General features: G+C 63.2%; 102 protein-coding genes, 1 tRNA gene and 1 riboswitch (2 of these 104 cut by a window edge). Of the genes, 56 read left to right on the forward strand and 47 right to left on the reverse strand.

Annotated features, from left to right (window positions below):
- The 7 genes from lnt to GH665_RS02340 form a co-directional block, all read right to left on the reverse strand.
- Nucleotides 1–1398 carry the 5' portion of an apolipoprotein N-acyltransferase gene (gene lnt / locus GH665_RS02310; RefSeq protein ID WP_153134503.1) on the reverse strand. The gene continues 321 nt to the left of window position 1, outside the view, so the window shows 1398 of its 1719 coding nt (coding positions 1–1398); the start codon lies at nt 1396–1398; its stop codon lies off the left edge, out of view.
- A gap of 82 nt (nt 1399–1480) precedes the next feature.
- On the reverse strand, nt 1481–2374 hold the full coding sequence (locus tag GH665_RS02315; protein ID WP_028196370.1) for a CorC family transporter: 894 nt from the start codon (nt 2372–2374) through the stop codon (nt 1481–1483).
- A 220-nt stretch (nt 2375–2594) separates the two neighbouring features.
- Complete coding sequence (locus GH665_RS02320; RefSeq protein ID WP_153134504.1) at nt 2595–3275, reverse strand: gamma-glutamylcyclotransferase; 681 nt, start codon at nt 3273–3275, stop codon at nt 2595–2597.
- 27 nt (nt 3276–3302) lie between these two features.
- Nucleotides 3303–3764, reverse strand: coding sequence for an rRNA maturation RNase YbeY (gene ybeY / locus GH665_RS02325; protein ID WP_028196369.1), 462 nt, complete (start codon nt 3762–3764; stop codon nt 3303–3305).
- A gap of 79 nt (nt 3765–3843) precedes the next feature.
- Nucleotides 3844–4923 (reverse strand): PhoH family protein, encoded by a 1080-nt coding sequence (locus tag GH665_RS02330; RefSeq protein ID WP_153134505.1) that lies wholly within the window; start codon nt 4921–4923, stop codon nt 3844–3846.
- 47 nt (nt 4924–4970) lie between these two features.
- Nucleotides 4971–6344, reverse strand: coding sequence for a tRNA (N6-isopentenyl adenosine(37)-C2)-methylthiotransferase MiaB (gene miaB, locus GH665_RS02335; protein WP_153134506.1), 1374 nt, complete (start codon nt 6342–6344; stop codon nt 4971–4973).
- A 200-nt stretch (nt 6345–6544) separates the two neighbouring features.
- Nucleotides 6545–7528, reverse strand: a complete 984-nt coding sequence (locus tag GH665_RS02340) for a LysR family transcriptional regulator (RefSeq protein ID WP_153134507.1) — start codon at nt 7526–7528, stop codon at nt 6545–6547.
- Between the two features lie 116 nt (nt 7529–7644).
- Between GH665_RS02340 and GH665_RS02345 the strand changes: the two genes are divergently transcribed.
- The 4 genes from GH665_RS02345 to ribB all read left to right on the forward strand — a co-directional run bounded on the left by GH665_RS02345 (nt 7645) and on the right by ribB (nt 11379).
- Complete coding sequence (locus tag GH665_RS02345; protein WP_153134508.1) at nt 7645–8046, forward strand: VOC family protein; 402 nt, start codon at nt 7645–7647, stop codon at nt 8044–8046.
- A 32-nt stretch (nt 8047–8078) separates the two neighbouring features.
- Nucleotides 8079–9245: an MFS transporter gene (locus GH665_RS02350; RefSeq protein ID WP_153134509.1), complete on the forward strand. Its 1167-nt coding sequence runs from the start codon at nt 8079–8081 to the stop codon at nt 9243–9245.
- A gap of 229 nt (nt 9246–9474) precedes the next feature.
- Nucleotides 9475–10164, forward strand: a complete 690-nt coding sequence (locus GH665_RS02355; protein ID WP_028196363.1) for a helix-turn-helix domain-containing protein — start codon at nt 9475–9477, stop codon at nt 10162–10164.
- Nucleotides 10165–10284: 120 nt separating this feature from the next.
- A riboswitch (FMN riboswitch) is annotated at nt 10285–10513 on the forward strand.
- A gap of 146 nt (nt 10514–10659) precedes the next feature.
- Nucleotides 10660–11379 (forward strand): 3,4-dihydroxy-2-butanone-4-phosphate synthase, encoded by a 720-nt coding sequence (ribB, locus tag GH665_RS02360; protein ID WP_153134510.1) that lies wholly within the window; start codon nt 10660–10662, stop codon nt 11377–11379.
- A gap of 110 nt (nt 11380–11489) precedes the next feature.
- On the opposite strand, the gene GH665_RS02365 is transcribed toward ribB, so the two are convergent.
- The 4 genes from GH665_RS02365 to glpD all read right to left on the reverse strand — a co-directional run bounded on the left by GH665_RS02365 (nt 11490) and on the right by glpD (nt 16473).
- Nucleotides 11490–12176 carry an HAD family hydrolase gene (locus GH665_RS02365; RefSeq protein ID WP_153134511.1) on the reverse strand — a complete coding sequence of 229 codons (687 nt, stop codon included), beginning with the start codon at nt 12174–12176 and terminating at the stop codon, nt 11490–11492.
- Between the two features lie 195 nt (nt 12177–12371).
- On the reverse strand, nt 12372–13085 hold the full coding sequence (locus tag GH665_RS02370; RefSeq protein ID WP_153134512.1) for an MIP/aquaporin family protein: 714 nt from the start codon (nt 13083–13085) through the stop codon (nt 12372–12374).
- Between the two features lie 84 nt (nt 13086–13169).
- Entirely contained in the window at nt 13170–14669 is a 1500-nt protein-coding gene (gene glpK, locus GH665_RS02375; protein ID WP_153134513.1) for a glycerol kinase GlpK, read from the reverse strand.
- Between the two features lie 274 nt (nt 14670–14943).
- Nucleotides 14944–16473: a glycerol-3-phosphate dehydrogenase gene (glpD, locus tag GH665_RS02380; RefSeq protein ID WP_153134514.1), complete on the reverse strand. Its 1530-nt coding sequence runs from the start codon at nt 16471–16473 to the stop codon at nt 14944–14946.
- Between the two features lie 201 nt (nt 16474–16674).
- Between glpD and GH665_RS02385 the strand changes: the two genes are divergently transcribed.
- Nucleotides 16675–17049 carry a hypothetical protein gene (locus GH665_RS02385; RefSeq protein ID WP_153134515.1) on the forward strand — a complete coding sequence of 125 codons (375 nt, stop codon included), beginning with the start codon at nt 16675–16677 and terminating at the stop codon, nt 17047–17049.
- Here GH665_RS02385 and GH665_RS02390 read toward each other — a convergent pair.
- The 3 genes from GH665_RS02390 to GH665_RS02400 form a co-directional block, all read right to left on the reverse strand.
- On the reverse strand, nt 17046–17672 hold the full coding sequence (locus tag GH665_RS02390) for a TetR/AcrR family transcriptional regulator (RefSeq protein WP_153134516.1): 627 nt from the start codon (nt 17670–17672) through the stop codon (nt 17046–17048). The two genes, GH665_RS02385 and GH665_RS02390, sit on opposite strands and share 4 nt — an antisense overlap.
- A gap of 96 nt (nt 17673–17768) precedes the next feature.
- Complete coding sequence (locus GH665_RS02395) at nt 17769–17966, reverse strand: hypothetical protein (RefSeq protein ID WP_028196355.1); 198 nt, start codon at nt 17964–17966, stop codon at nt 17769–17771.
- A 308-nt stretch (nt 17967–18274) separates the two neighbouring features.
- Nucleotides 18275–19054 carry a DeoR/GlpR family DNA-binding transcription regulator gene (locus tag GH665_RS02400; protein WP_028196354.1) on the reverse strand — a complete coding sequence of 260 codons (780 nt, stop codon included), beginning with the start codon at nt 19052–19054 and terminating at the stop codon, nt 18275–18277.
- Between the two features lie 342 nt (nt 19055–19396).
- Here GH665_RS02400 and ggt point away from each other — a divergent pair, with 342 nt between their 5' ends.
- The 4 genes from ggt (at nt 19397) to GH665_RS02420 (ending at nt 24499) form a co-directional block, all read left to right on the forward strand.
- Complete coding sequence (gene ggt, locus GH665_RS02405) at nt 19397–21034, forward strand: gamma-glutamyltransferase (RefSeq protein ID WP_153134517.1); 1638 nt, start codon at nt 19397–19399, stop codon at nt 21032–21034.
- Nucleotides 21035–21243: 209 nt separating this feature from the next.
- Nucleotides 21244–22629, forward strand: coding sequence for an MFS transporter (locus tag GH665_RS02410; RefSeq protein ID WP_153134518.1), 1386 nt, complete (start codon nt 21244–21246; stop codon nt 22627–22629).
- Nucleotides 22630–22978: 349 nt separating this feature from the next.
- Complete coding sequence (locus GH665_RS02415) at nt 22979–23806, forward strand: ferritin-like domain-containing protein (RefSeq protein ID WP_153134519.1); 828 nt, start codon at nt 22979–22981, stop codon at nt 23804–23806.
- Between the two features lie 168 nt (nt 23807–23974).
- The gene (locus tag GH665_RS02420; RefSeq protein WP_153138178.1) at nt 23975–24499 is read left to right on the forward strand and encodes a hypothetical protein; all 525 of its coding nucleotides are present in this window, start codon (nt 23975–23977) and stop codon (nt 24497–24499) included.
- 37 nt (nt 24500–24536) lie between these two features.
- On the opposite strand, the gene GH665_RS02425 is transcribed toward GH665_RS02420, so the two are convergent.
- The 4 genes from GH665_RS02425 to GH665_RS02440 all read right to left on the reverse strand — a co-directional run bounded on the left by GH665_RS02425 (nt 24537) and on the right by GH665_RS02440 (nt 29150).
- A complete protein-coding gene (locus tag GH665_RS02425) occupies nt 24537–26135 on the reverse strand; it encodes a DEAD/DEAH box helicase (protein WP_153134520.1) in 1599 nt (532 codons plus the stop codon).
- A gap of 224 nt (nt 26136–26359) precedes the next feature.
- A complete protein-coding gene (gene trhA, locus GH665_RS02430) occupies nt 26360–26980 on the reverse strand; it encodes a PAQR family membrane homeostasis protein TrhA (RefSeq protein ID WP_153138180.1) in 621 nt (206 codons plus the stop codon).
- Nucleotides 26981–27098: 118 nt separating this feature from the next.
- Nucleotides 27099–28397, reverse strand: a complete 1299-nt coding sequence (locus tag GH665_RS02435; protein WP_153134521.1) for a c-type cytochrome — start codon at nt 28395–28397, stop codon at nt 27099–27101.
- Nucleotides 28398–28418: 21 nt separating this feature from the next.
- The gene (locus tag GH665_RS02440; protein ID WP_153134522.1) at nt 28419–29150 is read right to left on the reverse strand and encodes a c-type cytochrome; all 732 of its coding nucleotides are present in this window, start codon (nt 29148–29150) and stop codon (nt 28419–28421) included.
- A 375-nt stretch (nt 29151–29525) separates the two neighbouring features.
- Between GH665_RS02440 and copC the strand changes: the two genes are divergently transcribed.
- Nucleotides 29526–29912, forward strand: a complete 387-nt coding sequence (gene copC, locus GH665_RS02445; RefSeq protein WP_153134523.1) for a copper homeostasis periplasmic binding protein CopC — start codon at nt 29526–29528, stop codon at nt 29910–29912.
- Entirely contained in the window at nt 29909–30838 is a 930-nt protein-coding gene (locus GH665_RS02450; protein ID WP_153134524.1) for a CopD family protein, read from the forward strand. Before copC ends, GH665_RS02450 begins: the two co-directional genes overlap by 4 nt.
- A gap of 96 nt (nt 30839–30934) precedes the next feature.
- Here the strand turns inward: GH665_RS02450 and GH665_RS02455 are convergent, their stop codons facing one another.
- The 4 genes from GH665_RS02455 to dgoD all read right to left on the reverse strand — a co-directional run bounded on the left by GH665_RS02455 (nt 30935) and on the right by dgoD (nt 34300).
- Nucleotides 30935–31174 (reverse strand): YodC family protein, encoded by a 240-nt coding sequence (locus tag GH665_RS02455; protein ID WP_153138182.1) that lies wholly within the window; start codon nt 31172–31174, stop codon nt 30935–30937.
- 26 nt (nt 31175–31200) lie between these two features.
- Nucleotides 31201–31503 (reverse strand): hypothetical protein, encoded by a 303-nt coding sequence (locus GH665_RS02460; RefSeq protein ID WP_153134525.1) that lies wholly within the window; start codon nt 31501–31503, stop codon nt 31201–31203.
- A gap of 272 nt (nt 31504–31775) precedes the next feature.
- Nucleotides 31776–33143, reverse strand: a complete 1368-nt coding sequence (locus tag GH665_RS02465) for an MFS transporter (protein WP_408268503.1) — start codon at nt 33141–33143, stop codon at nt 31776–31778.
- 8 nt (nt 33144–33151) lie between these two features.
- Nucleotides 33152–34300, reverse strand: coding sequence for a galactonate dehydratase (gene dgoD / locus GH665_RS02470; RefSeq protein WP_028196341.1), 1149 nt, complete (start codon nt 34298–34300; stop codon nt 33152–33154).
- Between the two features lie 306 nt (nt 34301–34606).
- Here dgoD and GH665_RS02475 point away from each other — a divergent pair, with 306 nt between their 5' ends.
- Nucleotides 34607–35284 (forward strand): FadR/GntR family transcriptional regulator, encoded by a 678-nt coding sequence (locus tag GH665_RS02475; RefSeq protein ID WP_153134526.1) that lies wholly within the window; start codon nt 34607–34609, stop codon nt 35282–35284.
- A gap of 46 nt (nt 35285–35330) precedes the next feature.
- Here GH665_RS02475 and GH665_RS02480 read toward each other — a convergent pair whose 3' ends face one another.
- Nucleotides 35331–36869: a DHA2 family efflux MFS transporter permease subunit gene (locus tag GH665_RS02480; protein ID WP_153134527.1), complete on the reverse strand. Its 1539-nt coding sequence runs from the start codon at nt 36867–36869 to the stop codon at nt 35331–35333.
- Between the two features lie 179 nt (nt 36870–37048).
- Here GH665_RS02480 and GH665_RS02485 point away from each other — a divergent pair, with 179 nt between their 5' ends.
- From GH665_RS02485 to GH665_RS02505, 5 genes are all read left to right on the forward strand, one after another.
- Entirely contained in the window at nt 37049–37492 is a 444-nt protein-coding gene (locus tag GH665_RS02485; RefSeq protein WP_028196338.1) for a MarR family winged helix-turn-helix transcriptional regulator, read from the forward strand.
- Nucleotides 37493–37620: 128 nt separating this feature from the next.
- On the forward strand, nt 37621–38484 hold the full coding sequence (locus GH665_RS02490; RefSeq protein ID WP_028196337.1) for a LysR substrate-binding domain-containing protein: 864 nt from the start codon (nt 37621–37623) through the stop codon (nt 38482–38484).
- A 144-nt stretch (nt 38485–38628) separates the two neighbouring features.
- On the forward strand, nt 38629–40737 hold the full coding sequence (locus tag GH665_RS02495) for a LamG-like jellyroll fold domain-containing protein (RefSeq protein ID WP_153134528.1): 2109 nt from the start codon (nt 38629–38631) through the stop codon (nt 40735–40737).
- 13 nt (nt 40738–40750) lie between these two features.
- Complete coding sequence (locus GH665_RS02500; RefSeq protein ID WP_246216126.1) at nt 40751–41095, forward strand: hypothetical protein; 345 nt, start codon at nt 40751–40753, stop codon at nt 41093–41095.
- A gap of 99 nt (nt 41096–41194) precedes the next feature.
- The gene (locus tag GH665_RS02505; protein ID WP_153134529.1) at nt 41195–43333 is read left to right on the forward strand and encodes a phosphocholine-specific phospholipase C; all 2139 of its coding nucleotides are present in this window, start codon (nt 41195–41197) and stop codon (nt 43331–43333) included.
- Between the two features lie 94 nt (nt 43334–43427).
- Here the strand turns inward: GH665_RS02505 and GH665_RS02510 are convergent, their stop codons facing one another.
- The 5 genes from GH665_RS02510 to GH665_RS02530 all read right to left on the reverse strand — a co-directional run bounded on the left by GH665_RS02510 (nt 43428) and on the right by GH665_RS02530 (nt 48248).
- Nucleotides 43428–43775, reverse strand: coding sequence for a hypothetical protein (locus tag GH665_RS02510; protein ID WP_153134530.1), 348 nt, complete (start codon nt 43773–43775; stop codon nt 43428–43430).
- Between the two features lie 96 nt (nt 43776–43871).
- Nucleotides 43872–43948 (reverse strand) — tRNA-Met (locus GH665_RS02515).
- Between the two features lie 86 nt (nt 43949–44034).
- The gene (locus tag GH665_RS02520; protein WP_153134531.1) at nt 44035–45693 is read right to left on the reverse strand and encodes an MFS transporter; all 1659 of its coding nucleotides are present in this window, start codon (nt 45691–45693) and stop codon (nt 44035–44037) included.
- Between the two features lie 230 nt (nt 45694–45923).
- On the reverse strand, nt 45924–47462 hold the full coding sequence (locus GH665_RS02525; RefSeq protein ID WP_153134532.1) for a sensor histidine kinase: 1539 nt from the start codon (nt 47460–47462) through the stop codon (nt 45924–45926).
- A 9-nt stretch (nt 47463–47471) separates the two neighbouring features.
- Complete coding sequence (locus GH665_RS02530; protein WP_028196266.1) at nt 47472–48248, reverse strand: response regulator transcription factor; 777 nt, start codon at nt 48246–48248, stop codon at nt 47472–47474.
- 232 nt (nt 48249–48480) lie between these two features.
- Here GH665_RS02530 and recA point away from each other — a divergent pair, with 232 nt between their 5' ends.
- From recA to GH665_RS02570, 8 genes are all read left to right on the forward strand, one after another.
- Nucleotides 48481–49557, forward strand: coding sequence for a recombinase RecA (gene recA, locus GH665_RS02535; protein ID WP_054034441.1), 1077 nt, complete (start codon nt 48481–48483; stop codon nt 49555–49557).
- Between the two features lie 7 nt (nt 49558–49564).
- Nucleotides 49565–50290 (forward strand): recombination regulator RecX, encoded by a 726-nt coding sequence (recX, locus tag GH665_RS02540; protein ID WP_153138188.1) that lies wholly within the window; start codon nt 49565–49567, stop codon nt 50288–50290.
- Nucleotides 50291–50415: 125 nt separating this feature from the next.
- Nucleotides 50416–51159, forward strand: a complete 744-nt coding sequence (locus GH665_RS02545; protein WP_153134533.1) for a DUF2889 domain-containing protein — start codon at nt 50416–50418, stop codon at nt 51157–51159.
- Complete coding sequence (gene sucC, locus GH665_RS02550) at nt 51156–52325, forward strand: ADP-forming succinate--CoA ligase subunit beta (RefSeq protein ID WP_153134534.1); 1170 nt, start codon at nt 51156–51158, stop codon at nt 52323–52325. The genes GH665_RS02545 and sucC overlap by 4 nt, the downstream gene beginning before the upstream one ends.
- A 127-nt stretch (nt 52326–52452) precedes the next feature.
- On the forward strand, nt 52453–53334 hold the full coding sequence (gene sucD, locus GH665_RS02555) for a succinate--CoA ligase subunit alpha (protein WP_153134535.1): 882 nt from the start codon (nt 52453–52455) through the stop codon (nt 53332–53334).
- Nucleotides 53335–53479: 145 nt separating this feature from the next.
- Complete coding sequence (locus tag GH665_RS02560) at nt 53480–54184, forward strand: TerC family protein (protein WP_153134536.1); 705 nt, start codon at nt 53480–53482, stop codon at nt 54182–54184.
- Nucleotides 54185–54318: 134 nt separating this feature from the next.
- Nucleotides 54319–54942, forward strand: a complete 624-nt coding sequence (locus tag GH665_RS02565; RefSeq protein ID WP_153134537.1) for a pilin — start codon at nt 54319–54321, stop codon at nt 54940–54942.
- 135 nt (nt 54943–55077) lie between these two features.
- Nucleotides 55078–56862, forward strand: coding sequence for a PglL family O-oligosaccharyltransferase (locus tag GH665_RS02570; RefSeq protein ID WP_153134538.1), 1785 nt, complete (start codon nt 55078–55080; stop codon nt 56860–56862).
- 75 nt (nt 56863–56937) lie between these two features.
- Here GH665_RS02570 and moaC read toward each other — a convergent pair whose 3' ends face one another.
- Nucleotides 56938–57414, reverse strand: coding sequence for a cyclic pyranopterin monophosphate synthase MoaC (gene moaC, locus GH665_RS02575; protein WP_046567816.1), 477 nt, complete (start codon nt 57412–57414; stop codon nt 56938–56940).
- A 134-nt stretch (nt 57415–57548) separates the two neighbouring features.
- On the opposite strand from moaC, the gene GH665_RS02580 reads away from it, so the two are divergent.
- A complete protein-coding gene (locus GH665_RS02580; RefSeq protein WP_153134539.1) occupies nt 57549–59273 on the forward strand; it encodes a M48 family metalloprotease in 1725 nt (574 codons plus the stop codon).
- Here GH665_RS02580 and GH665_RS02585 read toward each other — a convergent pair.
- From GH665_RS02585 to GH665_RS02610, 6 genes are all read right to left on the reverse strand, one after another.
- Nucleotides 59270–59842, reverse strand: a complete 573-nt coding sequence (locus tag GH665_RS02585) for a DUF2946 family protein (RefSeq protein ID WP_153134540.1) — start codon at nt 59840–59842, stop codon at nt 59270–59272. The two genes, GH665_RS02580 and GH665_RS02585, sit on opposite strands and share 4 nt — an antisense overlap.
- The gene (locus GH665_RS02590) at nt 59835–60959 is read right to left on the reverse strand and encodes a YheT family hydrolase (protein WP_153134541.1); all 1125 of its coding nucleotides are present in this window, start codon (nt 60957–60959) and stop codon (nt 59835–59837) included. Before GH665_RS02590 ends, GH665_RS02585 begins: the two co-directional genes overlap by 8 nt.
- 61 nt (nt 60960–61020) lie before the next feature.
- Nucleotides 61021–61467 carry a nuclear transport factor 2 family protein gene (locus tag GH665_RS02595; protein WP_153134542.1) on the reverse strand — a complete coding sequence of 149 codons (447 nt, stop codon included), beginning with the start codon at nt 61465–61467 and terminating at the stop codon, nt 61021–61023.
- A gap of 178 nt (nt 61468–61645) precedes the next feature.
- The gene (waaF, locus tag GH665_RS02600) at nt 61646–62671 is read right to left on the reverse strand and encodes a lipopolysaccharide heptosyltransferase II (RefSeq protein ID WP_153134543.1); all 1026 of its coding nucleotides are present in this window, start codon (nt 62669–62671) and stop codon (nt 61646–61648) included.
- Between the two features lie 170 nt (nt 62672–62841).
- On the reverse strand, nt 62842–63036 hold the full coding sequence (locus GH665_RS02605) for a zinc-finger domain-containing protein (protein WP_042321180.1): 195 nt from the start codon (nt 63034–63036) through the stop codon (nt 62842–62844).
- Between the two features lie 79 nt (nt 63037–63115).
- Nucleotides 63116–64039 (reverse strand): branched-chain amino acid transaminase, encoded by a 924-nt coding sequence (locus GH665_RS02610; RefSeq protein ID WP_042321182.1) that lies wholly within the window; start codon nt 64037–64039, stop codon nt 63116–63118.
- 194 nt (nt 64040–64233) lie between these two features.
- On the opposite strand from GH665_RS02610, the gene GH665_RS02615 reads away from it, so the two are divergent.
- From GH665_RS02615 to GH665_RS02655, 9 genes are all read left to right on the forward strand, one after another.
- Nucleotides 64234–64980 (forward strand): AzlC family ABC transporter permease, encoded by a 747-nt coding sequence (locus GH665_RS02615; protein WP_153138190.1) that lies wholly within the window; start codon nt 64234–64236, stop codon nt 64978–64980.
- The gene (locus tag GH665_RS02620) at nt 64977–65300 is read left to right on the forward strand and encodes an AzlD domain-containing protein (protein WP_153134544.1); all 324 of its coding nucleotides are present in this window, start codon (nt 64977–64979) and stop codon (nt 65298–65300) included. Before GH665_RS02615 ends, GH665_RS02620 begins: the two co-directional genes overlap by 4 nt.
- A 272-nt stretch (nt 65301–65572) precedes the next feature.
- Entirely contained in the window at nt 65573–66766 is a 1194-nt protein-coding gene (locus tag GH665_RS02625; RefSeq protein WP_153134545.1) for a phosphoglycerate kinase, read from the forward strand.
- Between the two features lie 415 nt (nt 66767–67181).
- Nucleotides 67182–68618, forward strand: a complete 1437-nt coding sequence (gene pyk / locus GH665_RS02630) for a pyruvate kinase (RefSeq protein ID WP_153138192.1) — start codon at nt 67182–67184, stop codon at nt 68616–68618.
- 328 nt (nt 68619–68946) lie between these two features.
- Entirely contained in the window at nt 68947–70011 is a 1065-nt protein-coding gene (gene fba / locus GH665_RS02635; protein ID WP_153134546.1) for a class II fructose-bisphosphate aldolase, read from the forward strand.
- A gap of 131 nt (nt 70012–70142) precedes the next feature.
- The gene (locus tag GH665_RS02640; RefSeq protein ID WP_028196245.1) at nt 70143–71033 is read left to right on the forward strand and encodes a phosphoribosylaminoimidazolesuccinocarboxamide synthase; all 891 of its coding nucleotides are present in this window, start codon (nt 70143–70145) and stop codon (nt 71031–71033) included.
- Nucleotides 71034–71084: 51 nt separating this feature from the next.
- A complete protein-coding gene (gene purE / locus GH665_RS02645) occupies nt 71085–71603 on the forward strand; it encodes a 5-(carboxyamino)imidazole ribonucleotide mutase (RefSeq protein ID WP_153134547.1) in 519 nt (172 codons plus the stop codon).
- Between the two features lie 102 nt (nt 71604–71705).
- On the forward strand, nt 71706–72902 hold the full coding sequence (locus GH665_RS02650; protein WP_153134548.1) for a 5-(carboxyamino)imidazole ribonucleotide synthase: 1197 nt from the start codon (nt 71706–71708) through the stop codon (nt 72900–72902).
- A gap of 10 nt (nt 72903–72912) precedes the next feature.
- Entirely contained in the window at nt 72913–73965 is a 1053-nt protein-coding gene (locus tag GH665_RS02655; RefSeq protein WP_153134549.1) for an L-threonylcarbamoyladenylate synthase, read from the forward strand.
- 715 nt (nt 73966–74680) lie between these two features.
- Here GH665_RS02655 and GH665_RS02660 read toward each other — a convergent pair.
- The 3 genes from GH665_RS02660 to dacB all read right to left on the reverse strand — a co-directional run bounded on the left by GH665_RS02660 (nt 74681) and on the right by dacB (nt 78830).
- Nucleotides 74681–75916, reverse strand: coding sequence for an SGNH/GDSL hydrolase family protein (locus GH665_RS02660; protein ID WP_153134550.1), 1236 nt, complete (start codon nt 75914–75916; stop codon nt 74681–74683).
- A 94-nt stretch (nt 75917–76010) separates the two neighbouring features.
- A complete protein-coding gene (locus GH665_RS02665; RefSeq protein ID WP_153134551.1) occupies nt 76011–76961 on the reverse strand; it encodes a sterol desaturase family protein in 951 nt (316 codons plus the stop codon).
- A gap of 195 nt (nt 76962–77156) precedes the next feature.
- A complete protein-coding gene (gene dacB, locus GH665_RS02670) occupies nt 77157–78830 on the reverse strand; it encodes a D-alanyl-D-alanine carboxypeptidase/D-alanyl-D-alanine endopeptidase (RefSeq protein ID WP_246216127.1) in 1674 nt (557 codons plus the stop codon).
- Nucleotides 78831–79045: 215 nt separating this feature from the next.
- Here dacB and GH665_RS02675 point away from each other — a divergent pair, with 215 nt between their 5' ends.
- From GH665_RS02675 to GH665_RS02700, 6 genes are all read left to right on the forward strand, one after another.
- Entirely contained in the window at nt 79046–79708 is a 663-nt protein-coding gene (locus GH665_RS02675) for a response regulator (protein WP_153134552.1), read from the forward strand.
- A gap of 4 nt (nt 79709–79712) precedes the next feature.
- Entirely contained in the window at nt 79713–81014 is a 1302-nt protein-coding gene (locus tag GH665_RS02680; protein ID WP_153134553.1) for an ATP-binding protein, read from the forward strand.
- A gap of 156 nt (nt 81015–81170) precedes the next feature.
- The gene (locus GH665_RS02685; protein WP_153134554.1) at nt 81171–82688 is read left to right on the forward strand and encodes a DegQ family serine endoprotease; all 1518 of its coding nucleotides are present in this window, start codon (nt 81171–81173) and stop codon (nt 82686–82688) included.
- A gap of 232 nt (nt 82689–82920) precedes the next feature.
- Nucleotides 82921–83415, forward strand: coding sequence for a carboxypeptidase regulatory-like domain-containing protein (locus GH665_RS02690; RefSeq protein ID WP_153134555.1), 495 nt, complete (start codon nt 82921–82923; stop codon nt 83413–83415).
- A gap of 174 nt (nt 83416–83589) precedes the next feature.
- The gene (locus GH665_RS02695) at nt 83590–83982 is read left to right on the forward strand and encodes a DUF427 domain-containing protein (RefSeq protein ID WP_153134556.1); all 393 of its coding nucleotides are present in this window, start codon (nt 83590–83592) and stop codon (nt 83980–83982) included.
- 33 nt (nt 83983–84015) lie between these two features.
- A complete protein-coding gene (locus GH665_RS02700) occupies nt 84016–84777 on the forward strand; it encodes an SRPBCC family protein (RefSeq protein WP_153134557.1) in 762 nt (253 codons plus the stop codon).
- A gap of 84 nt (nt 84778–84861) precedes the next feature.
- On the opposite strand, the gene GH665_RS02705 is transcribed toward GH665_RS02700, so the two are convergent.
- A complete protein-coding gene (locus GH665_RS02705) occupies nt 84862–85854 on the reverse strand; it encodes a helix-turn-helix domain-containing protein (protein WP_153134558.1) in 993 nt (330 codons plus the stop codon).
- 178 nt (nt 85855–86032) lie between these two features.
- On the opposite strand from GH665_RS02705, the gene GH665_RS02710 reads away from it, so the two are divergent.
- The gene (locus tag GH665_RS02710; RefSeq protein ID WP_153134559.1) at nt 86033–86665 is read left to right on the forward strand and encodes a cysteine hydrolase family protein; all 633 of its coding nucleotides are present in this window, start codon (nt 86033–86035) and stop codon (nt 86663–86665) included.
- Nucleotides 86666–86680: 15 nt separating this feature from the next.
- On the opposite strand, the gene GH665_RS02715 is transcribed toward GH665_RS02710, so the two are convergent.
- Complete coding sequence (locus GH665_RS02715) at nt 86681–87358, reverse strand: TetR family transcriptional regulator (protein ID WP_153134560.1); 678 nt, start codon at nt 87356–87358, stop codon at nt 86681–86683.
- A 428-nt stretch (nt 87359–87786) separates the two neighbouring features.
- Between GH665_RS02715 and GH665_RS02720 the strand changes: the two genes are divergently transcribed.
- The 3 genes from GH665_RS02720 to GH665_RS02730 are packed head-to-tail and all read left to right on the forward strand — an operon-like array spanning nt 87787 to nt 93778.
- The gene (locus GH665_RS02720; RefSeq protein WP_153134561.1) at nt 87787–89019 is read left to right on the forward strand and encodes an efflux RND transporter periplasmic adaptor subunit; all 1233 of its coding nucleotides are present in this window, start codon (nt 87787–87789) and stop codon (nt 89017–89019) included.
- Between the two features lie 18 nt (nt 89020–89037).
- Complete coding sequence (locus GH665_RS02725) at nt 89038–92259, forward strand: efflux RND transporter permease subunit (protein ID WP_153134562.1); 3222 nt, start codon at nt 89038–89040, stop codon at nt 92257–92259.
- Between the two features lies 1 nt (nt 92260).
- Nucleotides 92261–93778: an efflux transporter outer membrane subunit gene (locus GH665_RS02730; protein ID WP_153134563.1), complete on the forward strand. Its 1518-nt coding sequence runs from the start codon at nt 92261–92263 to the stop codon at nt 93776–93778.
- 189 nt (nt 93779–93967) lie between these two features.
- On the opposite strand, the gene GH665_RS02735 is transcribed toward GH665_RS02730, so the two are convergent.
- Nucleotides 93968–95380: a nucleobase:cation symporter-2 family protein gene (locus GH665_RS02735; protein ID WP_167530895.1), complete on the reverse strand. Its 1413-nt coding sequence runs from the start codon at nt 95378–95380 to the stop codon at nt 93968–93970.
- A gap of 425 nt (nt 95381–95805) precedes the next feature.
- On the opposite strand from GH665_RS02735, the gene GH665_RS02740 reads away from it, so the two are divergent.
- The 3 genes from GH665_RS02740 (at nt 95806) to fghA (ending at nt 99550) form a co-directional block, all read left to right on the forward strand.
- Nucleotides 95806–97257, forward strand: a complete 1452-nt coding sequence (locus tag GH665_RS02740; protein WP_153134565.1) for a xylulokinase — start codon at nt 95806–95808, stop codon at nt 97255–97257.
- A 277-nt stretch (nt 97258–97534) separates the two neighbouring features.
- The gene (locus tag GH665_RS02745; RefSeq protein ID WP_074282323.1) at nt 97535–98641 is read left to right on the forward strand and encodes an S-(hydroxymethyl)glutathione dehydrogenase/class III alcohol dehydrogenase; all 1107 of its coding nucleotides are present in this window, start codon (nt 97535–97537) and stop codon (nt 98639–98641) included.
- Nucleotides 98642–98656: 15 nt separating this feature from the next.
- Nucleotides 98657–99550 (forward strand): S-formylglutathione hydrolase, encoded by an 894-nt coding sequence (gene fghA / locus GH665_RS02750; RefSeq protein ID WP_153134566.1) that lies wholly within the window; start codon nt 98657–98659, stop codon nt 99548–99550.
- Here fghA and GH665_RS02755 read toward each other — a convergent pair.
- From GH665_RS02755 to GH665_RS02765, 3 genes are read right to left on the reverse strand one after another with little or no spacing between them, the layout of a single operon-like run.
- Complete coding sequence (locus GH665_RS02755) at nt 99498–100280, reverse strand: metal ABC transporter permease (RefSeq protein WP_153134567.1); 783 nt, start codon at nt 100278–100280, stop codon at nt 99498–99500. The genes fghA and GH665_RS02755 overlap by 53 nt on opposite strands.
- Complete coding sequence (locus GH665_RS02760) at nt 100273–101238, reverse strand: ABC transporter ATP-binding protein (RefSeq protein WP_153134568.1); 966 nt, start codon at nt 101236–101238, stop codon at nt 100273–100275. Before GH665_RS02760 ends, GH665_RS02755 begins: the two co-directional genes overlap by 8 nt.
- Nucleotides 101235–102209, reverse strand: a complete 975-nt coding sequence (locus tag GH665_RS02765; protein ID WP_153134569.1) for a metal ABC transporter solute-binding protein — start codon at nt 102207–102209, stop codon at nt 101235–101237. Before GH665_RS02765 ends, GH665_RS02760 begins: the two co-directional genes overlap by 4 nt.
- Nucleotides 102210–102650: 441 nt before the next feature.
- On the opposite strand from GH665_RS02765, the gene GH665_RS02770 reads away from it, so the two are divergent.
- From GH665_RS02770 to GH665_RS02795, 6 genes are all read left to right on the forward strand, one after another.
- The gene (locus tag GH665_RS02770; RefSeq protein WP_153134570.1) at nt 102651–103433 is read left to right on the forward strand and encodes an L-iditol 2-dehydrogenase; all 783 of its coding nucleotides are present in this window, start codon (nt 102651–102653) and stop codon (nt 103431–103433) included.
- A 111-nt stretch (nt 103434–103544) separates the two neighbouring features.
- Nucleotides 103545–104867 (forward strand): ABC transporter substrate-binding protein, encoded by a 1323-nt coding sequence (locus GH665_RS02775; protein ID WP_153134571.1) that lies wholly within the window; start codon nt 103545–103547, stop codon nt 104865–104867.
- Nucleotides 104868–105138: 271 nt separating this feature from the next.
- Nucleotides 105139–106074: a carbohydrate ABC transporter permease gene (locus GH665_RS02780; protein WP_074283773.1), complete on the forward strand. Its 936-nt coding sequence runs from the start codon at nt 105139–105141 to the stop codon at nt 106072–106074.
- Nucleotides 106071–106946, forward strand: coding sequence for a carbohydrate ABC transporter permease (locus tag GH665_RS02785; protein WP_153134572.1), 876 nt, complete (start codon nt 106071–106073; stop codon nt 106944–106946). The genes GH665_RS02780 and GH665_RS02785 overlap by 4 nt, the downstream gene beginning before the upstream one ends.
- A complete protein-coding gene (locus tag GH665_RS02790) occupies nt 106943–107644 on the forward strand; it encodes an HAD family hydrolase (protein ID WP_153134573.1) in 702 nt (233 codons plus the stop codon). Before GH665_RS02785 ends, GH665_RS02790 begins: the two co-directional genes overlap by 4 nt.
- 82 nt (nt 107645–107726) lie before the next feature.
- Nucleotides 107727–108836, forward strand: coding sequence for an ABC transporter ATP-binding protein (locus GH665_RS02795; protein ID WP_028197987.1), 1110 nt, complete (start codon nt 107727–107729; stop codon nt 108834–108836).
- A 44-nt stretch (nt 108837–108880) separates the two neighbouring features.
- On the opposite strand, the gene GH665_RS02800 is transcribed toward GH665_RS02795, so the two are convergent.
- From GH665_RS02800 to dalD, 3 genes are all read right to left on the reverse strand, one after another.
- Entirely contained in the window at nt 108881–109828 is a 948-nt protein-coding gene (locus GH665_RS02800) for a sugar-binding transcriptional regulator (RefSeq protein WP_153134574.1), read from the reverse strand.
- Nucleotides 109829–109906: 78 nt separating this feature from the next.
- Nucleotides 109907–111388 carry a xylulokinase gene (xylB, locus tag GH665_RS02805; protein ID WP_153134575.1) on the reverse strand — a complete coding sequence of 494 codons (1482 nt, stop codon included), beginning with the start codon at nt 111386–111388 and terminating at the stop codon, nt 109907–109909.
- A 122-nt stretch (nt 111389–111510) separates the two neighbouring features.
- Nucleotides 111511–112923: a D-arabinitol 4-dehydrogenase gene (dalD, locus tag GH665_RS02810; RefSeq protein ID WP_153134576.1), complete on the reverse strand. Its 1413-nt coding sequence runs from the start codon at nt 112921–112923 to the stop codon at nt 111511–111513.
- A 387-nt stretch (nt 112924–113310) separates the two neighbouring features.
- Between dalD and GH665_RS02815 the strand changes: the two genes are divergently transcribed.
- Nucleotides 113311–114309: an AraC family transcriptional regulator gene (locus GH665_RS02815; protein ID WP_153134577.1), complete on the forward strand. Its 999-nt coding sequence runs from the start codon at nt 113311–113313 to the stop codon at nt 114307–114309.
- A 108-nt stretch (nt 114310–114417) separates the two neighbouring features.
- Nucleotides 114418–115343: the 5' portion of an ABC transporter substrate-binding protein gene (locus GH665_RS02820; protein WP_153134578.1), read on the forward strand. Its footprint extends 28 nt past the window's final position; 926 of the gene's 954 nt are visible here — the first part of the coding sequence; the start codon lies at nt 114418–114420; its stop codon lies off the right edge, out of view.

Genomic DNA, 115343 nt, shown 5'->3' on the forward strand with positions numbered 1-115343 from the left:
GGTCGAGTTGACCAGCACGCCGGCCGGCGTAGCGCTCTCGCGAATGCTCCGCGCGATTTCCTCGCCGAAAATATCCTCGTAGCAGATGTCGACGGCGACCGGCTGGTTGTGCACGATGAATGGTTTTTGCACCGGTGCGCCGCGTGCGAAATCACCAAGCGGAATGCGCATCAGGTTCACGAACCAGCGGAAGCCCCATGGCACGAATTCGCCGAACGGCACGAGGTGGTGTTTGTCGTAGCGATACACGTCGCGCGTGCCCGGCGTGACGCCGAACAGGCTGTTCGTATAGTCGATTACCTGACCTTCCGGCGTGATAGTGCCGCCGATTGCGCCGAACACGATCGCGGTGCCGGTGGTATCGGAGAAGTTGCGCACCGCCGACGCGAACTGCGGCGGCAATTGCTGCGCGAGCACCGGAATGGCGGTTTCCGGTGTGACGACCAGGTCGGCCGGCTTCGACGTGATCATCTGCTGATACTGGTCGATCGCGGCGCGCATGCCGGATTCTTCGAACTTCATTTCCTGCTTGATGTTGCCCTGGAGCAGGCGCACCGTTAGCGGCGCGTTGGCCGGCAGGGTCCATTGCACGAGTGGCAGGAGGAGGCCGGCCGCGATCAGCGCAAGCGCGATGGCCGCCGGTACCGCGACGCGTGCGACACCAGGCTTTGCCGTATTGCCGGCGCTTCCGCTGTCGTCAGCCTTGGCTTGCCCGCGCGAGGCCAGCAGCGGCAACAGCGCCTGCACGATCAACGCCGCTACCAGCGCCAGCATCCAGCCGACGCCGTACACACCCGCCACGGGCGCAAACCCGGCGAACGGGCCGTCTACCTGCGCGTAACCGCTCGCGAGCCAGGGAAAGCCGGTGAACACCGTGCCGCGCAACCATTCGCCGATCGCCCACGCGCTCGCAAACGCCAGCGCGCCGTGCCAGGTCGGCGAGAACGGCTGTTCGGCACCGGACGCGTTACTGCGTGCGTGGCCGGCGCAGAACGACCAGATGCCCGCAGCCAGAGCCGGGTACACGGCCAGATACAGCGAGAACAGCGCGACCGCCGCGCCTGCGAGCGGTGCGGCCATGCCGCCGTAGTCGTGCATGCTGACATACAGCCACCACACACCGGTGACGTAGTTGCCGAAGCCGAAAGCGCCGCCTGTCAGCGCGGCGCTTTTCCAGCTGGTGGTCCGTGTCAGCCACGCAAAGAAAAACACGAAGATCACGAGTTCGAGCCAGCCGCCGTGCGGCGTCGGGGCGAACGACAGCGTATTGGCCGCACCGGCGGCCAACGCGACGAGGTAGTGCCAGCGGGGCAGTGCGCGGCCGCGGGTTTCCCGGGTGGCGGGGGCGGCAGGAGCACTCACGCCGCGGCGCGAACGGGATGTAATCGGGTCGGCCATTGTTGCGCGGTCGGCGTGAGGAGTTGAGGAAGCAAAGAGAGAAAGCGACTCAGAAGCGGATCAGAAACGACTCAAAAGCGGATCAGGTCTGCACGTGCTGGGCTTCGCGCTCACGCTGGCCGGCGAGCGGGTCGCGGCGCACCAGCAGCATGTGAATCTGGCGGGCATCGCCGCGCAGAATCTCGAAGATCAGATCGTCGAGCCGGACTTTCTCGCCGCGATGCGGCACCCGTCCGAAATGATGCGTGACGAGACCGCCGATCGTATCGACTTCGTCGTCTGAGTAATGCGTGCCGAACGCCTCGTTGAACTGCTCGATTTCGGTGAGCGCGCGCACGCGGAAACGGCCGTCCGGCGAGGCAATGATGTTGCCGCTTTCCTCGTCGAAATCGTATTCGTCTTCGATATCGCCGACGATCTGCTCCAGCACGTCTTCGATCGTGATCAGGCCGGCCACGCCGCCGTATTCGTCGACCACCACCGCGAGGTGATTGCGGTTCACGCGAAAGTCGTGCAGCAGCACGTTCAGGCGCTTCGACTCCGGGATGAAAACAGCGGGGCGCAGCATGCCGCGCACGTCGAATTCTTCTTCAGCGTAATAGCGCAGCAGGTCTTTCGCGAGCAGCACGCCGATGATGTTGTCGCGATTGCCCTCGTAGACCGGATAGCGCGAGTGCGCTTTTTCCAGCACGTAGGGGATGAATTCGGCGGGATTGTCCGCGATGTTGATCGCGTCCATTTGTGCGCGCGGCACCATGATGTCGCGGGCGCTGAGTTCGGACACCTGGAACACGCCCTCGATCATCGACAGCGAGTCGGCGTCGATCAGGTTGCGCTCGTGGGCGTCCTGGAGAATTTCCAGGAGCTCCGCGCGCGAGTCGGGCTCAGGCGAGATGAAGTCGGTCAGACGCTCGAGGAGTGAGCGTTTTTCTTGCGTTTTGTCGGTTTGGCGTCGACTGGGATACGTGTCGTTCATGGTAGTGCGCCCGGCGAGACTGGGCGCGCTGTTGCAGAGCATTAAGGATACACCAGGCACATGGCAGGACCGTGTCCCGCCTGGCTGGGCGATGAGTGAAGCTGTAATGAAAGCCTCCAGCCGCGCGCGGCAAAGGCGTGGGTCAATCCTAACTGATTACGGGAGAAAAAGCGTTTTCGAGCAAAAAAGCGTGGTTACCCGCGCTTACTTCGCGTCCGCTTTACGCCTGCCCGGCCTCGCGGCCTTCTTCACGGCAGCGCTCAAGCAACGCTTCGAGCGCGCGGTCGGGCATGCCGCTTTCGCGCAGTGCGTGGACGGTGCGGCTGACATAGTCGAGTGTGGTGCCGTAACGGCCGCTCGCGCAGCCGAACACGGCTTTGACGACCTCGTCGCGCAGCTTGCCGGTGTAGGTCGGCACATCGCGGCGCATCACGAACGCGAGCGCATCGACGCGCCGGCCGTCGGCGAGCACGCAGGGCAGCCACGCCGGGCGGTACGACCCCATCGGCATTTCGCGGCGCCACAAGGCCTCCAGATGCGGCATCGCGCCCTCGGCGGCGAGGCGGAAGGCGATGCCGGAGCACGAGCCGCCGCGGTCGAGCGCGAGCACGAGGCCCGGCTGTTCGGGCGTGCCGCGATTCACGCGCGACCACAGATACAGTCCGCGGTGATAGCCGTGCACTCTCGAACGAGCGGCTTCGGCGGTGGGCAAACCGGGATTCCAGATCAGCGACCCATAGCCGAACAGCCACAGATCGCTCTTGCGGTCCCAATCGCGCAACGTGCATTCGAGCGACGCGCGCAATTCCTCGTCCGTCAACAGCCGCGATTCGCCTAGCGCGGGCGGATAGTCCGGGCAGGGCGTGTTGCGAAGATCGGCTTCAGGAGAGGACGTGCTCACGGTAGTTTTTAACGGTGATGGCAAAGACTATTGATAAGGATCCGGGAAACCGAGCTTGCCGAGGATTTCAGTCTCGATCGCTTCCATTTCCTCGGCCTCTTCCTCGACCTCGTGGTCGTAACCTTGCGCATGGAGGGTGCCGTGCACCAGCAGATGCGCGTAGTGCGCAAGCAGCGGTTTGCCCTGTTCGGTGGCTTCTTTCTCCACCACGGGGCAGCACAGGATCAGGTCGCCGGTTACCGGATCGTCTTCCGATTCAGCGTAGGCGAACGTCAGCACGTTGGTCGAATAGTCTTTGCCGCGATAGGTGCGGTTAAGCGTGCGGCCTTCTTCGGCGTCGACGAAACGCACGGTCAGCTCGCCGTCCGCGAACAGCGCCGCCTTGATCCAGCCGGCCACGGTGGCGCGCGGCAGCAGCGCCTTGTGTTCCGGCCAGGCCTTGGCGGCGGGGAATTGCAGATTCAACGTCAGTTTCGGTGCGCGGCTCATGCGGTTTTGACGACTTGTTGCTCTTGTTGCTTGGGTTGCTGCGACATATCGAGTGAATTTTGATGCAAATCAGCGCAAATTAGCGTGAATCCGCCGGACCGGCGGTTTTCTGCGAATGCGCATCGTACGCCTCCACAATTCGCGCGACCAGCGGATGCCGCACCACGTCGGCGCTCGTGAAACGCGTGAGCGCAATGCCGCGCACGTCCGACAGCACCTGCTGCGCTTCGATCAGCCCACTCTTCGCGCCGCGCGGCAAGTCGACCTGAGTCGTGTCGCCTGTCACCACGGCCTTCGAGCCGAAGCCGATCCGCGTGAGGAACATCTTCATCTGTTCGGGCGTGGTGTTCTGCGCCTCGTCGAGGATGATGAACGCGTGATTCAGCGTGCGGCCGCGCATATAGGCGAGCGGCGCAATTTCGATCATCTGCCGCTCGAACATCTTGGCGGTTTTATCGAAGCCGAGCAGGTCGTACAGCGCGTCGTACAGCGGACGCAGATACGGATCGACCTTCTGCGCCAGATCGCCCGGCAGGAAGCCGAGACGCTCGCCCGCTTCGACGGCCGGACGCGTCAGCACGATGCGTTTGACCTGATCGCGCTCCAGCGCGTCCACCGCGCAAGCCACCGCGAGATACGTCTTGCCCGTACCGGCCGGGCCGACGCCGAACGTCACGTCGTGCGAAATGATCTGCTTCAAATACTCGCGTTGCGCCGGCGTGCGGCCGCGCAGGTCGGCGCGCCGCGTGTACAGCTTCGGGCCGAGTTCTTCGAGGTCGTCTTCGCCGGTGTCGGCGGGTTGGTCGAACGGATGATCCGGGTTGCCGGGGAAACGCGAGTCGATCGTTTCCGCGCCCTGGCCCTGGCCGTTGCCGTTCGCGCGATGGCGCGCCGGGTGGCGCACTTCGACGAGCGCGAGCTGGATGTCGTCGACCGACAGCGGCTCGCGCGCGTTGTTGTAGAAGTTTTCGAGCGCGGTGAGCGCGAGTTTCGCGCCGCGCCCGCGAATCGTGATGCGGTGGCCACGGCGTTGCAGCGTCACGTCGAGCGCCTGCTCGATCTGCCGCAGATTTTCGTCGAGCGGTCCGCAGAGGTTGGCGAGCCGCGCGTTGTCGTCGCGCGGTGCGGTGAATTCCAGATGCTGCTGAGTGGTCTTCAAGGCGGTGGATCGATCCTGTCGGGTTCGTGACGCCGGGCGGGCGTCGCTCAGTGAGTGGTCGCGGGTGCGTCGTCGTGCACCAGCACGAGTTCGCCGCGTAACGAATGTGGGTACGCATGGACGATTTTCACGTCCACCATCTGGCCGATCAGCCGCGCGTGCGAGGCGACCGGTGCGGGGAAATTCACCACGCGATTGTTTTCCGTGCGGCCTGCGAGTTCGTTCGGGTCCTTGCGTGCCGGGCGTTCGACCAGAATCCGCTCGACTTTGCCAACCATCGAATCGCTGATGCGTTGCACGTTTTCTTCGATCGTAGCCTGCAGATGTTGCAGACGTTTGAGTTTCACTTCACGCGGCGTGTCGTCGTGCAGATTCGCGGCGGGCGTGCCGGGACGCGGGCTGTAGATGAACGAGAAGCTCGTGTCGTATTTCATTTCGTGGATCAGCGCCATCATCTTGTCGAAGTCTTCCTCGGTCTCGCCGGGGAAGCCGACGATCATGTCGGTCGACAAGGACAGGTCCGGGCGGATCGCGCGCAGCTTGCGGATCACCGACTTGTATTCGAGCACCGTATAGCCGCGCTTCATTGCCATCAGAATGCGGTCGGAGCCGTGCTGCACCGGCAGATGCAGATGGCTGACGAGCTTCGGCACCTTGGCGTAGGTGTCGATCAGGCGCTGCGTGAATTCCTTCGGGTGCGACGTGGTATAGCGAATCCGTTCGATGCCCGGGATATCGGCGACGTATTCGATCAACTGGGCGAAGTCGGCGATTTCGGTCGAACCAAGCGTGATGCCCGCACGGTATGCATTCACGTTCTGGCCGAGCAGCGTGACTTCATGCACACCCTGGTCGGCGAGACCGGCGATTTCGGTCAGCACGTCGTCCAGTGGGCGCGACACTTCTTCGCCACGCGTATAAGGCACGACGCAGTAGCTGCAGTACTTGCTGCAACCTTCCATGATCGACACGAACGCGCTCGGACCGTCGACGCGCGCGGGCGGCAGGTGATCGAACTTTTCGATTTCCGGGAACGAGATGTCGACCTGCGCGCGGCCGCTTGCGCGGCGTTTGTCGATCATTTGCGGCAGACGGTGCAGCGTTTGCGGACCGAACACCAGATCGACATAGGGCGCGCGCGACACGATCGACGCGCCTTCCTGGCTCGCCACGCAGCCGCCCACGCCGATGATCAGATTCGGATTCGCTTCCTTCAGCTCGCGCACGCGGCCGAGATCGGAGAAAACTTTTTCCTGCGCTTTTTCGCGCACCGAGCACGTGTTGAACAGAATGACGTCCGCGTCTTCCGGCGTGTCGGTCTTGACGAGTCCTTCAGCCGCGCCGAGTACGTCGACCATCTTGTCGGAGTCGTACTCATTCATCTGGCAGCCAAAGGTTTTTACATAAACTTTCTTGATCATCGATTTTCGCCGGTCGCAGTGGTTAACCTGGGGGCGTCGTTTAAAAGGTGTAGAGGGGGCGAACGTGCGGGTAGCGTGCGGGCGGCCCGCGGGATGGTGTTTGAGTCCGCTCGAGCCGGCCTGGGACCTGCGAGGGTCAATTCCGGTCCACGTTCGTGACCCATTCGACACATTCGACACGTTCGCAACGTAGCTCAACATTATAGCCCTTCATCGGCTGCGCTTTCTGCCGCGGCGGTTGCCCGCGACTGCTCCGGCGGCAAGCCCAGCAGGGCTTCCAGTTCGTCCGATACCTGCGCGAAGCGCTCGCTCAGGAAATCCAGCAACACGCGCACGCGCGGCGCCATGAACCGGTTGCGGTGGTAGAGCGCGTGCAACGGCGCGTCCGGATAGCGCCATTCGGGTAGCAGGATTTTCAGGCAGTCGCCCCGTAAGTCCGCTTCCACGTCCCACATCGACTTGATGACGATCCCGTAGCCGCGCCGGGCCCATTCGCGGGCCACGGCGCCGTCGTTGGTTTCCCGGGAGGTCTCGAACGGCACGGTGTAGTTCTGCACTTCATCGCCGCGCGTGAAGCGCCATTCGTTGACGGGTCCTGAAGCGGTGCCAAGAACGATGCAATCGAAATTCGCCAGATCGTGCGGATCTTTCGGCTCGCCCTTGCGCGCGATGTAGTCAGGCGACGCGCACAGCACCCGCCGGTTCGGCGCCAGCTTGCGGGCGACCAGCGAGCTGTCCTGCGGCACGCCGAAGCGGATCGCCAGATCGATGTCTTCCTGCACCAGATTCGATAGCGAATCCGACAGCGTCAGCGCGAACGTGACTTCCGGGTAGAGCGCGTTGAACTCGTCGAGCCAGTGCATCAGCAGATTGCGGCCGAAGTCCGAGGTTGCCGAGACCCGGACCTTGCCGCGCACCACGCCCTGGCCGGCTTGCAGTGCGGCCTCGGCGTCGTCGAGCGATTGCAGCGCCTGGCGGCAGCAGTTCAGATACAGGCGCCCTTCGTCTGTCAGCCTGAGCTGGCGGGTGGTGCGCTCAAACAGACGGGCTTTCAGGCCGGCTTCGAGCTTGGCCAGCCGCGCGCTGGCGGCGGCCGGAGTCAGGCCCATCTTGCGGCCCGCGGCCGAGAGGCTGCCTTGCTGTGCCGCTTCGACGAACAGGCGGATGTCACCGAGGCTATCCATTACGATCTTTCAACAGAATTTGAAAATGCTTCAAATGCTACGCCAATTATCAAATTGACGTGCCGCGCTCACAATGCAGTCCTCGTAAACCCTTTGTGCTGCGTGCAGCCCACACCATGCAACTCGATCACGCAACGATCGTCACCGCCGATCTCGACGCCGCCCGACGTTTCTTCGTCGACGTCGCCGGGCTGACCCAGGGTGCGCGCCCGCCGTTTTCGATCGATGGCTACTGGTTGTACGCAAACGGCCGTCCGCTGATTCATCTGATCGACGCGACCGTGGCCGTCCAGGCGGGCAGGGTCGCGCCGCGCATCGACCATATCGCTTTCCGGCTGGAGAGCGCTGACGAATGGCAGGCGTTATTGCAGCGCCTGCATGCGGCAGACACGCGTTATCAGCTCGCCGAAGTACCGCAGACGGGGCCGCAGCAAGCCGAGTTGCAACTGTTCGTCGCGCTCGCGCCGGGTGTGGTCATCGAATTTGTGACCGCGCCGCGGCACGCCCGCCGTAGCTAACACGCTTAACTTTAGAACCTGGAGTAGAAAAAATGCCCATTCCATTACTGGCGCTAGCGATCAGCGCTTTTGCGATCGGCACGACCGAGTTCGTAATCATGGGCCTGTTGCCCGAGGTTGCGCGCGATCTGGCCGTGTCGATTCCGTCGGCCGGTTTGCTGGTGAGCGGCTATGCGCTCGGCGTCGCGGTCGGTGCACCGCTGCTCGCGGTGGCGACCAGCAAGATGCCGCGCAAGCTCGCGTTGCAGTTGCTGATGGGCGTGTTCATTGTCGGCAACACGCTGTGCGCGATCGCGTCCAGCTATTCCGTGCTGATGATTGCGCGCGTGGTGACGTCGTTCGCGCATGGCTCGTTCTTCGGCATCGGCGCGGTGGTGGCGGCTTCGCTCGTGCCGGCTGAGAAGCGGGCAAGCGCGATTGCGCTGATGTTCACCGGCTTGACGCTCGCCAATGTGCTCGGCGTGCCATTCGGGACGTTCGTCGGTCAGCAATTTGGCTGGCGTGCGGCGTTCTGGATCGTCAGTGCGTTTGGGGTGCTGTCGCTCGCGGGGGTGTCGCTGCTGGTGCCGAATCGTCACGATTCCGGTCCGGTCGGCTTGATGCATGAAGTGCGCGTGCTGAAGGACCCGCAAGTCTGGACCGCGCTCGCGATGACGGTGCTCGGCTTCGGCGGCGTGTTCGTCGTGTTCACCTATATCGCGCCAATTCTCGAGCAGGTGAGCGGTTTCTCGCCGCGTGGCGTGACGCTGATTCTGGTGCTGTTCGGCATCGGCCTCACGGTCGGCAATACCGTGGGCGGCAAGCTCGCGGACCGCGCGTTGATGCCTTCGCTGATGGGCATTCTGGTGGCGCTCGCGATCGTGATGGCGATCTTCGCGCGTACCAGTCATTCGCAGGTGGCCGCGGCGATCACCATTTTCGTATGGGGCATTGCTGCGTTCGCCACGGTGCCGCCGTTGCAGATGCGCGTGGTCGAGAAGGCCGCTGCGGCGCCGAATCTGGCTTCGACCTTGAACATTGGTGCGTTCAACGTGGGCAATGCGGGCGGCGCGTGGCTTGGTGGTCTGGTGATCAGTCACGGTTATGCGCTCGATACGCTGCCATGGGTCGCGGCGGGTGTCAGCGTGGTGGCGTTGCTGCTCACGTGGTTCGCGGCGCGCATGGATGCGCCGACGGCAGCCGTGGCGCAACGGGCGTGACGGTGGGGCGCGCCGGATGTCTGCCGATGGACTTGAGTGCGCACGAGGGTTCGGGCGTAGCAGAGCCCGCACCCGCCCATATGAAAAATTCGCACAAGCTTTGCGAGAATCGTCCTCCGCAATGCTGATAACAGTGTGAAGATAACTTCGTTGGGCGCGGCGGGGCGCGATGCTATCTTGCTTCCACTAACCGCTTGCCCGCCGTACGGCGGCGCTTCTGGAGGCAATCATGCATTCCCCGCTTGCGCTGGTTCGGGACCCCACGGCTGACACTCATGCGTCGCCGCGTGCCGCCGAACCTTTCGATGCTCTTGAACATCTGGTCGGCGTGAATCTCGCCCGTTTGCGCGCCGAGCGCCAACTTTCACTTGACGCTCTGGCTCGCGCTTCGGGCGTCTCACGGGCAATGCTCGCGCAGATCGAGTCGGCGCGCAGCGTGCCCTCGATCAAGGTACTGTGCAAGGTGGCCTCGGCGTTGAAGGTATCGGTGGCGGCTTTCCTGCGTCGCCATGCGACCAACGGCTTCGAGCATTTGCCGGCGGAGCGTTCGTCGCGTCTGGTCAGTTCGAATGGGCGGTACTCGGCCCGGCCGCTTTATCCCGACGCCGAACCGACCGCCGCCGAGTTTCACGAGTTGCGTATCGCGCCCTTGCATACCGAGGCCGGCACGCGCCGCGCGCCGGGCACCACGGTGAATCTGGTGGTGAGCGAGGGCACGCTGGAAGTCAGCGTGCACGACCAGCGCCAATTACTCGCCACGGGCGACGCGATTGTGTTCGATGCCGACCAGCCGCACAGCCTGCGCAATCCTGGCGACACCGAGGCGCGCGCGTTTCGCGTGACGCTGAAGGCGGAAACGCCGCCGCGCTGGGATGTACCGGCGCCGCACGATTTGACGCGGCAGGCCGAGCCGGTTTGAAGCACAGGGTTTTCAGGCGGACCGGCTGTAAAGCAGAGATGTCCGTCTAATCAGTAGGGGTTGCGCTGCAGGTCTCGCGCGACTGTTGTATCCTTTGCGAGCCGGTTGATCCGGCAATCAGTGCGTCTTCAGGGCGGGGTGAAATTCCCCACCGGCGGTATACCGGCAGCGCGAAAGCGTGAGCCGGTGAGCCCGCGAGCGCCCGCGTCGTCAATGTATTTGGCGCTGTGCAACTACGTTGCATAGGACCAGAGTTAGCGCTAAAGCGCTAACTCTGATCGACATGGGGTCAGCAGATCTGGTGAGAAGCCAGAGCCGACGGTTAGAGTCCGGATGGAAGAAGATGTGCAGATAGTCATGTTCGTTTCCGTGTCGCCGCTAGAGGTTGGAGCGGTGCGTGAGCGTCGCTTTGCGCGGCGTTCAACGGCGCGTCTTTGTCTGTTTGCAATGCCCTGAAACGTTTTTCGCCCAACTTTTGCGATGAGCGTTTCAACTATGTCCTTTACTACGTTTCCTGCTCCGTCGGTGATTGCGGACAACGCAATTCTCGACATCCCCCTGCTCGCCACCGAGCCCGTTCCGCCGCGTATCGCCGCTGCCTTGCAAGCCATGCGCGATGGCCGTGCCGTCGTTTTGCAAGACGATCACGACCGCGAGAACGAAGCCGATCTGATTGTCTCGGCTGAGCGACTTTCCGTCGAAACCATGGCTTTGCTGATCCGCGAATGCAGCGGCATTGTCTGCCTGTGCCTGCCCGACGAAAAAATCCGTGCGCTCGAACTGCCGCCCATGGCCGTCAATAACGAAAGCCGCCACGGCACCGCGTTCACGGTCTCGATCGAAGCACGCGACGGCGTGACCACCGGCGTGTCCGCACTCGATCGCGTGACGACGATCCGCGCGGCCATCAGCGACACGGCAAAGCCTGCCGATATCGTGCGCCCAGGCCATGTGTTCCCGCTACGCGCGCAGCCGGGCGGCGTACTGGCACGCCGCGGCCACACCGAAGGCACGGTCGATCTGGCAATTCTCGCGGGCCTGAAGCCGGCCGGCGTGCTGTGCGAACTGATGAACGCGGACGGCACGATGACGCGCGGCGCGGACGTGGAGCGCTTCGCGGCGCAACACAATCTGCCGATGCTGACGATCGCGGAACTGGTGGAATTCCGTCAGGCGCTGGCGGCAGCGCGTGAATGCGTAGCCGACGAGGTTTGATTCTGAAAAAATAACCCCACGTTCGGAAAACCGTGGGGTTAGTCAGCAGTTTGATGCTCGAAGCCGGCGATTGCAGCCGGCTTTTTTTATCGCTACGCCCGTTAAGGCCGTTAAGACTGCACGTCGCCAAACTCGCCGCGCGCGCCGGCTTCAACCAGCGCGGGCAGCTCATCCATATGCTTCATGATGCGCGTCATGCCCATCTTGCGCAGCGCGTCGGCATAACCGTCGGGGATATGGCTCGCGCCCACGAAGGCAATCGTTTTCATGCCCGCCGCGCGTGCCGCATTCAACCCGGCTACGCTATCTTCCACGACCACGCATCGCGAAGGCTCCACGCCTAGCGTTTTTGCGGCGAACAGATAGACGTCGGGAAACGGCTTCGGCCGCGCGACCTGTTCGGCGCTGAAAATCCGGTCACCGAAAATCTGCTGTAAGCCCGCGCGCCGCACCGATGCATTGACGCGCGCGAGGCGGCTATTCGAGACGACCGCGGCCGGCAGTGTTACGCGCTGCAATGCGTCGCGCACGCCGTTGATCGGGCTGAGCGATGCGGCGAGCGCGAGTTCGACGTTGTGTTCGATCGTATTGAAGAAGTCGGGTGGCAGTGTGATGTCGAACGACTTCTCGATTCCTTCGAGAAAGCGCGAGGTCTGCTGGCCGAATGCCGTCTTGACGACGGGCTCGAAATCAAGGCCGGGGAAAGTGGCGGACAGCGTTTCGAGCATTACGCGGTCAGCGATGATTTCGCTGTCGACGAGCACGCCGTCGCAGTCACAAATGAGGTGGTCGATCATGCTTTAAGACGGGCAGCGAGAGGCACGCGAGCAGGACAGTTGCAAGCTCATGCGCGGAGATTGAAAGCATCATGATACGTGCTTTGGCGCCGGGTGCGCGGCGCCATCGCCTTCCGTCGGTGCTTAATTGCGTCTTGAGCGTGCTCACGGGGTACATCGGACGCGCTTTTATATGCGCCCGGCGTACCCGCAAGATCAATGCGCGTGCAGGTACAGATACAGCCCCGTTGCCAGCGCGCCGCCCAGCAGCGGACCGCACACCGGAATCCACGAATAACGCCAATCGCTGTCGCGCTTGCCCGGAATCGGCAGCAGCGCGTGCATCAGACGCGGCGACAGATCGCGCGCAGGGCTCATTGCATAGCCGGTCGGGCCGCCGAGCGAAATACCGATGCCGAGCACCAGCAGGCCGACCGGTAGCGCGTCGAGCGCGCCCAGACCCACTTGCGGCGAAGCCAGGTACAGCACGCCGAGGATCAGCACGAAAGTCGCGATCATTTCGGTGAGCAGGTTATGCGGCACGCTGCGAATGGCGGGCGCTGTGCAGAACACGCCGAGTTTCACGTCGGCATCGCCTTCTTTCGCAAAGTGCTGACGATACGCAATCCACACGAGCAGGGCGCCAGCCATACCGCCGAGCATCTGCGCGGCGACGTAGCCCGGCACTTTGGCCCATGCAAATTTGCCCGCCAGCGCGAGACTGATCGTCACGACAGGATTCAGATGCGCACCGCTATACGACGCCGTGACGTATACGGCGATGAACACGGCCATCGCCCAGCCCATCACGATCACGATCAGATCCGCGCCTTTGCCTTTGGTGCGGGCAAGCAGCACGTTGGCGACCGCGCCGTTGCCGAGCAGCACCAGCAGCGCGGTACCGATAAATTCCGCAATGTAAGGAGACATCGTTGGTTATCCGAAATATAGTTGTTAGGGAAGCCGCGGGACAAGCGGCTTCGTTATATCGAGAGGTCGTGGGTGAATTCCGGATCAGGGCGTATCGGCCCAGGCCTTCGCCGCGCGAATCGCGCGCTGCCAGCCGTCGAGACATTCCTTGACGTCGGCGTGCGGCAGGGCAGGCGTGAAGCGGCGGTCGAGCGCCCATTGGCTTTTCAGCTCGTTCACGTCTTTCCAGTAGCCCACCGCGAGACCGGCCAGATACGCCGCGCCCAATGCGGTGGTTTCCGATACCTTCGGCCGTACTGCATCGACACCGAGAATGTCCGCCTGGAATTGCATCAGCAGATTGTTCGCGCAAGCGCCGCCGTCCACCCGCAATTCGCCGATGCGAATACCCGAGTCGGCTTCCATCGCTTTGAGCACGTCGAGCGATTGATAGGCGATCGAATCGAGCGCGGCGCGGGCGATATGCGCCGAGCTCGTGCCACGCGTCACGCCGAACAGCGTGCCGCGTGCCCGGGCGTTCCAGTGCGGCGCGCCGAGACCGGCAAAGGCGGGGACCAGATACACGCCATCGGAATGCGGCACGCTGCGTGCCATCGTTTCGATTTCAGCGGCGTTCTTGATGATGCCCAGGCCGTCGCGCAGCCATTGCACCACCGCGCCGCCGATGAAGATGCTGCCTTCGAGCGCGTAGTTGATCTGATCGCCGATCTGCCAGGCAATCGTGGTGACGAGATTGTTCTTAGATTCGATCGGCTTGTCGCCGGTGTTCATCACGAGGAAACAACCCGTACCGTAGGTGTTCTTCACCATGCCCGATTCCGTGCACATCTGGCCGAACAGGGCCGCATGCTGGTCGCCGGCGATGCCCGCGAGCGGAATTTTGGAGGCGAATACGGTGGTCTTGGTCGGCCCGTACACTTCCGACGACGCACGCACTTCCGGCAGCATGTTGCGCGGAATGTCGAGCGCTTCGAGCAGTTCGTCGTCCCACTTCAGCGTGTGGATGTTGAACAGCATCGTGCGCGACGCGTTGGTCACGTCGGTGACGTGCAGGCCGCCCTTGGTGAAATTCCACACCAGCCAGCTATCCACGGTGCCGAAGGCGAGACGGCCTTGTTTGGCCTTTTCGCGTGCGCCTTCGACGTTGTCGAGAATCCAGCGGATCTTGGTCGCCGAGAAATACGAGTCGATCGGCAGGCCGGTTTTCGCGCGGACTTTTTCTTCGAGACCCTGCTCTTTGAGTTGATCGCAGAAGTCGGCGGTGCGGCGGTCCTGCCAGACAATCGCGTTATAGATCGGGTGGCCGGTTTCGCGATCCCACACGATGGTGGTTTCACGCTGATTGGTAATGCCGATCGCGGCGATCGACGTGCCGTTCATGCCGGCACGCGTGACGGCTTCGGCGGCGACGCCGGCCTGGGTCGACCAGATTTCCTGCGGGTCGTGCTCGACCCAGCCCGGACGCGGATAGATTTGCTGGAATTCTTTCTGAGCGGTCGACACGACATTGCCGAGCCGGTCGAACAGCATCGCGCGTGAGCTGGTGGTGCCTTGGTCAAGCGCGAGGATGTACTGATCCTGCATTGTCTCTTCTCCATGCGTTTTATGAATCGCCGGACTGCTGACCGGCGACGGGAACGGCTTATTGTTTTAAGCGGGCTGCAACAGTTTGAGTATGTGCGTCCCGGCTTTCTCAGTAGCCGAGGGGTGAAAATCGATTCGGTTCATGCGGAGTCACTCGCGTCGCTCAGGCTGCGTTGCGTTGCGTTGCGTTGCGCTGTGTTGCTGTAGCCTGGCCAGGCAGTCTGATCAGGTGACTCAATTCTTCGCTAGTTAGTCAGTCTGGTAAGTGACCCGATCAGGCACTCTGTCGGGAGGGCTCGCGGGCGAGCCACGTGTCGATGTCGCGTGTGATCGAATCGAGCGTGCCGGGCTCGACGTGCAGGCCGAGTTTCGAGCGGCGCCAGAGCACATCCTGCGCGCTGCGTGCCCATTCGACATCGCGCAAATAGGCGAGCTCGGCTTCATAGAGACCGGGCGCGAATGCGCGGCCGAGGTCCGCTACCGAGCGTGCGTTGCCGATGACATGCTTTACACGCGTGCCGTACGCACGCGCGAGGCGGTGTGCCAGATCGGCCGGCAACCATGGATTCTGCTGTTTGAAGCCGGTGAGAAAGCGCTCGAAGTTGGCTTGCGGGATATCGCCGCCGGGCAACGGCACACCGGCCGTCCACGAAGGCGCGCCGTTATGCAGCGCGTGCGCGAGTTTGTCGACGGCTTCCTCCGCCAGCTTGCGGAACGTCGTGATCTTGCCGCCGAACACGGACAGAAGCGGTGCTTCGCCTGCGGGTGCGTCGAGTTCGAGCGAGTAATCGCGCGTGACCGCCGAGGGGTTGTCCGCGCCTTCTTCCTCGAGCAGCGGACGCACGCCCGAGTAGGTCCAGCGCACGTCTTGCGGCGAGATCTTCTGCTTGAAGTAGCGGTTGATCGAATCGCACAGGTACTGTGTTTCTTCGGCGTTGATTGCGACTTGCGACGGGTCGCCGCGATATTCGAGGTCGGTCGTGCCGATCAGCGTGTAATCGTGTTCGTACGGAATCGCAAAGATGATCCGCTTGTCCGGATTCTGGAAGATGTACGCGTGATCGTGCTCGAACAGGCGGCGCGTGACGATATGGCTGCCTTTCACGAGACGCACGCTGTGTGTCGCCTCGCGGCCGAGCGCGCCGTGCAGCAACTCGCCGACCCACGGTCCGGCCGCATTCGCGATCGAGGCCGCGCGCACGTCGAGGATCGTGCCGTCCGCACGCTTGAGTTGCGCGCGCCATTCGCCACCGGCGCGCACCGCGCTCAGCAGTTTGGTGCGCGTGAGAATCTTTGCACCGCGTTCCTGCGCATCCAGCGCGTTCAGCACGACCAGACGCGCGTCGTTCACCCACCCATCCGAATACACGAAACCGCGCTTGATCGAATCGACCAGCGGCGCACCGGCAGGATGATCGCGCATGACGATGCCGCGCGAACCGGGCAGCAGTTCGCGCCTCGCCAGGTGATCGTAAAGGAACAGGCCGGCGCGGATCAGCCAGGCCGGACGCAGATCGGGCATGTGCGGCATCACGAAGCGCAGCGGCCACATGATGTGCGGCGCGGCGCGCAGCAGCGTTTCGCGCTCCTGTAGCGCTTTGCGCACCAGCCCGAACTCGCGGTATTCGAGGTAGCGCAGGCCGCCGTGGATCAGCTTGGTGCTGGCAGACGACGTATGGGCGGCCAGATCGTCCTGTTCGCAGAGCAGTACCGACAGGCCGCGGCCCGCCGCATCGCGTGCGATGCCTGCGCCGTTGATCCCGCCGCCCACGACGAGCAAATCGTATCTCGAGCCTTGCGTCACCTGCTGTATCCCCTGCGTCGTATCCGGAAGTGGTTTAGAAAAACTATCGAACCGATAGTGTTCGTTTGCGAACTTTAATGAACATATTCGAAAAAGTAAAGTTCGGTTTTCTTAGGTATTCCTCTAGTGCCTGGTGAAGGTGGTGGCGTAACGCGCGGCCACGGACGATACTCTCGAAAGGAGCCATTTCGAGGTGAATTCATGCGTGGACTTTGGATGATCGGTGGCGTTGCACTCCTGACGGGGTGCATCAGCTCGCCGAGCTTGAACGGGACGATGGGCGCGCCTTCGTTCGCATCGTTGCAACAGATGTGCGGCGCCCAAACGGTCGACTACGGCAACGACGCGCAAAACGTCTACACGACACTGTTCGATGCGTACGTGGCGAACCGGCGCGGCAAGTTGTCGAAAGAGGATTACTGCGCGTTCCAGACGTCGCTCGCGCAGCGCTATACGGCACAAGGGACGAGTACCGATCCGCAGGTGCGCAATCAGTGGGTGAGTTTCTTCATCGACCAGCGGGCCAAGGCGTTGAGTTGGCGCGCGGCGGCCGATCCGACCTTGCGCGCGGGCTAGCCGCGCTGCGGCTGAGCTCCGCGCCACAACATCCGGCGAATCTGCGCGAACACGTCTTCGCGTGTCGGCGCGCTGCTCGCAGCGGGTCGTTGCGCCTGAGGCAGCGGCAACTGATTGGCGAGCGCCAGCATGGTGAAGCCGTGCAAGCTCGCCCAGTAAGCGTAGCCGATCAGGTAGGGATCGCCCTCCAGAATGCCCGCGGCAACCAGCTTCTCGAGGTGCGCCCCGAGCATCTGCCAGGCGCGTTGCGAGGCGGCGGCGAGTTCCGGGTAGGCCTCGTCCCGCTGGGCTAGATCGAACATCAAACGGTAGGCGTGCGGCTCGTCGAGGGCGAATGCCACGTAGGCGTCGCTGAGCGCGTAGCGGTCGGTCGAGGGAGGTTGTTTCGCCACGGCTTCGAGCCGCGCGGCAAAGCGGTTGAACGCCGCGGCGCGGACCATCGCGAGAATCTCGTCCTTGTCGCGGAAATAGCGGTAGGGCGTCATCGCGCTGCAACCCAGTTCCTTCGCCAGTTCGCGCATCGTCACGCCTTCTGCGCCGCGGGTGGCGAACGCATTTTCAGCGACACGCCGCATGGCTTCGCGAAATTGCTGGATGTCGTCGGAGGTGAGCGTTTTTGGCATGCGCGAGGGCTGAAGATCCGTCGCGACAATTTACAGCGTAAATGAATTGGGCACAACAAAGCGGCCGTTCAGGCGGCCGCTTCAAAAGCCAGCGTATTACGAGAAACGTTTGATGGCACGGAGTGCGCTGTCGCCGCTTTCAGTCACGCGCCACTGTTCGTTGCCCGATGCGAGCCGTTCGAGCTGCACCAACTGGCGTTCCAGCAGGGCATCGAGTTCATCTCGCTCCATGTCGACTTGATTGGGGGCGTCCTTGACGAGCAACAACGTGGCGAATTCATGCGGACTCAGCATCGTTCTCTCCATGTCAAGCTAACGCGGACGGCCTTGCCGGCGACTGGCACGATGCCAGTGAAGTCCGCTAGAGGGTCAGGCGGGAGGTACGGCTCATACACACAGGTTCACACTGCCAGCGCGCCGCGTAGCGCGGAACGGACGCTGGGGAACTGGAGTGTAGTCAACCGCCAGATAAACACCAAAGGGGCCGCAGCAAATTTTCCCTTTGACAATTGGGACCCTCACAGGCGGTTTGGGGTCGCAGCCAGATCCTTGATTTCACTCGAAGTTTTGCGTGCACTGCAACATGGCCGAAGACACCTGGATCACTCGGCGACATACACCTGGCAGTTGGCGGCGGCGAGCGTTTCGTTCATCTCGGCGGGTGGTGCGGCGTCGGTGAAAAGCGCGTCGATCTGGTCGAGATGACCCTGGCGGACGAGTGCCGGGCGGCCGAATTTGGAGTTGTCGGCGGCGAGAAACACGGTGCGCGCGTGCTGGATGATCGCCTCGGCCACGCGCACTTCGCGGGTGTCGAAATCGCGCAGCGTGCCGTCCGTTTCAATGCTCGACGTGCCGATGATCGCGAAGTCCACCTTGAACTGCCGGATAAAGTCGATCGCCAGTTCGCCGACGATGCCCTTGTCCCATGGCCGCACGATCCCGCCCGTCACGAGCACTTCGCAATCCGGATAGCCGCTCATCATGCTGGCGACGTTCAGATTGTTGGTGATCACGCGCAGGCCGCGATGCCGGTTGAGCGCTCGTGCGACTTCCTCGGTGGTGGTGCCGAGATTGATGAAGAGGGACGCCTGGTCGGGAATGTGAGTGGCCACTAGCGCCGCGATGCGCCGCTTCTCTTCATGGAACATCCGTTGACGCGCCGTGTACGAGACGTTCTCGGAGCTGGTCGGCAGACTGGCGCCGCCGTGATAGCGGCGCAGCAGGTTCATGTCGGCGAGCCAGTTGACGTCGCGGCGGATCGTCTGCGGCGTCACGTCGAAGTGGGCCGCGAGGTCGTCCACGGTCACGAAGCCGTCGCGTTGCACCCACTCCAGCAGTTCCTGTTGCCGGGCGTTGAGAGTCAGGCGGGGGTCTCGGGTCATGTGTCTCGGGTCGTGGGTTTTTATCGGCATTCCCCGCCAACAGCACGAAAAGTCGAGCCGGAAAACGGGTCATGCGTGAACGAGGGTGAGCGTATTGTAAGACCATCGCACGTCTTGTCTGCCAACTCGTGCGTCATGGTTCGCATCCTGGGCGACCCGGCAACGAGCTATTCAGATCATTTGCGCATTTATTCATTTGATAAATGAATTTGTTTTTTGTGCCGGATCGCGCTGCAATCCAAGGTTCCGCGCATTACCCCGCGTGTTACCCGAGTCTTACCCGTTTCCCATGGCTTCCGGCGTTCAACAATACGCCGGGCCACGCTTTCGAGAGTGTTCGACATGACTGGCTTCAACTGGCAAAACCCCTATCCGACGCCGCGTCTGCCTGTATTCGCGCGCAACATCGTTTCGACTTCGCATCCGCTCGCCGCACAAGCCGGGCTACGGATGCTGTGGAAAGGCGGGAATGCCGTCGACGCGGCGATCGCGGCGGCCGCGGCTATCACGGTGGTCGAACCGGTGTCTTGCGGCCTTGGCGGCGACGCCTTCGCGCTGGTGTGGGACGGCAAGAAACTGCATGGCCTGAATGCGTCGGGCGTCTCGCCGGCGGCGTGGAATGTCGATTACTTCAAGCGCAAGTACGGCGAAGAAAATGGTCTCGCGAAGCAACCCAAGCGCGGCTGGGACGCAGTGACGGTGCCCGGCGTGATTGCCGGCTGGGAAGCGCTGCATCAGAAATTCGGTTCGCTGCCGTTCGCCGATCTGATGGAGCCGGCGATCGAAATCGCCGAACGCGGTCATGCGGTGGCGAGCATCGTCGCTTATAAATGGGCGGCGGCGGTGCCGGAACTGAAGGACCTGCCGGGTTTCGCGCAAACCTTCATGCCGCGCGGCCGCGCGCCGGAAGTGAGCGAACTGGTGCGCTTTCCCGGTCACGCGAAGACGCTGCGCAAGCTGGCTGAACAAGGCCCGCGTGCGTACTACGAAGGTGAGATCGCCGAACAGATCGCGGCGTTTGCGCGTGAAGGCGGGGCCGCGTTGACCCTCGACGATCTGCGCAACTACAAGGCGGATTGGGTCGAGCCGATCGGCAAGGATTATCGCGGCTACACCGTGCATGAGATTCCGCCGAACGGCCAGGGCATCGCGGCGCTGATCGCGCTGGGCATCCTCGAAAAGTTCGACGTGAAGGAACTCGCCGTCGACAACATCGAGTCGCAGCATTTGCAGATCGAAGCGATGAAGCTGGCGTTCGCCGACGTCTACCGCTACGTTGCCGATCCGCGTTCGATGGACGTCACCCCGGAGCAGATGCTCGACGACGCGTACCTCACGTCGCGCGCGAAGCTGATCGACCCCAGGCGCGCCACGCAGTTCGACTTCGGCATGCCGAAGGCCGGCGGCACGATCTATATGTCGGTGGCGGACGAGCGCGGCATGATGGTCAGCTTCATCCAGTCGAACTACATGGGCTTCGGCTCGGGCATCGTGGTGCCGGACAGCGGCATTGCGATGCAGAACCGCGGCTGCGGCTTCTCGATGGACCCGAAGTCGCCGAACGTGGTGGAAGGCGGCAAGCGGCCGTTCCACACCATCATCCCGTCGTTCCTCACCCAGCAGGTGGACGGCAGGCAGGAGGCGGTGATGAGCTTCGGCGTGATGGGCGGCGACATGCAGCCGCAAGGCCATCTGCAATCGATCGTGCGGATGCTCGACTACGGTCAGCAGCCGCAGGCCGCCTGCGACGCACCGCGCTGGAAGGTCAACCGGGACTTCACGATCGATATCGAATCGACGCTCAATCCGAAGACCGCCGAGGCATTGCAGAAGCTGGGCCACACGATCAAGTCGGTCGACGATCCGTACATGGACTTCGGCTCGGGCCAGTACATCTGGAAGCTCGACCGTAACGATCCGGAGCGCGGCTACGTGGCGGCGAGCGATAGCCGTCGCGACGGGCTGGCAGCCGGCTTCTGAACGACTTAAGCGAAGCGCGGCGCCGCATGGGCGGCGGCCGCGTCTTGTTGCCGCCGTCGACGATGCATGACGCATTGTCGTGAGGCAGACCGATCAGGCAATTAAAGCAGGGCGTCACGCGCAACCACAATAGACTGCGCACGACAGCCGGGCATCGAGCGCCTCGAGCGCTTGCAGCGCGTCAAATATCAGGCAGGGCAGGAGACATCATGAACACCCCCGCGTCGCAACCCGCGACAGCTTCCCCCCATTCCACGTCCGCGCCGCTTTCGAAAGCGATGGTGCGGCGTATCGTGTTTTCGTCGTCGATCGGCAATGCGCTCGAGTGGTTCGATTTTCTGGTCTATGGCTACTTCGCGACGATCATCGCGAAACAGTTCTTTCCGATGCATGACGAGTGGCTCTCGACGCTGCTCGCCATTGCAACCTTCGGCATCTCGTTCCTGATGCGGCCGTTGGGCGCCGTCGTGCTGGGCATGTACGGCGACCGCAAGGGCCGTAAGGCGGCGCTCACGCTCGCGATCGCGCTGATGATGGTCGGTACCTTCACGATGGCGGTGATGCCGCCGTATGCGTCGATCGGTCTCGCGGCACCCGTGTTGATTCTGCTTGCACGGCTCGTGCAAGGTTTCGCGGTGGGTGGCGAGTTCGGCAGTGCGACGGCCTTCATGGTCGAGCATAGCGCGTCGCGTCGCGGCTACTACGCGAGTTGGCAGTTCGCAAGCCAGGGTCTCGCGGCAATCACCGCAGCGGCCTTTGGATCGCTGCTGACCGCGTGGATGCCGCCCGAGCAACTCAATAGCTGGGGCTGGCGCCTGCCGTTCGTGTTCGGTCTGCTGGTCGGGCCAGTGGGCTATTACATCCGTTCGCATCTCGACGAGACGCCGGAGTTTCTCGCGTTGCGTAAAGAGCGTGAAGCGGGTGAGGCGGCGCGCCAGGCCGCCGGCAAGCGTCAGGAGCCGCCGCGGGAAAAGGACACTTCGTTCAGCAATCAATGGGTGAACCTGTTGCTGGCGGTGGGCATCGTTGCGCAGTCCACGGTCGGCGTGTACGTGCTGCAACTCTACATGCCGATGTACGCGGTCAAGCAATTGCATATGCCGGCTGCGGCTTCGTTCGGCGTGGTGGTGCTCAACGGCGGCTTGCAATTCCTGCTCTCGCCGGTGATGGGCGCATTGTCCGACCGCATCGGCCGGATTCGTATCATGCTGACGACATCGATTCTGATGGGCGCGTCGATCTACCCGATGTTTGCGTTGCTGCAATCGCATCCGACGATCGGCTGGCTGCTCCTGCTGCAAGGTACCGCCGGAATCTTCAAGGCGGCTTATTCCGGGCCGATGCCCGCGCTGATGTCGGAGATCTTCCCGACCCAGGTGCGCTCCACCGGTCTTTCAATCGGTTACAGCATTGGCGTGACGATTTTCGGCGGCTTTGCGCCGACGATTGTGGAGACCTTCATTCACTTGACCGGCGACAAGCTTGCGCCGAGTTACTACGTGCTGATTGCCGCAGTGCTGTCGGGCCTGTCGCTGGTCGTGGTTGCGTGGCGTATGCGGCGCGTCCGGCAGCTCGAACGCGTCCAGCTCGCATGACGCCATGACGCTTCGGCCGGCGGCCGTTGTGCTGCGCAGCGAGCCTTGCCGTGCGTGAGGTGCACCCGGTTCAACTCAAAGCCAGCTCTTCGAGCTGGCTTTTTTTCGCCTTGCGGGCGCCGCTTGTAATCAACCGAAGGATTCGACTACCGTGAATTTGGAACTGCGGCGGCACGGCATGGTCTGTGCTGGGTTATCTGCAGAGTTGCTAAACACCGGCTAAGATGCAAGATACAAGGGGTTAACTCTAATTCAAGGCGCTGTATCTGGCACGGCGGACCGTCCTTGCAATAGCGGGCGGTTCCGGGCGCGCTCCACGAGTCGATACAGCTTTCGGAGCAAAGACACAATGCACACTGAGCTGAACCATGTGATGCCCTGGCGGATCGAGGATATTGACCTCACCCGCATAGATCGCCAGAAGGCAGTGGCTAACGAAGACCTGCTGCTTCTGTTGTGCGCCGCTTCGTTTATTGAAAGTGGTACCGATCTTTACACCAGCAACCTGAGCACCTTCTTCGACGGCGATCCGGAAGTTTCGGCGTGGCTCAACCAGGAATGGGAGCCGGAAGAAATGCAGCACGGCCGGGCTCTCAAGACGTATATCGCCTACGTCTGGCCGGAGTTCGACTGGGACACCGCGTTCCGCAATTTCATGGAAGAGTATTCGCTGACCTGCTCGGTCGAAGACTTCGAGAAGACCCGCGCGCTCGAAATGGTTGCACGCTGTGTGGTGGAAACGGGCACCGCCACGCTCTATCGCGCGATCGGCGAATGTTCGGACGAGCCGGTGCTCAAGCAGATCACCGACAACATCCGCACCGACGAAGTCCGTCACTACAAGCACTTTTTCAAGTTCTTCAAGAAGTACAACAAGATCGAAGGAAACGGGCGTCTTGCGGTTCTCGGCGCGTTGATGCGCCGTGTGATGGAAATCAAGAACGAAGACTCGGAGATCGCGTTGCGTCATGTCTTTGCGATTCGATATCCGGAGCGCGTGCACGACTCGGCCTATAACCGCGAACGCGCGGCGCGCATCAATGCGCTGGTGCGGCGCAATCTGTCGGCGGACATGTGCGTGAAAATGCTGCTCAAGCCGCTCGATATTCCGGCCAAGATTCAGCCGGGTGTGCATTACCCGCTCGCCAAGATCACGCAGCACGTGTTTTTCCGTTGATGTTCTTCGGCTGAGTTTGCGGCGCATGGATGAAGAGGAATGGCCCGCTCGCGCGGGTCATTCGTTTTTCGAGGCATGATTGATCGTGGCAACACCAGCGGCGCCAGCAACGCCCGCAGCGCCGGCAATCCGCGCACCCCGCAACCTGTTTCGGACCGGATCGATACGATGAGCGATTTTCCTTCACCCGAACGCCCGCTCGAACAGCACGTGTTCGACGAATGGCCTGACGCGGTCCGCGCGCTGTTCGACGGTTCGTCACTGGCGAGCAAGACGGGGTTCACCGCCGCCCTGCTCACCGTCGATGCGAACGGCCATATGCGCACGTCGCTGCTTGGCGTCGGCGAGTTGTATGCGCCTGATTCGCGCTCGCTCTGCCTCGCGTTGTGGCCACAGGCCCGGGCGGCGCGCGTGATTGCGCAAAGCGGACGGGCCGCGCTGACGTTCGTCTGCGATGAAGCGTTCTATCAGGTGCAGTTGCGCTTGACGCCGCTAGCGGGCGTGGCAGACGACGACAGCGGCCTCGTGTACCTCCGCGGTTCGATCGACACGGGGGAGGCGCAAAGTGTGCGTTATGCGCGCCTGACAAGCGGCATTACGTTTGAATTGCAAGGGGAAGGGGAGGCGGTGCTCGATCGATGGGAACGGCAGATCGAGCACCTGAAGCAAGCTGCCGCTGCGGCTAGCCGTTAGTCTGGGACGGGGCTAGCGAGCAGGCATTGCCTAAAACTTAACGGCCGCGTTGGCCGCTGCGCGTCGGCTGGCCGCCGCGCGGTGCGTCGTTGCGCGGCTTGGCGCCGCCGAGCAGCGCACCCGGATTGCCGCCTTGTGGCTTTGCACCCTGCGGCTTGCGCGGTGCGTGCTGGGCGGCACCGCCTTCGTGCGCCGCTGCACGCGGCTGACCGTCGTGACGCTGACCGTCGCGGCGCGGCTGGCCGCCGTTGCCGGCCGGCTTCGCAGCTTGCGGCTTCGGCTGCTGCTGACCATTGGACGGACGCTGGCCCGAGCGTTGTGCCGGCTTGGCAGCCGACGCGCCATCGCGCCGGGCGCCATCGCGCTGGGCGCCATCGCGCTGGGCGCCATCGCGCTTCGGCGCACCCTGGCTCTGACGCGGCGAACGACCACCACCACCGCCGCCGCCACCACCCTGGCCACGGCGCAGAATCGGCTCTGGCTTCGCGGTCGGATCCGGCTCGAAACCGGCGATCACTTCCTGCGGCACCGGACGCTTGATCAGCTTCTCGATGTCCTTCAGCAGTTGCAGTTCGTCGACACACACCAGCGAGATCGCCTCGCCCGTCGCGCCGGCGCGACCCGTGCGGCCGATGCGGTGCACGTAATCTTCCGGCACGTTCGGCAGATCGTAGTTGACCACGTGCGGCAGTTGATCGATGTCGATGCCGCGCGCCGCGATGTCGGTTGCGACCAGCACTTGCAGCGTGCCGTCCTTGAACTCGGCGAGCGCACGAGTACGGGCCGACTGACTCTTGTTGCCGTGAATCGCCAGCGCACTGATGCTGTCTTTGGTCAACTGTTCGGCGAGGCGGTTCGCGCCGTGCTTGGTACGCGTGAACACCAGCACCTGGAACCAGTTGTGTTGCTTGATGAGGTGCGTGAGCAGTTCACGCTTCTTGTCGCGGTCGACCGGGTGAATCTTCTGCGCAACCGTCTCGGCCGTCGTGTTGCGGCGCGCGACTTCGATCAGCGCCGGCGAATCGAGCAGGTTGTCGGCGAGCGTCTTGATCTCGTCGGAGAAGGTAGCCGAAAACAGCAGGTTCTGCCGCTTCGGCGGCAACTTCGCGAGCACGCGCTTGATGTCGTGAATGAAGCCCATGTCGAGCATGCGATCGGCTTCGTCGAGCACGAGAATCTCGAGATGCGACAGATCGATGGTCTTCTGCTGCATGTGGTCGAGCAAACGGCCCGGCGTCGCGACGACGATGTCCACGCCGCTGCGCAGCGCGCCGATCTGCGGATTGATGCCGACGCCGCCGAACATCACGGTCGACTTCAGCTTCAGGTACTTGCCGTAGGCGCGCACGCTTTCTTCGACCTGGGCGGCCAGCTCGCGCGTCGGCGTGAGGATCAGCGCGCGCACGACGCGCTTGCCCGAGGCCGAGGTGACAGCGGGCATCGTGTTCAGACGCTGCAGGATCGGCAGCGTGAAGCCGGCGGTCTTGCCGGTGCCGGTCTGCGCGCCGGCCAGCAGGTCGCCGCCGTTGAGCACGGCGGGGATTGCTTGCGTCTGGATCGGAGTCGGGGTGGTGTAGCCGAGTTCGTGGACAGCGCGGACCAGCGGTTCGGACAAGCCGAGGGAATCAAAAGACATAAATGCTCTTTGCAATGCAGTTTCGCGAACGGCGCCAGACGGCACCACGTGGACCCAAGCGGGTACAGGCGCGGCATGAACACGCCCGCATGGCGTGTTCGAGGCCAAAGCCCAGTTCCGGTCGCAGAGAAATCGGCGGCACGCGCGATACGCGTGCCGAATGCTTCAACGCGCTATGCAGACACGTTGACTGGCCTTAAGTTGCATTTCGCCGCCGTGGGATGTCATGCGACGTAGCGCGCGACACTGACGAATTGACACAGACTGCCCGCCAGTACGAACAGGTGCCAGATACCATGTCCGTGCCGGATGCGCTCGTCGTTGATGAAGAAGTAGATACCGGCGCTGTAGATGATCCCGCCGGCCACGAGCCAGGCGGTACCCGCTGCCGGTAAAGCTTCAACCAGCGGGCGGACGGCAACGAGCGCGAGCCATCCCATCAATACATACAACACCATCGAAACGCTGCGGGTGCGTCGTCCGAGCGTCAGTTCCTGCACGATGCCGAGAGCGGCAAGCCCCCAGCTTACGCCGAATAGCGACCAGCCCCACGGTCCACGCAACGTAACAAGTGTGAATGGGGTGTAACTGCCGGCGATCAGCAGGTAGATCGCCGAATGGTCGCATTTCTGCAGAACCGCTTTGACCCGCGGATTGCGCACGCTGTGGTAAAGCGTCGAGATAGCATACAGCACGAACAGCATTGCACCGTAGACACTGAAACTCACCACCTTGTACGCGTCGCCGGCGAGCGCGCCCATTGTCACGAGCGTAGCCAGTCCCACCACCGACAGCACGGCGCCGACGAGATGGGTAATGCTGTTGAAACGCTCCCCGACATGCACGGCTCTTTCCTCCTGCGCGGTTTCATAAGGGTTTATCCCCACATGATACCGGTCCTGAAAAAACGAAGGGCGCGGCCGCGTGATTCGCAGGCCGCGCCCCAGGTGCATCACACGCTGCTTAGTCGAGCGGCGCCGAACGCAGATCGGACACTTGCTGCGGCGACACAGCCGTACCGTGGTTGCCCCACGACATACGAATGTAGGTCACGACGGCGGCCACTTCCGTGTTCGACAGTGCCTGGGCAAACGGCGGCATGCCGTACGGATGCGGGTTGGCTGCCGTGCTCGGCGGGTAACCGCCGTTCAGCACCATACGGATCGGATTGACCGCCGACGGCATCTGGATCGACTGGTTGTTCGCCAGCGGCGGGAAGGCCGGCGGCATGCCGAGGCCGTTTTCCGCGTGACACTTCGCACAGTTGTCAGCGTAGATCTTCTGACCTTGCTTCAACAGTTCGCCACCGAACTTTTCCGACGTTTCGAGTTGCAGGGGTTCCGGCGCCTCGCTCTTCTGCGGAATGGTTTTCAGGTACGTAGCCATCGCATTGATGTCTTCGTCCGACATGTACTGCAGGCTGTTGTGAACCACTTCAGCCATCGGACCGAACACCGCGCCGCGATTCGACACGCCGGTCTTCAGCAGATCGGCGATGTCTTTAGTGTCCCAGTCGCCGAGACCGGCTTCCTTGTTCGACGTCAACGACGGGGCATACCAGTTCTGCAGCGGGATCAGGCCGCCGGCGAATGCCGCCGAGCTGACCGGGCCGCCCATTGCGTTGATCGACGTGTGGCACATGCCGCAGTGGCCGAGGCCTTCGATCAGGTACGCGCCGCGGTTCCATTCGACCGACTTGGTCGGATCAGCCTTGTACTCGCCTTCGCGGAAGAACAGCGTGCGCCAGCCGATCAGCATGTTGCGCTGGTTGAACGGGAATTTCAGTTCGTGCGGACGGCTCGGCACATTGACCGGCGTAACCGAGCGCAGGTACGCGTAGATCGCGTCCGAGTCGGCGCGCGTGACCTTCGTGTAGCTCGTGAACGGGAAGCCCGGATACAGCAGGCTGCCGTCTTTCGAACGGCCCGTGTGCATCGCGCGGTAGAAGTCGTCCTGCGTCCACTTGCCGATACCGTACTGGTCGTCAGGCGTGATGTTCGGCGTGAACATCGTGCCGAACGGCGTGAGCATGGGCAGGCCGCCGGCGAACTGCTTGCCGCCGCGCACCGTGTGGCAGGCAATACAGTCGCCGGCGCGGGCGAGGTACTCGCCCTTCTTGATCAGCGCGGCCTGGTCGGCGGGCGTTGCCGCCATAGCCGAGCCGTTATGCAGATTGTCGCCGCCCGACCAGAGGACGGGAACGAGTGCGGCAGCCGCAACGACGACGACTGCCGAGAGGGCGAACAAAGACTTGCGTTTCATTTGAGTGTCTCTCCCGGTGCCTTATTGCGGTTCGCTGCCGCAGGCAAGCGGAGTCTTCATCGAGCGGGCCGGAGCCGGCACGGGGTTTTGTGGGGCCGTTTGCGTGGAAAGCCATGCTGCGACGGCGTTCACGTCGTCATCGGTGAGACGGGTGGCGATGGTGTGCATGCAATCAGGAGCGATGGCATGACGCGAACCCGAACGCCATGCACCCAACTGCGCGCTGATGTAGTCCGAGTGCAGACCGACCAGGCCCGGGATAGCGGGTTCCATACCGGTCAGCGCCTTGCCGTGGCAAGCCGCACAGGCCGGAATCTGTTTGGATGTGTCGCCGTGCAGCACGATCTGCTGGCCGCGCGCAACGATGGCCGCCGACACGGTCGGCTTGGCCGGCGCCGGGTACGGCGGCCGTTGCTGCGAGAAGTACGTGGCGATCTGATGAAGGTAGTCGTCCGAGAGATACGTGACGAGGTAGTTCATGGGCGGATACTTGCGGCGCCCTTCGCGGAAGTTCTGCAACTGGTTGTACAGATACTCGGCCGGCTTGCCCGCCAGACGCGGGAAGTAGTCGTTGTCGGTACCTTGGCCGTGCGAGCCGTGACAGGCCGTGCAACCCTGCACGCGCGCTTCCATCGTATCGGGGGCCTTCGGTTGAGTCTGCGCTTTCGCAGCGCTATAGACACCCGCGGAGCCGATCAGCAGAAGGGCAAGCAGCGGGCGGAAAATGCGTCTTGAAGACACGCGTAACTCCATCAAAATCGGGGACCTGACCGAACTTCGAGCGGCTCGGTGTGAAGGGCAGCCGGCGCTGCGGCGACGCAGCATTCTATCATCGAAGGGTGATGGTGACTATTTGCCACATTAGAGAAGGTTCCTGGTGTGACAGCCATGCGACAGTTTGACGCGCGCCGGCGCCGCTGGGCGGTAAGTGGGCCGGCCGTCTCGATTTTGTCCGGACGACGGCGGGCGCGCGCCCGGTTCATCTCGGTTGGCGTGACAAAGCAGGTTGAACCGACGCGCGCGCCGGCCATCGAAGCGTACACTTCCGGGCTCGCCGGCGTCTGTCCGGCGTCCGTGCCCCTAAGCCCAACGTCCACCGTTTTACTTTCCACAAGCTATCGGCCTTACATGAAGCTATTGAAGCTATTCAATTTTTCCCGCCTGGCGCTGCGTGCGTTGATGGTCGGCGCCGCCGCGCTGGTCGTGACGTCGACGGCTTTCGCTCACGCGCATCTGATCTCGAGTGAGCCGGCGGCGAACGCCGAAGTGGCCGCCCCCACTGAAGTGACGATCCATTTCACCGAGCCGCTCGAGCCGGCTTTCAGCCGGATCGAACTGAGCGACGCGAGCGGCAAGCCCGCCGCGCCCGCTGCGTCGCAAGTCGACCAAAGTGATGCAAAGGTGATGCACCTGGCGCTGCCGCAACTGACGGCCGGCCGCTACGCGGTGCAATGGACCGCGGTTGCCACTGACGGCCACCGGACGCAAGGCAACTTCGCGTTCATCGTCAAATGAGCATGGACGGACTGTGGATCGGGCAGGTCGCGATGGCCGCGCTCATGAATGTCGCGTTTGCGTTTGCCGTCGGTTCGGCGTTGCTCGGCGCGTGGCTCGCTAAAGACGCGCAGGCCAAGATCAACCCTGCGCGACCCGCCTGGTTGCGCGCGCAACGGTCGATGCTGACGGCCACCGTCGTGCTGGTGCTCGCGGATCTCGGCTGGCTGCTGTATCAGGCGGCCTCGATGAGCGGCGTCGCGTTGCCGTCGGCCATCGGGGTGGTGCCGACCGTCCTGACGCAAACCCATGTCGGCTATGGCTGGAGCGTGGCGTTCGCCGGCGCGCTGCTATTGCTGGGCACCGCCATGGCGGGTCATACGGGCATGTTGCGTAATGCGCTGCTGTGGTTCGCGGTGATCGTAATCGCGGCGGGCAAGGCGTCGCTCGGGCACGCGGCCGATGCCGGCCCGCTGTCGGCGGCGATCGCCATGCAGACGCTGCATGTGCTGGTCACGAGCGTGTGGGGCGGCCTGGCCATGGCGGCTGGGCTCTCGGTATTGCCCGCGCTCGGCACCTCGACCGCCCGCGGGATGCTGATCCGCACGGCGACGCAGGTGTCGAACGTATCGATCGTGGCGGTCGGACTGGTGCTGCTTACCGGCATCTTCAATGCCGTGCGCGGTTCGGGCGGCTCGTTTCAGGCGATCGAGATGAGCACGTGGGGGCACGTGCTCACGCTGAAGCTGACGCTGGTCGCGCTTGCGCTGGTGCTGGGCGGACTCAACCGCTTCCTGGCGCTGCCGCGCTTGCGCCGCACAGCCTCGACGATGGACGCGCATACCTTCGTCAACGTGCTGTATCTGGAGGCGTTGGCGATGATCGGCGTGTTCGTCGCAGCGGCCGCGTTGGCGCACAGCGTGCCGGCCTTTGCCGCGTTGGGCTGAGATCAAAAAAAGCGCCGCACAGCAAGAGCGTGCGGCGCAATACACACGGTCGCCCGGCGGTGGCCGGCTGATCCGTTACTACCCGGTGCTGCCCTTTCAGGCGGCGAGTGCGTTGTGCGCCCGCTCCAGCGTTTCTTCCGGAAACATCTCCTGTTGCAGTTCGCCGTCGTCGCCGAACCACTGGCAGATCAGCCAGTTACCCGGCGCGAACAGTACCGGCCCGCTCCAGGTCGCGGTCATCCGGCGTCCACCGGACTTGAGCGTCAGGACGTCGCCGACGCGGTAGATGGGTTTTGCGGGCTTGGTGGGCCTTGCAGGCCGCTTTCCCAGCCGCATCGCGAGCATCCGTTCGATCAGCACGATTATTCGAGGCCGAGCCGATGTCCGACTATCGGTGCGCAGAAGAGCGCGATCGCGCAACCCGCTGCCTTGCCTTCCAGTTCCGCGCCGGCGGCACGCGAGCCGTACATCTGCGTCAGCAGATCGAAGAGTTGCGGCAGGCAGTACAGCACCGCGGCTGCGATAAAGCATTTTTCGACCACGGAGATGCGCCAGCCGCGTTCGTAGGCGAGCATCGCGCCGACGAGACGAAGCACGCCGAACATCACCAGCGCGCCGACGGCGGCCTGTTCTCGGATCAGATAGTCTGGAAGGAATTCGCCCATGATGTTCCCCGCTGCATGTGTTGTTTGAACACATTTGAGCAAGGAGCGGGCCATGTGTATGTCGGCTGCCGGACATACGGCGCCAGAACCTTTATGGATAAGGCTTTGCACAAGTTGGGCGGGGGCGTTTGAACGGTCGGAAAACGCGGTTTCCGACCGTTCCGGTCCTTGATGTTACGTAACTGCGACGGCGCGCGCGTCACGCCACGTAACGCCACGTGACGCGCGCGCCAGACGTCGGGAAAGCGTTCTGAAAGGCGCGTGGCTGATCTTCAGCGAATCCGTTCGATGCGCCCGACCAGAAACAGATACGACAACGCGCCGAGCAGGCCGACGGCGCTCATGAACACCAGCGCGGGTTTGAAGTCGTCGTTCCTGACGATGAGACCGATCACGATCGGCACGCAGATCGACGACAGATTGCCCATCAGGTTGAACATGCCGCCGGTGAGGCCGAGCAACTCCTTCTTCGCCATCGACGACACCAGAACCCACGTGATCGACGAAAAGCCGCTGCCGAAGAAAGCGATCGCCATGAAGAGGATCACCATCGACGGCGTCTCGACATAGTTTGCACCGACGATCGCCGTGGACAGCAGCAAGCCCGTCACGATCGGCACCTTGCGGGCGACGGTGGCCGACACGCCACGCTTGATCATCCAGTCCGACAGCAGTCCCGAACTCAGAATGCCGACGAACGCGGCGAGAAACGGCACGGCCGCCATGAAACCGGCCTTCAGGAAATCCATGTGCCGGTATTTGACGAGATAGGTAGGAAACCACGTCAGGAAAAACCACAGCGTCGAGGTCACCGCGATCTGGCCGATATACACGCCCCATAGCTTGCGGTTGCCGAGTACCGCGCGCCAGTCGGCGGCCGTATAACGCGCGCGGGCGCCGCGCGTGTCGCCCAGTTCGACGAGCCCTCCACCCGCGCGGATCGCTTCGAGTTCAGCTTCATTCACGTCCGACGCTTCCGACGGCTCGCGATACAACGCATACCAGACCAGGCCCCACGCGACGCCAAGCGCGCCGGTCAGAAAAAATACGCCCTGCCAGCCGAAATGCTGCTGGGTAAGAACGAGCGCCGGTGTGAGAAACGCGAGCCCGACATATTGACCGGACGTGTAGGTGGCAATTGCGCGAGCCCGTTCGCTGTCGGGAAACCAGGTGGTGACGACACGATTCAGCGTCGGATAGGCCGGTGCCTCCAGTGCGCCGAGCAGCACGCGCAACGACAGCAGGATCGCGAACGTGCCGGCGAAGCCTTGCAGAATCGTCGCCAGCGACCACAGCCCGATGACGAGCGCCAGCAGCAGCCGCGGCCGCGTGCGGTCGACCAGCATGCCGCCGGGAATCTGCAGCAACGCGTATGACCAGCCGAATGCGGAGAAAACCAGCCCCATATGGGCCGGATCGAGTTGCAGATCTTTAGCGATCGCGGTCGCGGCGATCGACAGATTACTGCGATCGAGATACGTGATGACGACGGTGACGAACAGCATCGCAAGCAGACGGTGGCGCTTGCCGGTGGCATGCGTTCGAAGGTGGGTTGTCTCCACGGCGGGTGTCCTCTTATTGGTTTTGCTGGCGGCGCGGCGGGTGAGCCAAAGAAAACGCCGCCCGCAGGCGGCGTTCAACTACACCATCACCATTCCGCGACGCTGCCGTCCTCGTGGCGCCACACCGGGTTGCGCCAGCGATGGCCGACCTTCGCCATCTCGCGCACCTTCTCTTCGTTCACTTCGATGCCGAGGCCCGGGCCCTGCGGAATCGACACGAAGCCGTCTTCGTATTTGAAGACTTCGGGGTTCCTGATGTAGTCGAGCAGGTCGTTGCCCTGGTTGTAGTGAATGCCCAGGCTCTGTTCCTGGATGAATGCGTTGTAGCTCACGGCGTCGATCTGCAGGCAGGTGGCCAAAGCGATCGGACCGAGCGGGCAGTGCAGCGCGAGCGCGACGTCGTACGCCTCGGCCATCGACGCGATCTTGCGGCACTCGGTAATCCCACCCGCGTGCGACGCGTCCGGCTGAATGATGTCGACGTAGCCGCCCGACAGGATGTGCTTGAAGTCCCAGCGCGAATACAGACGTTCGCCCAACGCGATCGGCGTGTTGGTCTGATTGACGATGTCGCGCAAGGCTTCCGCGTTTTCCGACAGCACCGGCTCTTCGATGAAGAGCAGTTTGTACGGGTCGAGTTCCTTGGCCAGCACCTTCGCCATCGGCTTATGCACGCGGCCGTGGAAGTCCACGCCGATGCCGATGTTCGGCCCGACTGCTTCGCGCACCGCGGCGACGTTGTTGATTACGCCTTGTACCTTGTCGAAGGTGTCGATGATCTGCAACTCTTCCGAGCCGTTCATCTTCACCGCCTTGAAGCCGCGTTCGACCACGGCGCGCGCGTTGTTCGCGACGTCGCTCGGACGGTCGCCGCCGATCCACGAATACACCTTGATCTTGTCGCGCACCTGGCCGCCCAGCAGCGCGTGAATCGGCACGCCATGATGCTTGCCCTTGATATCCCACAACGCCTGGTCGACACCGGCGATCGCGCTCATGGTGATCGGGCCGCCGCGGTAGAAGCCCGCGCGATACATCACCTGCCAATGGTCTTCGATCAGCAGCGGATCTTTGCCGATCAGATAGTCGGACAGTTCCTCGACCGCGGCCGCCACCGTGTGCGCGCGGCCCTCGACCACCGGCTCGCCCCAGCCGACGATGCCTTCGTCGGTCTCGATCTTCAGGAAGCACCAGCGCGGCGGAACGATGAAGGTTTCGAGCTTGGTGATTTTCATGGTGTGCGTCTCCTTGCGGGCTGGGCGTCCGCGTGTGCGGAATATTTCGAGGATTCACATGCTACAACAAAAGCGTGCTTAAGTACTATTAATAGTACTATTGGCCAAATAGTGGCGGGATGCCGGTCGCGATGCTGGCCGGGGCGGCTGGATGGTTGGCGGGCGGCGCCGAGGTCGTGGCCGGGCATGAGCCGCGCCGCAACGGCGTCGAGCCATAGGTAGGCGGGCCGGGATGCCGGATAATCGCGGACCATTGCGGGCTCAGGTCCGATATCAAAAGCGCCGAGAGGCTGAGGGGAGAAAGCTATTCAGCACGATCTGCATGGGCGCGTCGCCCATCTGCTGGCGACCGCGATCCTGCGCGGCGACTACGCGCCCGACTCGATCCTGCCGCGCGAGGCGGAGTTGATGGACACCTTCGGCGTGAGCCGGACGGTGTTGCGCGAGGCGCTGCGCACGCTTACGTCGAAAGGATTGATCGAATCGCGTCCGCGAGTCGGCACGCGCGTGCGGCCGAAACACGCGTGGAATCTGCTGGATGCCGATGTGCTCGACTGGTACTCGCGCGTCGCCGAGCCGATGGCCTTCGCGCTCAAGTTGCAGGAAATGCGCGAGATGATCGAGCCGTACGCGGCGGGTCTGGCCGCGGCCTCGCATATGGACAACACCTTTAATGCGCTGGCGGCGGCCCATGCGTCGATGGTCGCGGCGCGTAATGTCGACGAATGGGTGCGCGCCGATCTGCAGTTTCATCTGAGCGTGCTGACGGCATGCAGCAACGAATTGCTGATTCCGCTCGGCACGCTGATCGAGCGCACGCTGGAAGCGCAGCTTCGCCTGAATGCGAAACGCGCGGACGTGTTCAACGCGTCGTTGGCCGAACACACGGCGGTGTTCGAAGCAATCCGCGACCGTGATGCGACGGCGGCGCGCGAGGCGATGGCGGGATTGCTGGGCGTCACGCGTGGAAGAATCGAAGGGTAAGCGTGACGCGAATGCGCCGCTGCGTCCGTTGACCCGATCCTCGCGTTCAATCCATCGCCGCGTGCGCCACCGACGTATCCGGTGCGTGGCGCGGCGGCCGGATCAACAGCAGGAGTGGGATGACCAGCAAGGTGGCCATGAACATCAGTTTGAAATCGTTCAGATAAGCGATCATCGACGCCTGCTGCGTGATCGACGCGTTCAACACCGCCAGGTCGTAGTTCGATCCACTATTGAGCATCGGCTGGATCGCCGGATTGAACGGCGTGATATTCGCGGCGAGGTCCGCATGCGAGACCTGCGTGTTGCGCGTCATCAGCGTCTGCACGATCGAAATGCCGATACTGCTGCCGATATTGCGCATCAGGCTGTATGTCGCGGTGCCATCCGCGCGCAGTTCAGATGTCAGCGTGGAGAAGGTCAGCGCGCTCAGCGGCACGAACACGAGGCCGAGGCCAAAGCCCTGAATCACACCAGGCCAGACGATGTCCGAGGCCGACAGCACGATCGTGTAATGCATCATCTGCCACAGCGCGAAGGCGGAGATCAGGAAGCCGGCGAGCAGCAACAACCGCGCGTCGATCCGCTTCAGTAGCCGCCCGGCGAACAACATCGCGACCATGGTTCCGGCGCCGCTCGGCGCGGTCACAAGACCCGTGGTTGCGACAGGGTAATTCATCAGGTTCTGCAGCATCGGCGGCAGCAACGCGCGCGTCGCATACATCACGGCGCCGATCACGAAGATGAAGAACGTGCCGGTCGCGAAGTTCGGGTCCTTCAATAACTCGTATTTGAAGAACGATTTTTTGCCGACCGTGGCCGTATGCACGAGGAAGAACGCGAAGCTGATCGCCGCGACCAGCGCCTCGATAACGATCTCATTCGAGCCGAACCAGTCGAGTTGTTCGCCGCGGTCGAGCAGCGCTTGCAGAGCACCGATCGCGAGACCCAGGGTGGCAAAGCCGAACGCGTCGAACTTCGCGTCGTGCTTCGGTTCGCGCGCGGGCAGGAAGGTGGCCACGCCGAATAGCGCGAACGCGCCGATCGGCACGTTGATGAAAAACACCCAGCGCCAGTTGTAGCTGTCGGTGAGCCAGCCGCCGAGCGTCGGCCCGAGAATCGGTCCGACCATCACGCCCATGCCCCACACCGCCATCGCCTGGCCCTGCTTTTCGCGTGGATTGATGTCAAGCAGGATCGACTGCGACAGCGGCACCAGCGAGGCCCCGAAAATCCCCTGTAGCAACCGCGACGCCACGATCTGCGTCAGCGATTCCGACAATCCGCACAGCGCCGAGGCTATTGTGAAGCCGCCGATCGCGAAGAGCAGCAGCCGCTTGACGCTCAGCCGGTCGGACAGCCAGCCCGTCAGCGGCGTGGCGATCGCGGCCGCGACGATATACGACGTCAGCACCCACGTGATCTCGTCCTGCGACGCGGACAGCGTGCCCTGCATGTGCGGCAGCGCGACGTTGGCGATCGTGCTGTCGAGCGTCTGGATCAGCGTCGCGAGCATGATCGAGACCGTGATCATCGGCCGGTTGAGCGGGGCGGCGGCGCTCGTCGGCGTGGAATCGGAGGGCATGGGGGAGGGGATCTTCGATATAGTAAGCATGCTTAGTATATCGGCCGTCAGCACAGGTGCACACCAGGAATTATGCGGAGCCTGAATTGCGCCCGCTTTGTTTCCGCGTTATTTCCGTTGCGTACCCGTTCGCCACGCATTCCGACGATGACAAACCAAAGCCTTCGTATAATCCGCACATGACCATCCAACTCGAAGAACGCTTCGGCTTTCTGATTTCCGACGTCGGACGCCTGACAGGCAAGCGTTTCGATGATCTCGCGAAGTCGTCGGTCGATCTGACGCGCGCGCAGTGCCGCGTGCTGGCCAACCTCGCCCACTACGGCGACGTCAACCAGGCGCGGCTCGCGGACCTGCTCGAAGTCGCGCCGATTTCGGCGGGACGGCTGCTGGACCGTATGGAAGAGGGCGGCTGGATCGAGCGCACGGCCAATCCGAATGACCGTCGCGAGCGTCAGGTGAGCATGACGCCGAAGGCCGAGCGCACGCTCGGCAAAGCGCGCAAGGTGGGCGATAAAGTCGCACTCGAAGCGCTGAACGGTTTTACCGACGAAGAAGCGAAGCAGCTCATCGCGCTACTGCAACGGGTGCGCGGCAATCTCAGCAGCCTCGTGGACCGCTAACGCCGCGCGCACGGTATTGCGTCCGCGCGTTCGCGGCGGCGCTTGCAACTCATTACAAAATCAAAAGCCGTTCGTAACGAAATTGTCACGTAGTGGTAATAAGTTGGAAGTTTTGCCTTTGGCCTTCCATGCTTGCTCCGCTTCTGGTTGCCTTTTACGAAACCGTCCGGCAGGGCAGTGTCACCGCCGCCGCCAAGCGGCTCGAAGTCAGTCAGCCGACCATCACGGCGCGCATCCAGCAACTGGAAAAACAGTACGGTGTCGAGCTGTTCCACCGGCGCGGCAGCCGTTTCGATCTGACCGACGCCGGCGCCGCATTGATGCCGCTGATCGACCGCATGCAGCAAACCGAAAGCGATATCGACTTCACGCTGCGCAATGAACGCGAACTGGCCGCCGGCAATCTGCGGGTCGGCGCGACCGGGCCTTACTACATTCTGCCGGCCATCGCGGCGTTTCATCGGCAGTATCCGGCGGTCAAGATTTGTGTCGAGATTGGCAATTCGCAGCAGATCCTCGATGCGCTTCTCGATTTCCGTGTCGATCTTGCGGTGTCGTCGCAACGGGTCGACGACCCGCGTTTCGCACGCCGTACGATTGCCGACGATCCGCTCGTCGTCGTCGCGCATTGCAGGCATCCGCTGGCCGCACAGAAAGTGGTCAAGCTTGCCGACGTTGCCGCCCATACGCTGCTGCTGCGCGAGCCTGGCTCGCGGACTCGCGAGGCCACCGAGGGCGCGCTCAAGCGTATCGGCGTGGTGCCGGCGAGGCTGATCGAAATCGGCAGCCGTGAGGCGATCTACGAAGCGATCCGCCACAACATGGGCTGCACGCTGATGCCGCTCGGCGAAGCGCCGGCGCATCCCGATTTGCGTCAACTGCCGCTGGACGCCGACGCGCCGGTCCTCCAGGAGTATCTGTATTACCTCGAGGCGCGGGCGGGTTCACGTCTCATCACCGCCTTCATGGCCAACGTCGGCGTGGCCGCTTAACGGCCCCTTAACGGTCCCTAAAAAATGCTGATGCCGGTATCGGCCAGCTTGCGCAGAACGACATAGCCGCGTCGCCCGCGGTCCCTATCGTTGCATCGACTCGCCGGATGGTCCGGCGCATATCGGCATCGAGAGGGGACAAACATGAGACGGCACACCGTCGTGCAATTCGCCTGCGGTCTGGCGCTGCTCGGCGCGCTCGGCGCAACGGCTGCGCTGAGTGGCTGCGGCGGCACATCGCAAACCGGCGGCAACAGTTCCGGCAACGGCGCGGGCAACACGCAAGCCAGCGCGGGTACGCCGGCCAGCACACCGGCGACGTCCGCTGGGCCGGCGGTCAAAAAGATGCTGCTGGTCGAACTCGACGGCGTGACGTACAGCGCGTTGAGCGCGGGGATCGCCGGCGGCAAGCTGCCCAATCTGGCGAAGCTGACCGTGGCGCCCGCGTACAGCGGCGGTGTCAACGGCACGCTGTCGCAGCAACCCAATCTCGATGCACCTGGCTGGGCGACCGTGCTGACCGGCACGTGGGCCGACCGTCACCAGATCAACTCCGACGCGCCTAATCAGGCCTCGCACAGCAGCACGGTATTTCAGATGCTCAAGACCGCGGGCGCCGGCACGGTGGGCGCGACCGTCGATTCGAGCGGTCTCGCGGCCTTGCTGACGCCGGATCAGAATGCCGGCAATCTCGACACGCTCGTGAACTGCGCGTCGGTCGACGCCTGCGTCACGCAGAACGGCGTGAACCTGATCGACAACGGCTACTCGCTGGTGTTCGCGCAATACCACTCGGCGCAGGACGCCGCGTTGAACGACGGGTTGTCGTCGGCGAACTATGCGAGCACCCTGGGGCAACTGGATGCCGCGCTCGGCACGCTGGTCGCTGAAACCGCCAAACGCAGCAACGAGAACTGGTTGATCGTCGTGACCAGCAGTCACGGTCTGAACGCGGCCGGCGGCACCGACGGCTTACCGCTGCCGGCTGAGTCGACCAGCTTCATCGCGCTGAACCAGGCGCCGAATGCGCGCCTCGGCAACACCACCGCGCCGGCCACGATGGCCGCGCTCTACACGCGCGCCAGCATCGCCGACATCACGCCGACGCTGCTCGCCTACAAGGGCATGCTGCCCGATTCGATGACCTATGCGCTCGACGGCGGCCAGTTCATCGGCGCCACGCCCGTATCGCAACTATTAGGCACCACCGGTAGCGATAACGCCAGCCTTGTCCTCACGTGGACCGCGCCCGCGACCGGCGCGATCAGCGTGCTGCGCAACGGCACCTTGATCGCGAGCCTGCCCGCCGGCACCGCGACCTATACCGACAGCCAACTCGGCCTGACGACAACCGGCGTCTACCCGTTCAACTACACGGTAGTGGCCGGCAGCGCGCCGCTCGCGACGATTACCCAGGTTGTGTACGTGCAACCCCCGCCGCCTCCGCCCCCGCCGCCGCCGCTCGCGACCACGCTGACCAACGGTCTGTCCAGCTACTACCCGTTCGGTGCGCTGCCACCGGTTGATCGTCTGAACGCCAGCACGATGGGGCCGTGGGCTGCGGATGCCGACGGTGGCGTGCTGGTCGCCGACCCGTTCGGCGGCAAGGGCTTGCAGATCGATACGCATACGGTCGACAGCAATGGCTTCGATGGCTACAAGCTCACGCAGACCAACGACGTTACGACCCACGCGCAATTCACCATCGGCTTCTGGTTCTACACCTCGTGCGCGAATCTCACGGGTAACGGCACGCCGGTGTTCTCGAACAAGAACTACTACTCGGGCGGCAATGCCGGCATCGCGATCGGCCTGTTCCCGGGCTCGAGCACGAGCTGCAACATCCGCTTCAACCTCGGCGACGGCAGCACGCGTAACGACATCAACAGCCTGAACGTCAGCGCCAACAAGTGGACCTATCTCGCGCTGGCTATCGACACCGCTGCGAAGAAGATCAACGCCTACATCTTCGATCCGGTGCTCGGCGAGCAGAAGGTGCTGGGCCAGGCGCTGAGCGTCAATATCGCCAAGCTGCCGGGCCTCGGTGTGTTCGGCCTGAACGAAGACGGTACCGGCCACTACTACATGAATGCCTGTAACTACACGCCGCCGTACACCGTCGGCAAGTGCGCGGCGACGCCGCCGGATGTACAGGCGTTCGGCGACCTCGCGCTGTGGACCCGTGTCGTCACCGAAACCGAGTTGCAGTCGATCTTCGGTTCGGGACAGCCATTGTCCACGCTCACCCACTGACCGGAGTCCAGCGATGAACCCAATGGTTTCCTTTTCGAAAGCGCCCGGGATGAAGGCGACAGGCGAGGCGCGGCAAGCGCAAACCCGCAGCGGGCCGCGTCGTGCGCGTGACCTGCTGACGATCGCCGCCCTCTGCGCGCTGTGCGTATCGATGGCCGGCTGCGGCGACGGATCGAGCAGCAGCACCAGCAATGGTGCGGGCGGCTCCGGCACCGCCGCGAACAACGCGGCGGCCGGTGCGGGCGGTGCAAGCGCGCCGGTGCCGATCGTCGCGGCACCGGCCTCCGGTGCGTGCGCCGCATCGGGCGCGAGCGCCGCGCAGCCGTTGCAGAACACGCAACTCGTCTGCGCGCCCTGACGTGCTGTTTGCCGCGTGCGCTTTGCCGCCTGCCTGTCGAGCCACTGGCTGCGACGGCCTGGCAAGCGCACAGATTCTGACGATCCCAACACGCCAAACATGACCTCATTGGACCGCCGTACCTTCCTGCGCAGCGCCGCGGGCGCTGCCGCGCTCAGCCTGTTTCCGCCCGCGATCCGCCGCGCGCTTGCGATTCCCGCGAACAACACGACCGGCACCATCAACGACGTCCAGCACGTCGTCATCTTCATGCAGGAGAACCGCTCGTTCGATCATTACTTCGGCACGCTGCCGGGCGTGCGCGGTTTTAGCGACCGCTTCACGATTCCGCAGCCGAGCGGCACGACCGTGTTCCAGCAGAACGACGGCACGCGCACTGTGCTGCCGTTTTACCTCGACAGCACCAAGGGCAACGCGCTGCTAGCTGGCGGCCCGCATTCGTGGACTGACGCGCATCAGGCGTGGGACAACGGCCGCATGACACAGTGGCCGAAAGCGAAAGGCGACGTGTCGATGGGCTATCTGAAGCAGGCCGATCTGCCGTTCCATGTCGCGCTGGCGAACGCGTTCACGATCTGCGACGCCTATCACTGCTCGCTGCATGGCGGCACCAATTCGAACCGGATCTTTTTGTGGACCGGCACCAACGGCGCGAGCGCCGGTTCCAATCCGGTCGTCAACAACGACGGCTGGGACGGCCTCGGCGCCTCGGCGACCGGCCTCACGTGGACGACTTATCCGGAACGTCTGCAGGCAGCGGGTGTGAGCTGGAAGGTCTACCAGAACATGCCGGACAACTACACGGACAACTCGCTCGCCGGCTTTGCGACTTACCGCAAGGTGAACGAGACGCTGCCGGGTTCGCCGTTGTTGCCGTACACGCAGTCACTGGAGGCCGTGGCGCCGTTGTACAAGGGCATTGGCAATACGATGCCCGACGGCGGCTTCCTGCAGTCGCTGAAAGACGATATCGCGGCCGGCCAGATGCCGCAGGTGAGCTGGATCGTTTCGCCGCAGGCCTACTGTGAGCACCCGGGCACGTCGACGCCGGGGCAGGGCGCTTACTACCTGCAACTGCTGCTCGACACGCTGACGGCCAACCCGGATGTGTGGAGCAAGACCGTGCTGTTCGTCAATTACGACGAGAACGATTGCTTCTTCGATCACATGCCGCCGCCCGATGCGCCGAGCAAAAATGCCGACGGCACGTTCGCCGGCAAATCGACGGTCAACGCGCAGTACGAGTACTTCACGAAGGCCAACCCGCCTGGCGATTCGTCGCCGATCGTGCCGGACGGACAATGTTTTGGACCGGGCCCGCGTGTGCCGATGTTCGTCGTGTCGCCGTGGAGCACGGGCGGCTGGGTGAATTCGCAGGTGTTCGACCATACGTCGGTGCTGCGTTTTCTGGAGCAGCGGTTCGGCGTGACCGAGACCAACATCAGCCCGTGGCGGCGCGCGGTGTGCGGCGATCTTACCTCGGCATTCAACTTTCGCAATCCGAACGATGCGCCGGTGGCGGCGCTGCCCGCGCCGACCAAAGCTCAGGCCGATGCGCAGAACACACAGCAGAGCGCGTTGGGCGCAGTGCCGGTGCCTCCGGCGGCGAGCCAGCAGATGCCGCAACAGGTGCTGATGTCGCGGCCGTCGCGTGCACTGCCGTACCTGCTGCACGTGAGCGCCAATGCCGATGTGCAGGACGGTCTGATCTGGCTGATTTTCAGCAACACCGGCACGGCCGGCGCGGTGTTCCATGTGTACGACCAGTTGCACCTCGACCGGCCGCCGCGCCGCTATACCGTCGAAGCAGGCAAGGAGCTATCGGACTCATGGGCCGCGCTCGCCGACGATAAGGGCAATTACAGCTTGTGGGTGCTCGGGCCGAATGGTTTTCATCGGTCGTTTCAGGGCAGCGTGGCGACGGTTGCGACCGGGCCGAATCCGGAGGTGCGGGTCTGCTATGACATCGTCAACAACGCGGTCTATCTGACGATCATGAATACGGGCAATGCAACGGCCAACGTGACCGTGACCTCGAACGCGTATCGCAGCGATGGTCCGTGGACCTACGCGGTGCCCGCGGGAATGCAGGTCGAGCCGTACTGGTCGGTGAGCGCCTCGGGCGGCTGGTATGACTTTACGCTGGCCGCTGCGGGCGGTTTCACGCGGCGTTTTGCGGGGCGAGTCGAAACCGGCAAGGACAGCGTCAGCGATCCGGCGATGGGCGTGGCGAGTTAAGGCAGCAGCAATGTCGCGCTGATTAAGCGAGGAGTGGCATTTGATGGAGTCAGCTTCGGCTGACTCCTTTTTTTATGGCTATCTGGCCGGGTGTTTATTTGGCCTCGGAGCCTGCGCTCGCGCCGGACGGTGGGACCAGCTCGAAGCAGGCCGGCGGCGTGGCCGGTGTTTTCGACTTCGCGTCCGGTTGCTGAGGATCGACGCATTTGAAGGCGCTCTGATCGCGCTGGACGAAAATCGTATCGGCCGAGCCGCCATTGACATGTGCGCCGTTCACGACCGCGACGATTTTGTAGCCGTCCTGCAGCAAGCTCGACAGTGTGATTGGGCTGGCGCGCCACTGACTGCTGGGTGGCGTTTGGGCGTTGGCGGTGAGCGGCGCTACGGCTGCGAGAAGCGCGGCGGTGGCAGCTACGGTACGGGCGGCGGTGCGGAATGTCATCAAGAAACCTCCTTGAAGTTGCAATTTGGAAGACCGAACGGAAGACCAAAACAAAAAAGCCGCTGACCTTGTGGATCAGCGGCTTTTTCTTGCAACTGGTGGCGAATCAGGGACTCGAACCCCGGACCTGCGGATTATGATTCCGTCGCTCTAACCAACTGAGCTAATTCGCCGAAAGAAGCGAGATTATGAGGATAGGGCTGGGGGCTGTCAACCCCCGCTACGCAACTTTTTTAAATTGCCCCGTCCTGGAGGCGTTTCAGTCCTTCGCGTAGATATCCGAGTCCTTGGTTTCCTTGACGAACAGCATGCCGATCACGAGCGTGATGAGCGCGACTACAATCGGATACCACAGCCCCGAGTAGATGTCGCCCTTGGCCGCCACGATCGCGAAGGCGGTCGCCGGCAGGAAGCCGCCGAACCAGCCATTGCCGATGTGATACGGCAGCGACATCGAGGTATAGCGGATGCGCGTCGGGAACATCTCCACCAGCATTGCCGCAATCGGCCCGTAGACCATCGTCACGTAGATCATCATGATCGTCAGGATCACCACGCTCATCGGCCAGTTGATCTGCGACGGATCGGCCTTCGGCGGATAGCCGGCGGTCTTCAGCGTGGTCGCGAGCGTCTTGTCGAACGCCTTGCCCTGATCCTTGGCGTCGGCGGCCTTGCCGTCATACGTGTTGATCACCGTATCGCCGACCTTGATCTCCGCCAGCGTGCCCGCCGGCGCCGCGACGTTCTCGTAGTTCAAGCCGGCTTTCGAAAGCGCGCTCTTGGCGATGTCGCAGGAACTCGTGAACTTCGCCGTGCCGACCGGATTGAACTGGAACGAACACTCGTCCGGGTTCGCGATCACGACGATCGGCGACTTCGCCGTAGCCGCTTCGAGTGCCGGGTTGGTGTAGTGAGTCAGCGCCTTGAACAGCGGGAAGTACGTGCAGGCTGCAATCAGCAGGCCGGCCATGATGATCGGCTTGCGGCCGATACGGTCCGACAGCGAGCCGAAGAACAGGAAGAACGGCGTGCCGATCAGCAGCGCGATCGCGATCAGGATGTTGGCCGTCGCGCCGTCCACCTTCAGTGTCTGCGTCAGGAAGAACAGCGTGTAGAACTGACCCGTATACCAGACCACGGCCTGGCCGGCGGTCAGGCCGATCAGCGCGAGGATCACGATCTTCAGATTCTTCCACTGGCCAAATGCTTCGGTCAGCGGCGCCTTCGAAGTCTTGCCCTCAGCCTTGATGCGCGCGAACACCGGCGATTCGTTCAGCTGCAGGCGAATCCACACCGACACGCCGAGCAGAACGATCGACGCGAGGAACGGAATACGCCAGCCCCACACGCCGAACGCGTCTTCACCCATGGCCGTGCGCACGCCGAGAATCACCAGCAGCGAGAGGAACAGGCCGAGCGTGGCGGTGGTCTGGATCCACGCGGTGTAGAAGCCGCGGCGTCCCGCCGGTGCGTGTTCCGCGACATACGTTGCTGCACCGCCGTATTCGCCGCCGAGCGCGAGACCCTGCAGCATGCGCATCGCGATGAAGATCACCGGCGACGCAATGCCGAGCGACGCGTAACCGGGCAGGAAGCCGACCAGGAAGGTCGACAGACCCATGATCACGATCGTGACGAGGAAGGTGTATTTACGCCCGACCAGATCGCCCAGGCGCCCGAACACGATTGCACCGAACGGCCGCACGGCGAAGCCCGCGGCGAAGCTGAGGAGCGTAAAGATGAAGGCAGCAGTCGGATTGACGCCGGAGAAGAAACTCTTGCTGATGTACAGCGCAAGTGAGCCGGCCAGATAGAAGTCGTACCACTCGAAAACCGTACCCAGCGACGATGCGAAGATCACCCGCTTCTCTTCGTGCGTCATCGGCGCCTGGGAGAGTTGCCCGCCAACGGTAGCCATATGTCGTCTCCAATATTGATATGTACACGTGGTCCGCCGGCAAAGGCGTTCCCGTGAAACGGATTATTGGAGTGGAAACTTACGGCCTACTGACGTGGAAGGGTCAAATGTCAGTGTCGGCTGTGTGCTATAAAATTCCGCCAAAACACGGCAATTGCGATCTAAGTTCTTGCAAGATTCGATAACACCATCTCAATATGGTGGCGGTTCTGATGGGTGTTTTGGCGTCCTTAGGGTAAGTCCTGTGCCCGTTCGAGCACGTGCAAGCTGACACGGACGAGCGTTCCGGCAAGCCGCGGGGAGGTTTGGTAGACGTTATCGTCGATCGTCATCTCGCCGCCGTGCATGATCGTGATCTCGCGCACGATCGCGAGCCCGAGGCCGCTGCCGTCGCCTTCGCGGCCGAGAATCCGGTAAAAACGCTCAACTACCCGCGAGCGCTCGGCCACCGGAATGCCGAGCCCGGTGTCTTCCACTTCCAGGTGTACGCGCCGCGCCGCCACGTCGTGCCGCACCCGCACGGTGATCCGGCCGCCAGCCGGCGTATAGCGGATCGCGTTGTCGATCAGATTCGACAGCATTTCGCGCAGCATGACCGGATTGCCGTCCACTTCGACCGGCTCTTCGGGCGCTTCGTAGCCGAGGTCCATCTGCTTGGCGAGCGCGGCTTGAACCCAGTCGCGCACCGCGCTGCGCGCGACTTCCGTCACCTCGACGGGTGTGAAAATCTGGCCCGACATGCGGTTTTCCGCGCGCGCCAGCGCCAGCAGTTGGGTGACGAGACGCGCCGCCTGCTCCGAACTGGTGGCGATCTGTTCGAGCGAGCGGTGGACTTCCGCGGAGGCGTCCTGGCGCAGCGCCAGTTCAGCCTGGGTGCGCAGGCCGGCCAGCGGTGTTTTCATCTGATGCGCGGCGTCGGCGATAAAGCGCTTTTGCAACTCCATGTTTTGTTCGAGACGCGTCAGCAGATCGTTGAACGACGTCACCAGCGGCTCGATTTCCGGCGGCGCGCGGCGCGCTTCGAGTGGTGACAGATCGTCTGGGCGGCGCGCGCGAATATGCGCCTGCAGCGCATGCAGCGGCGCGAGTCCGCGCGACAGGCCGAACCACACCAGCAGGATCGCCAGCGGCAGGATCACGAACTGCGGCAGGATCACGCCTTTGATGATGTCGTTGGCAAGCTGGCTGCGCTTGTCGAGTGTTTCGGCGACCTGTACCAGCACCGGCTGCGCGCCGGGCGTCTGCGGAAACTCGACGGTCGTATAGGCGACACGGATGTCGTTGCCGCGCAGCACGTCGTCACGGAATTCGACGAGGCCCGGCGGCGGCCGGTCTTCCTCGTGCGGCAGCGGCATGTCGCGCTCGCCGCCCACCAGTTCGCCGCGCGTGCCGAGCACCTGATAGAACACGCTGTCGACATTGTCGGCGCGCAGAAAGTCGCGGGTGGAATCGGGCAGCGACAGCTCCGCCACGCCATTGATCGGATGAATCTGGCGGGCGAGCACGTAGGCGTCGGTTTCGAGCGCGCGGTCGAACGGGCCGTTGGCGATCGACTTGGCGACCAGGTAAGTGACCGCGAGGCTCATGGGCCAAAGCAGCAGGAGCGGCGCCAGCATCCAGTCGAGAATTTCGCCGAACAGCGAGCGTGGGCGTGCTTCAGCGGCGGCTTCGGTCTCGTCGGGCGGGGCGAACGGATTGGCGTAGCGCTCGTCGCGCGCTTCGTCGAGGTCCGCCGCGTGCGCCGTGGCGCGGTCTGCGCGTGCGGACATGGGGGCTCTCTATTTGTAGTGATGGCTCGCCGGCATCGCGGCCGACGGCGGCGACGCCGGTGGTTCGGGCTCGGCGGAGCCGGGCGGCGCGAGCGCGCCGGCGCTGACGTTAGAAGGCTGGGCGGCTTTCTCGAGGCAATATCCGAGGCCGCGCACGGTGATGATGCGTACGCCGCTCGGCTCGATCTTCTTGCGCAACCGGTGCACGTAGACTTCGATTGCGTTATTGCTGACTTCCTCGCCCCATTCGCACAGATGGTCGACCAGTTGTTCCTTCGATACCAGCCGCCCGATCCTTTGTAGCAGCACTTCGAGCAGACCGAGTTCGCGCGCCGACAGGTCGATCACCAGTTCGTTGACGTAGGCGATCCGGCCCACCTGATCGAACGACAGAGAACCGTGCCGCACCACGGTCGGGCCGCCTCCCGCGCCGCGCCGGGTCAGCGCGCGCACGCGTGCTTCGAGCTCGTTCAGGGCGAAGGGCTTGGCCATGTAGTCGTCGGCGCCGAGATCGAGGCCCTTGACGCGTTCGTCGACGCTGTCCGCGGCCGTGAGGATCAGCACCGGCAGGTTCGAATTGCGGGCGCGCAGGCGGCGCAGCACCTCGAGCCCCGACATGCGCGGCAGGCCCAGATCGAGGATTAGCAGGTCGAAAGTTTGCATGGACAGGGCGGTGTCGGCCTCGACGCCGCTCTTCACATGATCGACGGCATAGGCCGATTGGCGGAGTGATCGAACCAGACCGTCCGCGAGTATGCTGTCGTCTTCGGCAATCAGAATTCGCATGGTGCGCCAACCTGGCCTTGCCGGCACCGTGGGGTGTTTCCCCGGCGCACAGCGGTCTCCGAAAATTATTGTGGGTAGTTGGGCAGCGCGGCGGTAAAAATGCGCGTTCGCATGAGAATCGCGCTTGCCAAAACTACTGTTTTTTTATACAGTGTCTGGGTTTCGTGTGCTGTCCGCTAAAAAGGGCGGCACATCTGCCTCAGACGCCGTTCATCATAGCAAAGGACGATTCATGGAAGAAAGCAAGAAAGGCTCGGCTGGACTGACTGCTGAAAAGAGCAAGGCACTGGCTGCCGCACTCGCGCAGATCGAAAAACAGTTCGGCAAAGGGTCGGTCATGCGGCTCGGCGCAGGTGAGGCGGTCGAAGATATCCAGGTGGTCTCAACCGGATCGCTCGGCCTCGACATCGCGTTGGGCGTCGGCGGTTTGCCGCGTGGCCGTGTGGTCGAAATTTATGGTCCGGAATCGTCCGGTAAAACCACGCTGACGTTGCAAGTCGTCGCCGAAATGCAGAAGCTCGGCGGCACGGCAGCGTTTATCGACGCGGAACACGCGCTGGACATCCAGTACGCGGGCAAGCTCGGCGTGAACGTCAACGACCTGCTGGTTTCGCAGCCGGATACCGGCGAACAGGCGCTTGAAATCGCCGACGCACTGGTGCGCTCGGGCTCGATCGACATGATCGTGATCGACTCGGTCGCGGCACTCGTGCCGAAGGCTGAAATCGAAGGCGAAATGGGCGACTCGCTGCCGGGTCTGCAAGCGCGTCTGATGTCGCAAGCGCTGCGCAAGCTCACCGGTACGATCAAGCGCACGAACTGCCTCGTAATCTTCATCAACCAGATCCGTATGAAGATTGGTGTGATGTTCGGCAATCCGGAAACCACTACGGGTGGTAACGCGCTGAAGTTTTACGCGTCGGTGCGTCTGGACATTCGCCGGATCGGTTCGATCAAGAAGAACGACGAAGTGATCGGTAACGAAACGCGAGTGAAGGTGGTGAAGAACAAGGTTGCGCCGCCGTTCCGTGAAGCGATTTTCGACATTCTGTACGGCGAAGGCATTTCCCGTCAGGGCGAAGTCATCGACCTCGGCGTGCAGGCAAAAATCGTCGACAAGGCCGGTGCCTGGTACAGCTACAACGGCGAACGTATCGGTCAGGGCAAGGACAATGCACGTGAATTCCTGCGTGAAAATCCGGACATTGCCCGTGAGATCGAGAACCGTATCCGTGAATCGCTGGGCGTGAATGCCATGGCGGAAGTGGCGACCGGTGCGGCAGCTGAAGTCGCGGGCGAAGAAGAGTAACCAGCACGTGATACGCAAGGGCCGGCCGCTGTCCAATGTTGCTAACGCTGGACGCAACGCGGACGGCCCGCGTGTCGGTGACGGTGATCCGCGCGATCCGTTTGATTCGCTTGATCCTTTCGAGTCGTTCGACGCGCACGATCGCGCAGAGGGCCGTCAGTCGCGGCCCGATTCCTCCGCTCAAGCTGCAGCGGACCCGTCCGAAACCACCTACACCCGCTCGCGCCGCACACCCGGCGAGGCGAAGCCAGGTCAGGACGATGCAAAAAAATCCCAACGCCCAGCCCGTTCGCTAAAAGGACGTGCGCTCGGCTATCTGTCCCGGCGTGAATACAGCCGCACCGAACTCGCGCGCAAGCTCAAGCCGTTCGTCGAAGAAACCGATTCACTCGATACCTTGCTCGATTCGCTGGAAGCCGAAAACTGGCTATCCGATTCGCGCTTTGCGGAAAGCCTGATCCATCGGCGCTCGTCGCGCCTGGGCGCGAGCCGGATTGTCGGTGAATTGAAGCAGCATGCTGTGGACCAAACGCTGGTCGAAGAAGCGAGTGCGCAGCTGCGCGAAACCGAGCTTGCACGCGCTCAGGCCGTCTGGCGGAAGAAATTCGACCGGCTTCCGGAAACCGCCGCCGAGCGGGCGAAGCAAGCGCGCTTTCTGGCGTCGCGCGGGTTCTCGGGTGCAACCATCGGCAAAATTCTTAAAGGGCTCGACGAGGAGTGGAGCGGCGAGTAACCCCACTTTGAGATAGCGTCCGCCGCGCGCCCCGGCCCACCGGGCGGCCCTGCGCGTTCCGCGCTGTCCCAAATACCCAGTATGCTAAAATCCGGGGGTTTTCCAATCCGGCCTTTCCTTTCCGCATGCCGCTCTCCCCGCCAGTGTCCCGTCAGTTGCGCCACCGTCGCGCAATCAGAGCGGAAGCCTATGAGCGAGCCGATGGCCTGTGGGATGTGGAAGCGTGCTTGACCGACGAAAAACCGCGCGATGTGGTGCTTGCGTCGGGCGTCCGGCCCAATGGTCAGCCGATCCATGAACTCTGGCTTCGCATCACCATCGATCGCAAGCTCAATGTCGTCGACGCCGAAGCGTCGTCCGACTGGGTGCCCTATCCAGGGTTGTGCCAAGCCAGCAATCCCGCCTACCGTGCCCTCATCGGGCTCAATCTGTTCAACAACTTCCGTCGCGATGCTGCCCGTTTGCTGGCCGGCACGGCCGGTTGCACGCATCTCACCGAGTTGTGCGCACTCCTGCCGACCGCTGCAATCCAGGCGTTCGCCGGCGACGTGTGGAACACCAATGATGGCGGCAGGCCGGGCGCGGAGACGAGTTCAGGGAACGGCTCGTCGCACAGCACAGACGAGCATTCCAACGATAAACCGCCATTCCAGCTGGGACGCTGCCACGCGCTGCGTTTCGACGGCGAGGCGGTGCAACAGTTTTATCCGCGCTGGTATGGCCGCGCTCCGTATACAGCGGATCGCGCGGCATCGTCAGGCGACGGGGCAGCCCGCCAGACAGGTGAGGGCGGCAACGCGTCCGGCATGAACGACGGTAGCGGAAACGATGTTCAATCCAACTCTCAGACTGAAGGGAATCACGCATGAAGATTCACGAGTACCAGGGTAAGGAAATCCTGCGGAAATTCGGCGTCGCGGTACCGCGCGGCAAGCCGGTCTTCTCGGTGGATGATGCGGTCAAGGCCGCGCAAGAGCTCGGCGGCCCGGTATGGGTCGTGAAGGCTCAGATCCACGCGGGTGGCCGTGGCAAGGGCGGCGGCGTGAAGGTCGCCAAGTCGCTGGATCAGGTTCGCGAGTATTCGGAACAGATCCTCGGCATGCAGCTCGTCACGCACCAGACCGGTCCGGAAGGCCAGAAGGTGAATCGCCTGCTGATCGAAGAAGGCGCTGACATCAAGAAGGAACTGTATGTCGGCCTGGTGATCGATCGCGTTTCGCAGAAGATCGTCGTGATGGCATCGAGCGAAGGCGGCATGGACGTCGAAGAAGTCGCGGAAAAGACGCCTGAGCTGATCCACAAGATCGCCGTCGATCCGGCGACCGGTCTGAAAGACGCCGAAGCCGACGAGCTCGCAACGAAGATCGGCGTGCCCGCCGCTTCGCTGCCGCAAGCACGTGCGATCCTGCAAGGCCTGTACAAGGCATTCTGGGAAACCGACGCATCGCTGGCCGAAATCAACCCGCTGATCCTGACCGGCGACGGCAAGGTCATCGCGTTGGACGCCAAGTTCAACTTCGATTCGAACGCACTGTTCCGTCACCCGGAAATCGTCGCGTATCGCGATCTGGACGAAGAAGATCCGGCTGAAGTCGAAGCATCGAAGTTCGACCTCGCCTACATCTCGCTCGACGGCAACATCGGCTGCCTCGTGAACGGCGCTGGCCTCGCAATGGCAACGATGGACACCATCAAGCTGTTCGGCGGCGAACCGGCGAACTTCCTGGACGTGGGCGGTGGCGCCACGACCGAGAAGGTCACGGAAGCGTTCAAGATCATGCTGAAGAACCCGAACCTGACCGCGATTCTGGTCAACATTTTCGGCGGCATCATGCGCTGCGACGTGATCGCGGAAGGCGTGATCGCGGCGTCGAAGGCTGTGTCGCTGAAGGTGCCGCTCGTGGTCCGCATGAAGGGCACGAACGAAGACCTGGGCAAGAAGATGCTCGCTGAATCCGGCCTGCCGATCATTGCGGCGGACAGCATGGAAGAAGCGGCTCAGAAGGTCGTCGCGGCCGCTGCGGGCAAGGCGTAAGCCAAACCCCAAGCGCGTTTACCAGGATTACGAATGGCGGCGCGTGTGTGATGCATGAGCGGCGCGGGCGAAGAACATCCCGCCGCGCCACGCACCACCGCGACGCCAAACGAACAGAGGTCAATACATGTCGATTCTGATTAACAAAGACACCAAGGTCATCACGCAGGGCATTACCGGCAAGACCGGTCAGTTCCACACGCGTGCTTGCCGTGAATATGCAAACGGCCGCGAAGCGTACGTTGCAGGCGTGAACCCGAAGAAGGCCGGCGAAGATTTCGAAGGCATTCCTATCTACGCTAGCGTTGCTGAAGCCAAGGCTGAAACGGGCGCGACCGTATCGGTGATTTACGTTCCGCCGGCAGGCGCTGCTGCTGCCATCTGGGAAGCCGTCGAAGCCGACCTGGATCTCGCAATCTGTATCACGGAAGGCATTCCTGTCCGTGACATGATCGAGCTCAAGGCTCGCATGCGCGCCAGGAACAGCAAGACGTTGCTGCTCGGACCGAACTGCCCGGGCACGATCACGCCGGACGAACTGAAGATCGGCATCATGCCGGGTCACATTCACCGCAAGGGCCGCATCGGCGTCGTGTCGCGTTCGGGCACGCTGACGTATGAAGCAGTCGGCCAATTGACGGCAATCGGCCTTGGCCAATCGTCGGCAGTCGGTATCGGCGGCGACCCGATCAACGGTCTGAAGCACATCGACGTGATGAAGATGTTCAACGACGATCCGGAAACGGACGCCGTCATCATGATCGGCGAAATCGGCGGTCCGGACGAAGCGAACGCTGCTGAGTGGATCAAGGACAACATGAAGAAGCCGGTGGTTGGCTTTATCGCCGGTGTCACGGCGCCTCCGGGCAAGCGCATGGGCCACGCCGGCGCGCTGATCTCGGGCGGTGCGGACACGGCTGAAGCCAAGCTGGAAATCATGGACGCATGCGGCATCAAGGTTACGAAGAACCCGTCGGAAATGGCGCGTCTTCTGAAGGCGATGCTGTAAATCAAAATTCGCGGCTCGTACAGCGCGTTTTTTGATACGCTTACGAGATCCTTTCGTAAGCGTGCAGTCCTAAAAAGCGGGGGAGTTTCCAACTCCCCCGCTTTTTTGTTGGCTGCGTGTCCGATTCCTTCTTATTCTTCCGTTCATGCTCGAGTTCTTCGCCACCCTCCATTGGGGCGCAGTCATCCAGATCATCGTCATCGACATCCTGCTGGGTGGCGATAACGCCGTTGTGATCGCGCTCGCTTGCCGCAATCTCCCGCCCGCGCAGCGGACCAAGGGCGTGTTGTGGGGCACGGCCGGCGCGATTGTGCTGCGCGTCGCGCTAATCGCGTTTGCCGTGGTACTGCTCGACGTGCCGTTGCTGAAGTTCGCGGGCGGCCTGCTGCTGTTGTGGATCGGCGTACGTCTAATGGCGCCCGCGCATGACGCCCATGAGAACGTGAAGCCGGCCGACAAGCTCATCTCGGCGATCAAAACCATCATCATCGCGGATGCGGTGATGAGCCTCGACAACGTGATCGCAATTGCCGGCGCGGCCGAGGCGGCTGATCCCGAGCATCGTCTCGCGCTGGTGATTTTCGGGCTGCTGGTGAGTATTCCGCTGATCGTGTGGGGCAGCCAGCTGGTGCTGAAACTGCTCGACCGCTTTCCGATCGTCATCACGCTCGGCGCGGCGCTGCTTGGCTGGATCGCGGGCGGCCTGATCATCAACGACCCGGCCGGCGACCGTTGGCCGATCCTCGATACGCCGGCGGCCGAATACGGCATGAGCATTGCCGGCGCGCTGTTCGTCGTGATCCTTGGCTACCTGCTCAAGCGCCGCAACGCGAAGGGCGCGGCCGCCTGACCAGCAAGTCATGACGCGACGCTAGCGCAGCGTTAGCCATCTGGCTGACTGTGTGGAACGAGCGCTGCTGGCTACGATTGAAACGCCTGTCCCCGATTCGAGGGGCAGGCGTTTTTCGTTTCAGGAGCCTGCCGATGATCGTTACTTTGCCGTACCCTCCTTATTCACAGTCCACGCCGTCCGCGCGGCGCGCATTCGAACGGGCGCGCTGGGTTGTGCCGCTCGCGCGTGCTTGCCGCTGCTTCAGTTTCGGTTTCACGCTGATCGAGTTGATGATCGTGCTCGCGATCGTCGGCGTCATCGCGGCCTATGCGATTCCGGCTTATCAGGACTACCTGGCCCGCAGCAGAGTGGGGGAGGGTCTCTCACTCGCCTCATCCGCGCGGCTTGCGGTGTCCGAAAACGCGGCCAGTGGCAATGCGTTCGGCGGGGGTTATGCGTCGCCGCCTGCCACCCGCAATGTCGAATCCGTCCATGTCGATGACGACACCGGCCAGATCACCGTCGCTTTCTCGACGCGCGTCGCGCCAGCCGGTTCGAACACGCTGACGCTTGTGCCCTCGGTGCCCGACAACGCCGAGGCGCCGACAGCGCGGATCGCCTTGAGCAAGGGTGTCGTGCAGGTGGGCGCCGTCACCTGGGAGTGTTTCACCGGCGGCAAAACGGCCTCCTCGCTACCGGCTCCTGGCGCCGGGCCCTCGCCAGTCGATGCGCCATCGTTGCCGTCGAATCTTGCACCACCGGAGTGCCGTTCGTAAGCAGGCGGGTGGACGATCGGGGAGCTGTTATCCGAACGTAAAACACTGATTTCCGGGATATTTCAGCCCAGCCGGCGCACAGCAGGAGGATTTTTTTGTATAGTGCGCCGGTTGCTGACGCCCTCCGGTTATTCGATGCCCACCCCATTTGCGCGCTACCTGTCTCTCAGTCTGTTGTCTCTTGCGTTGGTGCTGCCTTATGCAGTCGTCGGCCATACGTATCCGATTCCGACCTTCTACGCTGAATTCACGGCGCTCGCGCTGTATCTATTGATGGGTGCGGGTGTGGTGCTGCTGGTCTCGACGGCCAGGCCGCGCGTCACGTTCGCGTCGCCGGTGGTCGCGCTCGTGCCGTTGCTGTTCGGGCTGGTGCTGGTGGCGCAGTCGGTGCTGCTGCCGGTCTCGCAGCCGTCGATGAACTGGCTTGGCGGCGGGTACCTGCTCGCCGCGTTGATGGCGACGCACGCCGGCTATGGCTTCACGCGCGTCAAGCTGAACGAAACGGCGCTGCGCTGGGTTGCTGGGTCGTTGATTGTTGGCGGCCTGTTTGCGGTGTTCTGCCAGGTGATCCAGCTGTTTCACCTCGAGGCGCGTGTGTCGCCGCTGGTTGTCGCCTATAACGTGCTGATCGACCGTCGGCCGTTCGGCAACATGGCGCAGGCGAACCATCTCGCCACCTATATCTCGTTCGCGATGGCGGGCGCGCTGTTCCTCGTGCAGACACGCCGCCTTGCCGTCAGCATCTGGCTGCTTGTGTCGACGATTTTTGCCGTCGGCCTCGCGCTGACCGTGTCGCGCGGCCCGTGGTTGCAGATGGGCGTGATCGTGATCGCGGGTTTCTGGATGGCTTTCGCCCAAACGCGTAGTCAGCCGCTTCTCCGCCGCAGCAATCGCGAATGGCTGATTCCGATCGCGTTGGCGGTGCTGTTCTTCGTCGTCAATGCGCTGGTTCGCTGGGCCAATGTCCACTATCACCTGGAACTTGCGCAGTCCGCGGCGGATCGGTTCAAGGACGCTGGCCAGATCGCGCCGCGCCTTGCGCTGTGGAAATACGGCTGGACGATGTTCAAGACGCATCCGCTGCTGGGGGTCGGCTGGGGCGAGTTTCCGAGTTACCAGTTCGAGTACGTGAAATCGCTGGGCGGTGTCGAGATTGCCAATAATTCGCACGACATCTTCATCGACCTGCTCGCGAAAACCGGTTTGATCGGCCTCGCAATCGTGCTGTTCGGCCTGATCACGTGGATCGTGCGCGTGGTTCGCGCGCCGCAAAATGCCGCTCGTGTATTTGGCATCGCGCTGATCGGCGTGCTGGTCATGCATGCGCTGGTCGAATATCCGCAGCAGTACATGTTCTTCCTGCTGCCGGCGATGTTCGTGTTCGGCTTGCTCGAAACGCGGCCGCTGCGCCTCGTGCCGGCGCGCCTGTCGTTCGGTGCGTTTGCCGTCATCGTGTTCGGCGGCATCGCTGCGCTGTATCCGGTGTATCGCGACTACGCCCGTGCCGAGGTGCTGTATTACGGCTCGCGTCCTGCCGAGCAGTATCGGGCCGATCCGTCGTTCCTGTTTCAGGCGTGGGGCGAATACGGCATGGCGACCCTGGAGCCGATGAATTCGATGAATCTGCAACACAAGCTCGCCATGCATAAACAGGCGATCGCGTTGCTGCCGGGTGAAACCGTGCTGCGCCGGTATGCGGTGCTGCAGGCTCTGAGCGGCGATACGGCGGGCGCGTACGACACCGTCGAGCGCCTGAAAATCTTTGCTCAGGAGTTGAAGGACTGGCCGTCGCAATTGGCCTATCTGTACGAGTTGTGCGACGAGCAGAAAACGCTGACCGGTTTCAAGGCGGAACTGGTCAAGCGCTACGGCATGCCGCCGAGCGACGTCAATCAGGACGACGACAGCGACGACGATTGAAGCTGGCTGCGCGCTGCGCTGTCGTGCTGTAGCCGTAGCTTCAGAGGTGCAGCGGGGCGATGACCTTGGCCGTCATCAACCCGCCACCCAATCCCCCGACTTCCCGCCGTGTTTCTCCAGCACTTTCACGTCGGTGATCGTCATGCCGCGATCCACCGCCTTGCACATGTCGTACACGGTCAGCAGTCCGACCTGTACGGCGGTCAGCGCTTCCATCTCCACACCCGTGCGCCCCAGCGTCTCCACCTGCACCGTGCAATGCACACCGGGCAGTTTTTCATCGAGATCGAAATCCACCTTGACCCGCGTGAGTGCGAGCGGATGACATAGCGGGATCAGATCGGCAGTGCGCTTCGAGCCTTGAATCGCGGCGATGCGTGCGATGCCGATCACGTCGCCCTTCTTGGCGTTGCCGTCGCGGATCAGCGCGAAGGTCTCCGGCAGCATGCGGATCGAGCCACGCGCGACGGCGATGCGTTTGGTCTCCTGCTTGCCGCCGACGTCCACCATATGCGCCTGGCCGGCGGCGTCGAAATGAGTGAGTTCAGGCATGGTTGGGCTCCTTCAGAGGGCGCCTATCATAGCAGTGCGGTCGGGCGGCCCGGGATGATTACAATTACCCTGTGCCCGCTATCTTAGTCCGAGCGGCGGGTGTCGCTTTTCGACTTCGTCATACCGACCTCGCGATGCGTTCGAAACCGTTTCTTGCTGTGCTGTTGTCTGTCGCGCTCGCGGCTCCGCCGGGCGCGTTCGCGCAATCGCGCACCGCTTCGGATACGAGCCTCGCGCTCAACACGCAGTCCGCGGAACCGCCGTTGGTAAGCGGTCCGGTCGAGACTTTCGCCGACCCGATCGTGCCGCCCGACATCGCTCAGGGTGTCTTCGGCGTGTATGGTGGCGCGCAGAGCCGCTTCTCCGGCAATAGCGGTGCGGCCACCGGCTGGCGCGCACCGATCGTCACGCAGCAACTGCCCGACCTCGGCAACGGCGGCTCCGGCTCATTGACGCCGCAAGCCGAGCGCAAGCTCGGCGAGCGCGTGATGCGCGAGGTGCGCCGCGACCCCGACTATCTCGACGACTGGCTGGTACGCGACTATCTGAACTCGGTCGCAGCAAAACTCTCCGCGGCGGCGAGCGCGCTGTACATCGGCGGCTACCGGCCGGACTTCGATCTGTTCGCGATCCGCGACCCGCAGATTAATGCCTTCTCGCTGCCAGGTGGATTTATCGGTGTGAACACCGGCCTGATCGTGACGACGCAAACGGAGTCCGAACTCGCCTCCGTGCTCGGTCACGAGATGGGGCACGTTTTGCAGCGGCACATTTCGCGGATGATCACCACCGGCGAACGCAGTTCCTATGCGGCACTTGCCGGCCTGCTATTCGGCATTGTGGCGGGCGTACTCGCACACAGTGGCGACCTGGGCAGCGCAATTGCGATTGGCGGCCAGGCCTATGCGGTCGACAACCAGTTGCGCTTTTCGCGCTCCGCCGAGCATGAAGCGGATCGCGTCGGCTTTCTGCTGCTGGCCGGCGCCGGTTACGATCCCTACGCGATGACGACGTTTTTCGGCCGCCTCGATCGCGCGGCCATGAGCGACACGGGCATCCCGGCCTACGCGCGCACTCATCCGCTGACTGGCGAACGGATTGCCGACATGGAGGACCGTGCGCGTCGCGCGCCATACCGGCAGCCGCATCAGACGCCCGAATACGGTTTTGTACGGGCACGGGCGCGCCTGCTGCAGGACCGCTCGCGCAGCGAATACGCCGATGAGATTTCGCGCCTGCGCTCCGAGATCGAGGACCGCACCGCGGTGAACGTTGCCGCGAACTGGTACGGGATTGCCTATGGGCAAATGCTGCTCGAACGTTACGGTGATGCGGCGGCGTCGCTGGCTGCGTCGCGCTCGGCGTTTGCCACCGGTGAGCGCGGTGAGGGCGGTGAAGGTGAGCTCATGCGCAGTTCGCCGAGTCTCGACGTGCTCGCGGCCGATATCGCACGCCGCGCCGGGCATGACGACGAGGCAGCGCGTCTTGCCGAGTTTGCACAGAAGCGCTGGCCGCAGTCGAACGCCGCTATCGACATGCATATCCAGACCTTGCTGACCTTGAAGCGATTTGCCGATGCGCAGGCGCTGGCTTTGAAGGAAACGCGCGCGCAACCCGATCAGCCCGCCTGGTGGTTGTATCTCGCCCAGGCCAGTGCCGGCACTGGCGATACGTTGACGCGCCGTCGGGCGCTGGCCGAGAAGTTCGCCCTCGAAGGGGCCTGGCCGTCGGCCATCCGGCAACTGAAGGAAGCGCGGGATATGAAGGAAATCGGCTACTACGATCTCGCGACCGTCGATGCCCGGTTACATGAGATGGAGAGCCGCTATAAAGAGGAGCGGCTTGACGAGAAGAGCTAGGCGTTTGCCGCCGGACTCTCGACAAACCCGAACCGCGCGGCCACCTCATCTCGCTGCACGCCCTGCAAAGGCAACTCGACGCCGTGGTTCCAGCGAAACACACCGCTCATCGAGTCATCGCCCAGGCTTGCGTGATCGGAGAAAACGTCGAGGTCGTGATCGTGCAAAACCGCGACCCGCGGCGGCGTCGAGCCATCGACGAACAGAATCCCGCCTTCATCGTCGACAAACACCGCCGTTGGCTCGAAAGTCCCACCGGCCTGGTCGGTCAGGGAAAGCTGCCCGGCGGCATCGGCCGACAGCCTCACCACCCACGGCGTATAACCCAGCTCGATGTACACCCGCTGCGGACCATTCTGGAAAAACCACTGCCCGTGTTCATCGGCGTCGTAATTCCGGTTGATAAATCCGAGCAAGGCTTCATGCCGGATCGGCGTGCCGGGCGCACCGCTGGCCTGAGCAGCTTCATCCCGCATGCGCCAGTTGCCGCGCCGGTCCAGCATCAGCCAGCCGGTGCAACTCGGCACATTGGGCCACTTGGCCAAGGCCTGCTTGACGATGTCATCCATGATCGACGTAGCGCTCCAGATAACCGAGCACGCGCCGCGACAACCAGTCGATGCGGCCCGGGAACGGCCCGGTCATAAAGCCGGCGTGGCCGCCATGCCGGGGTTGATCGAGTTCCACCGATGCCGATACCTCATGCTGCGCCGGCAACGCTTCGGCCGGCAAGAACGGGTCGTTGCGCGCGTTCAGCACCAGGGTCGGCACGGCGATGCCGGGCAGCAGCGGCCGCGTGGTCGCGCTGCTCCAATAGTGATTGGTATCGCGAAAGCCGTGCAGCGGCGCCGTCACCACGTTGTCGAAGTCGTACATCGTGCGGCTTGCCAGCATCGTATCGCGGTCGAACAGCCCCGGAAACTGCAGCAGTTTCTGCTCGGCTTTCTGCTTCAGCGTCTTCAGGAAACTGCGCGTGTAGACCATGTTGAAGCCCTGCGACAACGCGCGGCCGCCCGCGTGCACGTCGATCGGCGTTGAAATTGCCGCGGCGGCCGAGAGCACCGGTACCGCATCTTCGCGCTGTTCGCCGAGCCAGCGCAGCAGCACATTGCCGCCGAGCGACACGCCCGCCGCCACGATCGGCCCGCGATGCGTGGCGCGCAGACGGCGCAGGATCCAGTCGACTTCGTTGCTGTCGGCGAGATGATAGAACCGCGGCAACAGATTCAGCGACCCGCTGCAACTGCGAAAGTGCGGCACGACGCCGTGCCAGCCGTACTCGCGCGCGGCCGCCATCAAGGTGGCGGCGTAGTGCGAGGCGGAACTGCCTTCCAGGCCGTGAAATAGCACGAGCAGCGGCGCGTCTTCTGCCGGGGCTTGACGCACAGAGGGAGGGCTCAGTGCAGAGGCCGGTTGGCCGTCATGCACGACCCAATCGAGATCGATGAAATCGCCATCCGGCGTATCCCAGCGTTCGCGCCGGAACGCGATCGCCGGACGCCGCCCGAACAGTGACGGGACAATGGTCTGCACATGCCGGTTTGGCAGCCAGAGCGGCGCGCGGTAGAGCAGATCGACGGTGCCCTCGATGCTGCGCTCAACGGCGGCTACGGCGCGCGCTGCGCCGTTAGCGGTGGATTGATCGTGTGTTGTCCCCAGGAGGGACTTTCTGCGAGGCGTGCTCATGCCAGCGTCGAAGCCAAAAGGTAAAGCCGGTGAAACAAGGCGAAAAAATGCCTGCCGGGCGTCAGTGCAGCGACCCCTGGCCATGCCGCATCTTGGTAGCGAATTGACTGGCGGCCTCGTTCGGCATCGGGCTCGCGTGAATATGAGCAATTCGCCACTCGCCGCGCTCATGGACCATCACGTAAGTGGTGAACACCATGGTGGGCGCCGCTTTCGGATCGGCCGGGCGATGCGCCTCGGCAATGGCGTAGACGACGGTGCCAAGACTGTCGTAGACGCGAATGTCGAGCGGCTCAATCGCAACCGGCGCGGTTTCGAGCTGGATTTGCAAGCCGGCGCGAATGCTGTCGAGGCCGTGCAGGTGGGAGCCGTCGGCGCAGATGCAGCTCACGAACTCCTCATCGATCCACAGGCCCATCAAACTGTCGATATTCATCTCCGCAACGGCCTGGTAATAGGCGTTCAACGTATCGGCGGCGGCTTCGAAGATATGGGCAAAACGTGGCATGGCTCGTCAGTCTCTTGTGCGCGGCGCGCGGTTGCGGGGCAGCGGTCAGCGGGACAGTCCGGAGCACCGGACAATCGCACCCAAGCGCGAGAATGCCCGCGCCGCAAGGCGCGAACATGACGCGACGCGCTCAGGGGCGTGCGGTGTTGCGTGCAAGTATCAGCCGAATCAGTCTGGTTCAACGTTGCGCAAGCAACATGCCGCGCAAATCGCCAAATACCTGCTCGGCGCTCAACTGCTTAAGGCAGTTCAGATGCCCAAGCGGGCATTCGCGCTGGAAACAGGGGCTGCATTCGAGATGAAGCCATTGTACCTTCGCAAGCTCGGACAAGGGCGGCGTGTGGCGCGGATCGGTCGAACCGTACACGGCCACCAGCGGCCGGCGCAGCGCGGCGGCCACGTGCATCAGACCGGAATCGTTGGTGACGACGGCGCTGGCCCGCGAGATCAGCGCGCAAGCCTCGCCCAGCGCGGTCTGGCCGCACAGGTTACGCACGTTCGGCGCTTTGTCGGCAATCGCCTGGGCCAGCGGCGCGTCTTTGGGCGAGCCGAGCGCAATGATCTGCGTGTACGGGAACGACTGGCCGACGATCTGCGCGAGCGCCGCGAAATGCTCGGGCGGCCAGCGCTTGGCCGGACCGTACTCGGCGCCCGGACAGAACACCAGCAGCGGCACGCGCGTATCCAGATTGAAGCGCGCCGAGACCCGCGACGCTTCGTTCAGGTCCGCGTCGAGCCGCGGCATGGGCAAGTCGTCGGGGATCTTGGCGCCTGGCGCGTAGGCGAGGGCGGCGTAGTGGCCGACCATGGGCGGGCGCTCGTCCTTGCGCGGATTCGCGTGGCGGACGTTCAGCAAGCCGTAGCGGCTTTCGCCGGTGTAGCCGATGCGCAGCGGAATGCCCGCCATCCAGGGAATCAGCGCCGATTTGAGCGAATTCGGCAGGACATAGGCCGCGTCGTAGCCGACATCGCGCAAATCGCTCGCCAGTTGCCAGCGGCGCAGCATCTGCAGCTTGCCGTGCGCCAGGTCGGTTGCGTAGACGTCGCGGATCTCGGGCATCCGTTCGAGCACGGGCGCGACCCACGAGGGCGCGACTGCGTCGATCACGATGCGCGGATGCAATTTCACGAGGCGCGCAAACAGCGGCTGCGCCATCAATGCGTCACCGATCCAGTTCGGTGCGATAACCAACGCGCGACGCATCAGAGTGAGTGTCCGGTGTCGAAACGAAGCGTCGCGCGCGTCATGCGCGTGACGTTCGGAGGGGTAAATGGGAATAAGCCGCGCGCTGCGAGGCGCGGGCCCGGTAAAGCCGGACGCGCCGCAGCGGCGGCAAGCGATTGGCGCTCAGTGATCTGGCCCAGTGCTCAGGTTTAGTGACCCCTGACCACTTCGCCGTCGCGCAGCTTGTAGCGCGTGCTGCAATACGGGCATTTGGCTTCGCCGTGCGTGACGTCGATAAAGACACGCGGATGTGCGCTCCAGCGCGGCATTGCGGGATTCGGGCAATACGCCGGCAGGTCTTTTGCCGACAGTTCGACCAGCGGCATTTCCTTGATTTCGCTCATGAGGACTTTCTCGTTGTATGCAGGGTGCGTGCGTTGCGCCGGCAAAAAAGCCTGGGCCAAATGGCCGGCGCAGCGCGCGTTAAATCTTGGTCAGCCAGTGCGCGTACTTGTCGCTCTTGCCGTTCACGATATCGAAGAAGCCTGATTGCAGCTTCTCCGTGATCGGGCCGCGTGCGCCCGAACCGATCGTGCGGTTGTCGAGTTCGCGGATCGGCGTGACTTCAGCGGCCGTGCCGGTGAAGAACGCCTCGTCGCACGTATAGACCTCGTCGCGCGTGATGCGCTTTTCGATCACCTGGATGCCCGCATCGCGCGCCAGCGTGATGACCGTGTCGCGCGTGATGCCGTCGAGGCACGACGACAGATCCGGCGTGTACAGCTTGCCGTTGTTCACGAGGAAGAAGTTCTCGCCCGAGCCCTCCGACACGTAGCCGTCCACGTCCAGCAGCAGCGCTTCGTCGTAACCGTCGGCAATCGCTTCCTGGTTGGCGAGGATTGAGTTCACGTACCAGCCCGAGGCCTTGGCGCGAACCATCGACACATTCACGTGATGGCGCGTGAACGACGAAGTCTTCACGCGGATGCCCTTGGCAATACCGTCTTCACCGAGGTAAGCGCCCCACGGCCAGGCGGCGATCGCCACGTGGATCGTGTTGCCCTTGGCCGACACGCCGAGCTTTTCCGAGCCGACCCAGATGATCGGGCGCAGGTAGCAGGATTCCAGCTTGTTTTCGCGGACCACCTCACGCTGCGCGGCTGCCAGCGTTTCATGGTCGAACGGCACGTCCATCTGGAAGATCTTGGCCGAGTTCAGCAGGCGCTTGGTGTGTTCCTGGAGGCGGAAAATCGCCGTGCCGCCGTCTGCCGTTTTGTAGGCGCGGACGCCTTCGAAAACGCCCATGCCGTAATGCAGCGTGTGGGTCAGCACGTGGATCTTGGCGTCGCGCCAGTCGATGAGCTTGCCATCCATCCAGATCTTGCCGTCGCGGTCGGCCATTGACATAAGATTCTCCAGCGGGTGCGGTGAAAGAGCGTCATTTTAGCGTCTTTTGCACACGAAACGGGCATTTGGCCGCACGTCGGGCGCTATAATTCGGCGCACGCATAATTCAAATCCGGATGCGCCAGCGGGTGCTTGACGACCTGGCGCCGACTTCCCTTCGTTGTGGCGCCGCCTCGCGCCCGCGTTTCGCCTTCATGCTCGCTCGCCTGTCAGATATCGATCGCCGCGCCTTCCGTCAGGGCGCGCGCGACTATTCGCCTACGCTCATGGCGATATTCTCCTGGGGCCTCGTGACCGGCATTGCGATGAGCAAGTCCGTGCTCACCGTGCCGCAGGCGCTCACCATGTCGCTACTGTGCTACGCCGGTTCCTCGCAGTTGGCCGTGTTGCCGCTGCTGGCCGCCAAGCTGCCGATGTGGACCGTGCTGCTGACTGCCGCCATGGTCAATACGCGTTTTGTGATCTTCAGCGCCGGGCTCGCGCCGCATTTTTCGTATCTGCCGATGTGGCGGCGCATCGTGTTGGGCTACTTCAACGGCGACGTGATCTATCTGCTGTTCCAGAAGAAGAGCTTTCAGACCGGTTACGTGCCGGGCAAGGAGGCTTACTTCTGGGGCATGGCGGTGTGCAGCTGGCTGTCGTGGCAGGTGTCGTCGATCGTTGGCATCCTGCTGGCGAGCCTGATTCCGGATAACTGGGGCCTCGCGCTGGCGGGCACGCTGGCGCTGTTGCCCATCATGGTGTCGGCGATCGCCAACCGTTCCACGCTGGTCGCCGTCAGCATCGCCGGCCTCGTTTCGCTGCTCGCTTTCGACCTGCCGTACCGCCTCGCGCTGCCGCTGGCCGTGATCGCGGCGATTATCGCGGGCAGTGCCGCCGACCTGATGGTCGAGCGTGCCGACTTGCGCCGCATCCGTAACAGCGCCGGAGATTCCCAATGACGTCCACGCAGATCTGGCTGGCCATTATCGGCATGACCTTCGTCACCGCGGTGACACGCGCCATGTTTCTAATCGGCGGCGAGCGCACCGTTTTGCCGGAGCGTGTACAGCGGATGCTGCGCTATGCGCCGGCCGCGGCGCTGGCCGCTGTTGTGCTGCCCGATGTACTGGCGACGCCGGAGGGGCTCTCGTTCGCGCCGTCCAACCACGAGTTTTACGCAACGTTGTCCGGTCTTGTGTGGTTTTTGTGGCGGCGCACCATGCTCGGTACGATTGTCGTGGGAATGGTTGTATTTACGCTCTTGCGCCTCTTTATGTGATTGATCGGGATAGGAATGCTGCGTTGCGGCATGCGCGGCGCATTCTTCAAATACGGGACATTCGCCTCGCCGCGGGTCAGAAGGCAGTGGGGATCAGTTAAAATGCTCGTTTCCGGGATAACCGCGCCGCTGCATGGCGCGACAGCCGCGGCCAGGCCGCCGGCGCCCGATTCAGTGGAGCCGCTGCCGTGCCGAAGCGCTGGAGTTTGCCGCGCCAGGTTGCTGGCGCGTCGTCCGCCACCGCCTTCCCATCAACTCGCACATACACGCCCATGAACAAGGTATTGCGTCTCTCCGATCTGATCGCCGAAGGCAAGCTATCCGGCAAACGCGTGTTCATCCGCGCCGATCTGAACGTGCCGCAGGACGATCAAGGCAACATCACCGAAGACACCCGTATCCGCGCCTCCGTGCCGGCGATCAAGGCCGCGCTGGACGCAGGCGCCGCCGTGATGGTCACGTCGCACCTGGGCCGTCCGACCGAAGGTGAATTCAAGCCGGAAGACTCGCTGGCGCCGGTCGCGAAGCGTCTGGCCGAGCTGCTCGGCCGTGACGTGCCGCTGGTTGCGAACTGGGTCGAAAACGGCGTGAACGTGGCGCCGGGCCAGGTCGTGCTGCTGGAAAACTGTCGCGTCAACAAGGGCGAAAAGAAGGATTCCGACGAGCTCGCGCAGAAAATGGCGAAGCTTTGCGACATCTACGTGAACGATGCATTCGGCACTGCGCACCGCGCCGAAGCCACCACGCACGGCATCGCCAAATACGCGCCGGTCGCCTGTGCCGGCCCGCTGCTGGCCGCTGAACTCGAAGCGCTCGGCAAGGCGCTGGGCGCGCCGAAGCGTCCGCTGGTGGCGATCGTCGCCGGCTCGAAGGTGTCCACCAAGCTGACCATTCTGAAGTCGCTCGCCGACAAGGTCGATCAGTTGATCGTCGGCGGCGGCATCGCCAATACGTTCATGCTGGCGGCCGGCCTGAAGATCGGCAAGTCGCTCGCCGAAGCCGATCTGGTCAACGAAGCGAAAGCCATCATCGACGCTGCGAAAGCTCGTGGCGCCTCAGTGCCGATCCCGACCGACGTGGTGACAGCCAAAGAATTCTCGCCGACCGCCAAGGCCGAAGTGAAGGCCGTCGCCGACGTGCAGGACGACGACCTGATCCTCGACATCGGACCGGAAACCGCCAAGGTGCTCGCCGCACAACTGGAAAAAGCCGGCACGATTGTGTGGAACGGCCCGGTTGGCGTGTTCGAATTCGACCAGTTCGGCAACGGCACCAAGACCCTCGCTGACGCGATCGCCAAATCGCCGGCGTTCTCGATTGCCGGCGGCGGCGATACGCTGGCGGCGATTGCCAAGTACGGCATTCACGACAAGGTCAGCTATATCTCGACGGGCGGCGGCGCCTTCCTCGAGTTCCTCGAGGGCAAGACGCTGCCGGCGGTCGCTGTTCTGGAATCGCGGGCTTAACGTGGCGACGCGCTCCCCCTCGGCGAAGTCTGCAAAAGCGCGCGGCGGCAAGCCGCGCAATACCGCAGCAGCAACGGCAGGGGAGCGCGAAGCGCGCTCCGCCGCCCCGGCAGCGGTGACCACCCAGCAGGAAGAATCCGGGTCGCCCCTCGCGCTCGCGGAGTTGACCACTGCCGGCGAGGCAGCGGAACTGTCCAACGGACAATCCGCCCACTCACCGGCAGAACTCCCGGACGCAGAGGTCGCGCCCGCACCCCCGCCGGCACTCCCCGTGCAGGTGTCGAACACCGCTTCACCCCATAAAGCGACGCTGGTTTCAACCGGCGCGCAGCCCCCCGTAGCACCCTTCGGTGCGCAGCCTCCGCATCCGACTCGCAGCGCTCATTCCAGCGATCCCATCCAGACGAGGAGACTCATGCATCGCGCTACCAAGATTGTCGCTACCATCGGACCGGCTTCCAGTACGCCGGAAATCCTGCTGCAAATGATTCGGGCAGGGTTGGACGTGGTGCGGCTCAATTTCTCGCACGGCACCGCCGACGACCACCGCCAGCGCGCCGAATTCGTGCGCGAGGCGGCCCGCCAGGCCGGCCGTGAAGTTGCCATCATGGCTGACCTGCAAGGCCCGAAGATTCGGGTCGGCAAATTCGAAAACGGCAAGACCACGCTCGTTCCCGGCAACTCGTTCATCCTCGACGCCGAGTGCGAACTCGGTAACGACGAGCGCGTCGGTCTCGACTACAAGGATCTGCCGCGCGACCTGAAACCGGGCGACGTGCTGTTGCTCAACGACGGCCTGATCGTGCTCGACGTGGTGCGTGTGCTCGGCAGCGAGATCCACACCACCGTGAAGGTTGGCGGTGACCTGTCGAACAACAAGGGCATCAACCGCCAGGGCGGTGGCCTGACGGCGCCGGCCCTGACGGCCAAAGACATGGAAGACATCCGCACGGCGATGTCGATCGGCGTGGATTTCGTCGCGGTATCGTTCCCCAAGAACGCCACCGACATGGAAATGGCCCGCCAGCTCGCGAACATCGCGGGCGCGCCCTACGGCATCAAGCCGAAGATGATCGCGAAGATCGAGCGTGCGGAAGCGATTCCGGCGCTGCAAGGCATCCTCGACGCATCGGACGGCATCATGGTTGCGCGCGGCGACTTGGCCGTGGAAGTGGGGAATGCCGCAGTTCCCGCGCTGCAAAAGCGCATGATTCGTATGGCGCGTGAATCGAACAAGTTCGTGATCACCGCGACCCAGATGATGGAATCGATGATCTACGCGCCGGTGCCGACCCGCGCCGAAGTGTCGGACGTCGCCAACGCGGTGCTCGACGGCACCGACGCGGTGATGCTGTCGGCTGAATCCGCCGCGGGCAAGTACCCCGTGCAGACCATCGAGACGATGGCGGCGATCTGTCTGGAAGCCGAGAAGTCGGAGCAGTCGGAGCTGGACAAGGATTTCCTCGACCGCACGTTCACGCGGATCGACCAGTCGATCGCCATGGGCGCGCTGTTCACGGCGTTCCACCTCGGGGCGAAGGCGATTGTCGCGTTGACCGAGTCGGGATCGACCGCGCTGTGGATGTCGCGTCACTGGACGCATGTGCCGATTTTTGCGCTCACGCCGCGTGTCGGCAGCGAGCGGGCAATGGCGATTTATCGCAACGTCACGTCGCTGCATCTGGACACCAGCAGCGACCGCGACACGGCCTTGCAGCAGGCGTTGGAAACCGTGGTCAGCAAGGGCTACGCGTCGCGCGGCGATATGGTGGTGCTGACCGTCGGCGAGCCGATGGGTCAGGCAGGCGGCACGAATACGCTGAAGATCGTGCGCGTCGGCGAGCCGTATTGATTCGCAGCGGACTGCTCGATCGGCACGGGCTGCGTGAGGCCGGAAAGAGCTTTGCTCCAACTCTGGCCGACAGCTCTGCATGGGACCAGAGTAAGAGCTTTGCATGGGATCAGAGTAAGCGCTAACTCTGGCCGACAGGTTTGATTGAGCGAAGCAGGTTGTCATGCCCCGCGAGAGGCGGCGCACAGACTCCAATTGCGCGTGCGGTAAAGGTCCGCAGGTGATGCGCTTTAGGGAATGTGTGACGGGTATGCAGCTTGCTTCGCGATAAAATCGCCATACAAGATGCCGACGGCACAGAATTCGTTTCAATCTAAGGAGTTACAGCATGCCTCTCGTATCAATGCGTCAACTGCTGGACCATGCCGCCGAAAACGGCTATGGCATCCCGGCATTCAACGTGAACAATCTGGAGCAGGTGCAGGCCATCATGGCCGCGGCCGACAAGGTCAATGCCCCGGTCATCATGCAGGCATCGGCCGGCGCGCGTAAGTACGCGGGTGAGCCGTTCCTGCGTCACCTGATCGAAGCCGCGGTCGAGTCGTATCCGCATATTCCGGTCGTGATGCACCAGGATCACGGCCAGTCGCCGGCGGTCTGTATGGCGGCGATCCGCAGCGGGTTCACCAGCGTGATGATGGACGGTTCGCTCGAAGCCGACGGCAAGACGGTCGCATCGTACGAATACAATGTCGAAGTTTCACGCAGGGTGGTTGAAGCGGCGCACTCGATCGGCATCACGGTGGAAGCGGAACTGGGCGTGCTCGGTTCGCTGGAAACCATGAAGGGCGACAAGGAAGACGGCCACGGCGCGGAAGGCACGATGACCCGCGAACAACTGCTGACCGACCCGGAGCAGGCTGCCGACTTCGTCAAGCAGACGCAATGCGACGCACTGGCGATCGCGATCGGCACGTCGCACGGCGCGTACAAGTTCAGCAAGAAGCCCACGGGCGACATTCTGTCGATCCAGCGCATCAAGGAAATTCACCAGCGCATTCCGAACACGCACCTGGTGATGCACGGTTCGTCGTCGGTGCCGCAGGAACTGCTCGCGGAAATCCGCGAATTCGGCGGCGACATGAAGGAAACCTACGGCGTGCCGGTCGAGGAAATTCAGGAAGGCATCAAGCACGGCGTGCGCAAGGTCAATATCGACACCGACCTGCGTCTGGCGATCACCGGCGCGATCCGCCGCTACATGGCGACCAATCCGGGCAAGTTCGATCCGCGCGATTACCTGAAGCCGGCGCGCGAAGCCGCGATGAAGATCTGTCTCGAGCGCTTCACGCAATTCGGCTGCGAAGGCCAGGCTGGCAAGATCAAGCCGGTTTCGCTTGATAAAATCGCGGAGAAGTACAAATCGGGCGAGCTCGCGCAAGTTGTCCGCTAAGCTATAAACAGGCTCTGCACCTGGCTGATTGGCCAGGTTGTCGTTCGATCGCCGTTCCCGCATCATCCGGGGAACGGCGTTTCCCTTTTGTTCCGGTCCCATTTTTGCCCCACTTTTAGCGAACCACGACGATGTCTACCCTTTACGAATCCACGCTCCACTCGCTGCCGCTGCTCGGCCGCGGAAAAGTCCGCGACAACTATGCGGTGGGCAACGACCAGTTGCTGATCGTCACGACCGACCGTCTGTCGGCGTTCGACGTCATCATGGGCGAGCCGATTCCGAACAAGGGCCGCGTGCTCAACGAAATGGCGAACTTCTGGTTCGAGAAGCTCAAGCATGTGGTGCCGAATCACCTCACGGGCGTGGCGCCCGAATCCGTGGTGGCGGCTGACGAAGTCGAGCAGGTCAAGGGCCGCGCGGTGGTGGTGAAGCGCCTCGAGCCGATCCTCGTCGAAGCGGTGGTGCGCGGCTATTTGGCCGGCAGCGGCTGGAAAGACTACCAGGCAACCGGTTCGGTATGCGGTGTTGAACTGCCGCCCGGTCTGCAGAACGCACAAAAGCTGCCTGAGCCGATTTTCACACCGGCAGCCAAGGCCGAAATGGGCCATCACGACGAGAACATCACGTACAACGAGATGGAGCGCCGCATCGGCACCGAACTGTCGGCCACGATCCGCGACATCTCGATCAAGCTGTACAAGGAAGCTGCGGATTATGCCGCCACGCGCGGCATCATCATCGCGGACACGAAGTTCGAATTTGGTCTGGACAACCACGGCCAGCTGTATCTGATGGACGAAGCGCTGACCGCCGATTCGTCGCGTTTCTGGCCGGCTGACCAGTATCAGGTCGGCACCAACCCGCCGTCGTTCGACAAGCAGTTCGTGCGCGACTGGCTCGAAACCCAACCGTGGAAGAAAGAGCCGCCCGCACCGAAGCTGCCGGACGACGTGGTCACGAAGACGGGCGAGAAATATCAGGAAGCGCTCGAACGCCTGACCGGACATAAGCTCGCTTGATTACGCGCACCTGTTCGACCCGCACAGCTTGAGAAACAAGGAAGCCGTAAGATGAGTGAAGTCCAGACTGCCCATATGCATGACGCGCCCGTTGTCGGCGTGCTGATGGGTTCCAGTTCCGACTGGGAAGTAATGAAAAACGCCGTCGCGATTTTGCAGGAATTCGGCGTGCCGTACGAAGCCAAGGTGGTGTCCGCGCACCGCATGCCCGACGAGATGTTTGAGTACGCCGAGCGCGCACGCGAGCGCGGCATTCGCGCGATCATCGCGGGAGCGGGCGGCGCGGCGCATCTGCCGGGCATGCTGGCCGCCAAGACCACGGTGCCGGTACTCGGCGTGCCGGTGGCGAGCAAGTATCTAAAGGGCGTCGATTCGTTGCACTCCATCGTGCAGATGCCCAAGGGCGTGCCGGTCGCCACGTTTGCAATCGGCGAAGCGGGCGCGGCGAATGCGGCGCTGTTCGCGGTGTCGATTCTGAGCGGCACGAGCACCGACTATGCGGAGAAACTCGCGGCGTTCCGCGTGCGCCAGAACGAAGCGGCCCACGCAATGGTGCTGCCGGCGCTGTAAGCGCCAAAGCTGATTGCTTTTAGACGTCCCCCTGTCTGACCCTCGGCCGGATGCCGCTATTGCACGTTTTGCAGGCGCATCCGGCCGCGACCGACCACTAAGATGAATCCAGACAACACACCGGTTTCACCGATTCTGCCCGGCGCATGGCTTGGCATGGTCGGTGGCGGCCAGCTTGGCCGCATGTTCTGCTTTGCCGCTCAGGCGATGGGCTATCGCGTCGCCGTGCTCGACCCGGACGAAAACAGTCCCGCGGGCGCGGTGGCCGACCGCCATATCCGTGCGCCGTACGACGACGAAGCGTCGCTCACCGAACTCGCGCGGTTGTGCGCGGCGGTGTCGACCGAGTTCGAGAACGTGCCGGCCACGAGCCTCGATTTCCTCGCCAAAACCACGTTTGTGAGTCCGGCCGGCCGCTGCGTCGCCGTGGCGCAGGACCGGATTGCCGAGAAGCGCTTTATCGCGTCGTCGGGCGTGACGGTGGCGCCGCACGTCGTGATCGAATCGTCTGACGCGCTGGCCGCGCTCGACGATGCGAAGCTCGAAGCGGTGCTGCCCGGCATTCTCAAGACTGCTCGCATGGGCTACGACGGCAAAGGCCAGATCCGTGTGCGCAACGCGGAAGAAGTGCGCGAGGCGCATGCTTCGCTCGCGGGCGTTCCGTGCGTGCTGGAAAAGCGCTTGCCGTTGAAGTTCGAAGTGTCCGCGCTGATCGCGCGCGCGGCGAGCGGCGCGTCGGTGGTGTATCCGCTGGCGCAGAACACGCATCGTGACGGCGTGCTGTCGCACACTATCGTGCCCGCGCCGGATGCCAGCCCGACCCTGGTCGAGCAGGCGCAACAAGCCGCGCTGCAAATCGCGGACAAGCTCGGCTATGTCGGCGTGCTGTGCGTCGAGTTCTTCATTCTCGAAGACGGTTCACTGGTCGCCAATGAAATGGCGCCGCGTCCGCACAACTCCGGCCATTACACGGTCGATGCCTGTGCGACCAGCCAGTTCGAACAGCAGGTCCGGGCAATGACCGGCATGCCGCTTGGCGACACGCGCCAGCATTCACCGGCTGTGATGCTGAACATCCTCGGCGACATCTGGTTCCCGGACGGCCCGAAGGGCGCGTCGGTCACGCCACCGTGGCACGAAGTTGCCGCGATGCCGGCGGCGCGTCTGCATCTTTACGGCAAGGAAGAAGCACGTTGCGGGCGCAAGATGGGTCACGTGAACTTCACGTCCGCGACGCTTGAAGAAGCCCGCACGGCGGCGCGCGATTGCGCGCGGCTCCTGCACATCATCACGAGCTGACGCGAACGCCATGCCGGATCAAAGCAAACCTGCCGAAGCTGGTGCCGCGGGCGTCTTGCCGGTGAGCGCCGCGCAGATCGAGCACGCTGCCGCGCTGCTCGATGCGGGCGGCCTCGTCGCGTTCCCGACGGAGACGGTCTACGGACTTGGCGGCGACGCCGAAAATCCGGATGCGGTTGCGCGTATTTACGCGGCGAAGGGCAGGCCGGCGAATCATCCGGTGATCGTGCATCTGGCGCCGCAGGGCGACCCGAACTATTGGGTCGAGCATTTGCCGGCCGAGGCGCAGCGTTTGATCGACGCGTTCTGGCCTGGGCCGCTCACCTTGATCCTGAAGCGCGCAGCGCGAATCGATGCCGCGGTGAGTGGCGGGCAGGATTCGGTGGGGTTGCGCTGCCCGTCGCATCCGGTTGCGCAGGCTTTGCTGGAGGCATTCAGCGCGTTGCGCGGCGGGCATGGTGGGGTTGCTGCGCCGTCGGCGAATCGTTTTGGTCATGTGAGCCCGACCACGGCGCAACATGTGCGCGACGAGTTTGGCGGCGCGATTCACGTGCTGGACGGTGGTGCGTCGGAGGTCGGGATCGAATCGACGATACTCGATTTGTCGCGCGGGTTTCCGGCGCTGTTGCGGCCTGGGCGGGTCACGCCGCAGGATATCGCCGACGTGCTCGGCGAGGCGCCACGTTTGCCGGATGGGTCGGATGCGACGGCTCCACGCGCATCGGGTACGTTGAAGGCGCACTATGCGCCGCGGACGCCGTTGGCTTTGCTGCCTTTTGATGCCTTGCAGGCTTTGCTTGCGGCGCGTCGGGGCGACGAACGCGTGGCTCTTGTGGCGCGGGTTTCTCGTGCAGGTGAGTGGGCGCATGCTGAGGGGGTGCATTTCATTGCTGCGCCTGAGGATCCGCATGTTTATGCGCGTGAGTTGTATGGGTTGCTTAGAGCGCTGGATCGCGCGGACGTGACGCGGATTCTGATCGAGAAGTTGCCGGATACCATTGAGTGGATTGCTGTTAATGACCGGTTAGGGCGGGCTGCGGCTGCTTTTGAAGCGCAAAATTAGAGGTGGGGCCTGCTCGGCGGTTTTGTTGTTGATCTGGATTTTGGGCGTTGGCTTGCTGTGTTCGTGGTGTGTTTGGCGTTGCCCTTCTGGTCTTTTGGCCTTTCCTTGATTTGTTAGTGGTCTATTAGCGTTGCCCCTGTGCGGGGCGGCACTTACTTTCTTTGCCGCCGTGCAAAGAAAGATAAGCAAAGAAAGCGGCTCACCCCGCCAGCTCATAAGCGGGTCCCCCGCACAGTAAGGGTAGTGGTGCATCTGGAATCCGTGCCCCCGCACACTCCGCGTTAGTGACAAAGCGCTCATCAGCTCCCACTCCGCACTACGTGCGTCGCGGACGGGTCTGCCAGGGAAACCGGGGGGCGCCTGGCACACCTGATGGTCTTGGGAAACGGGTTTCGGCGGCGTAGCGCCGCCGGAGGTATGACTGCCTTGTCACTGAGGCGAAGTGTGCGATGGGACAGATTCCAGATGCACCACTACCGTGGCTGTGCGGGGGACCCGCTTAAGAATTAGCGGTTTGAGCCGCTTTCTTTTGCCTACTTTTCTTTGCGGCAGGCAAAGAAAAGTAGGTGCCGCCCCGCACAGGGGCAACGCTAATAGACCACTAACAAATCAAGGAAAGGCCAAAGGCCCAAAAGCCCAAAAGCCCAAAAGCCAGATCAAGAAAAGGCCAACGCCGCAGGCAAAAAAACCACCCACACCGAGGCCCCGCCTCAAATCACTTCCCTAATCCCGTCGCAGCAATCTGCTGCTGCACATACTGCGCGAACAGCGCATGCGTATGCGTACTCGGGTGTACCAGATCCGCAAACATGTAAGTCTGATCAGCGCCAGCGACCGTATAAGTCTGCGGTGAGCAGAACAACGACGAGCCAAACTGCGAGCCGTACTGCGCCGGCGTCAGCCCATTCGTTGCGGCCGGATTGGCAGTGGCATACGCAGTTGCGTTCGCTATCATCGACGTCAGATTACATGCCGTGCCGGTGTTGGCCACCGTGAAACCCAGCGCCTGGTAGTTCGGCAACTGCTGATCCAGCCACGAGAACGCATCGGCCACAATAACCTTGCCCGTACCCAGCAGGCCCAGACTGGTCATTTGCTGGACCAGCATGTAGTTATACGCCGCGGTAATCCCGGTCAGCAACGCAGCCGCGCCCGGCGAGGCCGCGTTGGCCTGAACACCTTGCGGCGTATTGCCGATATCCGGCACCGTCGACACCACCACGTGAGTCGCGCCCGAATTGACCATGGTCTGGACTTGCGCGGCAAGCGCGGCAGCGGCCTGCGCGATCTGCGGGGTGGGCTGCTGCTGCAGATAGCCGACGATGAACCCGATCTGGCCCGCCTGCGTGTTCGGCACGACGCCGTGTGCCAAGGCCGTCTGCAGCGCGGTGCCAAGCGCCGTCAGATTGGCAGCGGTCGAAAACTGGAAAATGTCGTTCGCGCCGCCGTTCACCAGCACGAGCTGGTTCGAGTTGAAGCTGGTGTGCGCGCCCAGGTAGTTTGCCACCTGGGTCACCACCGGCACGGTCGTCGCCGCCATGTTGTTGGGCGCCCAACCTTCGCCTTGCGGATTGACAACGTCCGAGCCGCCTTGCGCGTAGCCAAACCCGCCCGCGGCGACCAGCGGTTGACCGAAACCGCCCACATACGCAGCAGTCAATGTGCCGCCGTAGTACTCGGCGACTTTCTGCGTCCACACCTCACCCGGGTTGGTCGTGAAACGGCCGCCGCCGAAGCTCGCCTGAATCACCGGCGCGTACGTGCCGACGTCTGACAAGCTGTCGCCAAACGACACGACCTGCAATTTCACGCCGCCCGCCGGCGTGCTGCTCGAATTGTTGTTGTCGCTGCTGCCGCCGCCGCAAGCCGCGAGTAGCGCAAACGCAGCACTGGCGATAGCGATCTGCGTGACGCGGACGAAATTGCGTTGCTTCGATGTTGTTTGTTTCATGTTGACTACATCTCCTCGTATGTGTGGCCCTGATGCCATGTGTTGCAGGCGGCGCCCACCGCGTCGGCGGCGTGACGACAGCTTACAGAATCTTCTACGGTCTGCGCGGGGTTTGAAACGCGGCCGTATGCTTGTCTTCAATATTCGAATTCCCGCCGGACCCCGCGACAAGGGTACTCGCACCGGCGGCGCGGCGCGCGTGATAATCCGCAGCCCATGCGGGCGGTGCGAACAGCGCGCACAACTTGTTGCGCCAGCCTCGTACGCTCACGAAGTCGGCCGCCATCGACGCCCATTCGTGAAACGTCGCCTTCAGCGGGTTGTAAGTGTGAAGCGGCTCGACGATGCCGTACACCGGCGCATCGTGCGGATCTTCCTCGACATAGCTGCCGAACAGGCGATCCCAGATCACCAGCACGCCAGCATAGTTGCGGTCGATATAGCGGTCGTTGCGCGCGTGATGCACCCGGTGAATCGACGGCGTATTGAACACGTATTCGAGCCAGCCGAGTTTGCCGATCGCCTGGGTATGCACGAAGAACTGAAAGCCGAGATTGATCAGCACGATGGCGACGATCTGCTTCGGCGGAAAGCCCAGCACGGCGAGCGGAATCCAGAAGAGCCACATGCCGGCAACCGGATACATCAGGCTCTGGCGGAACGCGGTCGAAAAATTCATCCGCTCCGACGAATGATGCACGACATGCGCGGCCCACAACCAGCGCACGCGGTGGCTGCACCGGTGGAACACGTAGTAGAGCAGATCCTGCGCGATGAACAGCACGACAAACGACACCCAGGTCGCCGGCCACGTGGCGACGCGATAGTGATCGTAGAAGAATGCATAAACGGGAATGATCGCGAGCCACGCGAGTTTGTCGGCGGCTTGCTGCATCAGTGCGAGCGCGGCGTTGCAAAACGTGTCGCGCCAGCTATAAAGCTGCGCGCCGGGGCGCGTACGCCGCAGGTGCCACGCCTCCCAGCCAATGCATGCGAGAAAGACTGGCGCCATGGCGAGCAGCAGCAATTCGGCATCGAATTGCATGGTGTCTTCCTCCGTGGTCCCTGGCCGCTGCGTTTGCCGCAACGGACGTTGTCGTTTTCGTTTGATCGGGCCACGCCACCGTAACGGCTGCGCGGCTCGTGCGCTACGCGTTGCGTTTTACGCGCGCCTCAAACACTGCCCGACAGCGTACACGCTTGGGCGCGTTGCGGCGCGCGGGTTCTATAGAAGGAATCCTCAATGGGCGTTGCGCTTGTGCGGGTTTTTCCTGGGCTTGCTGCCGCGCGGTTCGGCAACGGTGTCGGAGACCTTCGTAAATCCCTGGGACGGACCCTGATAGACCCATTCGAGCAAGGCGTCGTGCGCGGCGCGCGCGGCCTCCGAATGCGGGTCGTTGATCAGGCTCACCACCACATAGCTATTGCCGTCCGCCGAGGCCACATAGCCGGCGATCGCCCGCACGTCGCGCAGGGTGCCGGTCTTGATGTGCGCGTTGCCGCCCGCGCCCTGGTTGGTCAGGCGGTTGCGCATCGTGCCGTCGACGCCGGCAATCGGCAGCGATTCCACGAACACCTGGGCGACCGGGCTCGCATTGGCCCGCTGCAGCAGATCGGCGAGCGAGAGCGCGGTCACGTGCTCGTCGCGTGACAGGCCCGAGCCGTTGTCGAGCGTCAGGTCCTGCATGTCGACACTGTCGCGGCGCAGAAACGCCTTGATCGCGCGTGCCGATTTGGCGGGCGTGGCGGGTGGCCTTTCTTCCGTTGCGCCGATCGTCAGAAACAGGTTGCGCGCCATCGTGTTGTTGCTGAACTTGTTGATGTCGCGAACGATGTCGGACAGCACCGGCCCCTGGTGCGTGGCGACGAGGCGCGCGCCGACCGGCACCGCGCCTTCGCGGGTCGCGCCAGTGAAGGTGCCGCCGGTTTGCTGCCACAGCGCGAGGAAGCCGCCCGCGAAGAACGCGGTGTGGTCGAGCACGGCGACGTTGAGCGTGCGCGGACCGCAGCGCACCGAGTAGTCGCCGTCGAACGACGCCACCACGGTGCCATTGGGCTGCGGCGTCACGGTGGGCGAGACCGAGGCGGCGTCGCCGCGGCACGGGCCGTTGACGGCGTGCATCTGATTGTCGATCTGCAACTGCGAGAGCGCCGGCAGCACGTCGATTGTGACGGTGCCGTCCGGGGACGGCGTCAACGTGAACGACAGCGATTTGAAGGCGTACAGCAGCGGATCGGGGCCGACGTTGTACGGCGCGGTGGCGTCGTCGTCGAACGGCGGCAGATCGCGCGTGGAGGGGTCGAAGTAGCGCTTGTCGAGTACCAGCGCGCCATCCACACCGGTGATGCCTGCCTTGTGGATCTTCTGCACGAGGTCGATCAGTTCTTCGGGCACGAGTTTCGGATCGCCCGTGCCCTGAATGTACAGATTGCCGTGCAGCACGCCGTTGGCGTCGAGTGTGCCGTCCGCGTAGGCGTTCGTGCGCCAGCGATAGTCCGGGCCCAGGATCGACAGGCCGGAGTAGGTGGTGACGAGCTTCATCGTCGAGGCGGGCATCATCGGCTTGGCCGCGTTCAGCGCGACGATCGGCGTGCGGTCGCCGACTTTTTCGACCACCACGCTGATCGACGACAAGGGCACGTGCGCGCGCTGCAGACCGATCATCACCGATTGCGGCAACACCGTGGTGACATTGACGCTCGGATGGGCGGCCTTGACGCGCGCCTGCGCGGTCAGCGGCAGTGCCGCGCCGCTACCGAGCGCGGCGCAGGCAAAGAGCCATGCCGCCGTGCGCGGCGCGAAGCGGCGCGGCAGGGAGCCGGCAGAGACAGAGGAGCGTGGCCGCAGCGCCACACGGCGTGCGAAGGAAGGCAAACAGGCGGACAAAAAATCAGGGAAAAAAGCGTGCGTCATGGACCAAGCGAAGAAGCAGGATTTCAGGGCGCGGCGGCGCGCGGCAAGCCAGAGTGTGTCGAAGCACTTGTCACGCGCGGAAAACCGCCGCGCGACGCAAAGCGCTCATTGTAGAGACATGCCGCCTGGCTGCGGTGAAAAAGCGTCGCTTGGCGCGCACGTGGGGCCGGGCGCTAGAATGCGGCATCATCAAATGTTTCGGGACCGATTCAACCATGCGCATATTGCTAGTCGAAGACGACCGGATGATCGCCGAAGGCGTGCGCAAGGCGCTACGCGGTGAAGGCTTCGCTGTCGACTGGGTGGAAGACGGCGAAGCGGCGCTCAGCGCGGCGACCGGCCAACCTTACGATCTGGTGCTGCTCGATCTCGGCCTGCCCAAACGCGACGGGCTCGAGGTGTTGCGCACGCTGCGCGCCAAGGGTCACGCCACGCCGGTGCTGATCCTCACCGCACGCGACGCGGTCGCCGACCGCGTCAAAGGACTCGACGCCGGCGCCGACGATTACCTTGTCAAACCTTTCGATCTCGACGAGCTCGGCGCCCGCATGCGCGCGCTGATCCGCCGGCAATCGGGCCGCAGCGATTCGACGATTCGTCACGGCAACCTGACGCTCGATCCCGCCTCGCATCAGGTCACGCTCGACGGCGCGCCGGTCGCGCTGTCGGCGCGCGAATTCGCGCTGCTCGAGGCGTTGATCGCCCGGCCCGGCGCGGTGCTCTCGAAGAGCCAGCTCGAAGAAAAAATGTACGGCTGGGGTGAGGAGATCGGCAGCAATACCGTCGAGGTCTACATTCACGCGCTGCGCAAGAAGCTTGGCGCGGATCTGATCCGCAATGTGCGCGGTCTTGGCTACATGATCGCCAAGGACGCCTGAGCCGATGCGTTCGATTCGCCGTCAATTGTTGTTCTGGCTGCTCGCGCTGGTGTTGCTCGGCGTCGGCATTGCGGGTTGGCTGATCTACCGGCAAGCGCTTGCCGAAGCCAACGAACTATTCGACTACCAGCTGGAGCAGATTGCCGCGGCGCTGCCATCGGAACCGTTCTCGCAGGTGCTCGGTTCGCGCGATACCGGCGACGAAGGCATCGTGCTGCAGATCTGGAACCGCAACGGCGTGTTGATGTACTACTCGCGCCCGCGTGCGCCGCTCGCGCCGCGCGCCGAACTCGGCTTTTCGACCGAGCGCACGGAGCGCGGCGACTGGCGGGTGTACGGCGCGATCGTTGGCGATAACGTCGTGCAACTGGCGCAGCCGGTGTCGGTGCGCAACCGGCTCGCGGCGAACGTCGCATTGCGAACCCTCTGGCCGTTGATCGTGCTGTTGCCGTTGTTGGGGCTGGCGGTGTGGGTGACCGTCGGGCGCGGGCTGCGGCCCTTGCGGCGCGTGACCAGTGCGCTCGACGCGCGCCACCCCGAAGCGCTCGACCCGTTGCCCGATCAGCGTCTGCCGCTCGAAGTGCAGCCGCTCGTGCGCGCGTTGAACGGCCTGCTCGAACGGCTCGCCACCGCGCTCGATATCCAGAAGGCATTTGTCGCCGATGCCGCGCACGAATTGCGCACGCCGCTCGCCGCCGTGCAGATCCAGACGCAGCTGGTGGCCCGCGCGAAAGACGATGCCGCGCGCGGCGAGGCGCTGGCCGATCTGCAGGCGGGTGTCACGCGCGCCACGCGGCTTGCCGAACAGTTGCTGGCGCTCGCGCGATCGGAACCCGATGGTCTTGCCGTCACCAATACGATCGATCTGCGCGCGCTGTTGCAGGACTGCGTGGTGGCGTATGCGCCGCTTGCGCAGAATCGCGGCGTCGATCTCGGTATCGAGGCGAGCGAACCCGCTACGGTGACAGGCGACGCCGACGCGCTGCGCGTCATGTTCAACAACCTCGTTGATAACGCAACCAAATACACGCCGCGAGGCGGGCGCGTCGACGTCAGTCTGTCGGTCGAGGAAGGGCATCCGGTGGTGCGGATTGCCGACAGCGGGCCGGGTATCGAGCCGGCCGAACGCGAGCGCGTATTCGATCGCTTCTACCGGGCCGGCGCCGGCGCGGATCGTGCGCGTACCGACGTGGCGGGCAGCGGTCTCGGCCTTGCGATCGTGCGTCGCATCGCGACCCAGCATCATGCGGCGGTGAAGCTCGACGAGTCCGCCGCGGGTGGTCTGCAGGTCGACGTGCGCTTCTGAATGTGAGGCTTTCTGTTCGTAAAGTGATTCCAACTGGGCTTAAGCGAGGCTTAAAAACGGACTGGAAGCGATCTGGCGCTGCTTAAGACTCTTTTAAGCGATGCCACGTACGCTTCATCTCATTCCAGAGCCTTTTTCTCCAGTCAGGAGTACACGATGAACGCGAAAACCTTGTCCCGCAGCGCTGTTGCAGTGGCTGTCGCCGTAGCGCTTTCCGCCGGCTATGTGGCGGGGCATCGCGACGTGCCCGCGCCGCAGGTGATCACGCCGGCGCAGGCCGCGATGATGCCTGCTGAAGCCGCCGCGAAGACCGGCATCCCCGATTTCTCGGGCCTCGTTGAAACCTATGGCCCGGCCGTCGTCAACATCAGCGCGAAGCATGTGGTCAAGCAGGCCGCATTGCGCGGTAACGGCGGCATGACCGGCAACAGCGGCAACCAGTTGCCGATCGATCCGAGCGATCCGTTCTATCAGTTCTACAAGCACTTCTTCGGCGGCATGCCGGGCATGCAAGGCGGCGACGGCGGCGATGCGCCCGATCAGCCGAGCGCGAGCCTCGGCTCGGGATTCATCGTCAGCAGCGACGGCTACATCCTGACCAATGCCCACGTGGTGGACGGCGCGAACGTCGTCACTGTGAAGCTCACCGACAAGCGCGAATTCAAGGCGAAAGTGGTCGGCGCCGACAAGCAGTCCGACGTCGCCGTGCTGAAGATCGACGCGAGCAATCTGCCCACCGTGAAGATCGGCGATCCGCGTCAGAGCAAGGTCGGCCAATGGGTGGTCGCGATCGGCTCGCCTTACGGTTTCGACAATACGGTGACCTCGGGCATCATCAGCGCGAAGTCGCGCTCGCTGCCGAACGAAAACTACACGCCGTTCATCCAGACCGACGTGCCGGTGAACCCGGGTAATTCGGGTGGTCCGCTGTTCAATCTGCAAGGCGAAGTGATCGGCATCAACTCGATGATCTATTCGCAGACGGGTGGCTTCCAGGGCCTTTCGTTCGCGATTCCGATCAATGAAGCGATCAAGGTCAAGGACGACCTCGTCAAGACTGGCCACGTGAGCCGTGGGCGCCTCGGCGTCGCGGTGCAGGGCATGAATCAGACGCTGGCCGATTCGTTCGGCATGCAGAAGCCGCAAGGCGCGCTCGTCAGCTCGGTCGATCCGGGCGGTCCGGCCGCCAAGGGTGGTTTGCAACCGGGCGACGTGATTTTGTCGGTGAACGGTGACCCGGTCGGCGACTCGTCGGATCTGCCCTCGCAGGTCGCCGGTCTGGCGCCGGGCAGCAAGGCCACCGTGCAGGTATGGCGGGACAAGGCCACCAAGGACCTGACGGTGACGATCGGTTCGTTGTCGGATGCGAAGGTGGCCTCGGATAAGGCCGATCAGCCAACCCAGTTGCAAGGCCGGCTCGGCGTGGCGGTGCGGCCGCTGACGCCGGAAGAGAAGAGCGGCGCCTCGGTGTCGCACGGTCTGCTGGTGCAGCAATCGGGCGGCGCGGCTGAAAGCGCCGGCATCCAGCCGGGCGACGTGATTCTCGCGGTCAATGGCCGGCCCGTCACCAGCGTCGATCAGTTGAAGCAGATGATTGCCAGCGCGGGCAACAGCATCGCGTTGCTGATCCAGCGCGATAACGCGCAGATCTTCGTGCCGGTCGATCTCGGCTAAGCGGGGATTGAGGTAACGTGTGCCGGTCCTTTGCACTTACTGCCGACGGACCGGCATTTTTTTACCCGTCCTGTCATTGCGCAGCCGTGAGGAAGGGCGCTCTGTGCCGCACAGCGTGGCGCAGCAGCAGTTTCTGACGACGCAAACCGATGCCTGGCATGCAGGTTGCGTCTCTCTTGATCCGGACCCACGGGGGACCCCGGACGACAAGATCTTAAAAAGGAGCGAACCGATGAAAACACAACGCAATCAGCGAAGGATCGTAGCCGCCGCGATATGCGCGGCGCTCACGCTCGGTCTGGCGGGCGGCGCTTATGCACAGGCGAGTGACGTATCGGGCGGCACGACCACGGACAATGGCAGCGCAGGCAACACCAATGACGTCGGCATGCCGCAAATCCAGCATAAGGGCGACGTGTCGTTCGTGTCGGGCGGCGTCGGGCTCGACGAATCCACGGCGCTGCGGCACGCAGAGAGCCGGTGGCCGCTGTCGCTGCGCTTCACGGGCCCCGGCTCCGATTTTCTAGCCGACGTCCACGTAAGAATTGTCGACGCGCACGGTGGCGACGTGCTGGGCGCCACCTCGCGCGGGCCGTACATGCTGGTCAAGCTGCGCCCCGGCCGCTACACGGTGCATGCGCAATACAAGGATCGCGACCAGACCCAGACGGTGACGGTCCCGGCCAAGGGCACCGCCAAGGCGGCGTTCTACTGGAAGACGCAATAAGCAGCAGAAGCGCCTCGCCTTCCTGCGCGGCGCCGGGCCAGATACCGCGCCGGCATGCATGAAGGCCGCGCATTCGGCAGAAGTTTGGCCGATAATGAAGCCACGGGTCCACCCCGTGGCTTTATTTTTTGCGCGACCGCACAAGCGAGCTGCACACCAATCCGGAGCCGAGACATGAGCGATGCCTTGACACCCCACGGAAGTCCCGGCGCAAGCACGGGCGCGCATGCCATTGCGATTCGAGCCAATGGCCACCGGGTGCGGGTGATTCACGGCGGCGTGACCATGGCCGACACCCAGTCGGGCCTGACGCTCGCGGAAACCGGTCTGCCGGACGTGTTCTATTTCCCGCGTGGCGACGTGAATATGGCGCGCCTCGAACGCTCGACACATACTTCGCACTGCCCGTTCAAGGGCGAGGCCTCCTACTTCCATCTGCGCACCGAAGACGGTCTGATCGAAAACGCCGTATGGAGCTATGAGACGCCGCTCGAGCCAGTGGCACAGATAAAAGGGTATCTCGCGTTTTACGCATCGCGCGTCGACCGCATCGATCAGACATCCTGACCGGGCTGTCGCGCGCTTATCGGGGAGGCTGCCATGGAGCTGAACGACGCGTTAAGGATTCCGCTTGCGCCGTCCGACGTTTGGGACGCGTTGCAGGATCTCGCCTTGTTGCGTGCCAGCCTCGACAATTGCGAATCGTTCACGCGGCTTGGCCATGGCGAATTTGCACTCACCATGACCGTGCCGCTTGGGCCGTTGCGCGCGCGCTACGACGCCCGGGCTCACGTAGCCGGTCAGGATTCCGGGCCGGCGGAGGCGCAGCGCCGCACCATCAATTTCAAGGCGCGCGCCGAGGGCATCGGCGCATTGCGCGGACAGATCGAAGTGAAGTTGCGCGCGGACGATGCCTCGCACGGCATCGGCAGGGAACGGGGCACACGGATCGAGTACACGATCTGGGCAACTTCGTCCGGGCCGCTTGCCGAACTGCCTACGCGCCAGCTCGAACACGCGCTGCATCAACTGGCCGACGATTTCTTCGACGAATTCGGCGCGGTGGTTCGCGCCAAGCATGGGCAAGGACCGAACCGTGCGCGTGGTTCCGCGGCGCGGCGGCAGCACGTGTTTCTTCGGCCGATCGCGCTGAGCGGTATCGCGCGACGGGCCCGCACGGATCATGGTCATACGCTGACCGGACGGGCGGCGAGCGCGTCGCACGGCGGCTCTCACGGCGTGTCGCACGGGGTCTCGCATCACGATTCCGGTCCGCATGCGATGCCGAACTGGGCATGGGCGGCGATGATTTTTCTGGTGGCGCTGCTGTTGTATGTGGCGCGCTGGTTCAGCGAACGCTGAGCGCATGGTCAGCCTGGCCGGTGCCGCGACGAAGTCTCAGTAATGCGCTGCCGGCGGCGTTGGCGGCGCGGCCCTCATACACCTTCACACGCCGCGAAACTCCCGCCGCCACGCTGATGGCGAAGTGCGGAACGCCTCCGCGAAATGTTGCCGCAGCGAGGCGGTCGAGCCGAAACCGGCAATTCCCGCGATCGCTTCCACGGACTCATCCGTGCTTTCCAGCAGTTGCTGCGCGCGGGCGAGGCGCTGGGTCAGCAGCCACGCGCCGACGGTTGTGCCGGTGGCGAGCCGGAAGCGCCGCGTAAAGGTGCGGCGGCTCATCAAGGCGCGCTCGGCGAGCGTGTCGAGCGTATGCGGCGCATCGAGATTTCCGCTCACCCAATCGAGCAGGCCGGATAAGCGGTCGCCGCGCACATTCGGCGGCACGGGCTGGTCGATGAATTGAGCCTGACCGCCTTGCCGGTGCGGCGGTACGACCAGGCGGCGCGCGACATAGTTCGCCGCCTGCGCGCCACACATCTTGCGCAGCACGTGCAGACAGCAATCGAGGCCGGCGGCAGTGCCGGCCGAGGTCAGCACGTTGCCATCGTCCACATACAGCACGTCGGGATCGAGCCGCACGCGCGGGTAGCGGCGCGCGAAGTCGTCCGCCCACGCCCAATGGGTGGAGGCCGGCCGGCCGTCTAGGATGCCCGCGGCCGCCAGCACGAATGCACCCAGACACAGCCCGACCAGTTGCGCCCCGCGTGCATGGGCGGCGCGCAGCGCGTCGAGCAGCGCGTCGGACGGTGTCTCGTCCGGGTCGCGCCAACTCGGCACGATGATCGTATCGGCGTCGGCGAGCGCTTCGAGCCCATGCGTGACAGCGATCGAGAAGCCGGCGGTGGTGGTCAGCGCGCCGGTTTCGGCGGCACAGACGCGAAAGTCGAACTCAGGCAGGCCGCCGCCTGCGCGATCCTCACCGAACACCACGCACGGCACCGAAAGATGAAATGGGCTGATACGGTCGAACGCGATGACCGCGACGACGTGGCGGGGCGCGTCGTCGTGCTCCGGATGAGGGGAGGAAGTAGCCATGAGTTGCCGCGCCTTGCGAAATTCAACGATGGCCCGATTCTAGCGAATATTGTCATTCGGGTCGCTGTCGGGAAAACAGCGGGGGGCGAACAATGCAGTCATCGCCGCTGGCTGCTCAAGGCCCATCCCGGGCCGCGCGGCGCGAGCCCCGATTGCTCAACCGACAAGGAGTCTTGCCATGACCACACCCCGTCGCGCGCTGATTGTTATCGATGTGCAGAACGAATATGTCACCGGCGATCTGCCGATCGAATATCCGGAGGTGCAAACCTCGCTCGCCAACATTGGCCGGGCAATCGACGCGGCGCGCGCGGCCGGCGTGCCGGTGGTGGTGGTGCAACATCTCTCGTCGGCCAGCTCACCGCTGTTCGCGCGCGGCAGTGAAGGCGCCGAGTTGCATCCGGTGGTGGCTGAGCGGGCGCGCGATCACTATATTGAGAAGTCGATGGCGAGTGCCTTTACCGGTACCGATCTGGCCGACTGGCTGGCCGCGCAACAGATCGACACGCTGACGATCGTCGGCTACATGACCCACAACTGCGACGCGTCCACAATCAACCATGCGTCCCACGCGGGTTTCGCCGTCGAGTTTCTGCACGACGCAACCGGCTCGGTGCCCTATGAGAACAGCGCGGGCTTTGCGAGCGCGCAGCAAATTCACCAGGTTTTCAGCGTGGTCCTGCAGTCGAACTTCGCGGCGGTCGCGAGCACGGATCAATGGATTGCGGCGGTGCAGGGCGGGGCGAAGCTCCAGCGCGGCGACATCTATACGTCAAACCAGAAAGCACGGGGCCGCCGGGTCGCCGCATAGATCTCCCATCTTCATCTAGCTAGTCTGACTGGGGAATCGGGGGTCCGGCGCCGCCCGATTTCCGGTACGCAAGGCCGGACTCAGCTGCAGCGCATCGAACATCCCGGCGACCATCTGCTCGGCATGTTTGCCGAAATCGGTCGCGTCCGGCAAGAACAGCATGTCGCGCAGCGAGCCGCTGACGAACGCGTGCACCATCGCCGCCGCGATCCTGCTGTCGAGATCGGCGGGCAATTGCCCTTTGGAGATCGCATTGCGCAGACCGCCTTCGATCTTCTGCAGCCCTTCGCGCATGTTCGTCTGATAGCGGATCATCACCGGACCCATCTCTTCGACCAGTTCGCACTTCAAAAACAGGATGTCGAACACCCGCCGGCGGCGCGGGTCGTTGGCGGTGTCGCGCAGACAGACTGTGCAGATTTCCGTAAGACGGCCGAGCGGATCGGGCTCATTGGGGTCTTGCGAAGCAGCCTTGAGTTCGTCCAGCGGCAGCAGCACGCGGTCGAACATTTCGGTAAACAGATCGCTTTTGTGAGCGAAGTGCCAATAGATCGCCCCACGCGTGACGCCGGCGGCTTGCGCGATGTCGGCGAGCGAGGTGCGCGACACGCCTTTCTCGAAGAAAACCCGTTCGGCCGCGTCGAGAATGCTGTTACGTGTCTCCTGCGCCTCTTCTTTCGTTCTTCTGACCATAGGGGTGTGACCTGCCCTGATTGTGGGGTTTTCCCGGGCGCTTTTAAGTACGCTCGATGACAATCTGTCTGGGGTTAAGCAATTTGCGAATCGATCTTGCAGGCCTCCCGCCTGCGAGGATTGAAACGCACTTTTACATCCATTCGTGGATGTATATATAATAGCATCCCACGATCGGATAGCCCAAGCCGTGACGACCGGTTAATATCCGTCACTGTTGCCTTTCAAAACGCTCTTGCGCCGTGCCCCGATGGGCGGCGCCGTGCGGCATTTCCCCGGTATGGCGCATTTCGCTCAGGATGCCCCTGCAGGTGTGTTTGCATCCTCGGGCTTCCGGTCTAGCGTCGCAAGACGCATGTGTGCGCTGTCGTCCCCGGGGTAGGGATGCGCGCACTTTTTCATTCTCAGTCATTGACAGAGGTCGCTCCATGCGCGTCGAACGGGTTCCATTCCGCTTAATCAGTGCCGCGACGGCTGCCGTATTGCTGGCAGCGTGCGGACCAAAACAATCTGCCCCGCCGCAACAAACGCCCGAAGTGGGCGTGGTCACCGTCCAGCCGACGGCTGTGCCCGTCGTCACCGAATTGCCCGGCCGCACCAGTGCCTTCCTCGTCGCGCAAGTGCGTGCACGGGTCGACGGTATCGTGCTGCGCCGCGAATTCACGGAAGGCGGCGAGGTCAAGGCGGGTCAGCGTCTGTACAAGATCGATCCGGCGCCCTATATCGCAGCGTTGAACAACGCGAAGGCAACGCTGGCAAAGGCTCAGGCCAATCTCGTGTCGACCACCGCGCAAGCCAATCGCTACAAGGTGCTGGTTGCCGCCAACGCGGTCAGCAAGCAGGACTACGACAACGCGGTGGCCGCAGAAGGCCAGGCCGCGGCTGACGTGGCTGCCGGCAAGGCCGCGGTCGACACGGCGCAGATCAACCTCGGCTACACCGACGTGATTTCGCCGGTGACCGGCCAGGTCGGCGTGTCGCAAGTCACGCCGGGCGCCTATGTGCAGGCGAGCGCCGCCACGCTGATGGCGACGGTCCAGCAACTCGATCCGGTCTACGTGGACCTGACGCAATCCAGCCTCGACGGCCTGAAGTTGCGCCGTGAAGTGCAGGAAGGGCGTCTGAAGACGAGCGGCCCGGACGCCGCCAAGGTCTCGCTGATTCTTGAAGACGGCCGCACCTATTCGGAGAAGGGCAAGCTGCAGTTCACCGACGTGACGGTCGACCAGAGCACCGGTTCGGTGACGGTTCGCGCGATCTTCAAGAACGCGGACAAGGTGTTGCTGCCGGGCATGTTCGTGCGCGCGCGGATCGAGGAAGGCGTCAACGACAACGCGCTCGTCGTGCCGCAAGTCGGCATCACGCATGACCAGAAGGGCACGCCTACCGCGCTCGTGGTCAACAGCGCGAACAAGGTCGAGTTGCGTCAGCTCGTCACCTCGGGCACGTACGGTTCGAACTGGGTGGTGGAAAGCGGCCTGAAGGCCGGCGACCGCGTGATTGTCCAGGGCACCGACAAGGCGCACCCGGGGCAGGACGTCAAGGTCGATGTCGCGAAACTTCCCGCCACACCCGCTTCCGGCGCAGCCGCTCAGGGTGCGCCGGCCGCCAGCGGTGCTACGCAGACGGCTCAACCCGCTTCTGCAGCATCGGGCGCGTAATAACAGGGAGCCCGCCACATGGCAAAGTTCTTTATTGATCGCCCAATTTTTGCGTGGGTGATCGCCATTATTCTGATGCTCGCGGGTATCGCGTCGGTGTTTACATTGCCGATCGCGCAGTATCCGACCATCGCGCCGCCGGCCGTGCAGATCAGCGCGACGTACCCGGGCGCCTCGGCGAAGACGGTGGAAAACACCGTCACGCAGGTGATCGAGCAGCAGATGAGTGGTCTCGACCACTTGCTGTATCTGTCGTCCACCTCGGACGACTCGGGTACGGCAACCATCACGCTGACGTTCGCAGCCGGCACCAATCCTGACATCGCGCAGGTGCAGGTGCAGAACAAGCTGCAGCTCGCCACGCCGCTGTTGCCGCAAGCCGTGCAGCAGTTAGGTACCAAGGTCACGAAGTCGAGCAGCAGCTTCTTGCTGGTGATGGCGTTCGTGTCCGAAGACGGCAGCATGAACAAGTACGACCTGGCGAACTACGTTGCGTCGAACGTTGAAGACCCGGTCAGCCGGATCGACGGCGTGGGTACGGTGACGCTGTTCGGCTCGCAGTACGCAATGCGGATCTGGCTGGATGCGAACAAGCTGACCAACTTCGGCCTGACGCCGGTGGATGTGCAGACGGCTTTGCAGGCGCAAAACGTTCAGGTCGCGGGCGGCTCGCTCGGCGGCACGCCGTCGGTGCCAGGTCAGGTGTTGCAGGCAACCATCACGGAAGCCACGCTGCTGAACACGCCTGAACAGTTTGGCGACGTGCTGCTGAAGGTGAACCCGGACGGTTCGCGAGTCCGTATCAAAGATGTGGGGCGCATCGAACTCGGTGGCGAAAACTATAACTTCGACACCAAGTACAACGGTCAGCCGACGGCAGGTTTCGGTATTCAGCTCGCCACGGGCGCGAACGCGCTGGCAACCGCCAAGGCAGTGCGCGCGAAGATCGACGAACTGTCGAAGTACTTCCCGCACGGTCTCGTCGTGAAGTACCCGTACGACACCACGCCGTTCGTGCGCCTGTCGATCGAAGAAGTGGTCAAGACGCTGCTCGAAGGTATCGTGCTGGTGTTCCTGGTCATGTACCTGTTCCTGCAGAACCTGCGCGCCACGCTGATCCCGACGATCGCCGTGCCGGTGGTGCTGCTGGGCACGTTCGCGATCATGGGGCTGGTGGGCTTCTCGATCAACACGCTGTCCATGTTCGGGCTTGTGCTGGCGATCGGCTTGCTGGTGGACGATGCGATCGTGGTGGTGGAAAACGTCGAGCGGGTGATGGCGGAGGAGGGCTTGTCGCCTCGAGAAGCCACCCGCAAGGCGATGGACCAGATTACCGGCGCGCTGGTTGGCGTGGCGCTCGTGCTGTCGGCAGTGTTCGTGCCGGTGGCGTTCTCGGGCGGCTCGGTCGGGGCCATTTACCGGCAGTTCTCGCTGACGATCGTGGCGGCCATGGTGCTGTCCGTGCTGGTCGCGTTGATTCTGACGCCGGCGCTGTGCGCGACGATTCTCAAGCCGATTCCGAAGGGGCATCACGAAGTCAAGAAGGGCTTCTTCGGCTGGTTCAACCGCACGTTCGAAACGAGCCGCGACAAGTATCACTCGGGTGTTCACCACGTGATCAAGCGCTCGGGCCGCTGGCTGATCATCTATATGGTGGTGATTCTCGCGGTCGGCTTGCTGTTCGTGAAGTTGCCGAAATCGTTCCTGCCTGATGAAGACCAGGGCACGATGTTCGTGCTGGTGCAAACGCCGTCCGGTTCGACGCAGGAAACCACGGCGCATGCGCTGAAGGACGTCTCCGACTACCTGCTCAACAGCGAGAAGAGCATCGTCGAATCGACCTTTACCGTGAACGGCTTCAGCTTCGCCGGCCGCGGCCAGAACGCGGGCCTCGTGTTCGTGCGGATGAAGGACTATTCGGAGCGTCAGCATTCGGATCAGAAGGTGCAGGCACTGGTTGGCCGCCTCTTCATGCACTTCTCGAGCTACAAGAACGCGCTGGTGTATCCGGTGAATCCGCCGTCGATTCCTGAACTCGGCACGGCTGCCGGCTTCGACTTCGAGTTGCAGGATCGCGCGGGCGTTGGCCACGAGAAGCTGATGCAAGCTCGCAACATGCTGCTCGGCATGGCCGCGAAAGATCCGACGCTGGCACAGGTGCGTCCGAACGGCCTGAACGATACGCCGCAGTTCAAGGTGGATATCGATCACGAGAAGGCTTCCGCGCTCGGCGTGTCGCTGTCGGCGATCGACCAGACGTTCTCGATCGCATGGGCATCGCAGTACGTGAACAACTTCCTCGATACCGATGGCCGGATCAAGAAGGTGTATCTGCAAGGCGACGCACCGTTCCGGATGAACCCGGAAGACCTGAACGCCTGGTACGTGCGCAATTCGGCGGGCACCATGGTGCCGTTCTCGTCGTTCGCGAGCGGTTCGTGGACCTACGGTTCGCCGAAGCTCGAACGCTACAACGGTATCTCGGCGGTGGAAATCCAGGGCGCGGCTGCACCGGGCAAGTCGACCGGTCAGGCCATGACGGCGATGGAAGCACTCGTGGCGAAGCTGCCGGCGGGTATCGGCTACGAATGGACGGGCTTGTCGTTGCAGGAACGCCAGTCCGGTTCGCAGGCGCCGATTCTGTACGGCATCTCGATCCTGGTGGTGTTCCTCTGTCTCGCGGCGCTGTATGAAAGCTGGTCGATCCCGTTCTCGGTGATCATGGTGGTGCCGCTCGGCGTGATCGGCGCACTGCTGGCCGCTACGCTGCGTGGGCTCGAGAACGACGTGTTCTTCCAGGTGGGTCTGTTGACCACGGTGGGGCTGTCGGCGAAGAACGCGATTCTGATTGTGGAATTCGCCCGCGAGTTGCAGCAGGGTCAGGGAATGGGGCCGGTCGAGGCCGCGCTCGAAGCGGCGCGTCTGCGGTTGCGTCCGATTCTGATGACCTCGCTCGCCTTCATTCTCGGCGTGATGCCGCTCGCGATCAGTAACGGCGCGGGTTCGGCCAGCCAGCACGCAATCGGTACCGGCGTGATCGGCGGGATGTTGACGGCGACGTTCCTCGCGATTTTCATGATCCCGATGTTCTTCGTCGTGATCCGCGCGAAGTTCGGCGGTGAGAAAGAAGACCCGGATGAGGCGCTCGCACACTACAACCAGCACCATCCGCATGACGACCAGGGTGGCGGTTCGGCTGGCGGGTCGACGGATGCAGGCTCGGGCAAGGACGGACATTGAGATGCAAAAACACTCTTTGATTGCAGTGGCGGTTGCGTTGTTCGCCGCGGGGTGCACGATGGCGCCGAAGTACCATCGCCCCGCCGAACCCGTGACGGCGACCTTCCCGACCGGTGGCGTGTACGACACGCAACCGGGCGCGGCGGGCGCCGCGCGCACCGCGAATGGCCAGGCGGCGGCCGATATCGGCTGGCGTGATTTCTTCGTCGACGCGCGTTTGCAGCGGCTGATCGAAATCGCGCTGAAGAACAACCGCGATCTGCGCGTGTCGGTGCTGAATATCCAGGCATCGCAGGCGCAGTACCAGATCGCTCGCGCGGCACTGTTCCCGACGCTGAACGCGGCGGCCTCGGAAAGCAAACAACGCACGCCGAAGGACTTGTCGTCCACGCCCTCGACGATCGTGACCTCGTATTCGGTCGGCCTGAACGCTTCCTGGGAAATCGACTTCTTCGGGCGGATTCAAAGCCTGAAGGATCAGGCGTTGGCGCAGTACCTGGCCACCGCACAGGCGCGCAAGGCGGCGGAAATCGCGTTGGTCTCGCAAGTGGCCAATCAGTACATGACGGTGCTCGAACTGGACGATCTGCTGAAGGTCACGCAGAACACGTTGAAGACCGCCCAGGAGTCGTACCGGATCGCCAAGCTGCAGTTCGACAACGGCACGGGTTCGGAACTGGATCTGCGTCAGTCGGAAACGGTGGTCGAGCAGGCGCAGGCGAATCTGCAGTCGCAGGCACGTCTGCGGGCGCAGGCGGATAACGCGCTCGTGCTGCTGCTCGGCGAGCCGTTGCCGGATGATCTGCCGCCGGGCATGCAACTGGATAGCCAGAATCTCCTGACGGATATTCCGGCGGGCTTGCCCTCCGATCTGCTCACGCGTCGTCCGGACATCATGGAGGCCGAGGAGAATCTGCTCGCGGCCAACGCGAACATCGGCGCGGCGCGCGCAGCGTTCTTCCCGAAGGTCTCGCTGACCGGCAGCTTCGGCACGCTGAGCCCGTCGCTCGGCGGTCTGTTCAAGCCGGGTTCGGCGGCATGGAGCTTCGCGCCGTCGATCACGTTGCCGATCTTCGAAGGCGGCCAGAACAAGGCCAATCTCGACCTCGCCACCGTGCAGAAGAACATCCAGATCGCGACGTATGAAAAGGCGATCCAGACGGCCTTCCGCGAAGTGGCGGACGCACTGGCGGCACGCGGCACCTACGACCAGCAGATCCAGTCGCTGGAACGCAATGCCTTTGCCGAACAGCGCCGGCTGGATCTGTCGGACCTGCGTTACAAGAACGGCGTCGACAGCTATCTGTCGGTGCTGACCGCGCAGACCGATCTGTATTCGGCGCAGCAGTTGCTGGTGACCGCGCGCATGCAGCGTCTGCAGAACCTGGTCACGCTGTACCAGGCACTCGGCGGCGGCTGGATCGAACGGGCCGGCGATCAGCCGCGTCCGGCCGATGCACCGGTCGATTACGGTGCGGCGAGCGCGCCGGTGGCCGCTTCGGCAGCGACCGCGGGTTGAGGTCGGTAGTCTTGCAGTAGCAGGTGCGCAGGGCGGCTTTCGGTTCTATCGGGAAAGCTGTCTTGCGCAACTGGCAATAAAAAAAGCCACGGCATGCCGTGGCTTTTTTTATTGATGCCTGGATCGAATCGAATTCGCCCCGGCGCTCAGCGCGATCTATGTCGCACGGTGCCGGTTCCAGTCAGACGCTCAGTGCGCATCCGCAGCGCGCAGCAGTTCGTCGCCTGCGGGCGGTTCATTGCCGCCGCGTCCGTCGAAATCATGTCCGGCCCGGCGAATTTCGCACTGTGCTTTCTTCTCGCTCTTCACACCGTTGAAGATCAGGTTCAGCACGACCGCCGACACCGACGCCAGCAAGATCCCGCTATGCAACAGCGGCGACAGCGCCGGCGGCAGCTTCGAGAAGAATTGCGGCGACACCACCGGCACCAGACCCATGCCGATACTGACCGCGACGATGAACAGGTTGTGGTGGTTCTTCACGAAGTCGACCTTGGCCAGCACCTTGATGCCGTTTGCCGCGACCATGCCGAACATCACGATGCCCGCGCCGCCCAGCACGAAGGCCGGCACCGAAGCAACCACTTGCGCCATCTTCGGGAACAGGCCCAGCAACACCAGAATCACGCCGCCCATCGCGCAGACAAAGCGGCTCTTCACACCGGTCACACCGATCAGGCCGACGTTCTGCGAGAACGAGGTATGCGGAAACGAGTTGAAGATGCCGCCGATCAGCGTGCCCAGACCGTCGACGCGCAGACCGCGCACCAGCGTCTTCTGATCCACCGGACGATCCACCATGTCGCCCACCGCGAGGAACATGCCGGTCGATTCGATGAAGGTGACGAACATCACGGTGACCATCGTCGCGATGGCGAGCGGATCGAAATGCGGCAGGCCAAAGTGGAACGGCATGACGAAACCGACCCACGGTGCGTGCGTGACGCCGTCCATGTTGACGCGGCCAAGTGCCAGCGCGATCACGAAACCCGCGACGATGCCGAGCAACACGGAGATATTCGCCATGAAGCCCTTGGCGAACTTGTTGATCAGCAGAATCAGCATCAGCACGATCAGCGACAGGCCGAGGTAGATCGGATTGCCGTAATCAGGATTGCCGACGCCGCCGGCTGCCCAGTTGATGCCCACTTCCATCAGTGAGAGGCCGATCACCGAGATCACCACGCCGATCACCACCGGCGGGAAGAAGCGCAACAGCTTGCCGACCGCCGGCGCGAGGATGATGCCGATCACGCCGGCCGCGATCGTCGAGCCGAAGATATCGAGGATACCGAGCGAGGGATTCGTGCCGATCGCGACCATCGGGCCGACGGCCGCGAATGTGCAACCCATGATGACCGGCAGACGAATGCCGAAGATCCACAGACCGAGCGTCTGAATCAGCGTAGCGATGCCACAGGAAAACAGATCCGCGCTGATCAGGAACGCGATCTGGTCTTTCGGCAGTTTCAACGCGGCGCCAATGATGAGCGGCACCGCAACTGCGCCTGCGTACATCACCAAAACGTGCTGAATGCCGAGCGTCAGCAACTGGCCTGCGGGCAGTCGCTCGTCGCACGGGTGAACCGTGTTCGATTGCATTTTGTCTCTCTCCACCATCTCGTTTTGGGATGACTCCAAGGTATGCGGAACGAAAAAGCGCAACAAGACCACTGGGGCCTATTCCGGCATTCCCGGTGACGATATGCATGAGACTCATTTGAAAGCAAAAAGAAATGACCGCACCGCACAAATCGGCCGTCAGGCCCATGCAGTGGCGATGGGCGCTCATGCGCGGTGCGCGCTCGCCTCAACGTGATATGTGTGAGAATCAATGGGGTGTATCTCGCTCAACGCATAGTGCTGTTTTTGTACAACTCGCGACAGGGCGGGGTTAACCCGCGATTTCCGGTTTTCTGCGTGCATCGGGGTGCACTTCCGAAACGACGCAGCGGTGATGGAAAATATGCCGTTCCAGACATCTTTCGCGTGCTTGTCTCCACGCTCAAATTGACGTTCTATCGCCCATGAGTTTTCTTGGCATCGACCTCGGCACCGGCTCGCTCAAAGTAGCAATCGTCGACAAAAGCGGCCGCGAACTGGCTGCGGCGAGTGTCGCGTACGCACTCGAAACGCCACACCCCGGCTGGGCCGAAACTTCGGTGCAGACCTGGTGGCGCGCGCTTCGCGAAGCGGCGGCGCGTTTGCCCGAGGATTTGCGCCGCGAGGTGCAGGCAATCGGTTTCTCCGGACAGATGCATGGCGTGGTTCTGATCGACGCGAATGGCGTAGCAGTGCGCCCCGCGATGCTCTGGCCCGACACGCGCGCATTGGGTTTGCTCGATCAATGGCCCGAGCCGCAGCCGAATCCGGTTGCGCCCGGCATGGCCGGTCCTTTGCTGCGCTGGATCGTGCAGAACGAACCGCAAGCCGCGCGCAGGACGCGTTGGGCGCTGCAACCGAAAGACTGGCTGCGCGTCGCGCTGGGCGGTGCGCTCGCAACCGATCCTTCCGATGCCTGTGCGACCGCGCTTGCCGATCCGGCAGGCGTGTGGGATCTGACGCTGCTCGAGCGATTCGAGTTGCCGCATGAATGGTTTGCGCCGCTCGCACCTTCCTATGCGGCAGGCGGCACGCTGTCGCGGGAAGCGGCACAGGAACTGGGCCTGCGCGCCGGCATCGTGCTCGCGATCGGCGCGGCCGATACGCCGTGTGCCGCACTCGGCAGCGGTCTCGCGAGCGATGGCGACGCATTGCTCACCACCGGCACCGGTGGACAAATCGTCGTGCTCGCCGAACACGCGCCGCCAGCCGTGAGAGGCCTGCATCGCTATCGCGCCGCGAGCGATCACTGGTATCGCATGGCGGCGATGCAAAACGTCGGCGTCGCGCTCGAACGCGTGCGGGGCTGGCTGTCGTATGAATGGGCCGATGCGTATCGCGACGCGTTCGCTGATGCATCCGACGCTGCCGCAGGCGCTACAACCGCAACCGGCCTCACCTTCCTGCCGTACCTCACCGGCGAGCGCACTCCATGGCTCAACCCGGCGGCCCGCGGCGGTTGGCTCGGCCTCGCGCTTGACCACACGCGCGGCACGATGATGCGCGCCGCGTTCGAAGGCGTTGCCTTCTCGTTGCGCGCTGGGCTCGACGCGATCCGCGCGAGCGGCGCGACCGTGACGGCCCTGAAACTCGCGGGCGGCGGTTCCGTCGATGCGCGCTGGCGGCAGTTGCTAGCCGACGCGCTGAACGTCGAACTCTATGCGGTGGATTGTCCCAACGCGGCGCCACGTGGCGCGGCCATTCTCGGCGGATTGGCAAGCGGGCATTGGCACGCGAGGGATCTCGCCGCGCTTGCCCCAGGCGCGACGCGCGTTGCCGGACCGCAAGGCGACGCGGCGCTTGCCGAACGTTATGCGCGCTTTCTGGATCTGTATGGTCGCGTCGAATCCTGGTTCGGCGAACCTCCGCTTCGGTAACCCGAGCGATGTCAGCTACGGACAATGCGGCGACGCACTTTGCAATACCATTACGGCTTTTGCACGCTAAGGTATAGGCCGGCCCATGAGTCGGACGAAAGCAGCATCGTCCGTTCATAGCCCGGCAGACGAATTAGGAATTAACTGCGGCAGGCGATCCTGCGGCAGGCGATCCTGCGGCAGGCGATCCTGCGGCAGACGACCCGCGACACCGGCGCGCCGCGCGATATTTCTGCGCGACGCGCGAGGCATTCACAGACTCACAGGAGCATTCACGATGAAGACCAAAGCAGCAATCGCATGGAAAGCCGGCGCCCCGTTGACGATCGAGGAAGTGGATCTGGAAGGCCCGCGCGCCGGCGAAGTCCTGATCGAAGTGAAGGCCACCGGGATCTGCCATACCGATTACTACACGCTCTCCGGCGCCGATCCGGAAGGCATCTTCCCGGCGATTCTCGGCCACGAAGGCGCGGGCGTGATCGTCGACGTCGGTCCGGGTGTCGGCACGCTGAAGAAGGGCGACCACGTGATTCCGCTCTACACGCCGGAATGCCGCCAGTGCAAATTCTGTCTATCGCGCAAGACCAATCTTTGCCAGGCGATCCGTTCGACGCAGGGCAAAGGGTTGATGCCCGACGCCACATCGCGTTTCTCGCTGGATGGCAAGCCGCTGTTTCACTACATGGGCACATCCACGTTTTCGAACTACATCGTCGTGCCGGAAATCGCGGTGGCGAAGGTGCGCGAAGATGCGCCGTTCGACAAGATCTGCTACATCGGCTGTGGCGTGACGACGGGCGTGGGCGCGGTCGTGTATTCGGCGAAGGTCGAAGCGGGCGCGAACGTGGTGGTGTTCGGTCTCGGCGGCATCGGCCTCAATGTGATCCAGGGTGCGAAGATGGTCGGCGCGGATAAGATCATCGGTGTCGACATCAATCCGGGACGCGTCGAACTGGCGAAGAAATTCGGCATGACCCACTTCATCAACCCGAACGAAGTGGAGAACGTGGTCGATCACATCGTGCAACTCACCGATGGCGGCGCGGACTACTCGTTCGAATGTATCGGCAATACGAAAGTGATGCGTCAGGCGCTGGAGTGCACGCACAAGGGCTGGGGGCAATCGTTCATCATCGGCGTGGCGGCGGCGGGCGAGGAGATCAGCACCCGGCCGTTCCAGCTGGTGACGGGCCGCGAGTGGAAGGGCTCGGCGTTCGGCGGTGCACGTGGCCGCACGGACGTGCCGAAGATCGTCGACTGGTACATGGAAGGCAAGATCAATATCGACGACCTGATCACGCACCGTCTGCCGCTCGAACGCATCAACGAAGGCTTCGACCTGATGAAGAAGGGCGAGTCGATCCGCTCGGTCGTGCTGTACTAAAGCGGGAGTTTCGCCATGCTTGAACTATTGTCGTCGCATGCCTGCCATGGCGGCGAGCAGCGCATCTATCGTCACGACTCGCAGACCGTCGGTCTGCCGATGCGTTTCTCGGTGTATCTGCCGCCGCAGGCCTTGCAGGCCAACGCGAATGTGCCCGCGCTGTTCTATCTCGCGGGTCTGACCTGCACGGAAGAAACCTTTCCGGTCAAGGCGGGCGCGCAGCGCTTCGCGGCGCAGCACGGCATCGCGCTGATCGCGCCGGACACCAGTCCGCGCGGTGCGGGCGTGCCGGGCGAAAGTGCAGCATGGGACTTCGGCGTGGGCGCGGGCTTTTACGTCGACGCGACCCAGCAGCCGTGGGCGAAGCATTACCGGATGTACTCGTACGTGCGCGACGAACTGCGTGAAACGGTGCTCGCGAATCTGCCGGTGGACGGCGCGCGTCTGGGCATTTTCGGGCATTCGATGGGTGGTCATGGTGCGTTGATGCTGGCGCTGCGCAACCCGGAGATCTACCGGTCGGTGTCGGCGTTCGCGCCGATCGCGGCGCCTTCACAGTGCCCGTGGGGCGTGAAGGCGTTCAGCGGATATCTGGGTGAAGACCGGGAAGGGTGGCGCAAGTACGACTCGAGCGAACTCGTCGCGCAGTCGTCGCGCAAGTTCAAGGAAGGGATTCTGGTCGATCAGGGGCTGGCGGATCAGTTCCTTGCCGAGCAGTTGAATCCGGATGTGTTCGAAGCGGCCTGCAAAGCCGCGGGGCAGCCGCTGACGTTGCGCCGTCACGCAGGCTACGACCACGGCTACTACTTCATCTCGACGTTCATCGAAGATCACATCGCGCATCACGCGAAGGTGCTCAACGCCGCCGCAACAAACTCCCGCCATACACCACCGCCGACAGCACCGTGATCCAGAAGCTCGTCGGCCAATCGGTATAGAACGCCAGCGTCAGACCCAGCCACGCCTGAATCAGCGCAAACACGGCGGCGAGTACGAGACCGGTCGAGAGCCGCGTAGTCATGTTTTGCGCCGCGGCGGCCGGTCCCACCATCAGCGTGAAGACCAGCAGCACGCCGACAATCTGCGTGCACGCTGCAACGGCCAGCGCGGCAATCGCCAGAAACAGCACCGACACCTTGCGCAGCGACACGCCCTTCGCTTCGGCCAATTCCGGTTGCAGCGAAGCAAATAGCAACGGCCGCATGATCGCCGCAAGCGCTAGCAAGCTGACGATACCCAACCCCGCCAGCACGCCGAGCGTCGACGCATTCACGCCGAGCACGTTGCCGAACAGCAGCGCGGTCACCTGGGTCGCGTACGCCGTGAAGAAGTGCAGGAACAGCAAGCCGAAGCCTAGCGACAGCGACAGGATCACGCCGATCGCCACATCGCGTCCGGCGAGCCGCTCGCCGAGCGCGCCCATGCCGACACCTGCGGCGAGCGTGAAGCCGATCATCCCCCAGATCGGCGAGATGCCGATCAGCACCGCGCCGGTCGCACCCGTGAAGCCGACGTGCGAGAGCGCGTGGCCCGCGAAGGTCTGCCCGCGCATCACCAGAAAATAGCCCACCACGCCTGCCAGCACCGCGACGATCCCCGACGCCGCGAACGCGTTCACCATGAAATCGTATTCAAACATCGTGCGTGTGTCCGTCGCGTGAGTCGTGCTGGTGTGAGTGGCCGTGATCGTGGCCATGATCGTGCGAGTGCGAATGGCTATGGCCGCCGTTCTCGTCGTGTTCGTGCTCGTGGTCGTGTTTTTCGACTTCGACGTCGCCCGACATCACGAAGATGCGGCCGTTCACGCGCATCACGTCGATCGGCGAGCCGTAGAGGCGCGACAGTACCGGCCGCGTAATGACTTCGTCGACCGTGCCGAGCGCGGCGACGCCGCTGCCGAGATACAGCACGCGATCGAGCGCGTGCAAAAGCGGATTCAACTCATGCGCCGAGAACAGCACGGCGATGCCGAGTTCCTGCTGAACGCGCCGCACCAGTTCGACGACGCTTTTCTGATGATGCGGATCGAGACTGATCAGCGGTTCGTCGAGCAACAGCAGTTTGGGGTTGCCAAGCAGGCATTGAGCGAGCAGCAAACGCTGACGCTCGCCACCCGACAGTTCAGACAACGGCCGCTCGGCCAACTGGCGGCCGCCCACCAGATCCAGCACCCGTTCGACGTCCGCGCGGGTTTTGCTGTCTGCATGGGGCAGGCCCCAGCGGTGCCCATCGGCGGCCATCGCGACGAAGTCGCGGCCGCGCACGCGACGCCCGGCCAGCGCGCTGCGTGTCTGCGGCATATAACCGATCGCCGCGTTGCCGCGCTCGACCGGTTGCCCCAGCACGCGGATCGCGCCGCTCGCGGCCGGCACGAGGCCGAGCACCGCGCGCATCAGTGTGGTTTTGCCCGCGCCGTTCGGCCCGAGCACACCGATGAATTCGCCCTGGTTCACCACGAAGCCGGTGTCGCGCAGAATCGTGCGGCCACCGAGTTCGAGCGTTACGTGCTCGAGTTCGAGCACGGGCGCAGTGGTGCGTCCGCTGGTTGATGCATTGTTCGATGCATTAGCTGGCGTGCCGCGGCCAGTCTCAGTCATTGGGTTTTTCCTTTGGGCGGAGTGGCCGCCGCATTCGCTGCACTCGCATCGCCCGCGGCCAGCGCCGTGGAGAGCGCGTCAAGCTGCGTCAGCATCCACGTCTGATAGGTCTTGCCGGCCGGTTCGGTTTCGGTGACGCTCATGGTCGGCACCTTCGATTGCTGCGCGAGCTTCAACATGCGTTTGGTCAGGGCCTCGGTTGCCTGGCTGTTATAGATCAGAACGCGCACGCGCTTTTCGCGCAGATCGCGTTCGAACGCGGCGATATCCGCCGCGCTTGCTTCAGTGTCGTTCATCGTCGCCAACTGGAAGCGCAAATTGCGCATCGAGAGGCCGATCGCGTCCGACATATAGCCGAACACCGGCTCGGTCGCCGTGACCGGCACGCCGGCGTAGCGGCCATGCAGATCGGCGACCTTGGCGTCGATCGGCTTCAGCGAATCGAGAAACTTCGCGAGGTTCGCATCGTACGCCGACTTGTGCGCCGGGTCAGCCGCGACGAGCGCCTCGCTTACCGCGCGCGCCACTTTCGGCATGGTCGCCGGGTCGTACCAGAGGTGCGGATTATCGCCGCCTTTCTTGCCGACCAGATCCGCCGCGACGATCGTGGTGCGCTTCGCGCTCTTCGAGGCGCCCAGCAATTTTGCCATCCACGGATCGTAGTCGGCGCCGTTGTAGACCACAAGGCTTGCATGCTGCAGCGCGCGCGCCGTCTTCGGGCTGGCTTCGAACAGATGCGGGTCCTGATCCGGATTGCTCAGGATGCTCGTGACATCGACGCGATCGCCGCCCAGTTGTTGCACGACGTCGCCGTAAAAATTCTCTGCTGCCACTACCGGGATTTTCGCATCCGCGGCAAACGCGGCATGGCTGAGCGTGAAAGCAGCAGCGGCCGTCGCGCCCATGGCCACGGTCTTCGACAGCGTCAGCGCACGGCGCGCCCCGTTCAACATCGAGCCGAATTTTTTCATCGTCGTTTCCTGCTGCGTGAGAGTTGAATGAATGACAAACGTAAGGGACGGTACGCCCGGTGTTCTTACAGTCGCTCGTGCGCACACGCCAGCGCGCCGCGCGGAGGCCGCGCTTATGCCGATGGCCACAGGCCGAGCGAGTTCGAAATGATATAACGTATCTCGATTTTTTGGCAGCGGCGTCGGCAAAAGGCTGCCTTGCCGTCTTCGATCTTTCTTTCCCGCAGGCGTGTTGGGCGAGGCGGCAGGCGGAGAGCGGGTGCGCCACGGACACATAAGGGCTGCAAGCGAGTCCTGCCGCGCTGCACCATCGAAATCTGATCGAGCGCCTTGACATGACCCGGTCCGTATCCGATCATTCGATCACTAACAGAGCAATTGTTCGCGCAACGAGCGTTCGCTCACCGCGCCACAAGAAGCGAAACGAACCGGAGACAGGCAGTGGCGGCACGATTGCAAGACAAGGTGGCCATTCTGACGGGCGCGGCAAGCGGAATCGGTGAAGCCGTGGCCCGGCGCTATCTGGACGAAGGCGCGCGTTGCGTGCTGGTCGATGTGAAGCCGGCGGACAGTTTCGGCGACGCGCTATCCGCCGCTTATGGCGACCGGGTGCTGACTGTCAGCGCCGACGTGACGCGCCGCGAAGACATCGAACGCATTCTCGCGAGTACGCTGGAGCGCTTCGGCCAGGTCGATATCCTGTTCAACAACGCGGCGCTCTTCGATATGCGCCCGATCCTCGACGAATCCTGGGACGTATTCGACCGCCTCTTCGCGGTGAACGTGAAAGGCATGTTTTTCCTGATGCAAACCGTCGCCCGGAAAATGGTCGAGCAGGGCCGCGGCGGCAAGATCATCAATATGTCGTCGCAAGCCGGCCGGCGCGGTGAGGCGCTGGTGTCGCACTACTGCGCAACCAAAGCCGCCGTACTCAGCTATACGCAGTCCGCAGCCTTGGCCCTTGCACCGCATAAGATCAATGTGAACGGCATCGCGCCGGGCGTTGTCGATACGCCGATGTGGAAAGAGGTCGACGCGCTCTTCGCCCGCTATGAAAACCGGCCGCTCGGCGAGAAGAAACGCCTGGTCGGTGAAGCGGTGCCGCTCGGCCGAATGGGTGTGCCGGACGATCTGACCGGCGCTGCCCTGTTTCTCGCGTCGGCGGATGCCGACTACATCACCGCGCAAACCCTGAACGTGGACGGTGGGAACTGGATGAGCTGAGCGGATAGCAGCGCGGGATGAGCCGAGCCGGCTTGACCTACCCGCTTCACCCTTCGTCATTTTCGTAGAACAAACGCAGCACTACATAACGTACGAGAAAGGAGACAACACATGAAACCAGCTACTCAATCCGCGCTGAAGGCGCTCAGTGCCGGTGCTCTGGCGTGCTTTGCGTTGAGCGCGTCGGCGGCCACGGTGACCATTGCCACGTTGAACAATCCGGACATGATCGAGCTGAAGAAGCTCTCGCCCGCTTTCGAGCAGGCCAATCCGGACATCAAGCTCAACTGGGTGATTCTCGAAGAAAACGTGCTGCGTCAACGCGCCACCACCGACATCACGACCGGCAGCGGCCAGTTCGACGTGATGACGATCGGCGCGTACGAAACGCCGCAATGGGGCAAGCGCGGCTGGCTCACGCCGCTGACGGGCCTGCCCGCCGATTACGATCTGAACGACGTCGTGAAGACGGCCCGCGACGGCCTCTCGAGCGGCGGCCAGCTGTACGCGCTGCCGTTCTACGTCGAAAGCTCGATGACGTATTACCGCAAGGACCTGTTCGCGGCCAAGGGCCTGAAAATGCCCGATCAGCCGACCTACGACCAGATCGCGCAGTTCGCCGACAAGCTCACCGACAAAGCCAACGGCATCTATGGCATCTGTCTGCGCGGCAAGGCCGGCTGGGGCGAAAACATGGCGTACGCGACGACAGTCGTGAATACGTTTGGCGGCCGCTGGTTCGACGAAAAGTGGCAGGCGCAACTGACCTCGCCGGAATGGAAGAAGGCCATCACCTTCTACGTCAACCTGTTGAAGAAAGACGGCCCTCCGGGAGCGAGCTCGAACGGCTTCAACGAAAACCTCACGCTGATGTCTTCGGGCAAGTGCGGGATGTGGATCGACGCCACGGTGGCCGCCGGCATGCTCTACAACAAGCAGCAGTCGCAGATCGCCGACAAGGTGGGCTTTGCAGCGGCGCCGATCGAAGTCACGCCGAAGGGCTCGCACTGGCTGTGGGCGTGGGCGCTGGCCATTCCGAAGTCGTCAAAGCAGGCCGACGCGGCGAAGAAGTTCATCGCCTGGGCTACCTCGAAGCAGTACATTGAACTGGTTGCGAAGGACGAAGGCTGGGCATCGGTGCCGCCGGGAACGCGTCAATCGACCTACGCGCGCCCTGAATACAAGCAGGCAGCCCCGTTCGGCGACTTCGTGCTGAAGGCAATCGAGACGGCGGATCCGGATCATCCGACGCTCAAGCCGGTGCCCTACACCGGTGTGCAGTTCGTCGGCATCCCTGAGTTCCAGTCGTTCGGCACGGTGGTCGGTCAGAGCATCTCCGGCGCGGTTGCCGGTCAGATGACGGTCGATCAGGCACTGGCAGCCGGACAGGCAACGGCGAATCGCGCCGTACAACAGGCCGGCTATCAGAAGTAAGAAGTAAGCCGCACTATCGGTACTGGAGCCAGGTACCGGAGCGTAACGTGAAACGCGCCGGCTGACGCCCGTCAGCCGGCTCACGCAGCACAGCGGGCCGTCCCGGCATGTGTCGCCGCTTATTTGCCGCTTATCTGCCGGTTAACTACCGGCCAATTGCCACTCACGCGCCGCGACATCGCCTGGCGTCGCGGCGAGTGATGTGGCTAAAGCGCGGCTAAGGCGGTGTCTTTGGCGGACAACCCGCGCATTACCGAACAGGTGGTCAATCATGCGTCCTCTGCGCCTACCTCTCATGCATGCCCATCCCCAGACAGAAAAAGAACGCGAAACCCGCAAAGCCAATTCCGCCCGCTGGCTCGTCTCGCCCTCGGTCGCGGTACTCGTGCTGTGGATGGCTATTCCGCTGGCGATGACGATCTGGTTTTCGTTCTCGCGCTACAACCTGCTGAATCCGGATCTCAAAGGCTTCGCCGGATTCGACAACTACAAGTATCTGGCCACCGATCCTTCATTCGGACCGTCGATCGGGCACACCCTCGAACTGATTATCTCGGTGCTGGTGATTACGGTGGTCGGCGGCGTGCTGATGGCGATCCTGTTCGACCGCAAGTTCTACGGACAGGGCATCGCGCGGCTGCTGGCGATCGCACCGTTCTTTGTGATGCCGACAGTCAGCGCGCTGATCTGGAAGAACATGATCCTGCATCCGGTGTATGGCCTGATCGCCCAGGGCATGCGCGCGATCGGTCTGCAGCCGATCGACTGGTTCGCCGATTATCCGTTGACGGCAGTGATCATGATCGTTGCGTGGCAATGGTTGCCGTTCGCGTTCCTGATTCTGTTCACCGCGATCCAGTCGCTCGATCAGGAGCAGAAGGAAGCAGCGCGTATCGACGGTGCGGGTCCGTTCTCGATGTTCTTCTACATCACGCTGCCTCACCTGAAACGGGCGATCGCGGTGGTGGTGATGATGGAGACGATTTTCCTGCTGTCGATCTTCGCCGAAATCTATACGACCACGGGCGGCGGTCCGGGCACCGCGACCACCAATCTGTCGTACCTGATCTATTCGCTGGGCCTGCAACAGTTCGACGTCGGTCTTGCTTCGGCAGGCGGCATTCTGGCTGTCGTGCTGGCTAACATCGTGTCGTTCTTCCTCGTGCGGATGCTCGCGAAGAACCTGAAAGGGGAGTACGAAAAATGAGCCACGTTGCCTCTACACCGGCGTCGAGCACGACGTCCATTACTGTGCCGGCCAAGTCGCCGTTCGACGCGATTCGCCGCGGCATTCCTGGCGTGATCGCATGGCTGGTCGCGTTGCTGCTGTTCTTCCCGATCTTCTGGATGACGATCACCGCGTTCAAGACGGAGCAGCAGGCGTATTCGTCGTCGCTTTTTTTCATCCCGACGCTCGATAGCTTCCGCGAGGTGTTCGCGCGCAGCAATTACTTTGCGTTCGCGTGGAATTCGATCCTGATCTCGTTGGGCGTCACGGTGTTGTGCCTGCTGCTCGCCGTGCCGGCCGCGTACGCGATGGCTTTCTTTCCGACGCGCCGCACGCAGAAAGTGCTGCTGTGGATGCTGTCGACCAAGATGATGCCGTCGGTCGGCGTGCTGGTGCCGATTTATCTGCTGTGGAAGAACAGCGGGCTGCTCGATACCGTGTCGGGTCTGGTGATCGTCTACACGCTGATCAATCTGCCGATCGCGGTGTGGATGTCGTTCACGTACTTCGCTGAAATTCCGCGCGACATTCTCGAAGCCGGACGGATCGACGGCGCGGCCACCTGGCAGGAAATCGTCTATCTGCTGATGCCGATGTCGTTGCCGGGGCTCGCCTCCACTGCGCTGCTGCTGGTGATCCTGTCGTGGAACGAGGCGTTCTGGAGCATCAACCTGTCGAGTTCGAACGCTGCGCCGCTGACGGTGTTCATCGCGTCGTATTCGAGTCCGGAAGGCTTGTTCTGGGCGAAGCTTTCCGCCGCGTCGCTGCTCGCGGTCGCACCGATCCTGATCGTCGGCTGGCTGTCGCAGAAGCAACTGGTGCGCGGCCTTACGTTCGGGGCGGTCAAATGACCGCAAGCACGAATGGAGGTCAGTTCGCGTTGATCTGCGATTGCGACGGCGTGCTGATCGACAGCGAAGCCGTAGCGGCGCGCATGCTGGTGCACGAACTCGAAGCGCGCTGGCCCGATGCCGATGTCGAACCGGTGGTGCTGCCGCTGCTCGGCCTGCGCATCGAAAAGGTGCTGCAAGGCACGGCGGCGCAACTGGGCAGGAGCCTCAGCGCCGACGATGTCGAGGCAATCCGCGGGGCGGTGGAAGCGGCGGCGATGCAGGCGCCGACAGTTGAAGGAATCGAAACCGCGCTGGCCCAGGTGCCGCTCACCAAGGCCTGCGCGAGCAACAGTTTCCGGCCCTATGTGGAGAGCGTGCTGGCGCGCACGGGTCTCGTGAAGTTCTTCGGCAATCGGCTTTTTTGCGCCGACGCGGTGCCGAATCCGAAACCTGCACCGGACGTCTATCTCGCTGCCGCGCAAGGTCTCGGTCTCGCGCCGTCGGCCTGCCTCGTGGTGGAGGACAGCGTGACGGGTGTGACGGCGGCGAGCGCGGCGGGTATGACGGTGCTGGGCTTTATCGGCGGCGGTCATGCGAGCGACGCGCAGATCGATGCATTGCATGCAGCCGGCGCGCGCCACGTTTTCGACGACATGCTGCAGTTGCCGGAACTGGTCGCGCAATGGACGCTGAGCGCAACGGCCGCGGCGCCATAAGCGCGGCCGCGTTGGCGCGGCATCTGGCACAGCCCCTGGACAAACGAATTAACGCAGTAAGAGCAACACACGGAGACACATCATGGCAAGCGTAACTCTGCGCAACATCAGGAAGGCTTACGACGACAACGAGGTGATGCGCGACATCAACCTCGACATCCTGGACGGCGAATTCGTCGTGTTCGTGGGCCCGAGCGGTTGTGGTAAATCGACGCTGATGCGGATGATCGCCGGCCTCGAAGACATCACCGGCGGCGATCTGACCATCGACAATGCACGCGTGAACGACGTGCCGCCCGCCAAGCGCGGCATCGCGATGGTGTTCCAGTCGTACGCGCTGTATCCGCACATGACGCTGTACGACAACATGGCCTTCGGTCTGAAACTCGCCGGCACCAAGAAGCCCGAGATCGACGCCGCCGTGCGCAATGCAGCGAAGATTCTGCACATCGACCATCTGCTCGATCGCAAGCCGAAGCAGCTCTCCGGCGGTCAACGTCAGCGGGTTGCAATCGGCCGCGCGATTACGCGCAAGCCGAAAGTGTTCCTGTTCGACGAACCCTTGTCGAATCTGGACGCCGCGCTGCGCGTGAAAATGCGCCTCGAATTCGCGCGTTTGCACGACGAGCTGAAGACCACGATGATCTACGTGACGCACGATCAGGTCGAAGCCATGACGCTGGCCGACAAGATCGTCGTGCTGTCGGCGGGCAATGTGGAGCAGGTCGGCAGCCCGACCATGCTGTATCACGCGCCGGCCAATCGCTTCGTCGCCGGTTTTATCGGTTCGCCGAAGATGAATTTCATGGAGGGAGTGGTGCAGTCGGTGACGCATGATGGCGTCACGGTGCGCTACGAAACCGGCGAGACGCAGCGTGTCGCGGTGGAGCCGGGCGCGGTGAAGCAGGGCGACAAGGTCACCGTCGGCATTCGTCCGGAGCATCTGCACGTGGGCATGGCCGACGACGGTGTGTCGGCGAAAACCATGGCGGTCGAATCGCTCGGTGACGCAGCGTATCTATACGCGGAATCGAGCGTGGCGCCGGACGGCCTGATTGCGCGGATTCCGCCGCTCGAGCGCCACAGCAAGGGCGAAACGCAGCGGCTCGGCGCGACGCCGGAACACTGCCATCTGTTCGACAGCGAAGGCAAAGCGTTCCAGCGCAAGATCGTCGAAGTGCTGGCTGCGTGAGTCAGTGAAGGGGAAAGCGGCGAGGGCGCCGCTTTCCCCTTCAATCACGCTTCGAGCGCCGCTCGCGCGCACGACTCGTCGGTCACCAGTCCCGACAGCCAGCCGCCTTTGAGCACCGCGATCAGCGCCTCGCGCTTGCGCTCACCGCCGGCAAAGCCGATGGTAGGGCGCCGCGGTGGCGAGTCGAGCGCGATACTGGTAACGCGCCGGCCGGTCGGCGATTCGACGTGCGCGCCGGCTGCATCGATCGGCAGGCCGAGCATTTCGGCCACCGCGCTGTTCTGCATCAATTCCTTCACCTCCGCGGAGGTGATGAAGCCGTCTTCGTGCAACGGACATTTCGGTCCGATATTGCCGATACCCACGAACGCGACATCCGCCTTGGCCAACAACGATTCGACGATCCGGTAAAGCCGGTGATTGCACCACTGCGCGCGCTCGGCTTCGCTATCGGCGAGCAATGGCGCGGGCAGCAGAAAATGCTTGCCGCCGGTCTTCTCCGAAATGTGCAGCGCGACGTCATAGCGGTTCGAGGAGCCGTCCTGGGCGATCGCCCCGACCATCGATACCAACCGGTGCTGCGGACGCTCCAGTTGCGCGATCTGATCGACCGCGGCTTTCAGCGTACGGCCGCTGCCCACGGCGACCACCATCGGCTTTTCTTCCACGAGATAGCGTTCCATGACCTGCGCGCCGGCCACTGCCAGCTTGCGGTCGACTTCCTCCGAGGTGTCGCTGTCGATCGGGACGACTTCGCACATGCTCAGGCCGTAGCGCTTCGAGAGCTGGTCGGCCAGCGCGAGGCAATCGGCCAGTTTGTGATCGACGCGCACGCGAATCAGGTTCTTTTCCACGGCGAAAGCAACCAGCCGCTGCGCGACCGGGCGTGACACCTGGAGTTTCTCGGCGATCTCGTTCTGGGTATTGCCAGCGACGTAGTACAGCCACGCGGCGCGGGTAGCTAGATCTAATTTTTCTGTGGACTTGGGCACGGTGACGGTTCGCTTGAAGTGCGCCGATGATAGCAGCCGGTCCCCGCGTCTCAACGGGAACCGGCTGCGGTTTGCCGATCAGGCGAGCGGTGGCCGCGCGGGGTCGAACAGCGGCCGCACGTGGCGATAGAGCGCACGATATGCTTCGAGCCGGCTGCGCAGTTCGGCGTGCCGTCGCGGGTTCGGCGTGAACTCCTTTTCGATCGGCGGCTTGGTCAACACTTTGGCCGGATCGCCGCCCGCGGCCAGCCAGCCGAGCCGTGCCGCGCCGAGCGCCGCGCCGGTTTCGCCGCCGCCGTGCTTGCGGGTGGCGGTGTCGAGCGCGTCGGCCAGCAGTTGGGCCCAGTAGTCGCTGCGTGCACCGCCGCCGAGCAGGGACAGCGCCTTCGCTTCGGTGCCGGCCGCGCGCAATGCGTCGAGGCCATCGGTGAGCGCGAGCGTGACGCCTTCGAGCACCGCGTAGCCGAGCAGCGCGCGATCGGTCGCGTGATTCATGCCGAAGAACACGCCCTGTGCGTACGGGTCGTTGTGCGGCGTGCGTTCACCGGACAGATAGGGCAAAAAGAGCGGCGCGGTGGTCAATGCTTCCGCTGGCAGTGCCTCGATTTCGGCGAGCAACGTCGGCTCGTCGGTCGAGGTGAGCTTGCAGACCCAGCGCAAACAACTGGCCGCCGACAGCACCACGCTCATCTGATGCCAGCGATCCGGAATCGCGTGGCAGAACGCATGCACTGCCGACGCGGGGTTCGGCCGGAAGCTGTCACCGACCACGCACAACACGCCTGACGTGCCCAGCGAAACGAAGCCGTCGCCCGGTTGTGTCGCGCCGATGCCAATCGCACTCGTGGCGTTGTCGCCACCGCCGGCTGCGACGATCACGCCGTCGCTCAAACCGAACTCGCGCGCTACGGCGGGAAGCAGGGTGCCGGATGGCGCGCTGCCTTCGCACAGGCTGGGCATCTGCGCGCGCGTCATGTTGCAGGCGGCGAGCAGCGAATCGGACCAGTCGCGCCTGGCCACGTCGAGCCACAACGTGCCCGCCGCATCCGAGGGATCGGACACCTTGCCGCCTGTCAGTTGCAGGCGCAGGTAGTCCTTCGGCAGCAGCACGCAGGCCGTCCGCGCGAAGATCTCCGGCTCGTGGCGCGCCACCCAGAGCAGCTTCGGTGCGGTGAATCCGGGCATCGCGAGATTACCGGCCACGGTATGCAACTCTGGCGCGCGCTCGGTCAACTCGGCGCATTCCTTGTCGCTGCGCATGTCGTTCCACAGGATCGCGGGCCGCAATACGCGATTTTCCGCATCGAGCAGGACGGCCCCGTGCATTTGCCCCGACAGGCCAATGCCGCGAATCTGCGCGAACTCATCCGGATGTTTGGCGCGCAACGCGGCCAGCGCCGCGCGCGTGCCGGCCCACCAGTCTTCGGGATTCTGTTCGGCCCAGCGCTGGTGCGGACGCGAAACGGTAAAGGGTGAGCCTGCGGTGCCGATCACGCGTCCATCGGAGGCGAGCAGCAGGACTTTCACTTCGGACGTGCCGAGGTCGATGCCGAGATACATGGGCGCGAAACCTTCGTCGTTAGGGATGCGCTACTTTAGCCGCAAGCGCGAGGCGCTGCCATGCGCATTAAGCCTGGCACCGGCGTGGTTCACGTGGTTCGCGTGCTCCGACACCGCGTGGCTCAGGCGGCGCCGCGTTTGGCGAGCCATACGTCGACACGCGCCAACGCGCCCGCCAGGGCCGATTCCAGTTCCGGTGTCTGCGCCATGCTGCCCCATAGCAGGCGATCAGCGGCGAATGCCTTGAGCGGATCGGGGGCGCTAAAGAAAGCACGCGCGACCTGCTCGTCCATTACGCCATCCTGATACGCATACGGCAGCGTGCCGGCGTTCCAGCGCTCGAGGAAACGGAAGAACAGCGCCGGCAACATCGCCGTAGCCGTGGGCGTGACGCCGCGTTCGAAGCATTCCGAGAGCGTCGGCGCGATAAAGCCAGGCAGCTTCGAAAAACCGTCGGCCGCGACGCGCTGGTTAGTGTCCTGGATGTAGGGATTGCCGAAACGTTCGAGCACCACGTCGCGATAGCGTTCGAGGTCGAGCGGGCTCGGCGTGAGACACGGAATCACGTCTTCGGTCACATAGTCGAAGGCGAATTTGTTGATGTCCGGATCGAGTGTGCCTTCGTGGATGTAGTTCAGTCCGACCAGTGTGCCCGCCCATGCAATGCAGCTATGCGTCGCGTTGAGAATGCGGATCTTCGCTTCCTCGTACGGCAGCACCGAATCGACCAGTTCCGCACCGACCTTTTCCCATGCGGGGCGTCCGGCGATGAAGCGGTCTTCGATCACCCACTGGATGAAGGATTCGCCCATGACGGGGCAGGCATCGTCGACGCCGGTAGCGGCTTTGACGCGTTCGCGCACATCCGGCGTGGGACGCGGCGTGATGCGATCGACCATCGAACTCGGGCACTCGGTGTTGTCGTCGAACCATTGCGCCAGTTCGTTCGCGCCGCGCCGCTCGAGAAACTCGCTCATGCCCGCATGAAAACGCTCGCCGTTGCTGCGCAGGTTATCGCAAGTCTGCAGCGTGACCGGGCCGCCGCCGCGCTTCATGCGGGCGTCGAGAATCGCCGCGAGCGCGCCGTAAATGGTGGTGTGGCCGCCTTTCAGGTCAACCGCGAGATCCGCATTGGCGGTATCGAGTTCGTCCTGTTCGTCGAGGTAATAGCCGCCTTCCGTGACGGTGAAGGCGATGATCTTGCAGGCCGGATCGGCGCCCGCTTCGATCAAGCCGTCGAGGCTCTCGGTCCACGGTAAGACGCGGTCGATCGAGCGAATCGTTTCGTACGCGCGCTCGCCCTGCGGTGTGACGGTCTCGAGCGTATAGACGCCGTTCTGCGCGGCGAGCGCGTCGAGCACGGCGTTCATGTCGTTGCGGATATTGCCTACCGTCAGCGACCAGTGCGGCTCACCCGCCACGTTCGCCTCGTTCAGCCGATGGAGATACCACGCCTGATGGGCGCGATGAAACGATCCCGCGCCGATGTGCAGGATCACGTGTGCGGCCGCGCCGCTGCCTTGTCCGCTGCTCATGTACGTCTCCTGAATGTCTTCGATCGCCTGGCTCGGAGCCCGCGTTTTTTCTTGGGGCGGAGCATTTGCTCTGTCTGTGAGCGAATGATCGTACCCGGCGAAACGAATGTCAAGGCGAGCTCAGCGGCTTTTCGTGGCGCAGCGCGGCGTGGCGGGCGTTCTGGCAGTAGTTGCGAGGTGCCCGTGCGTTGCGGGACGTGTGTCGCGGTGCGTATTGCATTGCATCAAATTTGACTTTGGCTGCGCCAGGACTAACCCGAATGCAAAAAAGTATCGGTCCGCGGTTTGATTTTTAGTGGTGGATCAGGTCATAGAAGACTACTTTTCGCTATACAAGACGAAGCTCAGCGGCACTCGCAACACGCCGCTTCATGGAGGAAGACGCGAATGCAACCCGATCTGGAAGTCGTCGCCGTACGGCGTGACGAATCCTTCAAAGTGTGGTCGCACGGCTATCCGTACCGTACGGTGCGCTGGCACTTTCACCCGGAATACGAAATCCATCTGATCGTGGCGACGACCGGCAAGATGTTCGTCGGCGATCACATCAGCAGCTTTACGCCTGGCAATCTCGTGCTGATGGGGCCGAACCTGCCGCACAACTGGGTCAGCGACGTGCCGGAAGGCGAGACGATTGCGCAGCGCAATCTGGTCGTGCAATTCGGTCAGGAGTTCGTGTCGAGTTGTCTTGAGAGTTTTCCGGAGTGGCGCCAGGTCGAGGCGCTGCTGGCCGACTCGCGCCGCGGCGTGTCGTTCGGGGCGCAAACGAGCGCCGCGATCCAGCCGCTGTTCCTCGAATTGCTGGCCGCGCGCGGATTGCGCCGGCTCGTGCTGTTCATGTCGATGCTTGAGATTCTGATGAACGCCGACGATCGCGAGACACTTGCGAGCCCCGCTTATCAGGCCGACCCGACCGGTTTCGCGTCGACGCGCATCAATCATGCGCTCTCGTATATCGGCAAGAATCTGTCCAACGATCTGCGCGAATCGGACCTCGCGCAACTTGCCGGACAAAGCGTGAGTGCGTTCTCACGTTACTTCCGCCGTCATACGGGGTTGCCGTTCGTGCAGTACGTGAACCGCATGCGCATCAATCTCGCCTGTCAGCTGTTGACGGACGGAGAACTGAGCGTGACCGATATCTGCTTCAAGGCGGGCTTTAACAACCTGTCGAATTTCAATCGGCAGTTCCTCGCGGTCAAAGGCATGGCGCCTTCGAAATTTCGCCACTATCAACAACTGAACGACGCGAGCCGCGACGCTTCCGAAGAAGCCGCCGCGCGCGGTGCGGGCATCGACAACGCGCCCGCGATCGTGCTCGCGCCGGGCTTGCCGCGCACCGCGGCGGCTGCCTATCCGCCGACGAGTCCCCTTACGCCACGCTAAAAGCCGAAGCGTTCTAATTCATCCGCGTTTCAACACCTGTCGCGCTGTCTTTGGACAGCGTGAGGGACGTGCTCATTTCATCGAACAGTTTTAATAACGGAGACAACCATGACGCAATCCATTTCGAAGCCGACATCGTTGAAGACCTTCGCGCGCAGCACGGCAGCGCTCGCGACGCTTGCATTCGGCCTGTCGTTGAGCGCCGCGCCCGCGGCACAGGCTGCGCCGTTGAAGATCGGCATGACGTTTCAGGAACTGAACAACCCGTATTTCGTAACGATGCAAAAGGCCTTGAACGATGCCGCTGCGTCGATTGGCGCGACGGTGGTCGTCACCGACGCGCACCACGACGTCAGCAAGCAGGTCAGTGACGTCGAGGACATGCTGCAAAAGAAGATCGACATCCTGCTCGTGAATCCGACCGATTCGACCGGTATTCAATCGGCAGTGACGTCGGCGAAGAAAGCGGGCGTGGTGGTGGTCGCCGTCGATGCGAATGCGAACGGTCCGGTCGATTCCTTCGTTGGGTCGAAGAATTTCGACGCCGGTGAGATGGCCTGCGACTATCTGGCGAAGGCGCTTGGCGGCAGCGGCGAAGTGGCGATTCTCGACGGCATTCCGGTGGTGCCGATTCTTGAGCGGGTGCGCGGCTGCAAGGCGGCACTCGCGAAAGTGCCCGGCATCAAAGTCGTGGATACGCAGAACGGCAAGCAGGAACGCGCCACGGCCTTGTCCGTCACCGAGAACATGATTCAGGCGCATCCGAATCTGAAGGGCGTGTTCAGCGTGAACGACGGCGGCTCGATGGGTGCGCTCTCGGCAATCGAATCGTCGGGCAAGGATATCAAGCTGACCAGCGTCGACGGTGCGCCGGAAGCGATTGCTGCAATCCAGAAGCCCGGTTCGAAGTTCATCGAAACCTCGGCGCAATTCCCGGCCGACCAGGTGCGGATCGCACTCGGCATTGCGCTCGCGAAGAAGTGGGGCGCGAATGTGCCGAAAGCGATTCCGGTCGACGTGAAGATGATCGACAA

It is taken from the genome of Paraburkholderia agricolaris (assembly GCF_009455635.1).
Lineage (GTDB): Bacteria > Pseudomonadota > Gammaproteobacteria > Burkholderiales > Burkholderiaceae > Paraburkholderia > Paraburkholderia agricolaris.

Bases quoted from the DNA above. Each gene is read 5' to 3' on its own strand.
- GH665_RS02315 (WP_028196370.1), bottom strand. From the start codon at position 2,374: ATGAACGACACGTATCCCAGTCGACGCCAAACCGACAAAACGCAAGAA.
- dgoD (WP_028196341.1), bottom strand. From the start codon at position 34,300: ATGAAAATCACCAAGCTCGAAACCTTCATCGTTCCGCCGCGCTGGTGC.
- GH665_RS02650 (WP_153134548.1), top strand. From the start codon at position 71,706: ATGAATCCAGACAACACACCGGTTTCACCGATTCTGCCCGGCGCATGG.
- ybeY (WP_028196369.1), bottom strand. From the start codon at position 3,764: ATGAGCCGCGCACCGAAACTGACGTTGAATCTGCAATTCCCCGCCGCC.
- GH665_RS02755 (WP_153134567.1), bottom strand. From the start codon at position 100,280: ATGTTTGAATACGATTTCATGGTGAACGCGTTCGCGGCGTCGGGGATC.
- GH665_RS02720 (WP_153134561.1), top strand. From the start codon at position 87,787: ATGCGCGTCGAACGGGTTCCATTCCGCTTAATCAGTGCCGCGACGGCT.
- GH665_RS02585 (WP_153134540.1), bottom strand. From the start codon at position 59,842: ATGGATGACATCGTCAAGCAGGCCTTGGCCAAGTGGCCCAATGTGCCG.
- GH665_RS02730 (WP_153134563.1), top strand. From the start codon at position 92,261: ATGCAAAAACACTCTTTGATTGCAGTGGCGGTTGCGTTGTTCGCCGCG.
- GH665_RS02420 (WP_153138178.1), top strand. From the start codon at position 23,975: ATGAGCGATTTTCCTTCACCCGAACGCCCGCTCGAACAGCACGTGTTC.
- GH665_RS02525 (WP_153134532.1), bottom strand. From the start codon at position 47,462: ATGTCCGCACGCGCAGACCGCGCCACGGCGCACGCGGCGGACCTCGAC.
- glpK (WP_153134513.1), bottom strand. From the start codon at position 14,669: ATGCAGGATCAGTACATCCTCGCGCTTGACCAAGGCACCACCAGCTCA.
- GH665_RS02570 (WP_153134538.1), top strand. From the start codon at position 55,078: ATGCCCACCCCATTTGCGCGCTACCTGTCTCTCAGTCTGTTGTCTCTT.
- GH665_RS02665 (WP_153134551.1), bottom strand. From the start codon at position 76,961: ATGCAATTCGATGCCGAATTGCTGCTGCTCGCCATGGCGCCAGTCTTT.
- GH665_RS02715 (WP_153134560.1), bottom strand. From the start codon at position 87,358: ATGGTCAGAAGAACGAAAGAAGAGGCGCAGGAGACACGTAACAGCATT.
- GH665_RS02620 (WP_153134544.1), top strand. From the start codon at position 64,977: ATGACGTCCACGCAGATCTGGCTGGCCATTATCGGCATGACCTTCGTC.
- GH665_RS02690 (WP_153134555.1), top strand. From the start codon at position 82,921: ATGAAAACACAACGCAATCAGCGAAGGATCGTAGCCGCCGCGATATGC.
- GH665_RS02610 (WP_042321182.1), bottom strand. From the start codon at position 64,039: ATGTCAATGGCCGACCGCGACGGCAAGATCTGGATGGATGGCAAGCTC.
- ggt (WP_153134517.1), top strand. From the start codon at position 19,397: ATGACTGGCTTCAACTGGCAAAACCCCTATCCGACGCCGCGTCTGCCT.
- GH665_RS02395 (WP_028196355.1), bottom strand. From the start codon at position 17,966: ATGCTGAGTCCGCATGAATTCGCCACGTTGTTGCTCGTCAAGGACGCC.
- GH665_RS02390 (WP_153134516.1), bottom strand. From the start codon at position 17,672: ATGCCAAAAACGCTCACCTCCGACGACATCCAGCAATTTCGCGAAGCC.
- miaB (WP_153134506.1), bottom strand. From the start codon at position 6,344: ATGATCAAGAAAGTTTATGTAAAAACCTTTGGCTGCCAGATGAATGAG.
- GH665_RS02685 (WP_153134554.1), top strand. From the start codon at position 81,171: ATGAACGCGAAAACCTTGTCCCGCAGCGCTGTTGCAGTGGCTGTCGCC.
- GH665_RS02780 (WP_074283773.1), top strand. From the start codon at position 105,139: ATGCGTCCTCTGCGCCTACCTCTCATGCATGCCCATCCCCAGACAGAA.
- GH665_RS02500 (WP_246216126.1), top strand. From the start codon at position 40,751: ATGAACCCAATGGTTTCCTTTTCGAAAGCGCCCGGGATGAAGGCGACA.
- GH665_RS02480 (WP_153134527.1), bottom strand. From the start codon at position 36,869: ATGCCCTCCGATTCCACGCCGACGAGCGCCGCCGCCCCGCTCAACCGG.
- GH665_RS02815 (WP_153134577.1), top strand. From the start codon at position 113,311: ATGCAACCCGATCTGGAAGTCGTCGCCGTACGGCGTGACGAATCCTTC.
- sucD (WP_153134535.1), top strand. From the start codon at position 52,453: ATGTCGATTCTGATTAACAAAGACACCAAGGTCATCACGCAGGGCATT.
- GH665_RS02520 (WP_153134531.1), bottom strand. From the start codon at position 45,693: ATGGCTACCGTTGGCGGGCAACTCTCCCAGGCGCCGATGACGCACGAA.
- ribB (WP_153134510.1), top strand. From the start codon at position 10,660: ATGTCCTTTACTACGTTTCCTGCTCCGTCGGTGATTGCGGACAACGCA.
- GH665_RS02595 (WP_153134542.1), bottom strand. From the start codon at position 61,467: ATGCCACGTTTTGCCCATATCTTCGAAGCCGCCGCCGATACGTTGAAC.
- GH665_RS02565 (WP_153134537.1), top strand. From the start codon at position 54,319: ATGATCGTTACTTTGCCGTACCCTCCTTATTCACAGTCCACGCCGTCC.
- GH665_RS02625 (WP_153134545.1), top strand. From the start codon at position 65,573: ATGAACAAGGTATTGCGTCTCTCCGATCTGATCGCCGAAGGCAAGCTA.
- GH665_RS02400 (WP_028196354.1), bottom strand. From the start codon at position 19,054: ATGACCCGAGACCCCCGCCTGACTCTCAACGCCCGGCAACAGGAACTG.
- GH665_RS02510 (WP_153134530.1), bottom strand. From the start codon at position 43,775: ATGACATTCCGCACCGCCGCCCGTACCGTAGCTGCCACCGCCGCGCTT.
- purE (WP_153134547.1), top strand. From the start codon at position 71,085: ATGAGTGAAGTCCAGACTGCCCATATGCATGACGCGCCCGTTGTCGGC.
- GH665_RS02680 (WP_153134553.1), top strand. From the start codon at position 79,713: ATGCGTTCGATTCGCCGTCAATTGTTGTTCTGGCTGCTCGCGCTGGTG.
- GH665_RS02605 (WP_042321180.1), bottom strand. From the start codon at position 63,036: ATGAGCGAAATCAAGGAAATGCCGCTGGTCGAACTGTCGGCAAAAGAC.
- GH665_RS02760 (WP_153134568.1), bottom strand. From the start codon at position 101,238: ATGACTGAGACTGGCCGCGGCACGCCAGCTAATGCATCGAACAATGCA.
- GH665_RS02615 (WP_153138190.1), top strand. From the start codon at position 64,234: ATGCTCGCTCGCCTGTCAGATATCGATCGCCGCGCCTTCCGTCAGGGC.
- GH665_RS02530 (WP_028196266.1), bottom strand. From the start codon at position 48,248: ATGCGAATTCTGATTGCCGAAGACGACAGCATACTCGCGGACGGTCTG.
- fba (WP_153134546.1), top strand. From the start codon at position 68,947: ATGCCTCTCGTATCAATGCGTCAACTGCTGGACCATGCCGCCGAAAAC.
- GH665_RS02675 (WP_153134552.1), top strand. From the start codon at position 79,046: ATGCGCATATTGCTAGTCGAAGACGACCGGATGATCGCCGAAGGCGTG.
- GH665_RS02340 (WP_153134507.1), bottom strand. From the start codon at position 7,528: ATGGATAGCCTCGGTGACATCCGCCTGTTCGTCGAAGCGGCACAGCAA.
- moaC (WP_046567816.1), bottom strand. From the start codon at position 57,414: ATGCCTGAACTCACTCATTTCGACGCCGCCGGCCAGGCGCATATGGTG.
- copC (WP_153134523.1), top strand. From the start codon at position 29,526: ATGAAGCTATTGAAGCTATTCAATTTTTCCCGCCTGGCGCTGCGTGCG.
- GH665_RS02725 (WP_153134562.1), top strand. From the start codon at position 89,038: ATGGCAAAGTTCTTTATTGATCGCCCAATTTTTGCGTGGGTGATCGCC.
- GH665_RS02385 (WP_153134515.1), top strand. From the start codon at position 16,675: ATGCGTGGACTTTGGATGATCGGTGGCGTTGCACTCCTGACGGGGTGC.
- GH665_RS02710 (WP_153134559.1), top strand. From the start codon at position 86,033: ATGACCACACCCCGTCGCGCGCTGATTGTTATCGATGTGCAGAACGAA.
- GH665_RS02560 (WP_153134536.1), top strand. From the start codon at position 53,480: ATGCTCGAGTTCTTCGCCACCCTCCATTGGGGCGCAGTCATCCAGATC.
- GH665_RS02495 (WP_153134528.1), top strand. From the start codon at position 38,629: ATGAGACGGCACACCGTCGTGCAATTCGCCTGCGGTCTGGCGCTGCTC.
- GH665_RS02455 (WP_153138182.1), bottom strand. From the start codon at position 31,174: ATGCGGCTGGGAAAGCGGCCTGCAAGGCCCACCAAGCCCGCAAAACCC.
- GH665_RS02345 (WP_153134508.1), top strand. From the start codon at position 7,645: ATGCAACTCGATCACGCAACGATCGTCACCGCCGATCTCGACGCCGCC.
- GH665_RS02355 (WP_028196363.1), top strand. From the start codon at position 9,475: ATGCATTCCCCGCTTGCGCTGGTTCGGGACCCCACGGCTGACACTCAT.
- GH665_RS02655 (WP_153134549.1), top strand. From the start codon at position 72,913: ATGCCGGATCAAAGCAAACCTGCCGAAGCTGGTGCCGCGGGCGTCTTG.
- GH665_RS02415 (WP_153134519.1), top strand. From the start codon at position 22,979: ATGCACACTGAGCTGAACCATGTGATGCCCTGGCGGATCGAGGATATT.
- GH665_RS02580 (WP_153134539.1), top strand. From the start codon at position 57,549: ATGCGTTCGAAACCGTTTCTTGCTGTGCTGTTGTCTGTCGCGCTCGCG.
- dalD (WP_153134576.1), bottom strand. From the start codon at position 112,923: ATGAGCAGCGGACAAGGCAGCGGCGCGGCCGCACACGTGATCCTGCAC.
- GH665_RS02640 (WP_028196245.1), top strand. From the start codon at position 70,143: ATGTCTACCCTTTACGAATCCACGCTCCACTCGCTGCCGCTGCTCGGC.
- GH665_RS02745 (WP_074282323.1), top strand. From the start codon at position 97,535: ATGAAGACCAAAGCAGCAATCGCATGGAAAGCCGGCGCCCCGTTGACG.
- GH665_RS02705 (WP_153134558.1), bottom strand. From the start codon at position 85,854: ATGGCTACTTCCTCCCCTCATCCGGAGCACGACGACGCGCCCCGCCAC.
- sucC (WP_153134534.1), top strand. From the start codon at position 51,156: ATGAAGATTCACGAGTACCAGGGTAAGGAAATCCTGCGGAAATTCGGC.
- GH665_RS02740 (WP_153134565.1), top strand. From the start codon at position 95,806: ATGAGTTTTCTTGGCATCGACCTCGGCACCGGCTCGCTCAAAGTAGCA.
- GH665_RS02350 (WP_153134509.1), top strand. From the start codon at position 8,079: ATGCCCATTCCATTACTGGCGCTAGCGATCAGCGCTTTTGCGATCGGC.
- GH665_RS02370 (WP_153134512.1), bottom strand. From the start codon at position 13,085: ATGTCTCCTTACATTGCGGAATTTATCGGTACCGCGCTGCTGGTGCTG.
- GH665_RS02695 (WP_153134556.1), top strand. From the start codon at position 83,590: ATGAGCGATGCCTTGACACCCCACGGAAGTCCCGGCGCAAGCACGGGC.
- GH665_RS02775 (WP_153134571.1), top strand. From the start codon at position 103,545: ATGAAACCAGCTACTCAATCCGCGCTGAAGGCGCTCAGTGCCGGTGCT.
- GH665_RS02700 (WP_153134557.1), top strand. From the start codon at position 84,016: ATGGAGCTGAACGACGCGTTAAGGATTCCGCTTGCGCCGTCCGACGTT.
- fghA (WP_153134566.1), top strand. From the start codon at position 98,657: ATGCTTGAACTATTGTCGTCGCATGCCTGCCATGGCGGCGAGCAGCGC.
- GH665_RS02435 (WP_153134521.1), bottom strand. From the start codon at position 28,397: ATGAAACGCAAGTCTTTGTTCGCCCTCTCGGCAGTCGTCGTCGTTGCG.
- GH665_RS02425 (WP_153134520.1), bottom strand. From the start codon at position 26,135: ATGTCTTTTGATTCCCTCGGCTTGTCCGAACCGCTGGTCCGCGCTGTC.
- GH665_RS02660 (WP_153134550.1), bottom strand. From the start codon at position 75,916: ATGAAACAAACAACATCGAAGCAACGCAATTTCGTCCGCGTCACGCAG.
- GH665_RS02505 (WP_153134529.1), top strand. From the start codon at position 41,195: ATGACCTCATTGGACCGCCGTACCTTCCTGCGCAGCGCCGCGGGCGCT.
- GH665_RS02785 (WP_153134572.1), top strand. From the start codon at position 106,071: ATGAGCCACGTTGCCTCTACACCGGCGTCGAGCACGACGTCCATTACT.
- GH665_RS02490 (WP_028196337.1), top strand. From the start codon at position 37,621: ATGCTTGCTCCGCTTCTGGTTGCCTTTTACGAAACCGTCCGGCAGGGC.
- GH665_RS02460 (WP_153134525.1), bottom strand. From the start codon at position 31,503: ATGGGCGAATTCCTTCCAGACTATCTGATCCGAGAACAGGCCGCCGTC.
- GH665_RS02765 (WP_153134569.1), bottom strand. From the start codon at position 102,209: ATGAAAAAATTCGGCTCGATGTTGAACGGGGCGCGCCGTGCGCTGACG.
- recA (WP_054034441.1), top strand. From the start codon at position 48,481: ATGGAAGAAAGCAAGAAAGGCTCGGCTGGACTGACTGCTGAAAAGAGC.
- GH665_RS02545 (WP_153134533.1), top strand. From the start codon at position 50,416: ATGCCGCTCTCCCCGCCAGTGTCCCGTCAGTTGCGCCACCGTCGCGCA.
- GH665_RS02410 (WP_153134518.1), top strand. From the start codon at position 21,244: ATGAACACCCCCGCGTCGCAACCCGCGACAGCTTCCCCCCATTCCACG.
- GH665_RS02790 (WP_153134573.1), top strand. From the start codon at position 106,943: ATGACCGCAAGCACGAATGGAGGTCAGTTCGCGTTGATCTGCGATTGC.
- GH665_RS02365 (WP_153134511.1), bottom strand. From the start codon at position 12,176: ATGATCGACCACCTCATTTGTGACTGCGACGGCGTGCTCGTCGACAGC.
- GH665_RS02735 (WP_167530895.1), bottom strand. From the start codon at position 95,380: ATGCAATCGAACACGGTTCACCCGTGCGACGAGCGACTGCCCGCAGGC.
- waaF (WP_153134543.1), bottom strand. From the start codon at position 62,671: ATGCGTCGCGCGTTGGTTATCGCACCGAACTGGATCGGTGACGCATTG.
- GH665_RS02590 (WP_153134541.1), bottom strand. From the start codon at position 60,959: ATGAGCACGCCTCGCAGAAAGTCCCTCCTGGGGACAACACACGATCAA.
- GH665_RS02440 (WP_153134522.1), bottom strand. From the start codon at position 29,150: ATGGAGTTACGCGTGTCTTCAAGACGCATTTTCCGCCCGCTGCTTGCC.
- GH665_RS02485 (WP_028196338.1), top strand. From the start codon at position 37,049: ATGACCATCCAACTCGAAGAACGCTTCGGCTTTCTGATTTCCGACGTC.
- GH665_RS02450 (WP_153134524.1), top strand. From the start codon at position 29,909: ATGAGCATGGACGGACTGTGGATCGGGCAGGTCGCGATGGCCGCGCTC.
- pyk (WP_153138192.1), top strand. From the start codon at position 67,182: ATGCATCGCGCTACCAAGATTGTCGCTACCATCGGACCGGCTTCCAGT.
- dacB (WP_246216127.1), bottom strand. From the start codon at position 78,830: ATGACGCACGCTTTTTTCCCTGATTTTTTGTCCGCCTGTTTGCCTTCC.
- GH665_RS02795 (WP_028197987.1), top strand. From the start codon at position 107,727: ATGGCAAGCGTAACTCTGCGCAACATCAGGAAGGCTTACGACGACAAC.
- xylB (WP_153134575.1), bottom strand. From the start codon at position 111,388: ATGTATCTCGGCATCGACCTCGGCACGTCCGAAGTGAAAGTCCTGCTG.